Annotated in this window: 86 protein-coding genes and 10 pseudogenes (2 of these 96 only partly in view); 57 read left to right on the forward strand and 39 right to left on the reverse strand. The window is 67.7% G+C overall.

All coding sequences use genetic code 11. The features are described from left to right. The 3 genes from DPM13_RS14385 to DPM13_RS14395 form a co-directional block, all read left to right on the forward strand. Nucleotides 1-826 carry the final stretch of a bifunctional sulfate adenylyltransferase/adenylylsulfate kinase gene (locus tag DPM13_RS14385; protein WP_112888262.1) on the forward strand. It extends 866 nt beyond the left edge of the window, so only the last 826 of its 1,692 coding nucleotides appear in the window; its start codon lies beyond the left edge, outside the window; its stop codon occupies nucleotides 824-826. A 90-nt stretch (nucleotides 827-916) separates the two neighbouring features. Next, nucleotides 917-1,696 (forward strand): hypothetical protein, encoded by a 780-nt coding sequence (locus DPM13_RS14390; RefSeq protein WP_112888263.1) that lies wholly within the window; start codon nucleotides 917-919, stop codon nucleotides 1,694-1,696. Then, on the forward strand, nucleotides 1,693-2,502 hold the full coding sequence (locus tag DPM13_RS14395) for a glycosyltransferase family 2 protein (RefSeq protein ID WP_112888264.1): 810 nt from the start codon (nucleotides 1,693-1,695) through the stop codon (nucleotides 2,500-2,502). Before DPM13_RS14390 ends, DPM13_RS14395 begins: the two co-directional genes overlap by 4 nt. Nucleotides 2,503-2,625: 123 nt before the next feature. Here DPM13_RS14395 and DPM13_RS14400 read toward each other — a convergent pair whose 3' ends face one another. Continuing rightward, a complete protein-coding gene (locus DPM13_RS14400) occupies nucleotides 2,626-2,772 on the reverse strand; it encodes an entericidin A/B family lipoprotein (RefSeq protein ID WP_028718164.1) in 147 nt (48 codons plus the stop codon). Between the two features lie 102 nt (nucleotides 2,773-2,874). Here DPM13_RS14400 and DPM13_RS14405 point away from each other — a divergent pair, with 102 nt between their 5' ends. Beyond that, entirely contained in the window at nucleotides 2,875-3,177 is a 303-nt protein-coding gene (locus DPM13_RS14405) for a hypothetical protein (RefSeq protein WP_112888265.1), read from the forward strand. A gap of 27 nt (nucleotides 3,178-3,204) precedes the next feature. Here the strand turns inward: DPM13_RS14405 and DPM13_RS14410 are convergent, their stop codons facing one another. Further along, nucleotides 3,205-3,966 carry an alpha/beta fold hydrolase gene (locus DPM13_RS14410; protein WP_189654928.1) on the reverse strand — a complete coding sequence of 254 codons (762 nt, stop codon included), beginning with the start codon at nucleotides 3,964-3,966 and terminating at the stop codon, nucleotides 3,205-3,207. A gap of 73 nt (nucleotides 3,967-4,039) precedes the next feature. On the opposite strand from DPM13_RS14410, the gene DPM13_RS23645 reads away from it, so the two are divergent. Next, nucleotides 4,040-4,285, forward strand: a complete 246-nt coding sequence (locus DPM13_RS23645; RefSeq protein ID WP_223252046.1) for a hypothetical protein — start codon at nucleotides 4,040-4,042, stop codon at nucleotides 4,283-4,285. Nucleotides 4,286-4,289: 4 nt separating this feature from the next. Here DPM13_RS23645 and DPM13_RS23650 read toward each other — a convergent pair whose 3' ends face one another. Both DPM13_RS23650 and glyA read right to left on the reverse strand, forming a co-directional pair. Continuing rightward, nucleotides 4,290-4,472 carry a hypothetical protein gene (locus tag DPM13_RS23650; protein ID WP_223252047.1) on the reverse strand — a complete coding sequence of 61 codons (183 nt, stop codon included), beginning with the start codon at nucleotides 4,470-4,472 and terminating at the stop codon, nucleotides 4,290-4,292. A gap of 202 nt (nucleotides 4,473-4,674) precedes the next feature. Beyond that, nucleotides 4,675-5,958 carry a serine hydroxymethyltransferase gene (gene glyA, locus DPM13_RS14420; RefSeq protein ID WP_112888267.1) on the reverse strand — a complete coding sequence of 428 codons (1,284 nt, stop codon included), beginning with the start codon at nucleotides 5,956-5,958 and terminating at the stop codon, nucleotides 4,675-4,677. A gap of 143 nt (nucleotides 5,959-6,101) precedes the next feature. Between glyA and DPM13_RS27215 the strand changes: the two genes are divergently transcribed. The 4 genes from DPM13_RS27215 (at nucleotide 6,102) to DPM13_RS14430 (ending at nucleotide 8,485) form a co-directional block, all read left to right on the forward strand. Further along, nucleotides 6,102-6,428: an NAD(+)/NADH kinase gene (locus DPM13_RS27215; RefSeq protein ID WP_223252048.1), complete on the forward strand. Its 327-nt coding sequence runs from the start codon at nucleotides 6,102-6,104 to the stop codon at nucleotides 6,426-6,428. Next, nucleotides 6,409-6,594: a hypothetical protein gene (locus DPM13_RS27220; RefSeq protein WP_397246459.1), complete on the forward strand. Its 186-nt coding sequence runs from the start codon at nucleotides 6,409-6,411 to the stop codon at nucleotides 6,592-6,594. The genes DPM13_RS27215 and DPM13_RS27220 overlap by 20 nt, the downstream gene beginning before the upstream one ends. A 98-nt stretch (nucleotides 6,595-6,692) precedes the next feature. After that, a complete protein-coding gene (locus DPM13_RS27225; RefSeq protein ID WP_397244661.1) occupies nucleotides 6,693-6,857 on the forward strand; it encodes a hypothetical protein in 165 nt (54 codons plus the stop codon). 32 nt (nucleotides 6,858-6,889) lie between these two features. After that, nucleotides 6,890-8,485 carry a peptide chain release factor 3 gene (locus DPM13_RS14430; protein ID WP_028718158.1) on the forward strand — a complete coding sequence of 532 codons (1,596 nt, stop codon included), beginning with the start codon at nucleotides 6,890-6,892 and terminating at the stop codon, nucleotides 8,483-8,485. Here the strand turns inward: DPM13_RS14430 and DPM13_RS14435 are convergent. The 3 genes from DPM13_RS14435 to DPM13_RS14445 all read right to left on the reverse strand — a co-directional run bounded on the left by DPM13_RS14435 (nucleotide 8,482) and on the right by DPM13_RS14445 (nucleotide 10,962). After that, complete coding sequence (locus DPM13_RS14435) at nucleotides 8,482-9,318, reverse strand: transglutaminase-like domain-containing protein (protein ID WP_112888268.1); 837 nt, start codon at nucleotides 9,316-9,318, stop codon at nucleotides 8,482-8,484. The genes DPM13_RS14430 and DPM13_RS14435 overlap by 4 nt on opposite strands. Next, nucleotides 9,318-9,740, reverse strand: a complete 423-nt coding sequence (locus DPM13_RS14440) for an OsmC family protein (RefSeq protein WP_080622108.1) — start codon at nucleotides 9,738-9,740, stop codon at nucleotides 9,318-9,320. Before DPM13_RS14440 ends, DPM13_RS14435 begins: the two co-directional genes overlap by 1 nt. Before the next feature lie 70 nt (nucleotides 9,741-9,810). Then, entirely contained in the window at nucleotides 9,811-10,962 is a 1,152-nt protein-coding gene (locus DPM13_RS14445; protein ID WP_080622109.1) for a deoxyguanosinetriphosphate triphosphohydrolase, read from the reverse strand. Between the two features lie 73 nt (nucleotides 10,963-11,035). Here DPM13_RS14445 and DPM13_RS14450 point away from each other — a divergent pair, with 73 nt between their 5' ends. After that, nucleotides 11,036-11,371, forward strand: a complete 336-nt coding sequence (locus tag DPM13_RS14450; RefSeq protein ID WP_028718154.1) for a HesB/IscA family protein — start codon at nucleotides 11,036-11,038, stop codon at nucleotides 11,369-11,371. Between the two features lie 37 nt (nucleotides 11,372-11,408). After that, entirely contained in the window at nucleotides 11,409-12,194 is a 786-nt protein-coding gene (xth, locus tag DPM13_RS14455; RefSeq protein ID WP_112888269.1) for an exodeoxyribonuclease III, read from the forward strand. Nucleotides 12,195-12,296: 102 nt separating this feature from the next. Here xth and DPM13_RS14460 read toward each other — a convergent pair whose 3' ends face one another. The 4 genes from DPM13_RS14460 to DPM13_RS14470 form a co-directional block, all read right to left on the reverse strand. Beyond that, nucleotides 12,297-12,650 carry a hypothetical protein gene (locus DPM13_RS14460; RefSeq protein WP_080622111.1) on the reverse strand — a complete coding sequence of 118 codons (354 nt, stop codon included), beginning with the start codon at nucleotides 12,648-12,650 and terminating at the stop codon, nucleotides 12,297-12,299. Then, nucleotides 12,650-12,778, reverse strand: a complete 129-nt coding sequence (locus tag DPM13_RS25240) for a hypothetical protein (RefSeq protein ID WP_260502723.1) — start codon at nucleotides 12,776-12,778, stop codon at nucleotides 12,650-12,652. The genes DPM13_RS14460 and DPM13_RS25240 overlap by 1 nt, the downstream gene beginning before the upstream one ends. A gap of 2 nt (nucleotides 12,779-12,780) precedes the next feature. After that, complete coding sequence (locus tag DPM13_RS14465) at nucleotides 12,781-14,388, reverse strand: extracellular solute-binding protein (protein ID WP_223252049.1); 1,608 nt, start codon at nucleotides 14,386-14,388, stop codon at nucleotides 12,781-12,783. Between the two features lie 994 nt (nucleotides 14,389-15,382). Next, the gene (locus tag DPM13_RS14470) at nucleotides 15,383-15,967 is read right to left on the reverse strand and encodes an outer membrane protein (protein ID WP_112888783.1); all 585 of its coding nucleotides are present in this window, start codon (nucleotides 15,965-15,967) and stop codon (nucleotides 15,383-15,385) included. Between the two features lie 205 nt (nucleotides 15,968-16,172). Here DPM13_RS14470 and DPM13_RS14475 point away from each other — a divergent pair, with 205 nt between their 5' ends. Continuing rightward, on the forward strand, nucleotides 16,173-17,018 hold the full coding sequence (locus tag DPM13_RS14475; RefSeq protein WP_112888784.1) for a 3-hydroxybutyrate dehydrogenase: 846 nt from the start codon (nucleotides 16,173-16,175) through the stop codon (nucleotides 17,016-17,018). Here DPM13_RS14475 and DPM13_RS14480 read toward each other — a convergent pair. From DPM13_RS14480 to DPM13_RS14505, 6 genes are all read right to left on the reverse strand, one after another. After that, nucleotides 17,005-17,409, reverse strand: coding sequence for a dihydrofolate reductase (locus DPM13_RS14480; protein ID WP_112888271.1), 405 nt, complete (start codon nucleotides 17,407-17,409; stop codon nucleotides 17,005-17,007). The two genes, DPM13_RS14475 and DPM13_RS14480, sit on opposite strands and share 14 nt — an antisense overlap. A 9-nt stretch (nucleotides 17,410-17,418) precedes the next feature. Beyond that, nucleotides 17,419-18,234 carry a thymidylate synthase gene (locus tag DPM13_RS14485; RefSeq protein ID WP_028718147.1) on the reverse strand — a complete coding sequence of 272 codons (816 nt, stop codon included), beginning with the start codon at nucleotides 18,232-18,234 and terminating at the stop codon, nucleotides 17,419-17,421. Next, nucleotides 18,234-20,318: a glycosyltransferase gene (locus DPM13_RS23665; protein ID WP_223252050.1), complete on the reverse strand. Its 2,085-nt coding sequence runs from the start codon at nucleotides 20,316-20,318 to the stop codon at nucleotides 18,234-18,236. Before DPM13_RS23665 ends, DPM13_RS14485 begins: the two co-directional genes overlap by 1 nt. Beyond that, nucleotides 20,308-21,312 carry a glycosyltransferase family 2 protein gene (locus DPM13_RS14495; protein WP_223252051.1) on the reverse strand — a complete coding sequence of 335 codons (1,005 nt, stop codon included), beginning with the start codon at nucleotides 21,310-21,312 and terminating at the stop codon, nucleotides 20,308-20,310. The genes DPM13_RS23665 and DPM13_RS14495 overlap by 11 nt, the downstream gene beginning before the upstream one ends. A 46-nt stretch (nucleotides 21,313-21,358) precedes the next feature. Further along, complete coding sequence (locus DPM13_RS14500) at nucleotides 21,359-22,711, reverse strand: lipopolysaccharide biosynthesis protein (RefSeq protein ID WP_112888273.1); 1,353 nt, start codon at nucleotides 22,709-22,711, stop codon at nucleotides 21,359-21,361. 280 nt (nucleotides 22,712-22,991) lie between these two features. Beyond that, nucleotides 22,992-23,570: a sugar transferase gene (locus tag DPM13_RS14505; protein WP_158212773.1), complete on the reverse strand. Its 579-nt coding sequence runs from the start codon at nucleotides 23,568-23,570 to the stop codon at nucleotides 22,992-22,994. Between the two features lie 689 nt (nucleotides 23,571-24,259). On the opposite strand from DPM13_RS14505, the gene DPM13_RS14510 reads away from it, so the two are divergent. From DPM13_RS14510 to DPM13_RS23685, 12 genes are all read left to right on the forward strand, one after another. Beyond that, nucleotides 24,260-24,493, forward strand: a complete 234-nt coding sequence (locus DPM13_RS14510) for a PIG-L deacetylase family protein (RefSeq protein WP_189654696.1) — start codon at nucleotides 24,260-24,262, stop codon at nucleotides 24,491-24,493. A 17-nt stretch (nucleotides 24,494-24,510) separates the two neighbouring features. Beyond that, the gene (locus DPM13_RS14515) at nucleotides 24,511-24,894 is read left to right on the forward strand and encodes a PIG-L deacetylase family protein (RefSeq protein ID WP_112888275.1); all 384 of its coding nucleotides are present in this window, start codon (nucleotides 24,511-24,513) and stop codon (nucleotides 24,892-24,894) included. 35 nt (nucleotides 24,895-24,929) lie between these two features. Then, nucleotides 24,930-25,811: a sulfotransferase family protein gene (locus tag DPM13_RS14520; RefSeq protein ID WP_112888276.1), complete on the forward strand. Its 882-nt coding sequence runs from the start codon at nucleotides 24,930-24,932 to the stop codon at nucleotides 25,809-25,811. Continuing rightward, entirely contained in the window at nucleotides 25,799-26,455 is a 657-nt protein-coding gene (locus DPM13_RS19865) for a hypothetical protein (RefSeq protein ID WP_145963384.1), read from the forward strand. Before DPM13_RS14520 ends, DPM13_RS19865 begins: the two co-directional genes overlap by 13 nt. After that, entirely contained in the window at nucleotides 26,452-27,114 is a 663-nt protein-coding gene (locus tag DPM13_RS14525) for an O-antigen ligase family protein (protein ID WP_112888277.1), read from the forward strand. The genes DPM13_RS19865 and DPM13_RS14525 overlap by 4 nt, the downstream gene beginning before the upstream one ends. After that, nucleotides 27,111-27,953 (forward strand): sulfotransferase family 2 domain-containing protein, encoded by an 843-nt coding sequence (locus DPM13_RS14530; protein ID WP_112888278.1) that lies wholly within the window; start codon nucleotides 27,111-27,113, stop codon nucleotides 27,951-27,953. The genes DPM13_RS14525 and DPM13_RS14530 overlap by 4 nt, the downstream gene beginning before the upstream one ends. After that, nucleotides 27,950-29,890: a GumC family protein gene (locus DPM13_RS14535; protein WP_112888279.1), complete on the forward strand. Its 1,941-nt coding sequence runs from the start codon at nucleotides 27,950-27,952 to the stop codon at nucleotides 29,888-29,890. Before DPM13_RS14530 ends, DPM13_RS14535 begins: the two co-directional genes overlap by 4 nt. 20 nt (nucleotides 29,891-29,910) lie before the next feature. After that, entirely contained in the window at nucleotides 29,911-30,132 is a 222-nt protein-coding gene (locus DPM13_RS14540; protein ID WP_112888280.1) for a P-loop NTPase family protein, read from the forward strand. A gap of 238 nt (nucleotides 30,133-30,370) precedes the next feature. Beyond that, the gene (locus DPM13_RS23670; RefSeq protein WP_223252052.1) at nucleotides 30,371-31,636 is read left to right on the forward strand and encodes a PAS domain-containing protein; all 1,266 of its coding nucleotides are present in this window, start codon (nucleotides 30,371-30,373) and stop codon (nucleotides 31,634-31,636) included. 78 nt (nucleotides 31,637-31,714) lie between these two features. Continuing rightward, nucleotides 31,715-32,527: an ATP-binding protein gene (locus DPM13_RS23675; protein ID WP_223252053.1), complete on the forward strand. Its 813-nt coding sequence runs from the start codon at nucleotides 31,715-31,717 to the stop codon at nucleotides 32,525-32,527. Between the two features lie 67 nt (nucleotides 32,528-32,594). Then, nucleotides 32,595-32,951, forward strand: coding sequence for a response regulator (locus DPM13_RS23680; RefSeq protein ID WP_223252054.1), 357 nt, complete (start codon nucleotides 32,595-32,597; stop codon nucleotides 32,949-32,951). A gap of 17 nt (nucleotides 32,952-32,968) precedes the next feature. Further along, nucleotides 32,969-33,274 (forward strand): response regulator, encoded by a 306-nt coding sequence (locus tag DPM13_RS23685; RefSeq protein WP_262983139.1) that lies wholly within the window; start codon nucleotides 32,969-32,971, stop codon nucleotides 33,272-33,274. A 3-nt stretch (nucleotides 33,275-33,277) separates the two neighbouring features. Here the strand turns inward: DPM13_RS23685 and DPM13_RS14550 are convergent, their stop codons facing one another. From DPM13_RS14550 to DPM13_RS23695, 5 genes and pseudogenes are all read right to left on the reverse strand, one after another. Next, a complete protein-coding gene (locus DPM13_RS14550; RefSeq protein ID WP_112888281.1) occupies nucleotides 33,278-35,032 on the reverse strand; it encodes a glycosyltransferase family 61 protein in 1,755 nt (584 codons plus the stop codon). A gap of 339 nt (nucleotides 35,033-35,371) precedes the next feature. Next, nucleotides 35,372-36,788: pseudogene (locus tag DPM13_RS14555) on the reverse strand (malonate--CoA ligase); the annotation flags it as partial. Nucleotides 36,789-36,804: 16 nt separating this feature from the next. Beyond that, nucleotides 36,805-38,184 carry a malonyl-CoA decarboxylase gene (locus DPM13_RS14560; protein WP_112888282.1) on the reverse strand — a complete coding sequence of 460 codons (1,380 nt, stop codon included), beginning with the start codon at nucleotides 38,182-38,184 and terminating at the stop codon, nucleotides 36,805-36,807. A 106-nt stretch (nucleotides 38,185-38,290) separates the two neighbouring features. After that, nucleotides 38,291-38,953 carry an SLC13 family permease gene (locus DPM13_RS23690; RefSeq protein ID WP_223252055.1) on the reverse strand — a complete coding sequence of 221 codons (663 nt, stop codon included), beginning with the start codon at nucleotides 38,951-38,953 and terminating at the stop codon, nucleotides 38,291-38,293. Between the two features lie 257 nt (nucleotides 38,954-39,210). After that, nucleotides 39,211-39,596: pseudogene (locus DPM13_RS23695) on the reverse strand (SLC13 family permease); the annotation flags it as partial. Nucleotides 39,597-39,758: 162 nt separating this feature from the next. Here DPM13_RS23695 and DPM13_RS23700 point away from each other — a divergent pair. Next, nucleotides 39,759-39,902, forward strand: a pseudogene (locus DPM13_RS23700) (GntR family transcriptional regulator); the annotation flags it as partial. Between the two features lie 190 nt (nucleotides 39,903-40,092). After that, nucleotides 40,093-40,413, forward strand: a complete 321-nt coding sequence (locus DPM13_RS23705) for an FCD domain-containing protein (protein ID WP_223252056.1) — start codon at nucleotides 40,093-40,095, stop codon at nucleotides 40,411-40,413. Between the two features lie 3 nt (nucleotides 40,414-40,416). Here DPM13_RS23705 and DPM13_RS14575 read toward each other — a convergent pair whose 3' ends face one another. Beyond that, nucleotides 40,417-41,376 (reverse strand): GntR family transcriptional regulator, encoded by a 960-nt coding sequence (locus DPM13_RS14575; RefSeq protein ID WP_112888283.1) that lies wholly within the window; start codon nucleotides 41,374-41,376, stop codon nucleotides 40,417-40,419. A 103-nt stretch (nucleotides 41,377-41,479) separates the two neighbouring features. Here DPM13_RS14575 and DPM13_RS14580 point away from each other — a divergent pair, with 103 nt between their 5' ends. From DPM13_RS14580 to DPM13_RS27715, 16 genes are all read left to right on the forward strand, one after another. Further along, nucleotides 41,480-42,223, forward strand: a complete 744-nt coding sequence (locus DPM13_RS14580; RefSeq protein ID WP_223252057.1) for an Ldh family oxidoreductase — start codon at nucleotides 41,480-41,482, stop codon at nucleotides 42,221-42,223. Further along, nucleotides 42,220-42,531, forward strand: coding sequence for an Ldh family oxidoreductase (locus tag DPM13_RS23710; protein WP_262983141.1), 312 nt, complete (start codon nucleotides 42,220-42,222; stop codon nucleotides 42,529-42,531). The genes DPM13_RS14580 and DPM13_RS23710 overlap by 4 nt, the downstream gene beginning before the upstream one ends. A 122-nt stretch (nucleotides 42,532-42,653) precedes the next feature. After that, nucleotides 42,654-42,815, forward strand: a complete 162-nt coding sequence (locus tag DPM13_RS26155) for a hypothetical protein (protein ID WP_317616320.1) — start codon at nucleotides 42,654-42,656, stop codon at nucleotides 42,813-42,815. Further along, nucleotides 42,785-44,065: a TRAP transporter substrate-binding protein DctP gene (gene dctP / locus DPM13_RS26160; protein WP_317616321.1), complete on the forward strand. Its 1,281-nt coding sequence runs from the start codon at nucleotides 42,785-42,787 to the stop codon at nucleotides 44,063-44,065. The genes DPM13_RS26155 and dctP overlap by 31 nt, the downstream gene beginning before the upstream one ends. Beyond that, nucleotides 44,044-44,412: a hypothetical protein gene (locus DPM13_RS27230; protein ID WP_397244690.1), complete on the forward strand. Its 369-nt coding sequence runs from the start codon at nucleotides 44,044-44,046 to the stop codon at nucleotides 44,410-44,412. Before dctP ends, DPM13_RS27230 begins: the two co-directional genes overlap by 22 nt. 4 nt (nucleotides 44,413-44,416) lie before the next feature. Continuing rightward, a complete protein-coding gene (locus DPM13_RS14595; protein WP_080622132.1) occupies nucleotides 44,417-44,989 on the forward strand; it encodes a TRAP transporter small permease in 573 nt (190 codons plus the stop codon). 3 nt (nucleotides 44,990-44,992) lie between these two features. Continuing rightward, nucleotides 44,993-45,127 (forward strand): hypothetical protein, encoded by a 135-nt coding sequence (locus tag DPM13_RS25260; RefSeq protein WP_262983142.1) that lies wholly within the window; start codon nucleotides 44,993-44,995, stop codon nucleotides 45,125-45,127. Between the two features lie 6 nt (nucleotides 45,128-45,133). Next, the gene (locus DPM13_RS14600; RefSeq protein WP_223252058.1) at nucleotides 45,134-46,399 is read left to right on the forward strand and encodes a TRAP transporter large permease; all 1,266 of its coding nucleotides are present in this window, start codon (nucleotides 45,134-45,136) and stop codon (nucleotides 46,397-46,399) included. A 73-nt stretch (nucleotides 46,400-46,472) separates the two neighbouring features. Beyond that, the gene (locus DPM13_RS14605; protein ID WP_317616322.1) at nucleotides 46,473-47,204 is read left to right on the forward strand and encodes an alcohol dehydrogenase catalytic domain-containing protein; all 732 of its coding nucleotides are present in this window, start codon (nucleotides 46,473-46,475) and stop codon (nucleotides 47,202-47,204) included. Continuing rightward, nucleotides 47,174-47,533, forward strand: a complete 360-nt coding sequence (locus DPM13_RS26165) for a zinc-binding dehydrogenase (protein ID WP_317616323.1) — start codon at nucleotides 47,174-47,176, stop codon at nucleotides 47,531-47,533. The genes DPM13_RS14605 and DPM13_RS26165 overlap by 31 nt, the downstream gene beginning before the upstream one ends. Continuing rightward, entirely contained in the window at nucleotides 47,530-48,729 is a 1,200-nt protein-coding gene (gene uxuA / locus DPM13_RS14610) for a mannonate dehydratase (protein ID WP_112888284.1), read from the forward strand. The genes DPM13_RS26165 and uxuA overlap by 4 nt, the downstream gene beginning before the upstream one ends. Beyond that, nucleotides 48,726-50,108: a mannitol dehydrogenase family protein gene (locus DPM13_RS14615; protein ID WP_112888285.1), complete on the forward strand. Its 1,383-nt coding sequence runs from the start codon at nucleotides 48,726-48,728 to the stop codon at nucleotides 50,106-50,108. The genes uxuA and DPM13_RS14615 overlap by 4 nt, the downstream gene beginning before the upstream one ends. Further along, nucleotides 50,105-51,193, forward strand: coding sequence for a mannitol dehydrogenase family protein (locus DPM13_RS14620; protein ID WP_112888286.1), 1,089 nt, complete (start codon nucleotides 50,105-50,107; stop codon nucleotides 51,191-51,193). The genes DPM13_RS14615 and DPM13_RS14620 overlap by 4 nt, the downstream gene beginning before the upstream one ends. Next, on the forward strand, nucleotides 51,190-51,879 hold the full coding sequence (locus DPM13_RS14625) for an alcohol dehydrogenase catalytic domain-containing protein (protein ID WP_223252059.1): 690 nt from the start codon (nucleotides 51,190-51,192) through the stop codon (nucleotides 51,877-51,879). The genes DPM13_RS14620 and DPM13_RS14625 overlap by 4 nt, the downstream gene beginning before the upstream one ends. Further along, nucleotides 51,876-52,205, forward strand: a complete 330-nt coding sequence (locus DPM13_RS23720; protein WP_223252060.1) for an MDR/zinc-dependent alcohol dehydrogenase-like family protein — start codon at nucleotides 51,876-51,878, stop codon at nucleotides 52,203-52,205. The genes DPM13_RS14625 and DPM13_RS23720 overlap by 4 nt, the downstream gene beginning before the upstream one ends. Nucleotides 52,206-52,220: 15 nt before the next feature. Continuing rightward, complete coding sequence (locus tag DPM13_RS27715; protein WP_449579228.1) at nucleotides 52,221-53,774, forward strand: UxaA family hydrolase; 1,554 nt, start codon at nucleotides 52,221-52,223, stop codon at nucleotides 53,772-53,774. Between the two features lie 50 nt (nucleotides 53,775-53,824). On the opposite strand, the gene DPM13_RS14635 is transcribed toward DPM13_RS27715, so the two are convergent. Beyond that, complete coding sequence (locus DPM13_RS14635; RefSeq protein WP_262983143.1) at nucleotides 53,825-54,781, reverse strand: LacI family DNA-binding transcriptional regulator; 957 nt, start codon at nucleotides 54,779-54,781, stop codon at nucleotides 53,825-53,827. A gap of 237 nt (nucleotides 54,782-55,018) precedes the next feature. Here DPM13_RS14635 and ptsP point away from each other — a divergent pair. The 4 genes and pseudogenes from ptsP to DPM13_RS14650 all read left to right on the forward strand — a co-directional run bounded on the left by ptsP (nucleotide 55,019) and on the right by DPM13_RS14650 (nucleotide 60,252). Continuing rightward, nucleotides 55,019-57,505 (forward strand): annotated as a pseudogene (gene ptsP, locus DPM13_RS14640) (phosphoenolpyruvate--protein phosphotransferase). Continuing rightward, a complete protein-coding gene (pfkB, locus tag DPM13_RS14645; protein WP_080622142.1) occupies nucleotides 57,502-58,452 on the forward strand; it encodes a 1-phosphofructokinase in 951 nt (316 codons plus the stop codon). Before ptsP ends, pfkB begins: the two are co-directional and overlap by 4 nt. A 74-nt stretch (nucleotides 58,453-58,526) precedes the next feature. Further along, on the forward strand, nucleotides 58,527-58,862 hold the full coding sequence (locus DPM13_RS23730; protein WP_223252062.1) for a PTS sugar transporter subunit IIB: 336 nt from the start codon (nucleotides 58,527-58,529) through the stop codon (nucleotides 58,860-58,862). A gap of 4 nt (nucleotides 58,863-58,866) precedes the next feature. Further along, a complete protein-coding gene (locus tag DPM13_RS14650) occupies nucleotides 58,867-60,252 on the forward strand; it encodes a PTS fructose transporter subunit IIC (RefSeq protein WP_223252063.1) in 1,386 nt (461 codons plus the stop codon). A 249-nt stretch (nucleotides 60,253-60,501) separates the two neighbouring features. Here DPM13_RS14650 and DPM13_RS26180 read toward each other — a convergent pair whose 3' ends face one another. The 3 genes from DPM13_RS26180 to DPM13_RS26190 are packed head-to-tail and all read right to left on the reverse strand — an operon-like array spanning nucleotide 60,502 to nucleotide 61,857. After that, entirely contained in the window at nucleotides 60,502-61,317 is an 816-nt protein-coding gene (locus DPM13_RS26180; protein ID WP_317616324.1) for a cation:dicarboxylate symporter family transporter, read from the reverse strand. Next, the gene (locus DPM13_RS26185) at nucleotides 61,256-61,633 is read right to left on the reverse strand and encodes a cation:dicarboxylate symporter family transporter (RefSeq protein ID WP_317616325.1); all 378 of its coding nucleotides are present in this window, start codon (nucleotides 61,631-61,633) and stop codon (nucleotides 61,256-61,258) included. The genes DPM13_RS26180 and DPM13_RS26185 overlap by 62 nt, the downstream gene beginning before the upstream one ends. Nucleotides 61,634-61,656: 23 nt before the next feature. Beyond that, nucleotides 61,657-61,857, reverse strand: coding sequence for a cation:dicarboxylate symporter family transporter (locus DPM13_RS26190; protein ID WP_317616326.1), 201 nt, complete (start codon nucleotides 61,855-61,857; stop codon nucleotides 61,657-61,659). 286 nt (nucleotides 61,858-62,143) lie between these two features. Between DPM13_RS26190 and DPM13_RS23735 the strand changes: the two genes are divergently transcribed. The 4 genes and pseudogenes from DPM13_RS23735 (at nucleotide 62,144) to DPM13_RS14670 (ending at nucleotide 67,423) form a co-directional block, all read left to right on the forward strand. After that, a complete protein-coding gene (locus DPM13_RS23735) occupies nucleotides 62,144-62,983 on the forward strand; it encodes a PDC sensor domain-containing protein (protein WP_223252064.1) in 840 nt (279 codons plus the stop codon). 54 nt (nucleotides 62,984-63,037) lie between these two features. Beyond that, on the forward strand, nucleotides 63,038-63,721 hold the full coding sequence (locus DPM13_RS23740) for a sensor histidine kinase (protein WP_223252065.1): 684 nt from the start codon (nucleotides 63,038-63,040) through the stop codon (nucleotides 63,719-63,721). Further along, a complete protein-coding gene (locus tag DPM13_RS14665; protein WP_112888287.1) occupies nucleotides 63,718-65,055 on the forward strand; it encodes a sigma-54-dependent transcriptional regulator in 1,338 nt (445 codons plus the stop codon). The genes DPM13_RS23740 and DPM13_RS14665 overlap by 4 nt, the downstream gene beginning before the upstream one ends. 69 nt (nucleotides 65,056-65,124) lie before the next feature. Further along, nucleotides 65,125-67,423, forward strand: a pseudogene (locus DPM13_RS14670) (Tex family protein). 65 nt (nucleotides 67,424-67,488) lie between these two features. Here the strand turns inward: DPM13_RS14670 and pdxY are convergent. From pdxY to nrdH, 6 genes and pseudogenes are all read right to left on the reverse strand, one after another. Continuing rightward, a complete protein-coding gene (gene pdxY, locus DPM13_RS14675; protein ID WP_112888288.1) occupies nucleotides 67,489-68,319 on the reverse strand; it encodes a pyridoxal kinase in 831 nt (276 codons plus the stop codon). Then, nucleotides 68,316-68,992, reverse strand: a pseudogene (locus DPM13_RS14680) (MOSC domain-containing protein). Before DPM13_RS14680 ends, pdxY begins: the two are co-directional and overlap by 4 nt. Before the next feature lie 9 nt (nucleotides 68,993-69,001). Then, on the reverse strand, nucleotides 69,002-69,973 hold the full coding sequence (gene nrdF / locus DPM13_RS14685) for a class 1b ribonucleoside-diphosphate reductase subunit beta (protein ID WP_028718113.1): 972 nt from the start codon (nucleotides 69,971-69,973) through the stop codon (nucleotides 69,002-69,004). Between the two features lie 98 nt (nucleotides 69,974-70,071). Then, nucleotides 70,072-72,197 (reverse strand): annotated as a pseudogene (gene nrdE / locus DPM13_RS14690) (class 1b ribonucleoside-diphosphate reductase subunit alpha). After that, nucleotides 72,179-72,610, reverse strand: coding sequence for a class Ib ribonucleoside-diphosphate reductase assembly flavoprotein NrdI (gene nrdI / locus DPM13_RS14695; RefSeq protein WP_112888289.1), 432 nt, complete (start codon nucleotides 72,608-72,610; stop codon nucleotides 72,179-72,181). Before nrdI ends, nrdE begins: the two are co-directional and overlap by 19 nt. A 13-nt stretch (nucleotides 72,611-72,623) precedes the next feature. Then, nucleotides 72,624-72,845: a glutaredoxin-like protein NrdH gene (gene nrdH, locus DPM13_RS14700; RefSeq protein ID WP_112888290.1), complete on the reverse strand. Its 222-nt coding sequence runs from the start codon at nucleotides 72,843-72,845 to the stop codon at nucleotides 72,624-72,626. 449 nt (nucleotides 72,846-73,294) lie between these two features. Between nrdH and DPM13_RS14705 the strand changes: the two genes are divergently transcribed. Continuing rightward, complete coding sequence (locus DPM13_RS14705; RefSeq protein WP_112888291.1) at nucleotides 73,295-74,551, forward strand: NAD(P)/FAD-dependent oxidoreductase; 1,257 nt, start codon at nucleotides 73,295-73,297, stop codon at nucleotides 74,549-74,551. A gap of 125 nt (nucleotides 74,552-74,676) precedes the next feature. Next, nucleotides 74,677-75,105, forward strand: a complete 429-nt coding sequence (locus tag DPM13_RS14710) for a VOC family protein (protein ID WP_080622154.1) — start codon at nucleotides 74,677-74,679, stop codon at nucleotides 75,103-75,105. 223 nt (nucleotides 75,106-75,328) lie between these two features. On the opposite strand, the gene DPM13_RS14715 is transcribed toward DPM13_RS14710, so the two are convergent. Both DPM13_RS14715 and DPM13_RS14720 read right to left on the reverse strand, forming a co-directional pair. Continuing rightward, nucleotides 75,329-75,850 (reverse strand): MarR family winged helix-turn-helix transcriptional regulator, encoded by a 522-nt coding sequence (locus DPM13_RS14715; protein ID WP_028718107.1) that lies wholly within the window; start codon nucleotides 75,848-75,850, stop codon nucleotides 75,329-75,331. 90 nt (nucleotides 75,851-75,940) lie between these two features. Beyond that, on the reverse strand, nucleotides 75,941-76,225 hold the full coding sequence (locus tag DPM13_RS14720; RefSeq protein ID WP_028718106.1) for an FAD assembly factor SdhE: 285 nt from the start codon (nucleotides 76,223-76,225) through the stop codon (nucleotides 75,941-75,943). Between the two features lie 76 nt (nucleotides 76,226-76,301). Here DPM13_RS14720 and DPM13_RS14725 point away from each other — a divergent pair. Then, nucleotides 76,302-77,503 (forward strand): annotated as a pseudogene (locus tag DPM13_RS14725) (pyridoxal phosphate-dependent aminotransferase). A gap of 4 nt (nucleotides 77,504-77,507) precedes the next feature. Here the strand turns inward: DPM13_RS14725 and DPM13_RS23745 are convergent. Beyond that, a complete protein-coding gene (locus DPM13_RS23745; RefSeq protein ID WP_223252066.1) occupies nucleotides 77,508-77,648 on the reverse strand; it encodes a DUF1127 domain-containing protein in 141 nt (46 codons plus the stop codon). A gap of 210 nt (nucleotides 77,649-77,858) precedes the next feature. Here DPM13_RS23745 and DPM13_RS23750 point away from each other — a divergent pair. Continuing rightward, nucleotides 77,859-77,989: pseudogene (locus DPM13_RS23750) on the forward strand (LysR family transcriptional regulator); the annotation flags it as partial. 42 nt (nucleotides 77,990-78,031) lie between these two features. Next, complete coding sequence (locus DPM13_RS14735) at nucleotides 78,032-78,742, forward strand: LysR substrate-binding domain-containing protein (RefSeq protein WP_262983355.1); 711 nt, start codon at nucleotides 78,032-78,034, stop codon at nucleotides 78,740-78,742. 23 nt (nucleotides 78,743-78,765) lie between these two features. Here DPM13_RS14735 and DPM13_RS23755 read toward each other — a convergent pair whose 3' ends face one another. From DPM13_RS23755 to DPM13_RS14745, 3 genes are all read right to left on the reverse strand, one after another. Beyond that, the gene (locus tag DPM13_RS23755) at nucleotides 78,766-79,080 is read right to left on the reverse strand and encodes a hypothetical protein (protein WP_223252067.1); all 315 of its coding nucleotides are present in this window, start codon (nucleotides 79,078-79,080) and stop codon (nucleotides 78,766-78,768) included. A 51-nt stretch (nucleotides 79,081-79,131) separates the two neighbouring features. Continuing rightward, a complete protein-coding gene (locus DPM13_RS14740) occupies nucleotides 79,132-80,166 on the reverse strand; it encodes an aspartate ammonia-lyase (RefSeq protein ID WP_223252068.1) in 1,035 nt (344 codons plus the stop codon). Nucleotides 80,167-80,319: 153 nt separating this feature from the next. Continuing rightward, on the reverse strand, nucleotides 80,320-81,216 hold the full coding sequence (locus DPM13_RS14745; protein WP_028718101.1) for a LysR family transcriptional regulator: 897 nt from the start codon (nucleotides 81,214-81,216) through the stop codon (nucleotides 80,320-80,322). Between the two features lie 110 nt (nucleotides 81,217-81,326). Here DPM13_RS14745 and DPM13_RS14750 point away from each other — a divergent pair. Together DPM13_RS14750 and DPM13_RS14755 are read left to right on the forward strand one after the other, a co-directional pair. Further along, a pseudogene (locus DPM13_RS14750) lies at nucleotides 81,327-82,542 on the forward strand (GTP-binding protein). Between the two features lie 50 nt (nucleotides 82,543-82,592). Continuing rightward, nucleotides 82,593-82,829, forward strand: the 5' portion of a protein-coding gene (locus DPM13_RS14755; RefSeq protein WP_262983144.1) for a DUF6525 family protein. It continues 12 nt past the right edge of the window; 237 of the gene's 249 nt are visible here — the first part of the coding sequence; the start codon lies at nucleotides 82,593-82,595; its stop codon lies off the right edge, out of view.

Raw genomic sequence — 82,829 nt, forward strand, 5'->3', positions numbered from 1 at the left:
CCATGCCGGCCCCGGCTATGATGACGGGCAGGACTTCTACCGTCTGGACGGTGCCGACCTCATGGGCTGCAACGATGCTGCGGCCACGAACAAATGGGCACGAAAGTATCCGCTTCGGTTCCTGACCGATAAGCCAAGCCGACGAGATCGAGGAGGGCGGACCGTCCTGAACATCTCGGGCACCGAACTGCGCCGCCGCCTGCGCGAAGGGCTGGAAATCCCCGAGTGGTTCAGCTTCCCCGAGGTGGTCGAGCAGCTGCGCCGCACCTCGCCGCCGCGGGGCAAGCAGGGCTTCACGGTGTTCTTCACCGGGCTGTCGGGCTCGGGCAAGTCGACCATCGCCAACGCGCTGATGGTCAAGCTGATGGAGCTGGGCGGGCGTCCGGTCACGCTGCTGGACGGCGACGTGGTGCGCAAGCACCTGTCCTCGGAGCTGGGCTTCAGCAAGGAGCACCGCGACATCAACATCAAGCGCATCGGCTATGTCGCGTCCGAGATCACCAAGAACGGCGGCATCGCGATCTGCGCCCCCATCGCGCCCTATACCGCGACGCGGCGCGCGGTGCGCGAGATGGTCGAGGCCGGCGGGGCCTTCATCGAGGTGCATGTCGCGACCAGCCTTGAGGAATGCGAGCGGCGCGACCGCAAGGGCCTCTACAAGCTGGCCCGCGAAGGCAAGATCAAGGAGTTCACCGGCATCTCGGACCCCTACGAGGAACCCGCGAACCCCGAGCTGCGCATCCAGACCGAGGGCTATGACGTCGATCACGCCGCCCATCAGGTGCTGCTGAAGCTGGAGCAGATGGGCCTGATCGGCCTGCAGTGATCGCTGGGCTGTGAACGGCGGGGGCCGCTCGGGCGTTGACCGGGGCGGCCCCCTTTCTTATCGCGGGCCGCGAGCCATGAGGTGACTGGGATGACCGAGCCTGTTCTGATCCTGACCATGAAATGGGGCACGCTCTACGGGGCCGAGGACGTGAACCGGCTGCATGCGCAGGTCCGCCGCCATCTGGCGCGGCCGCACCGCTTCGTCTGCTTCACCGACGACCCCGCCGGGCTGGAGCCGGGCGTCGAGGCGATGCCGCTGCCGGAACTGGGCTTGGCCGAGGGCAGCACGGACACGCGCTGGCGCAAGCTTGCGCTGTTTCGCGCCGACCTGAGCGGGTTTGCAGGCGCGACGGCGCTGTTTCTGGACCTGGACCTGGTGGTGTTGGACGACCTGGGCCCGTTCTTCGACCTGCCGGGGGACTATTTCATTATCCGCGACGACGATCTGTTCCGCGCCAAGCCGCTGCGCCGGATCAATCCACAGCGCGACCGGTTCCTGCATTCGGTCGGCAACAGCTCGGTTTTTCGCTATGTTGTTGGCGAGCATGCCTACATTCTGGATGCTTATCTGGCCGACCCGAAGGCCGCGACCACGACGTACGAGATCAGCCAGCAGTTTCAAAGCGCGCAACTGGCCGCCCATGGCCATCTGCATTATTGGCCCAAGGGCTGGTGCGTCAGCTTCAAGAACGATTGCGTGCCCTATAACCTGCTGAGCTATTTCAAGGACCCAAGCCTGCCCGAGGGGGCCAAGATCGTCCTGTTCGCCGGCGCGCCGAAGATGGAGGATGTCTTTTCCGGGCGCGGTAGCACGTGGTATCGCCGGATCGGCAAGATCGACTGGCTGCGCCGGGCCTGGCAGGGATGATCTCGGACGCATTCCGGGCCTGGAAGCAGGCGCGCCGCGTCCGTGCCGCCGAGGCCGAGATCCGCGCCCGCAGCGGCACGCCCCGTCCGCATGGTTTGACGACGCCGCTGGTCATCAGCCTGACCAGCCATCCGCCGCGCTTTGCCCGGCTGCATCTGGTGCTGCGCTCGCTTCTTGCGCAAAGCGTGGCTGCCGACCGGGTGGTCTTGTGGCTGGATGACGGCGATGACGCGCGTTTGCCGGCCGAGGTGACCAACCTGCCCGTCGAGGTGCGGGTCTGTCCGGCTTGGCGCAGCTACAAGAAGATCGTGCCGGCGGTGCTGGCCTTTCCCGATGCCCATATCGTCACCGCCGATGACGACGTCTATTACGGTCCCGACTGGCTGGCCGGGCTGGTGGCGCGTGCCGGCGCGGGCGTGGTGGCGCATCGGGCGCATCGGGTTGCGTTGCGGGACGGCCGCCCATTGGCCTATGGCGACTGGCGGCGCAACCTGACGCAGCCGCAGGCCGGGCCGCTGGTGTTCCCGACCGGCGTTGGCGGCGTGCTTTACGCGCCCGATGTGTTCCATTCCGATGTGACCGATGCCCGACTGTTCCAGGCGCTGGCGCCTTCGGCTGACGATGTCTGGCTTTACTGGATGCACCGGCTGTGTGGTTCGCGGCCGGAAAAGATCGGCCATCGCTTTCGCATCGTGGAATGGCCGGGCACGCAGGAACAGAACCTGCGAAGCACCAATCTGGCGGGCGACGGCAACGACCGTGCGGTCGCGGCAATGCTGGGACATTACGGCTGGCCCGCATCCTGACCGTGGTCCGCGCGCTTGAGGGCGGGCGCAGGCGCATTGATCCGTCTTTGTGCGCCGGCCTAGAACGGAAAAGCCGCGCAGCCGTCCTGACGGCGCGCGGCTTGCAGCTTTCCGACCGGGGCGTCACAGGCCTTGGGACTGCACCTCGCGGCTTTCGCGCGAAACGGCGGTGCCGGCGGCCTGCATGTCGCGGCCGGCCCCCTGGACGGTCTCGCAGGCGGCCAGCGCCATGAGGGCAAGGATGGGCGACAGTTTCAGGATACGGTTCATCGTCAAGCTCCTGGTTTGGGTTGCCGGAACAACGTCTTGCCGGCCCTCGGGTTCCGGGCCGGGTTTAGGCTTTCGTTAAGGATTTGCCGCCATGCTGGCGCCATGCAGATCCTGAGCCTGATTCCCCTGTTGCTGCTTTGCGCCTGCGCCTCTCCGGCGCCGGGCTTCATTGGCGCCGCGCGCCACGATGTCACGCTGGACGGCATCCGCTTTGCCGTCTTTCACAAGGGCGCCGAGGCCGAGGTGATCCGCCTGGGCTATCTGTCGCGGGCCGCGCGCGCGCCGGTGCCGGAACTGATGATGCAGGCCGCGGCCCAAGCCACCGGCTGCCGCCCCGTCCCGGGCAGCCTGGTCACGCGCATTCCCGGCGACACCGGAGAGGCGCGGGTGACGCTGGGCTGCTGAGTATTTCTCGGGCCGTCCCGCCGCAGGTCAGCCCAGGAAATCGGCCACTGCGTCCGCCACCTCGGCAGGGCGGTCGGCGTGCAGCCAGTGCCCTGCGCCGGCCATGAACCGGATCCTGGCCTGCGGGAAGAAGGCGCGGATCGCCTCGACCTGCGGCTCGCGGCAATAGGTCGACTGCGCGCCGGCCAGGAACAGGACGGGACCGTCGAAGCGGGCGCGCGGCGCCTCGGGCCAGCCGACCAGCAGGGGCATCTGGTCGCGCAGCGCGGGCAGGTTCAGCTTCCAGCGCGGAGGATCGGATTTCAGGTCCAGCGATTGCAGCAGGAAGGCGCGCACGCCGGGTTCGGCGACCTGCCGGGCCAGCCGGGCGTCGGCTTCCGAGCGCAGGCGCAGGCCGGTCAGGTCCAGCGCCTCCATCGCATCGATCAGGTCGGTCTGGCTGTTCGTAGCCATAGGGCGCGATGTCCAGGCGACCAGCCGACGCACCAGCGCGGGATGGCTCAGCGCCAGCATCATCGCGGCCTTGCCGCCCATCGAATGGCCCAGGACATCCGCCTGACCGCCCTGCGCCGCGATCACCTCGGCAAGGTCGCGGGCCAGGGCCGGGTAGGAGTGGTCGGGGTCCTGGGGGCTGTCGCCGTGGTTGCGCATGTCGACCGAGACCACGCGCCGCGTCGCCGCCAGCCTGCGGGCCAGCCCGCCCAGGTTCTTGCCCGATCCGAACAGCCCATGCGCCAGCAGCACCGGGGGCTGGTCCGAAGTCTCGCCCATCGTCGTCATGTTCAGCATCATGGCGCGACCCTAGCGCCACTGGCGAACGGGCGCCAGAGGGGGTAGGTTCGAAGTCGAAGGGGGGACCGGCATGGGCATCGACGAGATCCGGCCGAAGGCCGACGAGGTGGCAAGCCTGATGGCGGCGCGCTTTGGCGGGCTCAAGCGCGGCCAGCAGGCCGATCTGGACAGCATGATGCGCAAGCGCGGCGGCGCCCTGCCGCGCAGGCTGCGGCGCGAGGCCCGGTTCATGGCCGAGGTCGACCGGCTGGCCGGCCATCCGCGCCTGGCCCGTCAGGTCGACCGGACCCGCTATGCCGCGCGCACCGGGCGCTGACCGCCTATCTGCGCCCGCTGGGGCAGGGCGCGCGGCTGCGCAGCCGCGCCGCGGGCATCGCGGCCAGCATCGTGATGGGGCTGATGCTGCTGGGCGCGCTGATGGTCTGGCTGATGACCGCGCGCGGGCTGTTGCCGGCATAGGAAGCAGCGCCCGTACTGGCGCTTGTCCGCGTCCGTCTGGCCACGGATGCGTCCTCTGCGCCGGACAGGAGCGGAGGCTCTGTTTCACCCGCCGCGTACCTGTGGGTCGCGCCGCAATGCCGGTGCCGGTGTCACAGGGCGAGGATCGGCGGCAGGGCCGCCGCGGCTCATGGCCCCCTCGACGGGGGCGCATGAGGCGCTTTTCCGGGGTGCGGCGCGAACCCGGCGGGACCGCGCCGCACGGGATCACATGCCGTTATACAGCGGGAAGCGGGCGCAGAGGGCCTCGACCTCGGATTTCACCTTGGCCTCGACCTCGGCATTGCCTGCCTCGCCATTCGCGGCCAGGCCATCGACGACCTCGACGATCCAGCGGGCGATCTGGCGGAACTCCTCCTCGCCGAAGCCGCGGGTGGTGCCGGCGGGGGCGCCCAGGCGGATGCCCGAGGTCACGAAGGGTTTTTCCGGGTCGAAGGGGACGCCGTTCTTGTTGCAGGTGATGTGGGCGCGGCCCAGCGCCGACTCGGTCGCCTTGCCGGTCACGCCCTTCGGGCGCAGGTCCGCGAGGCACAGGTGGTTGTCGGTGCCGCCCGACACGATGTCGATGCCGCCCTTCATCAGCTCGTCGGCCATGGCCTGGGCGTTCTTGACCACCTGCGCGGCATAGTCCTTGAACGAAGGCTCCAGCGCCTCCTTGAACGCCACCGCCTTGGCGGCGATCACATGCATCAGCGGGCCGCCCTGCAGGCCGGGGAACACCGCCGAGTTGATCTTTTTCGCGATGCCTTCGTCGTTCGTCAGCACCATGCCGCCGCGCGGGCCGCGCAGGGACTTGTGCGTGGTCGTCGTCACCACATGGGCGTGGGGCAGGGGCGAGGGGTGCTGGCCGCCCGCGACCAGGCCCGCGATATGGGCCATGTCGACCATCAGATAGGCGCCGACCTCATCGGCGATGGCACGGAAGGCGGCCCAGTCCCAGACGCGGCTGTATGCGGTGCCGCCGGCGACGATCAGCTTGGGCTTGTGCTCCAGCGCCTTCTTGCGGTGTCGTCCATGTCCTGTCAGTTGGTCCTGCTGGCGCACGCCGTAGCTGACGACGTTGAACCACTTGCCCGACATGTTCACCGGCGAGCCATGCGTCAGGTGCCCGCCCGAGTTCAGGTCCAGGCCCATGAAGGTGTCGCCCGGCTGCAGAAGCGCCAGGAACACCGCCTGGTTCATCTGGCTGCCCGAGTTCGGCTGCACGTTGGCGAAGCCGCAGCCGAACAGCTTCTTCGCGCGTTCGATCGCCAGGTCTTCGACGATGTCGACATACTGGCAGCCGCCATAGTAGCGCTTGCCCGGATAGCCTTCGGCGTATTTGTTGGTCAGGACCGAGCCCTGCGCCTCGAGCACCGCCTTGGAGACGATGTTTTCCGAGGCGATCAGTTCGATTTCCTCGCGCTGGCGGCCCAGTTCCTTGCGGATGGCGCCGAAGATTTCGGGGTCGCGGCTGTCCAGCGTCTCGGTGAAGAATCCGGTGTCGGTCATCTGGTCCTCATGCAAAAAGCGGCTTGCCGGCCTTCTAGCGCCTTTCCGCCCGCCCCGCTAGGACGGATGCGACGGCCGGGCGGAAGATTATCCCGTGCGCGGGGGGACTTGCGCCCGGCCCCGCGGCGGCCATGATGGCGGGCATGAAAATGCACTTCATCGCCAGCAGCACCGAAGCCGCCGTCACCGCCGCCGAACGGCTGTCGGAACGCTATGGCCATGTCCCCCTGCGCGAGGCCGAGGTGATCGTGGCGCTGGGCGGCGACGGGCTGATGCTGTCGGTGATGCACCAGAACCGCGGCCTGCCGGTCTATGGCATGAACCGGGGCACCGTGGGTTTTCTGATGAACAGCTATTCCGAGGCGGGGCTGCCCGCCCGCATTGCGGCGGCCGAGGAAACGGCGGTGAACCCGCTGGCGATGACCGCGGGCACCACCGATGGGCACGAACATGCGCCCGGCCATCAATGAAGCGCTCAGCCGTGGCTCGCTGACGATCTGGTTCGACCCCGAGATGACGACCGGGCTGAACGGCAAGGTCATGACCTATGACGGCGGGAACCGCCCGCTTTCGGTAACAGCCAACGGCCAACGCACCTGCTATGTCTATGGCGTTGACGGGCCGTCCTGCCTCTGAAGAAGGTCGAAGGGCTTGCGCTGACCGCGATTGCCGCCTTCCGCCCCCGGCGCTGGCGCGGCGCCATCCTGCCCAGCACCGCCACGCTGCGGTTCGACGTGCTGGAACCCGACAAGCGCCCGGTCATGGCCGACGCCGATTCGCGGGGCGTCGATTCCGTCCTGTGGGTCGAGATCCGCACCGAGACCTCGATCAGCCACCGGCTGCTGTTCGACCCCGGCCACGGGCTGGAGGAACGGCTGATGCGCGAACAATTCGTTTGAGGCTGGCGCCCGGCCGGGGTAAACGCCCGGCCATGAGCAACCAACCCGTCCTGCCCCCCGAAATCGCCCGCCGCCGGACCTTCGCGATCATCTCGCACCCGGACGCCGGCAAGACGACGCTGACCGAGAAGTTCCTGCTGTTCGGCGGCGCGATCCAGATGGCCGGCCAGGTCCGCGCCAAGGGCGAGGCGCGGCGCACGCGGTCGGACTTCATGAAGATGGAGCAGGACCGCGGCATCTCGGTCTCGGCCTCGGCGATGTCGTTCGAGTTCGGGCCCTATCGTTTCAATCTGGTGGACACGCCCGGCCACAGCGATTTTTCCGAGGACACCTATCGCACCCTGACCGCGGTGGACGCTGCGATCATGGTCATCGACGGGGCCAAGGGGGTGGAAAGCCAGACCCGCAAGCTGTTCGAGGTCTGCCGCCTGCGCGACCTGCCGATCCTGACCTTCTGCAACAAGATGGACCGCGAAAGCCGCGACACTTTCGAGATCATCGACGAGATCCAGGAGAACCTGGCCATCGACGTGGCCCCCGTCAGCTGGCCGATCGGCATGGGGCGCGACTTCATCGGTGCCTATGACCTGCTTAACGACCGGCTGGAGATCATGGACCGCGCGGACCGCAACAAGGTCGCGGAGACGGTGCAGATTTCGGGCCTCGACGACCCGAAGCTGGCCGAGCATGTCCCCGCCGACCTGCTGGAGAAGCTGCGCGACGAGCTTGAGATGGCGCGCGAGCTGCTGCCGGCCTTCGACCGCAAGTCCTTCCTGGAAGGGCACATGACGCCGATCTGGTTCGGCTCGGCCATCAACAGCTTCGGCGTCAAGGAATTGATGCAGGGCATCGGCGAGTTCGGTCCCGAGCCGCAGCCGCAGAACGCCGCCGAGCGCCAGATCAGCCCCGACGAGAAACCCGTGACCGGCTTTGTCTTCAAGGTGCAGGCGAACATGGACCCCAAGCACCGCGACCGGGTGGCCTTCGTGCGTCTCGCCTCGGGGCATTTCGAGCGGGGGATGAAGCTGCTGCACGTCCGGTCGAAAAAGCCGATGGCGGTGTCGAACCCGGTGCTGTTCCTGGCCGCCGACCGCGAACTGGCCGAGGAGGCCTGGGCCGGCGACATCATCGGCATCCCGAACCACGGGCAATTGCGCATCGGCGACGCGCTGACCGAGGGCGAGGCGCTGCGCTTTACCGGCATCCCCAGTTTCGCGCCCGAACTGCTGCAGACCGTGCGCGCGGGCGATCCGATGAAGGCCAAGCATCTGGAAAAGGCGCTGATGCAATTCGCCGAGGAAGGCGCGGCCAAGGTCTTCAAGCCGATGATCGGTTCGGGCTTCATCGTCGGCGTCGTGGGCGCGCTGCAATTCGAGGTGCTGGCCAGCCGGATCGAGATCGAATACGGCCTGCCGGTGCGGTTCGAAAGCAGCCAGTTCACCAGCGCGCGCTGGGTCGCAGGGCCCAAGGACAAGGTCGAGGCCTTCGCCCAGGCGAACAAGGGCCATATGGCGCAGGACCATGACGGCGACCTGGTCTATCTGACCCGGCTGCAATGGGACATCGACCGCGTCGGCCGCGACCACCCCGAGCTGCGGCTGACCGCCACCAAGGAGATGATGGTCTAGTACCAGTTCGGCACGAGATTGCCGTTCTGGTCCACCTCGTCGGTCCAGACCTCGAAATGCTTCAGCACATGGCCGCCGAAGGTGGTCAGCATGGGCGTATCGGCCGCGTCGCGCCCGTGGCCGATCTTGATGCGGCCGATGCGCGGGCGGTTGTTGCGGGGATCGAAGGTCCACCAGCGGCCCGAGAGCCAGACCTCCATCCAGGCGCAGAAGTCCATCGGGTCGGGCGGCGCCGGAATGCCGATGTCGCCCAGGTGGCCAAAGACATAGCGCGCCGGAATGTTCAGGCACCGGCAGAAGGCGATGGCCAGGTGGGCATAGTCGCGGCATACCCCCAGCCCGCTGTCATAGGCGCCCTTGGCCGTGCGGAAGGTGTCGGCCTGGGGATAGCTGAAGCGCAGGTGCCCATGGACGAAATCGTTGACTGCCTGGACCCGGGCCCAGCCGGCCGGCACCTGGCCGAAATGATGCCAGGCCGCATCGTAAAGCAGGTCCGTCTCGCAATAGCGGGAGGGGGTCAGATAGTGCAGTGCCTCGTCCGGCAGCGAAGGGAGGGGCATTTCCTGGGCGTCCGGGCAGACCGGGTCGAAAAGCCCATGATCGGCGATGGTCGCGTCGCTTTCCAGGGTGAAGTCCCCCGCGGGCGCGGTCATCCGCATCCGCAGGTTGCCGTATATGTCGGTGTGAACCGAGAAGGGCACGCCCGGATCGGTGCGGAACACCTCGGGCGCGCGCAGGTCCAGGCGCCGCTCGGGCCGCGCGGTCATCAGCGTGACCAGCGGCAGCGGCTGATCCGAGCCTATGGTGATGCGATAGCCATAGCGGATCAGCATCAGGCCACAGTCACATCCAGCGAAATGTCGGCGTTCAGCACCTTGCTGACGGGGCAGTTCTTTTCGGCCTTGCGGGCGGCTTCCTCGATCACGCTGCGGTCGCCGTTGCCCGAGATGCGGGTTTCCAGATGGGCGGTCTTGATGGCGAAGCCGTCGCCTTCCTTGTCCAGCCCGATGGTCGATTTCGTCTCGATGGTCACATCGGTCACGCCCTCGCCGGCAAGGATCATGGACAGCGCCATGCTGAAGCAGGCGGCATGTGCCGCGCCGATCAGTTCCTCGGGGTTGGTGCCGGGGGCGTCCTCGAACCGGGTCTTGAAGCCGTAGGGCTGGTCCTTGAGCGCGCCCGACTTGGTCGAGACCTGGCCCTGGCCGTCCTTGAGACCGCCCTGCCATTTCGCCGAGCCAAAGTTGGTGATCATGGGAAGCTCCTTGATGCATGCATTGCCCCAGACAACGCGGCATCCGGCGACCCGGTTCAATTCGCCGGCGTCAGCCCAGCAGGCGCTCGGCCTCGGCGATGGCATAGCGGTCGGTCATGCCTGCGACGTAGTCCAGCACGACGCGGGCACAGCCGGTCTCGTCGCCCGCCGCCTCGGCCGCGGCGCGCCAGTGGTCGGGCATCTTGGCGGGGTCGTGCAGGAACAGCGGGAACAGCCCGTTCAGCAGCGCCGTCACCCGGCTGCGTTCGACCACGACCGAGGGCGCGCGGTACATGCGCTGGAACAGGAACAGCTTGATCGCCTTGAGGTTCTGATAGAGCGGCTTGGAAAACCGGATGATCGGCCCGTCCATGTCGCGGATGTCCTGCGCGCTGGCCGGGCGCAGGCTGGCCAGGCGGTTCTGGGCGACGGCGATCACGTCCTCGACCATGACGCCGAAGACGCGGCGCAGCGCCTCGTGCCGGCGGCGCATGGGGTCGAGGCCGGGGTGCAGGCGGTCGACCTCGGCAAAGGCCTCGCCGATGACGGGCAGGGCGGCCAGGTCGTCCTCGGTGAAAAGCCCAGCGCGCAACCCGTCGTGCAGGTCGTGGTGGTTATAGGCCACGTCGTCGGCGACCGCGGCCACCTGCGCCTCGGCGCTGGCGTTGGTGTGCAGTTCCAGGTCCCATTCGGCGTTCACCTCGGCCAAGGCATAGGGCAGCGGGCCCGTCACCGGACCATTGTGCTTGGCGATGCCTTCCAGGCTTTCCCAGGTCAGGTTCAGCCCGTCGAAATCGGCATAGTGCCGTTCCAGCCTGGTCACGATGCGCAGGGCCTGGGCGTTGTGGTCGAAACCGCCATAGGGCGCCATCAGGGCGGCCAGCGCGTCCTCTCCGGTATGGCCGAAGGGCGGGTGGCCCAGGTCGTGGGCCAGGGCCACCGTCTCGGCCAGGTCGGGGTTCAGTCCCAGCGCGCCCGCGATGGTGCGGGCGACCTGGGCCACCTCGATCGTGTGGGTCAGGCGGGTGCGGAAATAGTCGCCGCGATAGTCCTTGCCGTCGTGTTCGACGAAGACCTGGGTCTTGTGCTTGAGCCGGCGAAAGGCGCTGGAGTGGATGATCCGGTCGCGGTCGCGCTGCCAGGGGCTGCGGAATGTCGACATCCGTTCCGGCCAGCGGCGGCCGCGGCTGGCTTCGGGCTGGCAGGCGAAGGGTGCCGTCATCAGGGTCCGTTCCTTGCGAGATTTCCCCCCGGACCCTATATTCCCCAACACACGACGGAAACGGGAACGCCCCATGAACAACGCCCTGAACCTGCCCCCCAAGGTGACAGACCGCGCCTTTGCGCGGCTGGCGGAAATCAACGGCCAAGGCCCCGCGCGGCCCTTGCGGGTCGCGGTGGCGGGCGGCGGCTGTTCGGGGTTTCAATACGACATCCGGCTGGACGACCCGGCCGAGGACGACCTGGTGCTGCGCGGCGCGGGCCAGGCGGTGGTGGTCGATCCGGTCTCGCTGCCGTTCCTGGCGGGGGCGGTGATCGACTTTGCCGACGAGCTGATCGGCGCGCGCTTCACCATCGACAACCCGAACGCCACCGCCTCTTGCGGCTGCGGGACCAGCTTCTCGATCTGATCTGGTCCTTTCCCGGCGCCCCCGCTAGGCTGCGGGCATGAAGATCGCGACATTCAACATCAACGGCGTCCGCGCCCGCATCGCAATCCTGCTGGACTGGCTGGCCGAGGCGCAGCCCGACGTCGTGGTCTTGCAGGAAATCAAGACGCAGGACGAGGCGTTTCCGGCCGAGCCCATCGCGGATCTTGGCTACACCGTCGAGACTCACGGGCAAAAGGGCTTCAACGGCGTCGCGATCCTGTCGAAATATCCGCTCGAGGACGTGATCCGCGGCCTGCCGGGCGACGAGGCCGACGAACAGGCCCGCTATATCGAGGCGACGGTGATCGGCACCCGCGCCCTGCGCGTGGCCGGGCTCTACCTGCCCAACGGCAATCCGTTTCCCGGCCCCAAGTTCGACTACAAGCTGGCCTGGATGAAGCGCCTGCGCGCCCGCGCCAGGGCGCTTCGGGACAGCGAACTGCCCAGCGTCCTCTTGGGCGATTTCAATGTCATCCCGGAGCCCCGCGACGCCGCCCATCCCGAGCGCTGGACGGACGATGCGCTGTTCCAGCCCGAAAGCCGCGCCGCCCTGCGCCGCATCCTGAACGACGGCTGGGCCGACGGCATCCGGTTGCGCGATCCCGACAACCCGCGCGGCCCCTTCACCTTCTGGGATTACCAGGCCGGGGCCTGGCAGCGCGACAACGGCATCCGCATCGACCACATCCTGCTGTCGCCACAGGCGGCCGATCTGCTGGTCGATATCGGCATCGACCGGGACGAGCGCGCCAAGGACAAGCCCAGCGACCATGTCCCGGTCTGGGCGGTGCTGGACGCCTGAGCGTTTCTTTCTTGTGAAAATATCCCGGGGGGACGCCTTCGTGCCCCCATCGAGGGGGCGCGAAGGCGTGGGGGGCAGCGCCCCCCGGCCAAGACCTCCACCCTAGCGCGGGTCGTTCAGGTCTCCGTCGCCTGGAACCTCGTCGTCGTCGCCAAAGCGGGCGTCGTCGGCGAACTCGTCCTCGCCCTCTCCCACGTATTTCGCGGAAAGCGCGATGGAATGGCCGTCATGGATCGGGTCCATCACCACATCCGACGGAATCTCGCCCGCCAGCCATTCGCGGATCTCGTCCTTGATCTCGGGGATTTCCTGGCCGGTCACTTCGGCCAGGTACTTGATGAAGGCGCGCTGGTCGCCGTCGATCTCGTCCAGGTCCTCTTCGTCGACCTCGGGCCACTTCTCGGCAATCGCCTCATAGAAGGCGGACCAGTTGGCCTGAACGTTGCTCCATCTCATCAGTAGCCCCCTCCGCCAAGGCCGCCCTGCACCATGCGAGAGGCCCCGGTGATGTCTTCGCCGACGCCGGCGACGGTGTTGCATCCGGCCAACGCCAGAAGGGCCGCAAGGGTTGCGAGTCTGATCACGTTCACTTCCTTTCCTCGTACCACCAGGTTTCCGGCATGAAGCCCGGCCAGTCCCCATATAGCGGCGTCTTCTCAGGGTAATGCAGGTCAGAGTTGTGGGCCAAGCGCGAAACGCGCGAAAAGCTGACCGGGATGACATAGCGTCCGGCGGTCAGGATGCGGTCCAGCGCGCGCACGGCGGCCTGATAGTCCTCGGCCGTGGCCGCCCGTCCCATTTCGGCGATCATCGCCTCGGCGGCGGGGGAATCCATGCCCATCCAGTTGCGCGTTCCGGGCTTCGTCACCCCGTCGCGGCCCCAGTACAGCATCTGTTCGTTGCCGGGCGACAGCGACAGCCCGCGTTCGTACCAGGTCATGTCGAACTGGTAGTTGTTCGTCCGCTCGACATATTGCGCGGCATCAAGCAGCGTCACGGTCGGCGTGATCCCCAGGTTGCGCAGCGACTGGACGAAGATGTCCACGATCTGGCGCATCTCGGCGTTCGAGCGCATGGCGCTGCCGGACTGGTTCAGCAGGATCTCGAAGCGGAAGGGCTGGCCTTGGGCGTTCTTCAGCACGCCTTCCTGCACGGTCCAGCCGGCTTGGGCCAGCAACTCCAGCGCGGCGCGGATGCCCTGGCGGTCGATGGCGCGGGGGCCGCCCGGGGGCAGGGCATAGCCATCGATCGTGCCGGGGGGCAGGTCGGCGGCGAACGGGGCCAGCAGCTCGGCCTCGCGGCCGGTGGCGGGGCCGGGACGCATCGCCAGGTCCGAGTTCGAGAAATAGCTGGTGATGCGCGGGTCGGTGCCGTCGGACAGGGTCATGTTGACGAAGCGGAAGTTGAAGGCCTCGATCAACGCCTGCCGCACCCGCCAGTCGGCAAAGATCGGATTGCGCGTGTTCATCACCAGCCCCATGATTCCCGACGGCCGCTGGTTGGGGATCTCGGACTTGACGACCTTGCCTTCGCGGACGGCGGGAAAGGTGAAGTCGCGGTTCCAGCGCGCGGCGACCAGTTCGCGCCAGACATCGGTCTCGCCGGCCTTGAACGCCTCGAACATGGCAGAGGCGTCGCCGAAGTAGTCGTAGCGGATGACGTCCAGATTGTTCAGCCCGCGGTTCACCGGCAGGTCGCGGCCCCAATAGTCCGGGTTGCGGCCGAAGCTGATCGAACGGCCACGGTGATCTGTCGAGACATAGGAGCATGATGCGACGGGCGCCGTCGAGCTCCGCTGCGCGAAATCGCGGCCCTGCATTGCGCCTTCTTCAGGATCGGGCGCATCCCCATCGCGTTCCAGTTCGCGGTCGGGCGTGTTGAAGGTGAAGCGCACCGACCGCGGGCCGGTCTGCTCCATCCGCTCGACCTTGGCCCAGACGGCGGTGTAGCGGGGGTGGCCCTTGGTCCCCAGCGTCTCATAGGACCACATCACGTCCTCGACGGTGACGGGGGTGCCGTCGGAAAAGCGTGCCTCGGGGCGCAGGGTGAATTCGACCCAGCTGCGCTCCGGGTCGGTTTCCACACGTTCCGCGAGAAGTCCGTACAGGGTGAAGGGTTCGTCCAGCGAACGCATCATCAGCGGTTCGGCCACCAGGCCGGGCTGGGTGAACAGGGGCCAGACCGGGTTCCCCATCAGGATCCAGGGGTTGAGCGAGTCGAATCCCCCCGACTCGGACAGCCGAATCACCCCTCCCTTGGGGGCCTCCGGGTTAACATAGGGCAAGTGGGAAAAATCTGCGGCAAGGGCAGGTTCTCCATACATTGCAAGGGCATGGGTTGGTTCAGCAAGACTTGCTAGAGGCAGAGATGCCACACCCCCGGCGAGCAGAATTCCCCGCCAGATCGCGGAATCGTTAATAATTTTGAAGAATCGCATGCTCGAATGCCCTGATTTGCGGGTCGCTGATTTTGATTGGTTTCCAGATTAGCGATCCGTTCACCATGGTGCAAACTTACCCGTTGGACTCTGCGGAGGAAAAGCGTATAGATAACTCACTGCTCGATAGGTTTCTTGCCTGTATGAAACCTGCCTCATGACTTGCGCCCGCCTTGTGCGGGCGCTTTTTTTGCTGCTGCAGCACCTTGCACAGCAAGGAAATTCCCTGAAAAATCCAAAGGGATGTGCAATCAGGGGTTGAAATTTTCAAAAGCTGCGGCAAGGCGAGACTCACCTTTGGCGAGATTCGTTTCAGGTGGGAATAAGCTGATTATGTCTGGATGAGCGGGCCCAAGTGAGCATCGTTTGGTGACCGTCTGACAGGCAGCGGCCGAATTGGCTTCATGCGTTCGGCGAACAGCGGGCGTAAATCCGCCGGTAGCTGGGAGCTTATCCAGAGTATGTTGTGAAGTTCAAAGGTGCGCGTCTGCATAGGATAGGCGGAGCTGCCGATGAAGGAGTGGACACCATGTGCCCGTTTGCAGGGCATCATGAAAACCAGCGTTTGGCTTGGATCTAGAAAAAATCTAGAATGTCTAAATAAAACTGCAAAAGATAATTAAATTTTCTTGAAATCGCATTCTGTCAGTTCGGCTACAAAACAGACGAAATAACGCCCACAGGTTGTTGAAAGAGCATCAGAAAGCATAAAAACGCCCCCGGAATCCCAGGGGCGCTGCTTCAGGTCGGATCAGAAGTGATACGAGGCGCGGATCTGTACCAGGTCGCTGTCCAGGTCCAGTCCGTCGATGTCCTCGATGTCCGAAAAGTCGTTGCGGCTGTATTCGGCGCCAACCGTGAACTTGTCGGTCACCTTGAAATCCGCCCCGATGCCATAGGTCACGCCGGTTTCCGAGAGGTCGCTTGCCTTGGCGTGGGCCGCGCCCAGCGTCACGTAGGGCAGGAAGCGGCCCATGTCGTAACCGGCCCGGGCACGCAGGCGGTAAAGGTCGCCGTCGCCGTCCACATCGTCCAGATCGACCTTGTTGTAGTCGAATTCGCCACCCAGCACGAACTTGCCGAAGTCGTGCAGATAACCTGCGTGCAGGCCATAGCCGTCCGCATCGGTATCGGCCGACTCGCCGGCATAGCTGAGTTCGAGGTTGCCCTTGCCGTATTGCAGACCGGCATAGAAGCCCGTCCAGTCGACCGAGACCGGCTCGGGCGCGGGGGTCACGACGACCGGGGTTTCGACGACCGGGGCGACGTAGCCGCCGGCGTGGGCGCCCGTCGCTGCTGCCGCCGTGGCGAGTGCTGCGTAGACTGCAAGTTTCATGGTATGTCCCATCATTCTTAGTTCCAGGGCGCTTGGATATGCCTTGCCATCGGTGGGGAAAAGCCCTTTGCGATCACGTCCGTCGTGACAAATCTTCAACCTATCGAGAGCGGCCGTTTCCGCTTTGTTTCCGGCCATGACCAGCTTGTCACGGCCAGCGGATTTTCCCATGCTGCCGGTGCAGCATCAGATCAGGAGGATTGCGATGTTCGAGAAATTCCTTGCAGGCAAGACGGCGGTGGTCACGGGCTCGAATTCGGGAATCGGGCTGGGCATCGCCCATGAACTGGCCAAGGCCGGGGCCGATCTGGTGCTGAACAGCTTTACCGATACACCCGAGGATCACGCCCTGGCGGACACGCTGGCGGCCCAGCATGGCGTAACGGTCCGCTATATCCAGGCGGATATGTCGAAACCCGCCGAGTGCCGCGCGCTGATCGAGCGGGCCGGCGCCTGCGACATCCTGGTGAACAACGCGGGCATCCAGCATGTCGCCCCGATCCCCGAGTTCCCGGCCGAGGACTGGGACGCGATCATCGCCATCAACCTGCGCTCGGCCTTTCACACCACGGCCGCCGCGCTGCCCGTGATGCGCAAGGCGGGCTGGGGCCGGGTCGTCAACATCGCCTCGGCCCACGGGCTGACGGCCAGCCCCTTCAAGTCGGCCTATGTCGCGGCCAAGCACGGCATCGTCGGCCTGACCAAGGTCACGGCGCTGGAAACCGCGAAAGAGGCGATCACCTGCAACGCCATCTGCCCCGGCTATGTGCTGACGCCCATCGTCGAAAAGCAGATTCCGGACCAGATGAAGGCCAACAACATGACGCGCGAGGAGGTGCTGGAACGGGTCATCCTGGAACGCCAGCCGTCGCGCGAATTCGCCACGGTCGAGCAGCTGGGCGGTACCGCCGTCTTCCTGTGTTCGTCCGCGGCCGACCAGATCACCGGCACGACGATCTCGGTTGATGGCGCTGGACGGCGGCTTTACGCCGGAGAGTCCCCTGCCAGGGCCCGGTCGTCGCCCTGGGAGATGCGGGTCAGGATATCCTGACCATAGCTGGTTCTGAGATCGCGGAAGAAGGCGTCCGCGGCCTTTGCGTCGGTGAACCGCGGCTGCGCGCCGCGCCGCGGATTGGCGATCTGCACCAGCGCCCGCAGCAGCTGTCCGGTTGCGGGGAGCCGCGGCGGGCGCCAGGTCGATCGCCGCGCTGCACGCTGGGCACGACATGCTCGGTCAGGCCGGCGTCGCGCGACACCACGATGTTCATGCGGTTCTTCAGCGGCCTGACGGGCAGGCTTTCCCAGGTCAGCCGGCCCATGATGATGGCGCTGCCCAGGGTCTCGCGCTGGAACAGGCGCATGTCCGCGGGGATATGCCAGGGGATGGTGTTGTCCTTGCCGATGGCGCCGTTCCGGGCGCGGGCGACGACCAGCGAGATCATCTTCTGTCCTTATACAGCGACCGGCGCCTTGATGGCCGGCAGGGGGTCATAGTCCAGGAACTGGAAATCCTCGAACCGGAAATCGAAGATCGAGTCGACCTTGCGCGCGATCCGCAGCCGGGGCAGGGGGCGCGGCTGGCGCGCCAGTTGCGTCTGCACCTGGTCCAGGTGGTTCAGGTAGATATGCGCATCGCCCATGGTGTGGATAAAGTCGCCCGCCTCGTATCCCGTCACATGGGCCAGCATATGCGTCAGCAGCGCATAGGAGGCGATGTTGAACGGCACCCCCAGGAACATGTCGGCCGAGCGCTGGTAAAGCTGCAGCGACAACCGGCCGTCCTGCACCCGCACCTGCCACAGCGTATGGCAGGGCGGCAGGGCCATGCGGTCCACCTCTCCGGGGTTCCAGGCCGAGACGATCAGCCGGCGTGAATCGGGCGTCTTGCGGATGCGGTCCACCAGTTCGGCGATCTGATCCACCTCGCCCACCACGACGCGGCCATCGGCCTCGCGGATCGTCGGGAAATGGCGCCACTGATGGCCATAGACGGGCCCGAGGTCGCCGTTCGCGTCCGCCCATTCGTCCCAGATGCTGACGCCGTTCTGCTGTAGATAGCGGATGTTCGTGTCGCCCGACAGGAACCACAGCAGTTCGTGGACGATGGATTTCAGGTGCAGCTTTTTCGTCGTGACCAGCGGAAAGCCCTGATCCAGAGGATAGCGGCACTGCATCCCGAAATGCGAGATCGTGCCCGTCCCGGTGCGGTCGGTCGAGCGGCTGCCCTGGTCCAGCACCAGCCGCAAGGCGTCGAGATATTGGCGCATCAGCCCCCCTTTGTGCCGCCCCTCGTCCTTTCCATAAGCGCCGGGGCCAGCATCGGCAACAGGTCGACCGTCGACTGGACGAATTCCGCCGCAGGCCGGGCCAGCAGGCGGCTGCGTGCCTCGGCCAGCGAGGCGGGGGGCAGGCGGGCCAGCAGGTCGGCCAGGGACGCGGGGTCGGGCCGGTCGATGACCCAGCCAAGGGCGTCTTGCGCGATGCGGCGCCCGGTCTGGGTGTCCGCCAGCGCGACCGAGGGGCAGCCGCACCAGCTTGCCTCATAGATGCGGTTGGGCAGCAGCCAGTCGGAGTTGGTGCCGCGCTGCCACATGTCCTGCGCCCAGACCAGGTCGCAGCCGGCATAGGCCCCGGGCAGGCCGGCGGGATAGGCATAGGGGCCGGTCCATTCCACGTTTGGGCGGCGCGCGACCTCGGCCCGGAAATCCTTCAGCGCGTGGTCGTGCAGCGCACCCGAGAACCGCACCCGCAGCCGGTCGCCCATCAGGTCCGCCGTTTTCAGCAGCAGATCGACCGACGCCTGGCAGCGGATCGAGCCGACAAGGCCGATGGTCACCGGGCGGTCGGGGCGCGGTTCCGAGACAGGCCGGGACAGCCCCGCCGCCGGATCCAGCCACAGCTTGTTTTCGACCAGCGCGACCGGGCCGCGATAGTGCTGGAGGGGGCGGAAATAATTCTCGGTGAAGCCCGGGGACGACACGACCAGCAGCGCGGCGCGCGACAGGACCTGGCGTTCGGTCGCGCGCATGACCTGACCCTTGCGGCCCGGCGCCGTCATCAGGTCATGGATGTCGAGGCATTCATAGACCAGCGGCGGTTGCCTGCGGCCCGCGCGCAGGCAGGCCAGCCGCCGCGCGGCCAGCGCGATCAGCGCCAGATCCAGGTTGCGCGCGATCACCAGATCGGCATGGGCCAGCGCCCGCCACTCGGTCAGCGCGCGGCGGACCGCCGCGCCCAGGCCCAGGGCGCGGCCCTTGATGTCCTGGTGCCGGACAAGGCCCAGGTCGATGTTGCGCCATTCCGGCCGGAATCGGCGCTGACCTGCCGTCCCAGGTAAGATGGTTTCGTAGCTGGCGATCCGCCCGGTCGCCGTACGCGTGTAAGCCGCGCGAAAGATCTTGTCGTCGGCCACATCGAAGCCGTTCATTTCGAGCGCCCAGCCGCGGCGGCTATCATAGCTGGCCGTCTGATAAGTGCCGTGGGGCCGGTTCAGAAGGCCCGCGCAGACCCCGCGATGCAGTTGGCCGCGCAGGAACCAGAAATTGCGCTGGTCCGCGGCCGCGTGGCGGCGTTCCTGAAGGCGGCACCACAGCGCCTTGGCGGTGGCCGTCGCCAGCAGGCGGGCCTTGGCGGCGGCACCGGGCGCGGTGACGATATGGGTCTGGCCCATGCGATAGCGCCGCACGGCCAGCCATTCCAGCGTCTGGCGCGTCGGCGGCACCGGCTCGGTCACCAGGGCCCTGGGAGCGGCGACATAGCGCAAGCCCATGTTGTAAAGGCGCAGGAAGAATTCCGTGTCCTCGCCCCCGGTCGTTCCCCGCCGCAGGTCATAGCGCTGATCCTGCCAGGCCGTGCCCGCCCACCGCAGCACGACATTGCCGCTGTTGCCGGTCTGGATCGGCGGCTTCATGCGTTCGGGGTGGGACGAATGGAAATCCAGGGCCGAAACCCAGGCGGGCGCCTCGGGGGGGTAGATGGCCTGAACCTTGCCAAAGGCGCCGTCTGCCCCGGCGTCGCGGGCGGCCCGCAGGATCTCGGCCAGCCAGTCGGGATCGACCCATTCGTCGTCGTCAAGGCTGGCCACCCATTCGGCCCCGCCGGCACTTGCCGCGTCCAGGCAGGCGTTGCGCGCGACCGAGATGTTGCGGGCGGGCGCGTGGACATAAACCAGAGGAAAGGGCAGGGCGCGTCCGGCGTCCTCGACCAGGGCGCGGGCGCTGTCGGTGTCGTCGTTGTCCGCGACGACGAGGCGCAGCGACAGGCCCTCGGTGCCGCGCTGCTGACCGATGCTTCGGATCGTCTCGACCACCTGGGGCCGGCGAAAGGTGCACATGACGATGTCAACGCGCATCGCGCAATCTCCTGTATGTCAAAAGTCCGCTTAGAAATCCGGCACCCCAGGGCAGATGCATCGCGGCCAGCGCCGGTCCCGCCCAAAGCCCGCACAGGCTGCGATGCCGGATCGCCATGCCCGCCGAGGCCAGCGCCAGCACGCCAAGGTAAAGCACGGGCCAGGCCAGCCCCAGCGCGGTCAGGGACGTGCTGCCCCCCGCAAGCCCGATGGCGGCCAGCGCCGCGCCCAGGGCGATCAGCGCCAGGTTCACCGCGGGCGCGATCTGGCGCAGGCGCGGGCGCATCCCGTGCTTGCAGACCGTGCGCGCCCGGCCCCGGCCATAGTTCCAGTATTGCCGCGCCAGCCGCGCGGGGCTGGGCCGCATCCAGTAATCCAGCCGCAGCTCGGCCGCGAGCCAGATGTGCCCGCCCGCGCGGCGCAGGCGGTGGTCCAGCTCGGCATCCTCGTTATGGCTGAAGCCGGCGTCATAGCCGCCGACGCGGCGGAACCAGTCCAGGTCCATGGCCGCGTGGTGGCCATGGTCCACCGGGCCCGAGGCGCGGCCGCCGCGATGGGCCGATCCGCCCGACCCCAGCGGCGTGTCCACGATCCAGGCGGCGGCTTTCTGGAAACAGCCCTCGCCCCGCGAATCCATCGGCACCACGACCGAGGCGGCGCGCTTTTCCACCAGCAGTTCGGCCGCGCGCATCGCATAGCCGGGCGGGTACAGCGCATGGGCATCGGCCCGCAGCAGGATGCGGTGGCCAGGGCGTGCGCAGGACGTCACCGCGTGGTTAATGCCTGCCGATTGCAGCCGGCCCGGGTTGTCGATCAGCGTCAGGTTCGCGAACTCGGCCGCCAGGCGCTGCACGATGGCGCGGGTCCGGTCGCGGCTGCCGCCGTCGGCCACGACGACGCCGGCGCGGGCCAGGCGGGGGTCGCCCGCCAGAAGCGAGCGCAGGCAGGGCTCGATGGCGGCTTCCTCGTTCAGGGTGGGGACGACGATCAGCACCTCGTCGCCGGTCAGGCGCGTGTCGCGCAGCAGGGGGCGGGGGCGTTCATGGCGCGACCTGTGCGCCGGGGCGGGCGCGGCTGCCGGCCAGGTGGCGCAGCGAGGCGAGGCTGGGGTCGATGCCCAGCCGGCGGCGGCACAGCAGGTTCATCACGGCAAGGCCAAGCCCGTGGCTTGCCACCGCCCCCGCCGCCGCGCCGGTGACACCGTAAAGCGCCCCCAGCGCCGGGACCGCGACAAGGCAGGCCAGCGCTCCGGTCAGGTTGCCGGCGAAATCCGCGCGTCCGTTGCCGCGCGACGCCAGGATCACCGAGGCGGGGCCGAAGGCCACCGACAGCGCCGGGATCAGCAGCAGGATCAACAGCGCCGGCCGGGCCGCCCGATATTCGGGGCCGAACCAGCCAAGCGCCATGGTGCCAAGGACCAGAACGATCACGACGCCCAGGGCCAGTCCCGCCAGCTTGATCGCGGCCGAACTGGCCAGCAGACGGTCGCGGCGCCGCGGCTGATCGGCGGCCATCGCCTGCGCGATGCGGGGGCTGAAGGCCACGTCCACGGCCACCACGCCGAAGTTGATGAAATTGACGATAGAGAAGGCGACCGCGAACAGGCTGACCTGCGCCCCGCCCAGGGCGAGGCCCGCCGTCGCGATCAGGATGGCCTTGCGATATTCCGTCATCACCAGCCCCGGCGTCAGCCACAGGCCCAGGCCCATCCACGCCCGCCATGCGCGGCTGTCGGACGGCGTGTCGCGCAGGAAGGCAAAATCCGCCCGCAGCAGGGCGTTCTGGATCAGGACGGTCAGCCCTTCGGACAGGGCGAACAGCACGACCACATGCCAGGGCTTCAGTGGGACCCCCGCTGCCCAGGCCAGGCTCAGACCCAGCGTCAGCACCAGCGGCCCGGTCAGCAGGCGCGGCAGCAGCCCCTTGCGCATCACGCCCAAGGCGGTCGCGTGGCGCGCCGTCAGGCGGGCCAGCGCGACCAGCACCATGGCCAGCGCGATGGCGGCCAGCATCTGCGGGTTGTCGGCGGGCAGCAGGCCGGTCGTCCAGGCCGCCGCTCCCAGCAGCGCCAGCAGCGGCAGGGTGAACAGCACCAGCCGCCGGTTGACGCGGATGAACCCCGCCGCCTGCGCCATGCGGCCATGTTCGCGTGCAGGCACGATGCAGCGCATGGCACCCGATTCCATGTTCAGCGTCATCAGGATCGAGGCAATCTGCGCCACCGATATGGCCTGCAGTGCCACCCCCGCCGCCTGCGGCGCCAGCAGCCGCACCAGAAGCAGCGTCCAGGCCAGGCTCAGCAGGTTGCTACCCACCCGGGCGACGATCAGCAAAAGCGAATCGACCAGGCCCGCGCGATGGTCACGCGAAGGGGGCGCCTTGGCGTCATCCATGATATAGTTTCCACGGACGCGCAAAGCAGGCGACCGCTCGCCCGGAACGGCTAGCTTCGCGCGCGTGTTCGTGGTTTGATTGAGGAATCATGATAGGCGCTCTTCTCATAGGTTTGATCGCGGGCACGGCGCTGGGCCTGTTCGTCGCGCTCTACTTCGGGGCGGGCTGGCTGGCGGCGCTCGTGACGGCGATCCTGTCGGCCAATCTGGGCGCTGACGGCGATGCTGCTGCTGAACGGCTGGCGCGACGCTTGGGAACGCCGGCAGGCCCGGGGCAAGCTTACTTCCCGTTAGCGCCCAGCACCACCAGAACCGTCCGCGCCAGGATGGTCATGTCCAGTCCCAGCGAATGGGAAATGGCATAGCTGCGGTCGATCCGAACGCGTTCCTCATACGAGATGTTGTTGCGTCCGCTGACCTGCCAGGGCCCGGTCAGGCCGGGACGCACCGCCATATAGGCGACGGCCGAATCGCGATAGCGCTCGACCAGTTCGGCGGCGGTCACGGGGCGCGGGCCGACCAGGCTCATGTCGCCGCGGATCACGTTCCAAAGCTGGGGCAGTTCGTCCAGGCTGGTGCGGCGCAGGAAGTGGCCAAGCCGGGTGATGCGCGGATCATTGTCCAGCTTGTGGCTGGTCTGCCATTGCAGCCGCGCCACCGCATCCCGTTCCAGCAGGTCGCGTAGGCGCTGTTCGGCGTCGGGAACCATGGTGCGGAACTTGAGGCAGCGGAACGCCCGGCCATTCTGGCCGACGCGCGCGTGGCCAAAGAACATGCCCTTGCCTTGGCTGCCGACCGTCAGGGCGACTGCCAGAATAAGCGGCAGGAAAACGATCAGCAGGACGATAGCGCCCGTCACGTCCAGGACGCGTTTCCCCCGAGAGGCATAGAATCCCTGTCTGCGAAAGGACGTGGTGCCGCCGGTCAGGTGCAGATCTGCCGTGGGGCTAAGGGATTTCCGTGGGTTGGCGGAAATCTTAACGCGGTCATAGAACATGATTACAGACCATACAGGGGGCGCAGGAAAACTTTCCTATTCGCCCGTAAAACAACACACTTCCTCATCTAAAAACGCCACGCAGAATAGACTGTCAACGCAATAGCCGGTGACGGGCGGAAATTTGCCGGCTGGTTCGGAGCGGGGCTTTAAAGGCTTGACGTGCAGCAACTGCCAAGCGAGTAGTTCGCGCACACGCCAAGCGTGTTCTGCCGCTCAAATGATTTTTGTCAAATAAACCAAATAAAATTTTCTGATTCGCAGCAGAAAACAGCCGCACTGAATCAACCCCAAGATGCGTATTTGTCCATTTGGCGATAAGCGGATTTCTGCCTGTTGCGGTGCATTCACCTTGAGCGCTGCGCAACTATCAGGCATGTGTCGCCTGACCTTTGAGACAGTTTACTATTTATTTATCCGGTCGCCTATCGACAGTCCTGCATGGATTACTAGGATGCCTCAGTGTAGGCGTAACTTTGCCCATTGGTGTATTTATGAGTATGGACGGCCTCTTTGCCGAGCGACCGGTGCGTGACGTGCCGCGGACCGCATTGACAGTTTTCGCACATCCCGACGATGCAGAGATTTCCTGCTTTGGACTGCTGTCCAAGTTGCGGCGGGAAGGCTGGCGCATCGTCATGGTGATCGCCACCCGGGGCGAGAACGGAGCCGACGTCACCTCGTGGGACAGGCTGACCGAGGCGCGCCGCGCCGCCGAAAGCATCGGGGCCGAACTGGTCTATGGCGATTTCTCGGACGGGCATGTTCAGGCACGGGCGATCTGATCCATTGGGTCGAAGGGTTGCTGCAGACCTGGCGCCCCGACATCGTCCTGACCCATTTCACCGGCGAAAGCCGCACCAGCCATCAGGACCACGTCTCGGTCGAGGCGGCGGTGCAGATCGCCGTGCGCCGCGCCACCTGGCGTCCCATGCTGCTGCTGGCCGAGGGGATCGACCACGACATCACCTTCCGCCCGAACTGGTTCGTGGACATCACCCAGGACTACGAAACCAAGGTCGGCGCTATCGGCATGCACCAGTCGCAGTCCAACAAATACTACATGAAGCGCGAACATGTGGACGTGCGCGCCCGCCGCTGGGACATCAACTTTCCCCGCCCGGCCGACAGTGAATATGCCCCGCGCTATTGGGAAGCCTTTTTCCTGGTTCAGCACGTCATGTAAGCCGGTCCGCCGTCGGAACAGCGAAAGGCAGGCATATGCAGGCTGAAACACTCTCGGAGCGCGAGCGGCCCCGGGGCGCTGACGGGCGTCGGCCGCTGGTCGATTTCATCGTGATCGGCGCCATGCGCGCCGGCACGACCATGCTGCACGACCTGTTGTCGGGGCATCCCCAGATCTCGATGGCGAGGATGAAGGAAACGGATTTCTTCGTCGCCGAAAAGAACCTGCCGCGCGGAACGGGCTGGTACGGCGCGCAATTCGACCCTGCCCGGCCGATCCGGGGCGAGATTTCCCCGAACTATGCCAAGGCGATGGATTTCCCGGGCGTGCCCGAGCGGATCTTCGAGCATTGCCCCGGGGTGCGGCTGGTCTATGTGCTGCGCGATCCGGTTGCGCGCGCGGTGTCGCAGTACGCCCATTCCTGGAACATGGGCGAGTTGTCCGACACGCCCGAGCAGATGGCCCGCAGCCCCGAATATCCGCGGATCCTCGACGCCAGCCGCTATGCCCGCCAGATCGACAACTACCTGCGCCTGTTCGATCCGGGGCAGTTGCTGGTCGTGGACTTCGACGCCCTGCTGGCCGATCCGCAGGGGCAGGTGGACCGCATCCTGGCCCATGTCGGGGCCGAACCCATGGTCGTGCCGCCGCCCGCGCGCCAGAACGGCAACGACGAGCTGTCGCGCGTGCCCAAGCCGCTGCTGCGCCTGACGCAAAGCCGGCTGCGGCCGCTGCTGACGGCGGTGGCGGGCCCGGCCCTGCGCGGCCGTCTGCGCCGCCTGCTGGCGCGCGGCCCCGCCCGCGTGGCCCCCGCCTGTCCCGAGCTGCTGCTGCAACGCATGCGCGACGACCTGGCCGAGGACGCCCAGCGCCTGCGGCAGATGACCGGGCAGGAGTTCGCGCGATGGTCGATCTGACCGCCGGCGCGCTGCCCGGCGCCCGCCCCCTTGCCCGGATGCCGGGGCTGGGCCAGCGCCTGTTCTGGCGCGGGTACGACAGCGCGCTGTTGGGCCTGACGCTGATGGTCATGTCCGACATGCCGAACCGCTGGGGACTGGCCAGCGAAGTCTGGCTGATGGTCTATGGCCTGTTCGTGCTGCGCGCGGCCACGGTCTGGCGGGCCTTTTACCGCCAGGTCGCCCGCAACTGGACGCTGATGCTGTATCCCGGCGTCTGCCTGCTGTCGGTGATCTGGTCGGGCAGCCCCGTCACCTCGGCCGTGTCCGGGGTACAGATGACGATGACGGTGCTGATCGCCATGTTCCTGGGCTGGCGCTTCGTGCCCCGGCAGCTTGTGGCACGATCTGGGCGCTGCTGTCGCTGGCGGCCCTGGCCTCGCTGGGGAACTGGGCGACGGGCGTGTTCCGCCTCTCGGCGACGTGGGCGGCCACTGGGGATCTCTACCAGCAAGAACATGCTGGGCCATTATTCCCAGTTCGCGGCGCAGATCTCGCTGACGCTGATGCTGATGGGGCAGGGACAGGCCCCGCGGGCCGCGCGCTGGCTGGCGCCGCTGACGCTGGTGCTGTGCGTGCTGGCGGTGGTGCTGCCAAGTCGATGACCGCGGTGCTGCTGCTGCCGCTTTACGGCCGGCTGACGCTTCTGCTCAACCGCAGGCGCCTGTCGCCGCTTCTGCGCCATGGCGCCATCGCGGCGCTGGTGCTGGCGCTGAGCCTGGGGCCGCTGGCCCTGGCGATGGCCGGCATCGACCCCGTGGCCGAGGTCCTGCGCGCCACCGGCAAGGACGCCACCCTGACCGGCCGGACCGAGCTTTGGTCCATCGCCTATGGGCTGGCGTCCCAGGCGCCGCTGACGGGCCTGGGCTTTGGCGCCTTCTGGGCGATGGACCGCTATGACAGCCTGCATTTCGCGGTGATCCAGGCCGGGGCGACGGCGCCGTCGTTTCACAACTTCATCGCCGACGTGTCGGTGGGCACCGGCCTGATGGGCCTGGGCGCGATGTTCGCGCTGCTGGGCACGGTGCTGTCGCGGGCGCTGCGGCATTATCGCGCCTCGGGTTCGGCGCTGTCGGTCGGCTGCCTGATCCTGGTCCTGGTCCCGATGAACGTGGGCCTGCTTGAACCCTATCTGTACCGTCAGCACGAATTCATGCTGATGTGGCTGGTCATGCTGGGCGTCAGCATCCGGTCCCACCTGCCACCCTTTGTTGTGCCGGCGCCCGTGCGCCACGAGTCCCTTGATGTGAACGAGTCCCGATGAGAGAGCTTCCCCCCCTTGCCCGTTTCCGCCAGCGTTCGCGGCTGTATCTTGGCCGGTCGTTGCGGACGGTGTCGGGCCTGCGCCAGCCCTGCGTCTTCATGCACGTGCCCAAGTGCGGCGGCACTTCGGTCAGCGAGGCGCTTTACGCGACCGTGCCCCTGCATCGCAAGATCGGGATTCTGGACAGTCCCTCGATCCGCTCGGCGCTGGCGATCCAGCACAGCGGCCAAGACGACCTGTCCTTTCACGACGAAGGCGCGCGCGCCGATGACATCGCCGCATTCCGCGAAACGCTGCTGCTGATGCACATGGCGCATCGCGCGACGCTGATCCACGGTCATTTCCTGTTTTCCGAACGCGCCTGGCAGCATTTCGGCGACCGCTACCGCTATGTCACCATCCTGCGCGATCCGGTGGCGCGGACCGTCTCGCATATACGGTTGGACGCCGGACGGGAACCGTTCGGCGAAGATCCGGGCGGGACAGCTGGACGCGCGGCAGCGAAAGCGACGAACCTGCAAGACGATTTCCACGGCTCGCCCATGCGCAGGAACATCGGCCGGGCGATGGAGCGTGCCCTGCGCAACATGGAGCGCTTCTCGCTGATCGGGTTCCTTGAGGATCTGGACGGGTTTTCGCGCGACTTCGCCGCGCTGTTCGGAGTCCGGCCCTGGATCCCGCATTACAACAGCGCCGGACAGGACAAGCCCTTCGCCATGACGACCGAGCAGCGCGACCGGCTGGCCGCTCTCAGCGCGCCCGACATCGAACTTTATGCCCATGCCCGGCGCATCGCCCCCACGCTGATGCAGCGCGAACCGAAAGTGAAAGCCGCATGATCCAGAACGATCGCCAATGGCGCCGCCTGCCCGAGCCGCAACGCGACGGCGCCGTGCCCGACGTGGACCTGGCCACGACCCTGCGCACCCTGACCAGCGGGCTGCGCCGCCAGTGGAAGCTGATCGCGGCCGTCACGCTGGGCATGGCGCTGCTGGCGCTGGCCTATGTGCTGACCGCGACGCCGCAATATACTGCGCGGGCCGCGCTGGTCGTGGACCCGCGCATCTCGAACTCGGTCAACGGGCCCGAGGCGCCGACGCTGCTGCTGTCGGACGCGCTGGTCGTGGACAGCGAGATCAAGGTGCTGGGTTCGCGCGATGTGACCTGGCGCGTGGCCAAGGCGCTGGGCCTGTTCGATCAACCGCCCGAGGACGGCGGCCCCAGCCTGCCGCGCCAGGTGCTGAATGCCCTGCAGGGCCTGCTGGGCACCACCCCCGACGCCACCGCCCTGGATGAGACCGCCAGCCGCGTCAGCCGCGAAGAGGCGATCCGCCGCGAGATGATGGAGGGCTTCGAGATCACCCGCGACGGCGGCACCTATGTCATCGACGTGGCCTATACCTCCGAGGACCCGATCTTTGCCACCAATGCGGTGAACGCGCTGATCGAGCAGTATTTCAAGGCGGCCTCGGACGCCTCTCTGTCGGACACGCGGCGCATTCACGACTGGCTGGACCAGCGCGTGCAGGTGCTGGGACAGGAGGTCAAGACCGCCGATGCCGCCGTCGCCGACTATCGCCAGCAGCACGACCTGTTTCCGATGGCCAGCGGTGCCTTGCCGTCCGAGGTCGAACTGTCGAACACCAACGACCGCCTGATCGCCCTGCGCCAGGACCTGATCGAGGCGCAGACCCGGCAGGACAAGATCAAGGGCATCGTCGCGTCGGATTCGGTGGGGGCGCTGCTGGACGGCACGCTGGGCGGCGATGTCGCCAGCCCCGCGCTGCGCGATTTCCAGACCCGCTATGCGGGCCTCGTGTCCGAGGAACATGACCTTGTGACCCGCTGGGGCGCGGGCAGCGACATGGTGGCGCGCAACCGCACGGACCAGGCGCGGCTGCGCGACGTGATGATGCAGGAGGCGGCGCAGATGGTGGACCGGCTGGGCACCCAGCAGGAAACCATCCGCCGCCAGATCGCCGCGACCGAGCTGCAGATCGAGGAACTGCGCGCCCGGGCCAACAGCGACGCGCAGAAATCCATCCAACTGGACGAACTGGAGCGCGAGGCCCAGGCCAAGCGCGGGCTTTACCAGTCGATGTTGGCCGAGCTGATCACCTCGGCGCAGCGCGAGACGTTCCAGCGCTCGCCCGCCCGGGTGATCGCCCAGGCCGTGCCCCCGGACGAGGTGGCCTCGCCCAAGGCCACCCGCACGATGATCCTGGCGCTCTTCGGCGGGCTGGTCCTGGGTTCGGCCATCGCCTTCCTGCGCGAGATCATGGACGACCGCCTGCTGCGCGGCTCGGACCTGCGCGAAGGGCTGGGGCTGCGCTATCTGGGCCTGCTGCCCGGCGTCCGGGCGGCGCAGGCCGTCAAGCCCAGCACCTTGCTGGTGCCCCAGCCCAGCGACGCGGTGCGGCGCGTGCTGCGGGGGCTGGTCGCCGAATTGCAGCAGCGCCGGCCCGAAAGCGGCGCGCTGGTCACGGGCATTGTCGCCTCGCGCCGGGGCGAGGGGCGGGCCCAGACCGCCGGCTGGCTTGCGGCCGAGCTTGCCGGCCATGACGCGCGCGTGGTGCTGATCTCGGTCGCGCCGGAACATGCGCGGCTGCTGGCGGGCGCCGGGGCTGGTGGTGCTTTACCGAGAGGTGGTAGCTGGCCATGCCGCCTCCGCCGGAACGAGCATGAGGACAAACGCCCGGCCGCCCGGCCTGCTCCCCGGATCCTGAGACCGGCCGGGACCTGCGGGATGGCGCAGCACCGGCTGCGGCCGATCTGATCGCGGCGCTGCGCGACAAGGTGGACCACATCATCCTGGTCCTGCCCGCGCTGGCCGAAGCCTCCGAGGTGGAAATCGCCGCCGGGCTGGTCGACGGGGCCATCCTGACGCTGCGCTGGGGCGAGGATCGCGGCCCGCAACTGGCCGAGACGCTGGCCTCGAGCCGCGTGCTGCGTCCGCTGCTGCTGGGCGGGCTGTTCACGGCGGGCTCGGCCCGGGGGTTTGCGCGCTACAACGGCTAGGACGCGCCGCGCCGGTCAAAGAAACGCCGCCGCGATGGCGCTGCGGGACGGTATTGCCGGCACCGCGGCGGCTGCTAAATATCCCGCAGGGCAGGAACGAATCCGGCCGGGCAGGGTTATTGGGCGCACGATGTCGTCCGGTGCCGGCCCGGACCCGGACGACCGATTTTTGGGGGACAGGGTGATCACAGCAGACAGGCCGGCGGCTTGGCCCATCCGAGGCGGCCAGGCGGGCCAGATGATCCGGGACATCGACTGGGCGACGACCCCCCTGGGCGCGATGACGGACTGGCCGCAGACCCTGCGGATCAAGGTCAATTCCATCGTGAACTCGCCCATCCCGCAGGTGCTGATGTGGGGCCCCGAAGCGATCCTGCTGTACAACGACGGCTATATCGAGATCGCGGGCAGCTATCATCCGCGTGCCTTGGGCGGTCGCTGCGCCGATATCTGGCCCGAGATCTGGGACTGGAACAGCCGCATCCTGAAGCAGGGCTTCCAGGGCGAGGTGCAGGCCTTTCGCGAACAATCCCTGACGCTGAACCGCCGCGGGCACCCCGAGGAAGTCGTCTTCGACCTGTTCTATACGCCAATCTACGGCGACGATGGCCAGCAGGTCGAAGGGGTGCTGTGCACCGTACTCGACATCACCGGCGCGGTCCGGGCGCGCACCGCGCTTGCCGAAAGCCGGGCCGAGTTGAGGACGCTAACCGACTCGCTGCCCATCCTGGTCGGCTTTCTGGACAGGAACCTGGTCTATCAGATGGCGAACAGCCGCTATCTGGACCTGTTCGGCAAGCACCCCGACAAGGTCGTGGGCCGGCATGTGTCCGAGATTGCCAGCGTCGAATACCTGGCCCGCCGAGAGCCCGACCTGCGCCGGGCACTGGCCGGCGAGACGGTGATATCGGATGCGCCGATGACGCTGCCCGACGGCAGCCGGCGCACCTTCGAGGTGCGCTATATCCCGCGCCGCGATGCCGAAGGCGCGGTCCTGGGCCTTTACGTGATGATGCTGGACATCGAGGACCGCACCCGCACCGAAAACGACCTGCGCGACAGCAACGCCCGCTTTGCCGCCGCGGTCGAGGCGATCCATGGCGTGCTGTGGACCACCGGCCCGGACGGGCGGATGCAGGGCGAACAGCAGGGCTGGGCCTCTCTGACCGGGCAGGGCGCCGAGGAATATCAGGGTCACGGCTGGGCCGAGGCGGTCCATCCCGAGGACCGCGCAGCCACGCTGGAAAGCTGGGCGCAGGCCGTTGCCGCGCAAACGACCTATACCTGGGAACATCGGGTGCGGCGTCACGACGGCACCTGGCGCAACTTCGCGATCCGCGCCGTTCCGATCCGCGATGCCGATGGCCGGCTGCGCGAATGGGTGGGGGTGCACACCGACATCACCGAACAGCGCGTGCAGAGGGCCAGTTGGTCGAGCGCGCCCGCGACCTTGAGCGGCCGGTTCGCCACCGCGAGCGGGCCGAGGAGCAGCTTCGCCAGCTGAAGAAGGCCTCGAGGCCCGCGTGAGCACGAGGTCGCCGAGCGCCGCAAGGCCGAAAGCGCCCTGCGCCAGGCCCAGAAGATGGAGGCGATCGGCCAGTTGACCGGCGGAATCGCGCATGACTTCAACAACCTGCTTCAGGTGGTGGCGGGGAACCTGCAACTTCTGGCGCGCGACGTGGTGGGCAATCCGCGATCCGAGCAGCGCGTCGCCAATGCGCTGGCGGGCGTCGCGCGCGGCTCGAAGCTCGCCAGCCAGCTTCTGGCCTTTGGCCGCCGCCAACCGCTTGAGCCCAGGGTGATCCATCTGGGCCGGCTAGTGGGCGGCATGGACGATCTGCTGCGCCGTTCACTGGGCGAGGGGGTCGAGGTCGAGGTCGTCACCTCGGGCGGGCTGTGGAACACCAGCGTCGATCCGGGGCAGGTGGAGAACGTGCTGCTGAACCTTGCGATCAACGCGCGCGACGCGATGGAGGGCCATGGCCGGCTGACCATCGAGGTCGCCAACGCCCATCTGGATCAGGCCTATGCCGATTGCCATGCCGAGGTCTCGGCCGGGCAGTATGTCATGCTGGCCGTGACCGACACCGGCAGCGGCATGGCGCCCGAGGTGCTGGAAAAGGCCTTCGACCCGTTCTTCTCGACCAAGCCCGAGGGCAAGGGCACGGGGCTGGGCCTGTCGATGGTCTATGGGTTCGTCAAGCAGTCGGGTGGCCATGTCGCCATCTACAGCGAACCCGGGCAGGGGACGACGGTGCGGGTCTATCTGCCGCGCTCGATGGCAAGCGAGGACCGCGAAATCGCCGTCACCTCGGGCCCGGTGAGGGCGGCACCGAAACCGTGCTGGTGGTCGAGGATGACGACGACGTGCGTCACACCGTCGTCGATCTGCTGACCGACCTGGGATATCGCTCCTGACCGCCCGTGACCCGCAGGCGGGGCTGAACGTCATCGAAAGCGGCATGGCCATCGACGTGCTGTTCACCGACGTGGTGATGCCCGGTCCCGTCACCAGCCGGGAAATGGCGCGCCGGGCGCAGGAACGGCTGCCGGGCGTCGCGGTGCTGTTCACCTCGGGCTATACCGAGAACTCGATCGTCCACGGAGGGCGGCTGGACCTGGGGGTCGAGCTTCTGTCGAAGCCCTACACGCGCGAGGCGCTGGCCCGGCGCTTGCGCCAGGTCCTGGCCAATGCCCGTCAGGCCCAGGCCGACCGGCGGGACGAGGCCCCTGCGCCCCTGTCCCTTGTCACGCCAGCCCCTGCGCCGTCGTCGTCCGAACGCCCCCTCGCATCCTGCTGGTCGAGGACGATGCGCTGATCTGCGCCGACACCGCCATGATGCTTGAGGAAATGGGCCATGCCGTCATGCAGGCGGGCAGCGCCGGCAAGGCCCTGGCCCTGGCCGAGGGGCAGCCGCTTGACCTGCTGCTGACCGACCTCGGCCTGCCCGACATGCAGGGCGACGCGCTGGCGGCCCTTGTCCTGGAGCGGCACCCCGGCATCGCCCTGGTCTATGCCACCGGGGAAATGAGCATCCCGCCCGGCAGCCCCGCGCGCGCCGTCCTGCTGGCGAAACCCTATACCGAAGGCGACCTGCGCCGCGCCGTGGCCCAGGCGCTTCGGCGCCGGGACGAGTCCTGAGCCCTAGTCGCGGGCCTGAAGGATCGTCGCGCCGCTGACCGCACGGTGCCAGCGCATCCAGCGATAGCGGCCGAACTGTTCATGCAGCGCACGGGCAGCGCCAGCACCCGCGCCGTCGCCCGCGGCCTCGCACAGGGCGATCAGCCGGCGGTGAAAATCGGCGCGGAATGGGGCAAGTGCGACCGCATCGCGCAGCAGGGCGATGGCCTGGGCCGTGTCGCCCGCGATCTCGGCCCCCTGGGCCGCGGCGGCGCAGGTTCTGGCGCAGCCGCGCAGATACAGCGGATGCTCCCGCGCCAGGGCCACGGCGGCCGCGCCCTCGCCCCGGCGCACCAGGTCGGCCAGCCTGGAAAAGAACTGCTGATAGGCCGGCACATCGGTCACGATGGCCACCAGCCCCTCCAGCCGGTCGATCGAGGCGGGCGACATCGCCACCCCGGCATGGCCGTCGCGGTCGATGTCGGGCACCGCGTCGTCGTCGCCGTCGTAATCGTGGTCGACGAAGAAATGCAGGTGATGCGCCCCCGAGGCGGCGGCGTGCATGTTGAAATCGCCAAGGCGATGGCGCGCGGTCTGAAGATGGCTCAGTTCGATGAAATGGCTGCCCGGCCGGGCATACAGCATGTTCGCAAAGCCCGCCCCGTGGGCCGAGACCAGCACCTCGGCCCGGTTGGCGATGCCGGCCTGTTCCCGGGGGCTCAGGTCCTCGAAATAGACGGTCTCGAAGCCGTGGCGCGACAGCATCGCCACCAGCTCGGCCTCGCCGGCCAGGCCGCGGTTCTTCGAGGCGCCCGGCTTGCGGCCGACATAGAACCGCGTCGCCGTGCTGCGGGTCGCGGCCAGGGTCAGGGCCGCCTCGCGGTGGCGGACGACATATTCGTCCAGGCTGTTGTTATACAGCGTCTTGTAATTCGCCAGCGTCGGCTCGCGCAGGTGCCCGGGCTGGTCTGGACTGCCCAGGCCGGCCTGGGGTTCGACATCGGGCATCATGGCCGGGGTCGACAGGTGATACAGATGGTTGGTGTTGAAGGGCAGGATGGCGCGGTCGAACTGCGTCCGGCGGGTTTCATATTCCACCCGGTCGGCAAGCTCGGGATAGAAATCCTCGACCAGCCTGCGAATGAAGGGCTTGAGAGGCCGGTTGCTGCCCGACAGCAGCAGGATCGGCCCCCGCAGACCATAGTCGCGATACATCTGCAGATAGATCAGCGTCTCGGTCGTGAAATGGTAGAAGTTGAAGAAGTTCCGCGCCTCGACCAGAAAGGGCAGGTCCTTGGCCGCCTCCCATCGGGCGGGGGACAGGACGGGCACCGATTTCTTGCGCGCCTTGCCGGCCAGCAGCCAGGCCTCGTGGGCGGGTTCGGTCACCTTGCGGTCCGCGATGCGCTTGATCGTGCGGGTCCGCATCCGCAGGGCCGAGGCGCCCGACAGCAGCACCCGGCCGCCAACGGTGGGGGTGCGACGCGAAAACTCGAACTGTTCGACAACGGCTGGGAAGGACTTGAAGCGCAGATAGCATTTCGCCCCGCGCGTGGCGCGATAGGTCGCGATGAACTGGTAAAGTTGAAGCCGCTGGTCGGGATGGTCGGATGCCACGACCGCCGACAGGCTGGCCGCCGGCACCAGGTCGGGGGCGAGGTCATGGGGGGCGCCCTCGGGTCCGGGCGCCAGGCGGAAGCCGCCGTCCAGCCCCGGGATCAGCACCGGCAGCAGGGGCCGGTCCTCGTCCGTCGTCGCGGTGGCGTGCTGGGGTGCCATCAAGGCCCTCCGTCCTGTCGCTTGCCCTGCCAGGGTGCCCCGGGGTGCCCCGGCGGCCTTGGCACGACCGTTAACTAACATGACGGCGTCCGACGCGCCAGATTGCCGCCGGAACATTCGCAGGCCGTCGCGGCCAAGCCCTTGCAGGGCCTAGCCTTTGGCCGAAAAATGAATTGGATGCAGGGCCGGGAAAAGGGGCCGGTGCGGACGCCCGGCCCCCCCGATGCCGGCTCAGGCGTCCTGCGCAACGCTGCCGGCCAATACCGGGGTGACGGTCTATTTCGAGGATGTGCCGCAACTGGGGTGTTGCGGGGCAGGAGACGGTCACGACCTACCCGGCCTGGGCAGCTTGAAGCGGGCAAGCCGCGTCTCGAGCGGGTGCAGCACGTCCGCCTCGGTCAGGGGCAGGGTGCCGCTCGGGACGACAACCGCCGTCACGCCTTCGCCGAAATCGCGATGCGGCAGTCCGATCACCGCGCTTTCGGTCACGCCGGGCAGGGCGTCGATCTCGGTCTCGATTTCCTTGGGATAGACGTTGTAGCCGCCGGTGATGATCAGGTCCTTGCCGCGCCCGACGATGTGCAGATAGCCGCGTTCGTCGAACTTGCCCAGATCGCCGGTGATGAAGAAGCCGTTCTCGCGCAGTTCGGCGGCGGTCTTTTCCGGGTCGCCAATAGCCCTTGAAGACGTTCGGGCCGCGCACCTCGATCATGCCGATTTCGCCCTGTGGCAGTTCGGCGCCGGTTTCGGGATCGGTCACGATGATCTGAACCCCCGGCAGGGGCATGCCCACGGTCCCTGCGACCCGGTCCCCGTCATAGGGGTTCGAGGCGTTCATGTTGGTTTCCGTCATCCCATAGCGTTCCAGGATCGCGTGGCCGGTGCGGGCCTGCCATTCGCGATGGGTTTCCGCCAGCAGGGGGGCCGATCCCGACACGAACAGCCGCATGTGCCGGGTGTTTTCCGCCGTCAGCATGTCGTCTTGCAGCAGCCGGACGTAAAAGGTCGGAACGCCCATCAGCACGGTCGCCCGGCCCATCAGTTCAAAGATGCGGTCCACGTCGAATTTCGGCAGAAAGATCATCGACGCGCCGGAAAACAGCGTCACGTTGGTCGCGACGAACAGACCGTGCGTGTGAAAGATCGGCAGTGCGTGGATCAGCACGTCATCGGCCGAATAGCGCCAGGCCTGTTGCAGGGCGCGGGTGTTCGACACCAGGTTGCCATGCGTCAGCATCGCGCCCTTGCTGCGCCCCGTGGTGCCCGAGGTGTAAAGCAGCGTGGCCAGGTCGTCGGCCTGGCGCGGAACGGTGGCGAAATCGGGACTTGCGGCATCCGCCGCGTCGGCCAGCGTGCCCTTGCCGTCCGCACCCAGCGTGACCAGCGCCGCGCCCGCCTTTTCGGCGACTGGCGCCAGCACCTCGGCGCGGGACGGGTCGCAGACAAAGACGCGGGGGCGGGCGTCGCCCACGAAATAGTCAATCTCGGTCGGGGTGTAGCCGGTGTTCAAGGGCAGGAACACTGCCCCCGCCCGCGCGGTGGCGAGATACAGGATGATCGCCTCGACCGACTTCTCGACCTGCACGGCCACCCGGTCGCCGGGTTCGACGCCAAGGCCGGCCAGCGCATTGGCCCAGCGGCCGGTCCGGGCCACCAGATCGGCGTAGGCGATGCGTTCGCCCGAAAGCGTCTCGATCGCGGTGGCCTGCGGGTCGGCGATGCCGCGCTCCAGGATGTCGAAAAGGTTCTCGCTCATGGATGGTGTCCTTTGCTCAGGCGTTCGGTTGGGAAAGGGCGCGCTTCACGCTGTCCGACGCGGCCACGGCGCCCCGTTCGGCAAAGCCCTCGTGATTGGCCTCGATCCGGCCCAGATCATACAGATAGTTGACCATCAGCCCGTGCGACTGCTTCAGCCCGTTGGCCGAAACGTCGCCGAGGAAGTTCAGGCGTTCCAGCCGGGCGCCATTGCCCAGGTGAAAGCGGGCGACCGGGTCGATCACCCGGCCCTTGGCGTCGCGCGCGGCCAGGAAATAGGTCGCGGCGGCCGCCAGCAGCGGTTCGCGCACCGCCTCGGCGCGGGCCGGGTCCAGGTGCCAGCCGGGATCGTCCAGCGTCGCAAAGGCGATGCGCTGGTCGGGGCTGAGCAGTTCCGAATTCTCGTCCTTGCGCTGGGCGGAAAGCCATGCGGCAAAGCCCGGGACCGGCGACAGGGTGACGAAGGTCTTGATCTCGGGCAGTTCGGCCTTGAGTTCCTCGACCACCTGCTTGATCAGGAAATTGCCGAAGCTGACGCCCGCCAGCCCGCGCTGCGTGTTCGAGATGGAATAGAACACCGCCGTATCCGCCGCCTCGGCGGCGATGGGCTTGCGGTCCAGATCCAGCAGGCCCGCCACATTGTCCGGGATCTCGCGGGTCAGCGCGACCTCGACAAAGATCAACGGCTCGTCGACCAGTTGGGGGTGAAAGAAGCCATAGCAGCGCCGGTCGGTCGGTTGCAGGCGGTTCCTCAGGTCGTCCCAGTTCCGGATAGCGTGCACCGCCTCATAGCGGATGATCTTTTCCAGGATGCTGGCCGGGGTGTTCCAGTCGATGTGGCGCAGCACCAGAAAGCCCCGGTTGAACCAGGACGCGAACAGATGGGCAAAGTCGCTGTCCACCCGGCGCAGCGCAGGATCGTCCCGCAGGTGGCGCAACAGTTCCTCGCGCATGCGGACCAGCGCGGTGGTGCCGCCGGGGGCCAGGTTCAGGCGGCGCAGCAGCTCCTGCCGGCGCGGCTCGCTGGCCGCGTGCAGCGCCTCGACCGCCTCGACACCCTCCGGGTCGCGTCCGACGGCGGCCAGGGCCCTGGCCACCGACGCGGGATCGGGGCCAAAGCGGTCGGCCAGGTTTTGCAGGAACGCCAGCCGCTGGCCCGGGTCGGCCCGGTCGAACGCGGTCAGCATCTCGCGGGCGATGGCGACGCCCGAGGCCTCGCCCCGCCGCGACAGCAGCGCCTCGCCCAGTTCTGACAGGTCGGGCGCCTCGACCGCCGGGCTTTCGGCCCCGCTTCGTCCCCAAAGGCGGCGGGTGCGGTCGGTCAGGGATTCGAACAACTCGGCCAGAAAGGCGGGGCGGGGCGCGCGGCCTGGGTCGCGCTGGGTTTCGGGTTTCATGTCACGAGCCTCCGTTCGGATTGGACTGCCGGGATCAACCCGGCAGCAGGACAAAGATCGCCACAGTGCCAGGTTGCCGCGGTGTCGATGAGCTCATCACCTTCGCTCAGCAACTGGCGGAAAACCTGCCGGTCGACGCCGCGCGAATTGGCCAGCACCAGCGCGCCGCTGGTCGAGAAGGGGCTGACATCCACGATGGTCGAAGCGACGGCCATGCCGGCGATGAAGCCGATGGCCCGACGCCGGTGCCGGCCTGCAGGAAGGGCACCGCCAGCGGGATCAGCGACCCCAGCACCGCCGTGGACGAGGCAAAGGCCGACACCACCGCCCCGATGAAGAACAGCATCAAGGCCGCCAGCATGGGCGAGGCCATGCCCGCCACGCTGTCGCCCACAAAGTCGATGGTGCCCATGTGTTCGAGCACCGCGACATAGGTCGACACGCCGGTGATCAGCATGATCTCGGGCCAGGCGACCTGGGCCATGGCGCGTTTCTGCATGGTCGGCGCCCTGAGGGCCATCACGAGGCCGACCGTCAGCGAGACGAAGCCGATATCCAGGTTGAAGGCCAGCACGAGAATGGCCACCAGGGCCAGGCCGAAAACCGTGACCATCTGCACCAGGCTGCCGTCGGGCTGGTCGCCTTCCTCGACCTCGGCGACCAGGCGGTTCGAGGTGCCGCCGCCTTCCTCGCCGATGCGGCGCGACAGGGCCTCGGCCTCGCTGTCGCCAAAGATCTGGGGGCCGGTGGCGGGGCGCGCGATTTCCACATGAGGGACGGCGACGCCTCTACCGTGTCGCTGCGCATCTGCATCAGGCTCCGCCCGCCCAGCACCAAGAACAGGATCAGCGCCACGCCGGCATTGACCAGGAAGCTGGCGGCGAAGGTGGCCATCTCCGACAGAGGCAGGCCGGCCTTCTGGACCACGCCGTTGGTGATGCCGCCATAGATGCTGATCGGCGAAAAGCCCCCGGCCTGCGCGCCATGGACCACCATCAGGCCCATCAGCAGGGGCGAGATGTGATAGCGGAATGCAAAGCCCAGCGCGATGGGCGCGACGATGGCGACCGCGCCGGGGCTGACCGCGCCGACGGCGGTCAGCATGGCGGAAATGAAAAACATGATCCACGGGATGCGGCGATGCGTCCCTTGACCGCGCGCACCGCCATGCGCACGAGCCAGTCGATGGTGCCGTTGTTCTGCGCAAGGGCGAACAGCCAAGTGATGCCCGCGAGGGTCAGGAACAGACCACTGGGGAATCCTGCGATAATTTCCTTGGCGGTGTCCCCGGCAAGCAGCGTGCCGACCAGGAACGCGCCTACGAAGGCTAGAACGCCGATGTTGATCGGTAATGCGGTTGCAATGACGAACATCGCCACCAGGGCATAGATCGAAATCAGGTGTGGGGTCATGCGCGGCTCCTCTCCTTGCAAACCTCAGGGGGTGGCCGGCCCTCCCAAGCCGGCGAATCCTCTCCGGGCTGTTATACGCTTGGCCTAGCCTGTTGTATATAACAGAGAGTGGCATGGATGAATCATGCGGAGCTGTCTATCTTTGAACCGCAAGGAGGGACCATGGCGACAATTCCGAATACGCTCCGCATCCGAAACGCACTGGAGAATGCCATCGTCCAGGGCATCTACGCCCCCGGCGCGCGCCTGGACCCCGAGGCGCTGGAGCGCGAATTCGACGTATCCCGCACCCCGATCCGCGAGGCGATCCACCAGCTGGAAGCCTCGGGCCTGGTGCGCGTCGTGCCCAAACGGGGCACCTTTGTCACCGAATGGAGCCCCAGCGAACTGGCCGAGCGCTTCGAGGTGATGGCCGAGGTCGAGGCGACCTGCGGCCGGCTGGCGGCACGCCGCATCACCGAGGCCGAACTGGAAGCGTTCGAGGCCGTTCATGCCGATGCCGCCGCCTGGCCGAGGCGGGCGAGGTCGAGGCCTTCATGCCCGCAATTCCGAGTTTCATCACTGCATCTATCGCGCCACCCACAACGCCTTCCTCGAGCAGGAGGCGTCGCGGCTGCATGCGATGCTGCAACCCTATCGCCGGATGCAGCTGCAGGTCAGGAACCGGATGGCCCGGTCCTTTGCCGAACATGACGCGGTGGTGGCGATGATCCGGGCCGGCGATGCCGATGGCGCGGCGCGGGCGCTGCGCGACCATGTCATCGTGCAGGGCGACCGTTTCCACGACCTGATCGCGGCGCTGCGCCCCACGGGCTAGGGCCTAGACGCGATCCAGCCAGGGCAGGGGGTCGGGCTGGATCATGTCCTGCACCGCCTCGATCCGCAGCAGGGCGCGGCGGCGCGAAATGCGCAGATGCGCGACCAGCGCCGCCTTGGCCCCGGCGATGTCGCCGGCCTTCAGCAGGCGCACGATTTCCAGATGCTCGCCCAGAAAGGGCTCGGTCCCGAACAGCTCCAGCGTCAGGGCATAAAGGAAGTGATGCGCGACCAGAAGCGCCTGGGGCAGGCCGATCGCCTGCATCAGAGCGCCGTTGCCGCAGTGGCCCAGCAGCTCGACATGCAGCCGCTGTTCAAGCCGGTCCAGCACCGCGCCGTCCAGGGCAGCGCCGCGCTTGATCGCCTGGCGCAGCTCGTCCTCCATCACGTCCAGGAAGCCAGGCGGCAGATGGGGCACGGCCTTTTCCATCGCCACCGGCTCGAGCAGCCAGCGCAGTTCGTAAAGCTCGTTCATGTGGTCGGCCGTCAGCGCCGGCGCGAGCCAGCGGCCGCTGTCGTCCTTGCGCACGATGCCGCGCTGCTGCAGGCGGCCCATCACGTCGCGGGCGACGGTGCGGCTGACGCCATGATGGCGGGCCAGCATCGCCTCGTTCACGCGCCAGCTTGCCAGCGAGGCATGCGAGATAATCGCAAGCTCGATCTCGGGGTAAAGCCGCTCCCAGGCGGGCTGCTGGGTCAGGACGGTCGGGGCGGCGGGGCGCGGGGTGGCGGAGGCGGGCGCACCCACCACCTCGAACCGCCCCGAGGGCGCGCGGCGCAGCATCCCCGCCCGGGCCAGTTCCTCAAGCGCGCGGCGGGCGGGGGCACGGCTGATGCCGAAGCGGCGGGCGATGCCCAGTTGGGTCAGCGCCTCGCCCGCAGGCAGAAGCCCCTGGGCGATGTCCTGCGCCAGGGCGTCGCTGGCCTGGCGGTAAAGGGGGGGCGCATGAAGGGCTTGGTTCATCGGGCGATCCTTTGGGCCACGATGCCCAAGCGGCCCGACGAAAGCAATTGTGCCATCGGCAATCGCTGTCTAGTGTGTACACAGGACATCAAAGGGGGGCGCCATGTCTGAACAGCCGCGTATCGCATTGCAGGATCTGGAGCGTTTCAGCCGCTCGGCCTTTCTGGCGGCAGGCGCGGACGCGGCGACGGCCGATGCCGCGACGCGGGCGATGATGCACGGCACGACGCTGGGGGTGGATAGTCACGGAATCCGGCTTCTACCCCATTACATCAAGGCCTTGCAGGGCGGCCGGCTGAACCGGAATCCGGCGCTGCGCCAGGTGGGCGGTTTCGGCGCGGTCGAGGTCTGGGACGCCGATCACGCCCAGGGCGCGGTCGGGGCCTATCACGGCATGACTCGCGCGGTCGCCCTGGCGAACCAGTTCGGCCTGGGCGCGGTGTCGATCCGCAACTCCTCGCATTTCGGTCCCGCCGGGGCCTATGCGATCGAGGCGGCGCGGGCAGGGCTGATCGGCCTGACCTTTTGCAACTCGGACAGTTTCGTGCGGCTGCATGACGGTGCGATGCGCTTTCACGGCACCAATCCCATTGCCGTTGCCGTCCCCGCACCGGGGCAGGAGCCGTGGCTTCTGGACATGGCGACCAGTGCCATCCCCTATAACCGCGTCCAGCTTTATCAAAGCCTTGGGATCGAACTGCCCGAGGCGACGGCGTCCGATGCCCAGGGGTCGATACGCGCGACGCAAGCCTTGCCGACATGCTGGCACCCGTGGTCGGCGCGTTCGGCTGAAGGGCGCGGCGCTGCGGGTGTGGCGGAAACTTCAGCCCGGTGCTGTCGGGCATGAAGCTCAGCTTCGACATTCCGCCCATGGGCGGGCCGGATTTCGCGACGCCGCGCGGCATGGGCGCCTTCGTCCTGGCCCTGAAGCCCGAGGCGTTCCTGGACCGCGAGGCGTTCGAGGCGGGAATGACGCGTTATCTGGACGTGCTGCGCCAATCCCCCGCGCGCGAGGGATGCCAGGTCATGGCGCCCGGCGACCGCGAATGGCGCGTGGCGGACGAACGGCGGCGGAACGGCGTGGTCCTGGACCCGGCGACGGCGCAGGGGTTCCGCGATCTGGCCGCGCACTACGGGCTGGCGGAACTGGCCTGACCAGATAATCGCCAAAGCGTGAAAATCTGCTTGACCGAATCCCTGCAAGCTTCTTATCGTCGTAATTGGTCAAACCAGTTGACCGCGTGCCGCGAGGAGGCGGCGCGCCCAGGGGGAAAGCCATGCAGACCGAGCCCAGGCCACGCCGGCAATACCGGCAGGTGGCCGACCAGATCCTTGCGCTTGTCGCCCGGCAGGGCCTGGGCCCCGGCGCCCGGCTGCCGTCCGAACGCGACCTGGCCGACAGCTCAGCGTGTCGCGCCCGTCGCTGCGCGAGGCGCTGATCGCGCTAGAGGTCGAGGGCCGGGTCGAGATCCGCATGGGCTCGGGCATCTATGTCCGGACCGGCGCCGCGGCCGCGCCCGAGCTTGAGGTCGAGGGGCCGATGGAGCTGCTCAGCGCGCGCTGCATCATCGAATCCGCCATCGCCGAAGAGGCCGCCCGCCATGTCACCCCGGCGGTAATTGCCCGTCTGGACGATCATCTGGCCGGCATGACGGCGGCCGTGCACGACCGGATGCAGGCCATCCGGCTTGATTGCGCCTTTCACGTCGAGATTGCCCAGGCCACGGGCAACGCGCTGCTGGCGAATTTCACCGCCACCACGTTCGAACGCCGCCTGACGCCGATCTTCGCCCGCTTCTCGGCCCATTTCGAGGGGCCGCGCACCTGGCGGCTGGCGATTTCGGAACATGGCGCGATCCGCGACGCCATCGCCGATGCCGACCCGGCCGCCGCGCGCGAGGCGATGCGCCACCATCTGACGGAATCGCAACGCCGATTTACCGAGCCTGCTGGCGAGCCGGACTGCGGCCACCGAAAGACGAACGATGCTCATGGGAGGATAAGCATGAAGTTCACCATCAAGACCATCCTGGGGGCGGCCGCGCTGATGGCCAGCGCCGCCGTGGCCCAGGCCCAGACCGCCCTGAAATGGGCCCATGTCTATGAGACGTCCGAGCCGTTCCACACCGAATCCGTCTGGGCGGCCGAGGAAATCGCCAAGCGCACCGACGGCCGCTACAAGATCGACGTGTTCCCGGCCTCGCAGCTGGGCAAGGAGGCGGACCTGAACCAGGGCCTGCGGCTTGGGACCGTGGACATCATCATCTCGGGCTCGAGCTTTGCGTCGCGCGACTACAAGCCGATCGGCGTGACCTACTATCCCTATATCTTCCGCGACCCGTCGCACCTGATCGCCTACACCAAAAGCGATGTCTTCAAGCGGCTTGCGCAGGGCTATGAGGAAGCCTCGGGCAACCACATCACCGCCGTGACCTATTACGGCACCCGCCACACCACGGCGAACAAGGAAATCAAGACCTGCGCCGACCTGAACGGCGTCAAGATGCGGGTGCCGGACGTGCCGGCCTATCTGGCCATGCCGCGCGCCTGCGGCGCCAACACCACCCCCATCGCCTTCGCCGAGGTCTATCACCGCCTTGCAGAACGGCGCGGTGGACGGCCAGGAAAACCCGCTGGCCACCATCTAGGCCGAGCGGCTTCTACGAGGTGCAGAAGAACATCGCCCTGACCGGCCATATTGTCGACCACCTGAACACGGTCGTGTCCCAGACCCTGTGGGCCAGCCTGTCGGACGAGGACAAGCAGATCTTCTCGGAGGTGATCTCGAGGCCGCCGAACGCGCCAGCAAGATCGTCGAGGAGCCGAGGCCGCGCTGGTCGACAAGTTCAAGGGCTGGGCCTGACCGTGACCGACGTGGAGCAAGGCCGATTTCGAAAAGACGGTGCTGGAACAGCAGCCGGTCGAATCCTTCGGCTACAACCTCAAGGACTGGGAAGACATCCGCGCGGTGCAGTGATCCGCCGGCCCGGCGCCCCAGGGCGGGCCCCGGGCCTTTCCCCGACAATCTGGAGCTAACGCAATGGCCGACCAAGATCACACGCTGCTGAGCGTGGAAGAGATGGCGCATGCCTTCGAGGACGACACCGGCCCGGTCGACCTGTCGCCCTATTCCGTCGAGGACTGGCTGACGCTGGCGGTCTTCTGGGGGATGGCGCTGTGCATCTTCCTGCAGTTCTTCACCCGCTATGCGCTGAACAACAGCCTGGCCTGGACCGAGGAGATCGCCGCGAACTGCCTGGTGGTCGTGGTGTTCCTGGGGGCCGCGATGTGCGTGCGCATGTGCCGCCACATCGCCGTCGACCTGCTTTACAACTTCATGTCCCGCCCTGTCCGTCGCCGCTTCGAGACCGCCGTCGACATCATCAGCATCGGCTTTTTCGCCTACATGACCTGGCTGATGTGGCGCTATATCGGCATCGTCGGAAACGAGCGCATGGTCACCGTCGACCTGCCGCGGGGCATCGTCTTCTACACCGTCTTCGTCGCCTTCGTCCTGATGCTGCTGCGCGGTGTGCAGAACTTCATCAAGGACATGCGGGGCGAAAAGACCTGCCGCGAAAACGCCGCCGATCATGGCGCGACCGGAGTCTGACCCATGCTGCTTCTGATCGGATCCTTCCTTCTGCTGATGGTCGTGGGCGTGCCCGTGGCCGTGTCCATGGCGGTGGCCTCGCTGGCCTTGCTGCTGACCTACAATGTCGCGCCCGACATCATCCCGCGCAGCGCATGATCGCGGGTGTCGAAGAGCTTTCCCCTGATCGCGGTGCCCTTCTTCATCCTGGCGGGCAACCTGATGAACATCGCGGGCGTCATCGGCCGCATCTATCACTTTGCCCTGTCGCTGGTCGGCTGGATGAAAGGGGGCCTGGCGCAGGTCAACATCATCGGCTCGGTGGTGTTTTCGGGCATGTCGGGCACCGCGCTGGCCGACGCCGCCGGGATCGGCACCATCGAGATCAAGGCGATGAAGGACCACGGCTATCCGGTCGAGGCCGCGGTCGGCGTCACCGCCGCCTCGGCCACGCTGGGGCCGATCTTTCCGCCCTCGCTGCCCTTCGTGATCTACGGGATGATGGCCAATGCCTCGATCGGGGCGCTGTTCATGGCCGGGATCGTGCCCGGCGTGGTGATGACGCTGCTGATGATGGCGACGGTCTATGTCTTTGCCCGCGCCAAGGGCTGGGGCTCGGACACACCCTTCGACCTGAAGGAACTGCTGGCCGCCACGCTCGAGGTGGTGATCGTGCTGTCCTTTCCGGTGGCGGTCTATGTCCTGACGCTGCTGGGCCTGTCGGTTAATATCGCGGTGCTGATCGGGCTGGCCGCGCTGATCGGGCTGGACTGGTATTTCGACTGGCATGCGGTCATGGCGCTGATGGCGCCGGTGCTGCTGATCGGCGGCATGACCATGGGCTGGTTCACGCCGACCGAGGCCGCCGTCGCCGCCGTGCTGTGGTCGCTGTTCCTGGGTCTGGTGCGCTATCGCACGATGACGCTGCGCAGCCTTGCCAAGGCCAGCTTCGACACCATCGAGACCACCGCCTCGGTCCTGTTCATCGTCACCGCGGCCTCGATCTTTGCCTGGCTTCTGACGGTCAGCCAGGCGGCGCAGCTGTTCGCGGATGCGATGTTCGCGCTGACCGACAACTGGTGGACCTTCCTGATCATCGTCAACATCATCCTGCTGATCGTGGGGGCGTTCCTGGACACCATCGCCGCGATCTCGATCCTGGTGCCGATCCTGCTGCCGGTCGCGGCGCGCTATGGCATCGACCCGGTGCACCTGGGCCTGATCGTGACGCTGAACCTGATGATCGGCCTGCTGACGCCGCCGGTGGGGATGGTCCTGTTCGTGCTGTCGCGGATTTCCAGGATGTCGGTCGAGCGCACGGCGCTGGCCATCCTGCCCTGGATGATCCCGCTGTTCATCGCGCTGCTGCTGATCACCTTCATCCCCTCGATCAGCCTGTGGCTGCCGACCAAGCTGGGTCTGATCCGCTAGGGCAAGAAAACCGGCCCATGCGACTGCGGCTGCCGTCGCATGGGTATTTGGGCAACAAGGAAGGCTTTGGGCTATGCGCACGCGTGTGGCGCGTCTTTACGGCGCGCGGGACCTGAGGGTCGAGGAACAGGAGGTTGGCCGCCCCGGCCCGGGCGAGGTGCTGCTGGCGATGGCGGCGGGCGGGATCTGCGGATCGGACCTGCACTATTACCAGGACGGCGGTTTCGGCCCGGTGCGGGTCCGCGAGCCGATCATTTCGGGGCACGAGGCCTCGGGGCATGTGGTCGAGGCGGGTGCAGGGGTGGATCTGGCGCCAGGCACGCTGGTCGCGATCAGCCCGTCCCAGCCCTGCGGGGACTGCGACTATTGCCAAAAGGGCCTGCCGATCCATTGCCTGGACATGCATTTCATCGGCTCGGCCATGCGGCTGCCGCATGAACAGGGCATGTTCCGCGACCTGTTCGTGGTGCCGGCTCGGCAGGTCCATGCCTTTCCCGAGGGGGTAAGCGCCGCAGAGGCGGCCTGCGCCGAGCCGCTGGCGGTCTGCCTGCATGCCGTCGCGCAGGCCACCGAACTGCGGCCCGATCTGTCGGCATTGCGGGTCATGGTGACGGGGGCGGGACCCATCGGCCTTTTGGTGCTGGCCGCGCTGCGCCATCAGGGCGCGCGGGACGTGATCGTCACCGACCTGACCGACGCCGCGCTGGAACGCGCCCGTGCGATGGGGGCGGGGACCACGATCAACGCGCCCGCGATGCCGCCGCGCTGGAGCCCTTGCAGGACGGCAAGGGGCAGGTGGACGTGATCTTCGACTGCTCGGCCGCGGGGCCCGCGCTGCGCACCGCCTTTGCCGCGATCCGGCCGCGCGGGCTGATCGTGCAGGTGGGCGTGACGGGCGATGTGACCATTCCGCTGAACGCGCTGGTCGGCAAGGAAATCACCTGGCGCGGCTCGCAACGGTTCCACCAGGAATTCGCCGAGGCCGTGCGCCTGATCGGCAGCCGCGCCATCGACGTGCGCCCGATCATCAGCCACAGCCTGCCGCTGGCCCGCGCGCGCGAGGCCTTCGACCTGGCCGGCGACCGCAGCATCGCCTGCAAGGTGCAACTGACATTCGCAGGAGAAGACGCATGAGACACACCTGGCGCTGGTTCGGTCCGGTGGACAAGGTAAGCGTGCAGGACGCGGTGCAGGCCGGGGTGCAGGGCATCGTCACCGCCCTGCATCATGTGCCCACCGGCGCCGCCTGGACGGTCGAGGGCATCCGCCAGCGCCAGGACGAGGTGCGCGCCGGCGGGCTGGAATGGGAGGTGGTTGAAAGCATCCCCGTCAGCGAGGACATCAAGACCCAGACCGGCGACTGGCGCGCCCATGTCGCCAACTGGCAGGAATCGTTGCGCCGGCTGTCGGACTGCGGCATCCGCACGGTCTGCTACAACTTCATGCCGGTGCTGGACTGGACCCGCACCGACCTGCGCTGGCCGACGCGCCAGGGCGCGCGGGCAATGCGGTTCGACCTGCCGGACTTCGTGGCCTTCGACATCCATATCCTGAAGCGCCCGGGCGCCGCCGAGGATTACCCCGAGGCTTTGGCCGCCGAGGCCGCGCGGCGTTTCGCCGACATGCCCGACAGTCGCATCGCCGAGCTTGGCCGCAACATCGGCGCGGGCCTGCCCGGCTCGGCCGACGGCTATACGCTGGACCAGCTGCTGGAGAAGCTGCGCAGCTATCAGGGCATCGACGCGAACCGGCTGCGCGGCCATCTGGTCGATTTCCTGGAACAGGTGGCGCCGGTGGCCGAGGAGGCGGGAATCAACATCTGCGCCCATCCCGACGACCCGCCGTGGCCGCTGCTGGGGCTGCCGCGCATCCTGTCCACCCGCGACGACTATGCCCATATGCTGGGGCAGGTCGATCTGCAGGCGAACGGGGTGACGCTGTGCTCGGGCTCGCTGGGGGCGCGGGGCGACAACGACCTGCCGGCGATGGCGCGGGAATTCGGACCGCGCATCCATTTCGTCCACCTGCGCAACATCACGCGCGAGGCCGCGACGACGCCCTGTTCCTTCTATGAGGACGAGCATCTTGAAGGCGGCACCGACATGGTCGAACTGGTCGCCGCGCTTCTGGCCGAGGAGCGCCGCCGCAAGGCCGAGGGGCGCGCCGATCACCAGATCCCCATGCGTCCCGACCACGGGCAGGAGATCCTGGACGATCTGGCGCGGGGGGCGCAGCCGGGCTATCCGGCCATCGGGCGGCTCAAGGGCCTGGCGGAACTGCGCGGCATCGAACGCGCGCTGGGCCACCCCCGGCTGGGGCAGCCGGCATGAGGCTGTCGCAGGCGGATTGGCGCGGCTTCGACCGCGCGGGGTTGCGGCCGGGCATCCTGCATCTGGGCCTTGGCGCGTTTCACCGCGCGCATCAGGCGGTGCTGACCCAGGCGGCGGTCGAGGCCGAGCCCGGCCCCTGGGGCATCGTCGCGGTGAACCTGCGCTCGGCCCAGGTGGTGCGGGATCTGGCGGCGCAGGACGGGCTGTTTTCCGTCGTCACGCGGGGGGCCAAGGGCGACAGCGCGCTGGTCGTGGGCGTGACCCGCGGCTGGCTGTGCGCGGCCGAAGCGCCCGATGCGGTGCTGGCGCATCTGGCCGACCCGGACATCCGGGTGGTCACGCTGACCGTGACGGAAAAGGCCTATGGCATCGACCCGGCGACGGGGGGGCTGGACCGGACCCACCCCTCGGTCGCGGCCGACCTCGCCCGGCCGGATCGCCCGACCGGTCCGCTGGGCTTCCTCGTCCAGGGCTTGCGGCGGCGGCGCGAGGCCGGCGTCGCGCCATTCACGGTGCTGTGCTGCGACAACCTGCCGGCGAACGGGCGCGTGCTGCGCCGGCTGGTTCTGGAACTGGCCGAGGCGCTGGACCCGGACCTTGCGCTGTGGATCGGCGCGAACGTGGCCTTTCCCAGCAGCATGGTCGACCGCATCGTGCCGGCCGCGACCGACGAAACCCGCGCCCGCGCGAGCGCCCTGATCGGGGCCGAGGATGTCCTGGCGGTCGAGACCGAGCCCTTCATCCAATGGGTGATCGAGGACCGCTTTCCGCAGGGCCGCCCCGCCTGGGACCTGGCCGGCGCGGTCATGGTCCGGGATGTCGAGCCCTACGAGAAGATGAAGCTGCGGCTGCTGAACGGCAGTCATACGCTGATCGCGCATCTGGGCATCCTGCACGGGCTGGATTACGTGCGGGACGTGATGGCGGTGCCCGAACTGGCGGCGCAGGTTCACGATCACATGAACGCGGCGGCGGCGACGCTGGACCCGGTTCCGGGCATCGACCTGGACGCCTATATGGATCAGCTGATCGCCCGCTTTGCCAACCCGGCCATTGCCCATCGCACGATCCAGATCGCCATGGATTCGACCCAGAAGCTGCCCCAGCGCATCCTTGCCCCCGCCGTTCAGGCGCTGCCCCAAGGCGCTGATGCCTTTGCCCATGCCGTCGGCGTCTGGATCGCGGCGCTGGCGCATCGCGGACAGGCCGACGATCCGCGCGCGGCGGAACTGATGGCGGCGGTCGCGGCGATGCCCCAGGACGATCCGTCGGCGCCCTTCTTCGCGCTGCCCGGGCTGTTTCCCGCGCCGCTGGTCGAAAGCCGGGCGTGGCGCGACCGGGTGAACGCGGCCATTCATGGTTTTCGAGGTCGGACATGATCCTGCAATTCGGCACCAGCCGCTTTCTGCAAGCCCATGTCGACCTGTTCCTGCACGAGGCGCGCGAGGCCGGGCAGGACGTGCCACCGGTCACCGTGGTCCAGACCTCGGGCTCGGTCGAGAGGGCGGGCCGGGTGCGCGCCTTCGGGGCGGCCGAAGGCTATCCGGTCGTCATCCGCGGGCTTGAGGACGGCGCCCCGGTCGAACGCCGGGTGCAGGTCAAAAGCGTGACGCGCGGCCTGTCGGTCTCCACCGACTGGCCCGAGATCGTGCGGCTGTTCGTGCACGAGGTGCGGTTCGTCGTCTCGAACACCGGCGATGCGGGCTATGCGCTGGACCCTTTCGATCACGGCCTGGACGCTGCGGCGCCGGCGCGCAGCTTTCCGGCCAAGCTGGCCCAGCTTCTGCACGCCCGCTATGTCGGCAGCGGCGAGGCCCTGACCATCCTGCCCTGCGAGCTGGTGCAGGGCAACGGCCCGATCCTGCGCGGGCTGGTGCGGGACTGCGCGAAGGGCGCCGCGCCGGGTTTCCTGGACTGGCTGGACGCGCGGGTGGTCTTTGCCAACACGCTGGTCGACCGCATCGTGTCCGAACCCATCGAGCCGGTGGGCGCGGTGGCCGAGCCCTATGCGTTGTGGGCCATCGAACGGGCGCCGGGGCTGGAGCTGCCCTGCACCCATCCCGCCATCGTGCTGGCCGACAGCATCGAGCCGCACGAGCGGCTGAAGCTGCACATCCTGAACCTGGGCCACAGCTGGCTGGCGCAGGTCTGGCAGGATGAACACCGCCCGGCGGACGAGACCGTGCGCGAGATCCTGGCCGATCCCGGTGTGCGCGCGCGGCTGGATGCGCTTTACGAGGGTGAGGTGATCCCCGGCTTTGCCGCGAAGGGCATGGGCGCCGAGGCGCGCGATTATGTCGAAACCACCCTGGCGCGGTTCCTGAACCCCTATCTGGACCACCGCATCGCCGACATTGCCGGCAACCACGCGCTGAAGGTGCAGCGGCGCATGGCGGCCTTTCTGGACTGGACCGGCCAGCCCGCGCCGATGCTGTCGGCCATCATCGAAAGGAACGCCGCATGAAGGCGCTGATCTGCAACGAACCGGGCAGCCTGTCGCTGATCGAGCGCCCCGACCCCGTGCGGGCCGAGGGCGAGGTTCTGGTCCGCATCCGCCATGTCGGCATCTGCGGGACCGATTTTCACATCTTTGGCGGCAAGCACCCGTTCCTGGACTATCCCCGCGTCATGGGGCACGAGCTTTCGGGGACGGTCGAGGAGGCGCCCGAGGGTTCGGCGCTGAAAGCCGGCGACCCGGTCTATATCGTGCCTTACCTCAGCTGCGGCACCTGCCAGGCCTGCCGCAAGGGGCTGACCAACGCCTGCCGCAATATCAGGGTGCTTGGCGTTCATACGGACGGGGGCATGGCGGAACGGCTCTCGGTTCCCGTGCAGAACGTGATCCCGACGGGCGGCATCGCGCTTGAGGATGCCGCGATGATCGAGTTCCTGGCCATCGGCGCGCATGGCGTCAAACGTGGCGCCATCACCGACCGCGATCGGGTGCTGGTCACGGGCGCCGGCCCCATCGGCATGTCGGCGATCATCTTTGCCAAGGCGCGCGGCGCGCATGTCACCGTCATGGACATGCGGCGCGACCGGCTGGACTTTGCCACCGAGCGGCTGGGTGCCGACGCCGGCCTGCTGGCCGATGACGACGCCGGGGCCGAGATCGCCCGCCTGACCGGGGGCGACGGGTTCGACTGGTGATCGACGCGAACAGGCATCATCCGACGCGGCCGATCGAGCAGGGCTTCGGCTTTCTGGCCCATGGCGCGCGCTATGTGCTGCTGTCGGTCGTGCCGCAAAGCATCACCTTCGCGGACCCCGAGTTCCACAAGCGCGAGGCGACGCTGATTGCCAGCCGCAACGCCCAGCCCGACGACTTTGCCGAGGTGGTGGCCCAGATGCGGGCCGGCCGCGTGCCGACGCGGGCGCTGAACACCCATCGCGGCCCGCTGGGCGATGCCGTGCACCTGTTCCAGACCTGGTCGCGCCCCGAGGCGGGCGTGATCAAGGCCATTCTTGATCTTTAGAAAGGAAGCGCAGCCATGTCCGAGACCACAGCCGCGCCCGCCACCACCGCCCCCCGCATCATCCGCCTGCGGCCGCAGGACGATGTGGTGATCGCCACCCGTCCCATCCCCGCCGGCACCCTGCTGGAGGAGGAAGGGATCACCACGCTGACCGACATTCCGCCCGGCCACAAGATCGCGACCCACGCGATCGCCCAGGGCCAGCCGGTCCGGCGCTATAACCAGATCATCGGCCTTGCCTCGCAGGACATCGCACCGGGCGACCATATCCATGTCCACAACCTGGCCATGACCGACGTGCAGATGGACCATGCCATCGGCGCCGATGCCCATCCGACGCCCCGGGTGGAGCAGCCGGCGACGTTCATGGGCTATCGCCGGCCGGACGGGCGGGCGGCGACGCGGAACTATATCGGCATCATCTCATCGGTGAACTGCTCGGCCCGGGTGGTGCGCGCCATCGCCGACCATTTCCGCCGCGACATCCGGCCCGAGTCGCTGGCCGATTTCCCGAACGTGGACGGGGTCGTCGCGCTGACCCACGGGATCGGCTGCGCGGTGGACAGCAAAAGCGAATCCATGCGCATCGTGCGCCGCACCCTGTCGGGCTTTGCCACCCATCCGAACTTTGCCGCCGTGCTGTTCATCGGCCTGGGCTGCGAGACGAACCAGATCGCCGACATCATGCAGTCGCGCGGCCTGACCGAAGGCGCCAAGCTGAAGGCCTTTCCATCCAGGACCAGGGCGGCCGCAAAAGACCATCCAGCACGGCATCGCGCAGGTCACCGCCATGCTGCCCGAGGCCAATGCCGTGGCGCGCGAGCCGATCCCGGTCAGCGAACTGGTCGTGGGGCTGCAATGCGGCGGCTCGGACGGCTATTCGGGGATCACCGCGAACCCGGCGCTGGGCCTGCGGTCGATATCCTGGTCAGCCATGGCGGCACGGCGATCCTGTCCGAGACGCCCGAGATCTATGGCGCGGAACACCTGCTGACGCGGCGCGCCGAGACGCGCGAGGTGGGCGAGAAGCTGATCGCCCGCATCGACTGGTGGAAGGAGCACACCGCCCGCAACGGCGCCGAAATGAACAACAACCCCTCGGCCGGAAACAAGGCGGGCGGGCTGACGACGATCCTGGAAAAATCCCTGGGCGCCGTCGCCAAGGCCGGCACCACCAACCTGCGCGGCGTCTATGAATATGCGGAGCCGGTGACGGAACACGGCATGGTCTTCATGGACAGCCCCGGCTATGACCCGGTCTCGGCCACGGGGCAGGTGGCGTCGGGGGCGAACCTGATCTGTTTCACCACCGGGCGCGGATCGGCCTTTGGCTGCGTGCCGGCGCCGTCGCTGAAATTCTCGACCAACACCGCAACCTGGCTGCGCCAGGAAGAGGACATGGACCTGAACTGCGGCAGCATCATCGACGGCGGCGCCACCATCGAGGGGTTGGGCGAGGTCATCTTCCGGATGATGATCGACTGCGCCTCGGGCAAGCCGTCCAAGAGCGAGCAGCACGGCTATGGCCAGGACGAATTCGTGCCCTGGCAGATCGGCGTCGTGACCTGATTGCCGGCCTTGGCATTCGGGTATTTGAAAAACGGTGAAAGGCCCTGGCGTCAGGCCGGCGCGGTCGAGCCGCGGGCGATCAACTCGCCCGACAGGACGACGGTGCGAAAGGGCTGGTCGGGGCGGGCGATGCGCGATTGCAGCATCACCATCGCCTCGCGCCCGAAGGCGTCGACGGGCTGGCGGATGACGGTGATGCCCGGGTCCACCAGCGAGGTCCAGGGTTCGTCGTCGAAGCCTGCGATGGCCAGATCGCGGGGGACACTGATCCCGAGGTCTCGGCACAGGCGCAGGGCCGCGCCGACGAACAGCCCGTTCGACAGGACCAGTGCATCGGGACGCTCGGCGGCGATCAGTTCGGCCAGCGCCTTGCGCCCGGCCTCGGGGCTGGGGGCGGCGGTGGCGACGATGGGTTGCAGCCCGTGGTCCTGCATCCGGGCGCGAAACCCGTCGCGGCGTTCAAGCCCGGTGGCCGAGGTCGCGCCGAAGAGCCCCGCGATCCGCCGCCGGCCGGTCGCGACCAGATGGTCGACCAGCTGTCCGGTGGCGCCGATATTGTCCAGCACCACCGCATCGCGCCGTCCCCCGGCCAGCGCCCGGTCGACCAGGACCACGGGTACCTGAAACCCGGCGAGCGCCTTGGGTCCCAGGGCCCGCGTGGGCGCCAGGATCAGGCCGGCCACACGTTCCTCGGCCATCAGGTCCAGATACATCGCCTCGCGCGCGGGGTCTTCGTCGGTGTTGCACAGAAAGACCCGCATCCCGGCGCGATAGGCCTCGTCCTCGACCGCGCGGGACAGCTGGGTGAAGAAGGGGTTGCGGATGTCGGCGACGACCAGGCCCACGGTCATCGACTGCTGCGAGCGCAGCTGGCGCGCGGCCAGATTCGGGCGATAGCCGGTGGCGGCCACCGCCGCCTCGACCTTGCGGCGCACCTCGGGGCTGACGGGCCCCTTGCCCAGGGCGCGCGACACCGTCGAGGGCGCCACCCCCGCGGCCCGGGCCACATCCTTGATCCCAACAGTCATTTTAGTGGAAACGTTGCTAGTCCTACCTGCGTGAAACCATTGCCTATCCCTACGCGTATTGCAAGAAGTTTGGGCGAGTGCTGACATGATCGGCGCGTTTTTCGGCAAAATTTAGTGGAAACGTTTCCACTTTTCGGTTACGAATCGTCAACCTTAGGAGATTGGGAGGAACCAGTGTCCCTGATTCAGGAAGCGGGCCTTTTGCCCCGCGAACTTGTGCGCCTGGATGCCCGCGTCGCGGACAAGGCCGATGCGATTGCCCAGGCTGCCGCGCTGCTGGTGGCCGATGGCTGCGTCAAGCCCGGCTTCGGCGCCAGCATGGAGCGGCGCGAGGCCGCCTCGAACACCTATCTGGGCAAGGGGATCGCCATCCCCCATGGCATGGTCGAGGATCGCGACCTGATCCTGCGCGACGGCATCGCGGTCCTGCAGGTGCGGGACGGCGTCGAATGGAATGCAGGCCAGCGCGCGACGCTGGTCGTGGCCATCGCCGCACGGTCGGACGCGCATATCGGCATCCTGCGCCGCCTGACGCGGCTGCTGCAGGACGATGCGCGGATCGCGGACCTGACTTCGACCGACGACGCGGGCCTGGTGGTCGCCGCCCTGTCGGGGGCCGAGGCCACGGCCCCGGCGGCCGAGCCGCAGGGCGATTTCGCCCAGGGCTTCGAGTGGACCTGCGATTACCCCAGCGGCCTGCACGCACGCCCCGCCACCGAATGGGCCGAGACGGCGCGCCGCTTTGCCGCCCGCATCCGGGTGCGCAACGGCGACGAGGCGGCGGATGCCCGCAACATGATCTCGCTGCTGCAACTGGGGCTGAAGCCGGGCGACACCGTCACGGTTTCCGCCGAGGGCGCGGACGCGGCGGATGCGCTGTCGACCTTGCGCATCGTCATCACCGGCCTCAGCGCGCGCGAGAAAGCCGATGCGCAGAAGGCCGAGGAAAAGCGCCGCGCGACCGCGCAGGCCGGCGGCTGGACCGCGCCCGAGGGCGCCGATGTGGTCGAGGGGGTCGCCGCCTCGCCCGGGCTGGCCATCGGCCGGCTGCATCATCTTGAGGCGGGGCCCGTGCAGGTCCCGGACGAACCGATTGCGCTGGCGCCGGCCGCCGACCGGCTGCACGAGGCGCTGGCCCGCGCCCGCGAGCAGCTGGGGGCCCTGGCCGACGATACCGCCCGCCGCCTGGGCGAGGCCGACAGCGCCATCTTTCTGGCGCAGGCGGAATTGCTGAACGACCCGCAGCTGGTGACGCTGGCCTCGCAGAAGCTGGTCGAGGGGCATGGGCTTGCCTGGTCCTGGCACCAGGCGGTGCAGGAAACCGCGCAGGCGCTGCTGAAGGTCGGGAACCCGGTGCTGGCGGGGCGGGCGGTGGACCTGCGCGACGTGGGCAGCCGCGTGCTGGCCCTGATCGACCCGAGCCTGGCGAAGCCCGCCCCGGCCGAGGTGCCGCAGGACGCGATCCTGGTGGCCGACGACCTGACGCCCACCGACACCGCCACGATGGACGCCGAGCGCGTCGCCGGGCTGGTGACGGCACAGGGCGGGCCGACCTCGCACACCGCGATCCTGGCGCGCACGCTTGGCCTGCCCGCCGTGGTGGGGGCGGGTGCGGCGCTGTCGCGGCTGACCTCGGGCGCGCCTGCGATCATCGATGGCAGCGGTGGCCGGCTTTACCTGAACCCGTCCGAGGCGGACCTGGCCTCGGCCAGGGCCTGGATCGCGGAGGAGGAGGCCAAGCGCGCCCGTGCGGCCGAGGCCCGCGCGCTGCCCGCCCGTACCCGCGACGGGCACGAGGTCCAGATCGGCGCCAACATCAACCTGGCCGAGCAGGCGGCCTGCGCCATCGAGCAGGGCGCCGAGGGCGTCGGCCTGATGCGCACCGAGTTCCTGTTCCTGGAGCGCGGCGACAGCCCGACCGAGGAAGACCAGTATCGCGCCTATTCCGACATGGCGCGCGCCATGGGCGACCGCCCCTTGGTCATCCGCGCGCTGGACATCGGCGGGGACAAGCAGGTCAGCTATCTGGACCTCCCGCGCGAGGAGAACCCCTTCCTGGGCGTCCGGGGCGCGCGGCTGTTGCTGCGCCGGCCCGAGTTGCTGGTGCCGCAGGTGCGCGCGCTTTACCGCGCGGCCAGGGACGGCGCGCAGATTTCGGTCATGTTCCCGATGATCACCTCGGTCGCGGAGCTGCTGGCGCTGCGCGAGACCGCGACCGCATCCGGGCCGAGCTTGAGGCCCCCGCGATCCCCTTGGGGATCATGATCGAGGTGCCTTCGGCGGCGCTGCTGGCCGACCAGTGCGCAGCACGCCGACTTCTTCTCGATCGGGACCAACGATCTGACGCAATACGCGCTGGCGATCGACCGCCAGAACCCGGTGCTGGCGCCCGAGGCCGACAGCCTGCACCCGGCGGTGCTGAAGCTGATCGACCTGACGGTCAGGGGCGCCCATGCCCATGGCCGCTGGGTCGGCGTCTGCGGCGGCATCGCGGGCGACGCCTTCGGCGCGGCGCTGCTGGCGGGGCTGGGGGTGGACGAGCTGTCGATGACCCCGCGCGACATTCCGGCGGTCAAGGAGCGCATCCGCCAGTCGGACCTGTCGGACCTGCAGGGGCTGGCGCAGCAGGCGCTGGCCGCGCGCGATGCCGTCGCGGTCCGGGCGCTGGCCCTTCCCCCCGTGCGCGAGGAGGATGCGGCATGATGATCCGCACCGTCGCGCTGAACCCCGCCATCGACCAGACCGTGATGGTCCCCCGGCTTGAGCCGGGCGAGGTCATCCGCGCCAGCGCCACCCGGCAGGACCCGGGCGGCAAGGCGGTCAATGTCGCCTCGTGCCTGGCCGACTGGGGCGTCAAGGTCGTGGTCACGGGTCTGCTGGGCCGGGACAATGCCGCAAGCTTCGAGCAGCTTTTCGCCGCCAAGGGCATCGCCGACCGGATGATCCGGGTGGCGGGCTCGACCCGGACCAACATCAAGATCCTCGAAGACGGCGGGCGCACCACCGACGTGAACCTGCCCGGCTTTGCCGCGCGGCCCGAGGATACCAAGGCCGTGTTCAACCAGTTGGATACCGTGGCGACCGGAGACCTGGTCGTCGTCTCGGGCAGCCAGCCCCAGGGCCTTGCGCCCGACACCACGGCGCGGCTGGTCGCGGATCTGGCGGGGCGGGGCGCGCGGGTGGTGCTGGACGTCTCGGGCGAGCCGCTGGCGCAGGCGCTTGCCGGTGCGGTCATGCCCCATGCCGTCAAGCCCAACCGGCACGAGCTTGAGGCGCTGGTCGGCCGCAGCCTGGCCGAGCCCACAGCCTTGCTGGCCGCGGCGCGGGACCTGCTGGACCGGGGCATCGCGCTGGTCACTGTTTCAATGGGGGCCGAAGGCGCGCTGTTCGTCACCCGCGCGGGGGCGCTGGTCGCCCAGCCGGCCGAGGTTGCGACCGGCAGTTCCGTCGGCGCGGGCGACGCGATGGTCGCGGGCCTGACGGCGGGGCTTGCCGAGGGGCTGGCCTTGCCCGACCTGGCGCGCCAGGCCACCGCATTCGCCGGGGCCAAGCTGCGCAACCCGGGCGCCCACCTGCCGCCGCAGGCCGAGGTGCGCGCCCTGGCCGCCCGGATCGTGACCGCGCCCGCCGCCGAATACGCGGCCGGCTGAAGAACACGGGCCCGCGCCAGTCCGCGGGCCGGGGGATCGTCGAGGCGCCCGGCGCGCCGGACAGGAGGAATGACATGCAAAAGATCATCGCCATCGTCGGCGGGGGCGAACGCGCCACCCATGCCGTGCTGGCACGCGAGGCCCTGAAGATGGCGGCGCGGGCGCAGGGGACCGAGATCCTGGTCGAACTGCGGACCTCGGACGGGGTGCAGGACCCGCTGGATCCCGCCGCCGTCCAGCGCGCCGACCGGCTGCTGCTGGTGGGTGATGTGGCAGGGGACGCGGTGCCCGGAGGGTTGCCCCAGGTGCGGGTCAGCATCGCCGAGGTGCTGAGGATGCGGCCGCGGTGCTGGCCCGCGGCGCCGGCGCGACGGCGGCGGCCCCGGCGGCCGCGGCGGCCGGGCCGCTGAGATCGTGGCGATCACCTCGTGCCCCACGGGCATCGCGCATACCTTCATGGCCGCCGAAGGCCTTCAAGAGGGCGCCAAGGCCCTGGGCCACCAGATCCGGGTCGAGACCCAGGGCTCGGTCGGCTCGCAGGATGCGCTGACCCCGGACGAGATCGCGGCGGCCGACCTGGTCATCATCGCCGCCGACCGGCAGGTGGAACTGTCACGCTTTGCGGGCAAGAGGGTGTTCAATTCGCCTACCAAGCCCGCCATCAACGACGGTGCGGCGCTGATCCGCAAGGCCCAGGCCGAGGCGCGGGTCCAGGGCGGCACGGCCGGCCCGGCCGAGGAAAGCGCCCCCGCCCACAAGACCGGCGTCTACAAGCACCTGATGACCGGCGTCAGCTTCATGTTGCCCTTCGTGGTCGCGGGCGGGCTGCTGATCGCGCTGGCCTTCGCCCTGGGCGGGATCTACGTCTATGAGGACCAGTATGCCGGGACGCTGGGCTATACCCTGTTCCAGATCGGCGCCAAGGGGGCCTTTACCCTGATGGTGCCGGCGCTGGCCGGCTATATCGCCTATTCCATCGCCGACCGGCCCGGCATCGCGCCCGGCATGACCGGGGGCGTCATCGCCGGCACCATCGGCGCGGGCTTTCTGGGCGGCATCCTGGCGGGCTTCATCGCGGGCTATGGCGTGCTGGCGCTGACCCGGATCATCAAGCTGCCGCGCACGCTGCAGGGGCTGATGCCGGTGCTGATCCTGCCGCTGCTGGGCACCGCGCTGACCGGCCTTCTGATGTTCTACGTCGTGGGCGCGCCCACCGCCCGGGTGCTGGGGGCGCTGACCGCCTGGCTACAGGACATGCAGGGCAGTTCGGCGGCGATCCTGGGTCTGATCCTGGGCGGCATGATGGCCGTCGACATGGGCGGGCCGATCAACAAGGCGGCCTATGTCTTTGGCACCACGCTGATCGCCTCGAACGTGACCGAGCCTATGGCTGCGGTGATGTGCGCGGGCATGACGCCGCCCCTGGCGCTGGCCATCGCGAGCCGGCTGTTCCCCGCCCGCTTCACCGTCGAGGAGCGCGAGGCCGGCAACGCCGCCTTTGTCCTGGGCCTGGCCTTCGTCACCGAGGGCGCGATCCCCTTTGCCGCGCGCGATCCCCTGCGGGTTATTCCGTCGCTGATCGCGGGCTCGGCCGTGGCGGGCGCGGTCTGCATGGTCCTTGGGGTGCAACTCAAGGTGCCGCATGGCGGGATCTTCGTCCTGCCGATCCCCAATGCGGTGGTGAACCTGCCGGGCTTCTTCATCGCCATGGTGATCGGGACGGCCGTGTCGGTCGCCGCGCTGGCCGTGCTCAAGCGCCGGATCGAGGCGCCGGCAGCGGGCGTTCCGCAGCCCGCCTGAGCCGACCTGCTCGTCACGAGTATCGCCGCCCCTGGTACAGTCCCGGGGGCGGCTTTTTCTTGGCATCGGGGACGCCTGCGGTCGCCGTTGGCGGGGTATTTGGAAAACGGAGAAAGCGGGAGGCGGCGTGTCCTGCGTCCCGGTTGGGCGCGGGGCTTTGGAGGCTGTGCCATGAAAAGGCCGCGGCCCTTGCGGGTCGCGGCCTGATGTCGGGCGGCGGGGAGGAGCCGCCCGGACGACGCCGGGGCGTCAGTCGGCGCTGGTTTCGCCCAGGCGCAGGCCGGCGGGGGCGGGCTCCAGCGTGGTGACGGGGCGGACCGTGCCGGTCGCCTCGCCGTTCAGGGCGCGGTCCAGCTGCTCGCGGTCCAGCGCGCCGTGCCAGCGGCTGACGACGATGGTGGCGACCGCGTTGCCGATGAAGTTCGTCAGCGAGCGGCATTCCGACATGAAGCGGTCCACGCCCAGGATCAGCGCCATGCCGGCGACCGGGACGGTGGGAACGACCGACAGCGTCGCGGCCAGCGTGATGAAGCCCGCCCCGGTCACGCCCGCCGCGCCCTTGGAGGACAGCATGGCGACCAGCAGCAGCAGCACCTGCTGTTGTAGCGACAGGTCGGTGTTCGTTGCCTGGGCGATGAACAGTGCCGCCAGCGTCATGTAGATGTTGGTGCCGTCCAGGTTGAAGCTGTAGCCGGTCGGAACCACCAGGCCCACGACCGAACGCTTGCAGCCGGCCTTCTCCATCTTCTCGATCAGCGAGGGCAGGGCGGATTCCGAGGATGAGGTGCCCAGCACCAGCAGCAGTTCCGCCTTGAGATAGGCGATCAGCTTGAAGATCGAGAACCCGTTGAGCATGCAGACGGTGCCCAGGATCACGACGACGAACAGCGCCGAGGTCAGGTAGAAGGTGCCGACCAGCGTCGCCAGGTTCACCACCGAGGCGATGCCGTACTTGCCGATGGTGAAGGCGATGGCCCCGAAGGCGCCGATGGGCGCGGCCTCATCAGGATGTCGACCATGCGGAAGATGACATGGCTGATCGCTCGACAGAGCAAGGACGGGCATGCCCGCGCCGATCAGGATAGCCCGACACAGCGATGGCGACGAACAGTGCCTGCAGGATGTTGCCCTCGACGAAGGCCGAGGTGATCGTGGACGGAATGATGTCCATGACAAAGCCCGTGAGCGAGGTCTCATGCGCCTTTTCGGCATAGGTCGCGACCTTGCTGGCATCCAGGCTGGCCGGGTCGATGTTCATGCCCGAGCCAGGGTGGACCACGTTGGCGACGACCAGTCCGACGATCAGCGCCAGCGTCGAGAAGGTCAGGAAATAGGCAAAGGCCTTGCCCACGACCGAGCCCACGCCCTTGAGCGTGCCCATGCCCGCAAGGCCGGTGACGATGGTCAGGAAGATGACCGGGGGATGATCATCTTGACCAGCTTGATGAAGGCGTCGCCCAGGGGCTTCAGCGCCTCGCCGGTCTGGGGATAGAGATGCCCGATCAGCGCGCCGGCCACGATGGCGACCAGCACCTGAAAGTAGAGATGGCGATAGAACGGACGGGATGCGTGCGCGGACGGCTGCGCCGACGTGTCGATATGCATGGAAGGCCTCCTCCGACCTCTGGTGTCAATTCCGTGACCGCCATGTTACGGCGCGGGCAGGTGCGGACCAAAAACCGGGCGCATAGCAGCAATGCGCTGTTTTCATGGGAAAAGCGGGGAGTACTGGGCACAGAATTGTGTGGTTTTCCGCACAGGCCCGGTCTGCTAGTGTGACATTCCACACAGGGGGCTGGGGCGACGCGGTGCAGCGCGGGGGCAGGAGCGAATGCGACGGATGGGGGCCTGGCTGGCGCTGGCGGCCTAGCAGTCGCTTGCGCTGCTGGCGGTGGTCTTTGCCCTGGCGCGCCGCAATGCCCTGGCCGACATGGCCCAGTCCCGCCAGGGCGAGCTGCAGACCCGCGTTCAGGCGCTGGAAAGCGTGCTGTCGCGCCAGCGCGCCGTCGCCACGGTGCTGGCGGACGATGCGCTGGTGCGGACCGCCCTGGAACAGCCCATCGGTCCCTACCGGGACCGCGTCTCGGCCAAGCTGGACCGGCTGCGGGATGAAACCGACAGCGCCGTGATCTATCTGCTGGACCGCGCGGGCATCGCCATTGCCGCCGCGAACTGGGACGAGGCGCAAAGCTTTGTCGGCCAGGACTACAGCTTTCGCGACTATTTCAGCCAGGCGCTGCGCCAGGGCCGGGCGACGCAGTTCGCCCTGGGCACGGTCAGCAACCGGCCGGGCCTTTATCTGTCCCATGATGTCGTCTCGGGCGACCGCGACCTGGGCGTGGTCGTGGTCAAGGTCGAGTTCGACGCCCTCGAGGCCAACTGGGCGGCGGGCCCGGGCCTGACGCTGGTCCTGGACGCCCAAGGGACAGATCATCCTGTCCGGGCGGCCGGCCCTGCGCTTTTCCCGCCCGGTGCCCGATCCGAGGACCGTGTTCAGCAGCGCGCCGGTTCCCGGGACCGACTGGACCATGACCATCGCCGAGCCCGTCGCGCCGGCGAATTTCGCGGCGGCGCTGGCTGCGGGCACGGCGGGCTTCGGGCTGATGCTGCTTTATGCGGGGGCGGGGCTTGCGCTGCGGGCGCGCCTGCGGGTGCGGGTCCGGGCCGAGGCCGAGCGCCGCTATCGCGCCGATCTGGAGCGCGCGGTGCAGGACCGCTATCCGCGCGCTGATGGACAGGCGCGCGAACGCCGCGCTGCCCTATCGCTGGACCGCTGCAGGCCGAGATGGTGCAGGCCAACAAGCTGGCCGCGCTGGGCCAGATCACCGCCGGCGTCGCGCATGAGGTGAACCAGCCCCTGGCGGCGATCCGGCTGATGGCGGAAAACGGCGCGGCGCTGTTGCCCCGCGACGCGGCGCCCGAGGTGGCGGGGAACCTGTCCAGCATCCTGCGCATGACCGACCGGATCGCCCGCATCACCGACCAGCTGCGCGGTTTTGCCCGCAAGGCCACCGGGCAGGTCGGGCCGGTCAGCCTGAAGGAGGCGGTCGATGCCGCGCTGCTGTTGACCGCCAGCCGCCGCACGGCCCAGCGCATTGCCCTGGACTTGCCTGCCATCGACCCCGGATTGCGCGTCATGGCCGAGACCGTGCGGCTGGAACAGATCCTGGTCAACTTGCTGCAAAACGCGCAGGAGGCGCTGGCCGACACGCCCGACCCCCGCATCGCCCTGTCGGTCGAACCGGGACCGAACAGCGTGCGCATCAGCCTGTCCGACAACGGCCCCGGCATCGCGCCCGAGGCGCGGGCGCAGCTGTTCACGCCCTTTGCCACGTCGAAACCCAAGGGCCTGGGCCTGGGACTGGTCATCTCGCAGGAGATCGCGCGGGACTTCGGCGGCAGCCTGCGGGCGGGGCCGGCGACGGGCCAAGGCGCGAGCTTTGTTCTGGAATTGCCGAGGGCCGCATGACCGACACCCCCCGCCTTGTCCGCCTGGTCGATGACGACGAGGATCTGCGTCTGGCCCAGGTCCAGACCCTTCGGATCGCGGGTTTCGCGGTCGAGCCCTTTGCGCGCGCCGCCGACGCGCTGGAGGGGATGACCGCCGACTATCCCGGCGTGGTGCTGAGCGATGTGCGCATGCCGGGGATGGACGGGCTGGAGCTGTTCGACCGGCTGCACGGCATCGATCCCGAACTGCCGGTGATCCTGCTGACCGGGCATGCGGACGTGCCGATGGCCGTCTCGGCGTTGAAGCAGGGGGCCTATGACTTCCTGTCCAAGCCCATCGGCGCGGACGCCCTGCTGGCGGCCGTCGGCCGGGCCTGTCAGTCGCGCGCCCTGGTCATGGAAAACCGCGCGCTGCGGCGGCAGGCCCGGGACGAGGCCGCGCAAGACAGCCCGCTGATCGGGCAAAGCGCGGTCATGGCCCATCTGCGCGACAGCATCGACCGGCTGGCCCAGGCCGGGGGCGATCTGTGGCTGACGGGGCCGGGGGGCTCGGGCAAGACGACGGTGGCGCGGCTGATCCACCGTCAAAGCCCGCGCCGCGCCCGCGCCTTCGTCCATGTGCCCTGCGCCACGCTCGACGAGGCGCGGTTCGAGGCCGAGTTCCTGGGCACCGAGGCGCAGGGCCGCGCGCCGCGCAGTGCCGGGCTGCTGGAAAAGGCGCATCGCGGCACGCTTTATCTGGACGAGATCGACAGCCTGAACCCGGCGCTTCAGGCCCGCATCCTGGCGGTGATCGAGGCAGGCGAACTCTGGCCCGCAGGGGCGGCCGCGCCCCGCGCGCTGGATCTGCGGGTCATCGCCTCGACCCGCGACGACCCGGAACGGCTGGTGCGCGACGGGCGGCTGCGGGGCGATCTTTACTATCGCCTGTCCGGTGTGGTGCTGGCCCTGCCGCCCCTGGTCGAGCGGCGCGAGGATATTCCCGAACTGTTCCGCCATTTCCTGCTGGACGCCTGCCGGCGGCTGGACCTGCCGGCCCAGCCGGTGACGCCGCTGGTCAAGGCGCGGCTGGCCGGGCACGACTGGCCGGGCAACCTGCGCGAGTTGCGCCAGTTCGCAGAAAGCCATGCGCTGGGGCTGTCGCCCTTTGACGGCGCAGACCAGGCCGCGCCCGAACGGGGCCTGGCCGATCTGGTCGCGGAATACGAGGCCGGCCTGATCCGCGAGGCGCTGCGCCTGTCCGGCGGCCATGCCGGGCGCGCGATGGAACGGCTGCGCCTGCCGCGCAAGACCTTCTATGACAAGCTGACGCGCCACGGCATCAAGCCCGCCGAGTTCCGCGACGACGGCTGACGCGGTCGGGCTTGGCGTGGGCCCTTGCCCGCGCTAAACCGGATCTCCCCGAGGCAAGGAGCTTTCCGAATGGACGCCAACGACCGCATCGCCCGCACCATCGCCAGCGAGATCGGCGCCTCGGCCGCCCAGGTCACGGCGGCCGCGGCGCTGCTGGACGGGGGCGCGACCGTGCCCTTTGTCGCGCGCTATCGCAAGGAGGTGACGGGCGGCCTGGACGACACGCAGCTGCGCAGCCTGGCGGACCGTCTGTCCTATCTGCGCGACCTGGAATCGCGCCGCGCGGCAATCCTGGAATCCATCAAGGCGCAGGACAAGCTGACGCCCGAACTTGCCCGCGCCGTCGCGGGGGCGGAAACCAAGGCGGCACTTGAGGACATCTATCTGCCCTTCAAGCCCAAGCGCCGCACCAAGGCGATGATTGCGCGCGAAAACGGGCTGGAGCCCCTGCTGCGGGCGATCCAGGAAAACCGCGCCGCCCAGCCCGAGACCCTGGCCGCCCGCTATCTGTCCGAGGCGGTGCCGGATGTTAAGGCCGCGCTGGATGGTGCCCGCGACATCCTGGTCGAGGAGCTTTCCGAGAACGCCGCCCTGCTGGGCCGGCTGCGCGACTTCATGCAGGCCCAGGCGGAGATCCGCGCCAAGGTTGTGCCGGGCAAGGAACAGGCAGGGGCCAAGTTCAGCGACTATTTCGACCACGCCGAGCCTTGGGCGAAAATTCCCGCGCACCGGGCGCTGGCCATCCTGCGCGGCGCCAAGGAGGAGGTGCTGACCGTCGAGATCGCGCCGCCGCCCGAAACCGGCGCCGCCCGGGCCGAGGGCATCGTCGCCGCCGCCCTGGGCAGGCTTGGCGAGGGGCCGGGCGATGCCTGGCTGCGCAAGGTGGCGGGCTGGTGCTGGCGTGTGCGGCTGTCGAACACGATGTATATCGACCTGATGGCCGCGCTGCCGCCGCGCCCATGCCGAGGCGATCCGCGTCTTTGGCCGCAACCTCAAGGACCTGCTGCTGGCCTCGCCCGCCGGGCCGCGCCCGACCATCGGGCTGGATCCGGGCATCCGCACCGGCGTCAAGCTGGCGGCGGTGGATGCCACGGGCAAGCTGCTGGAGACGGCGACGCTGTATCCGTTCCCGCCGAAATCCGACCTGCGCGGGGCCGAGGCCACGTTGGCCGCGGTCATCGTGCGCCACAAGATCGAACTGATCGCCATCGGCAATGGCACCGCCAGCCGTGAAACCGAACGCATGGTGGCCGATGTGTTGAAACACCTGCCGCAGGGCGTCAAGGCGCCGGTCAAGGTGATCGTCAGCGAGGCGGGCGCCTCGGTCTATTCGGCGTCCGAACTGGCGGCGCGGGAATTCCCGGACCTGGACGTGTCCCTGCGCGGGGCGGTCTCTATCGCCCGGCGGTTGCAGGACCCGCTGGCGGAACTGGTCAAGGTGCCGCCTGAATCGATCGGCGTCGGTCAGTACCAGCATGACGTGGACCAGCGGCAACTGGCCAGGACGCTGGAAGCGGTGGTCGAGGATGCGGTGAACGCGGTGGGCGTGGACCTGAACACCGCCTCGGCCCCGCTGCTTGCGCATGTGGCGGGGCTGGGGCCGTCCCTGGCGCAAAACATCGTGGCCCATCGCGACGCCCAGGGGGCCTTCCCCTCGCGCGCGGCGCTGAAGAAGGTGGCGGGCCTTGGTCCCCGTGCCTTCGAGCAATGTGCGGGCTTTCTGCGCATCCAGGGCGGCAAGGAGCCGCTCGATGCCTCGGCAGTCCACCCCGAGGCGTATGGCGTCGCCCGCAAGATCGTGGCCGCCTGCGGGCGCGACATCCGCCAGATCATGGGCAACGGGGCCGCGTTGAAGGGCATCCGGCCCGAGGCTTTCGTGGACGAGTCGTTCGGCCTGCCCACCATCCGCGACATCCTGGCGGAACTGGAAAAGCCTGGCCGCGACCCGCGCCCAAGCTTTGCCACCGCGACCTTCGCCGAAGGGGTCGAGGACATCAAGGATCTGCGCCCCGGCATGGCGCTGGAAGGGACCGTCACCAATGTCGCGGCCTTCGGCGCCTTCGTGGACATCGGCGTGCATCAGGATGGGCTGGTCCATATCAGCCAACTGGCAGACCGTTTCGTGAAGGACCCGAACGAGGTCGTGAAGGTCGGAGATGTGGTCAAGGTCCGTGTGACCGAGGTCGACGTGGCGCGCAAGCGCATCGGCCTGACCATGCGCAAGGATGGCGGCGCGAGCGCCCGGGATGCGCAGGCCGAGCGTGGTCCCAAGGCGGCCCCGGCGCGGGGGCCGAAGTCGGCGGGGCCGGCAGGCGATCACCCTGGCGCGCTGGGGGCTGCGCTGATGAATGCGTTGCGCAAAGGATAGGGGGCTCTGCCCCCGCCGCGCGTGCCGCGCGACTCCCCCGGGGGTATTTGGGAAACGGTGAAAGCCTAAAGGATCAGAAGGGCTGCGCGGAAATCGGGGTCGGTCAGGACGACTTCCCTGGTGCCGAGCTTGGCGGCGCGCTTCAGGGCGCGGGCGGTCTGGGCTTGGGCGAAGTCGACGGCTTGGGGCAGGGTGCGGCCGCGGCCGAGCCCGGCGGTGACGAGGCCCGCGAACAGGTCGCCCGTGCCGGCCATCGCCACCGGCAGGTGCGGCGTCGGGTGGCGGCTGAGTCCGGAGGAGTCATGGATGACGCTTTCTAGCATGCCCGGCTTTGTTTCGCGCAGGCGGCAGCCGGTCACGATCAGCCGCGCGCCGGACGCCATGCGCAGGGCCTGCGCCACGCGGGGGATATCGGCCAGTTCGGTGACCGGCTGGTCGGTCAGATAGGCGACCTCGAACGGATTGGGCGAGGCGATGTCGGCCAGCGGCAGCAGGCGGTCGCGGAAGATGTCGGCGATCTCGCGCGGGACATAGAGGCCCGGCAGTTCGTCCCCCATCACCGGGTCGCAATAATAGCACAGGCGGGGGTTCGCGGCCTTGGCGCGGGCGACGAAATCGGCCAAAAGGCCCGCGACCTCGACCGAACCGATGTAGCCCGAGAGCAGGAAAACGGCGCGCTGGGGCAGGCCGCGGTCCCACAACCCTTGCAGCAGGTCCGCGAAGAAATCGGCCGGCAGCGGCCGGCCGCGCAGGGTCGGGTAATCGGGCGTGTTGGAAAAGATCACCGTCGGCACCGGCGCGACCTCGATCCCCGCGGCGAGCATCGGGAACACGGCCGCCGAATTGCCGACATGGCCCATGACCACCTGGCTTTGGATCGAGATGACCAGCGTCATGGCGTGCCGTCCAACCGCGGCGACCAATCCTCGACCCGGCCGCTGTCCAGTCGGCGCTGGGCATGGCGGCGCCAGCCCTCGGCCAGGATGTCCAGCGCGGCGATGGCCGCAATCGGCGCGATCCAGGCGGCTGAGTAAAGCGCGTGCCACAGCCGCTGCAAGGTCCAGTCGGCGGCCGGGCGGTCGATCAGGACCAATGCATCGCCCGAGGCGCCGGGCCAGGCTCCAGAACCCGGTAATACCAGCCGGTGCGACCCGTATCCTGCACGCGCCGCGCCATGTCGGGAACGCCGAACCGCTGCGACAGCTTCCAGCAGGGCTGGCGCCCCTGGCTGACCTGCACGAGGGCGCCGCCCAGGCGAAAGATGTCGCCCACCGCCACGCCGGCTTCAGTCAGCCCCGTTGCCGAGACGTTCTCGCCGAAGGCGCCCGGCGATTCCAGCAAGGGCAGCGGACCGAGCTCGCCGGTCCAGGTGGCGTAGTGGTCGCGCGGATAGTGGTGGACGGCCTTTTCCGGTCCACCATGCACCCGCCGGTCGGCTTGCTCATCCCCGGGAAAACCCTGGGGGCCCAAGATCAGCGGACCGTCGACGGGGTGCTTCGCAATCCCGCTGAGGCGGTCGCTGCCGGGCAGGGGGGCGGCCTTGCCGGTCAGAAGGGTGATCGTGGTCATGGCGCGGGATCAGAAGTCCCAATCCTCATCCTCGGTCGCGACCGCCTTGCCGATGACATAGCTCGACCCCGACCCCGAGAAGAAGTCGTGGTTTTCGCTGTCGGGCGAAAGCGCGGCCAGGATCGCCGGATTGACCTCGCAGGCCTGCGGCGGGAACAGCGCCTCGTAGCCCAGGTTCTGCAGCGCCTTGTTGGCGTTGTAGTGCAGGAAGGCCTTGACGTCTTCGGTCAGGCCGATACCGTCGTAAAGCTCGGCGGTGTATTTCGCCTCGATGTCGTAAAGATCGAACATCAGCGCAAAGGCGAAGTCCTTGAGTTCCTGGCGCCGGGCCTCGTCCAGAGCCTCAAGCCCGCGCTGGTATTTGTAGCCGATGTAATAGCCATGCACCGCCTCGTCGCGGATGATCAGACGGATCAGGTCGGCGGTGTTGGTCAGCTTCGCGCGGCTCGACCAGTACATGGGCAGATAGAAGCCCGAATAGAACATGAAGCTTTCCAGGAACACCGAGGCGATCTTGCGTTTCAGCGGATCGGCGCCGGCCTTGTATTTCTCAAGCACCAGCCGCGCCTTGGCCTGCAGATGCGGGTTCTCCTCGGCCCAGCGGAAGGCCTCGTCGATTTCCTTGGTGCTGCACAGCGTCGAAAAGATCGACGAATAGCTGCGCGCGTGCACCGCCTCCATGAAGGCGATGTTCGAAAGCACCGCCTCTTCGTGCGGGGTCACGGCATCGGGCATCATCGAGGGCGCGCCGACGGTGTTCTGGATCGTGTCAAGCAGCGTCAGCCCGGTAAAGACGCGGATGGTCAGCGTCTGCTCGGCCGGGCGCAGCGTGGCCCAGCTTTGCACGTCATTCGACAGCGGCACCTTTTCGGGCAGCCAGAAGTTCACCGTCAGGCGGTTCCAGACCTCCAGGTCCTTCTCGTCCTCAAGCCGGTTCCAGTTGATCGCCCGCACCGGGGGCCGCGTGATGTGATCCTTCATCCGAAGAACCTTTCTTTCGTGTTCAAATATCCCACGGGGGTCCGGGGGTGTGAAACCCCCGGCTTACGAAGCGGGTCCGGGGGGTGTGAAACCCCGGCTTACAGCGTGCAGGACACGCAGCCCTGCACCTCGGTCCCTTCCAGCGCGGTCTGGCGCAGGCGGATGTAGTAGATCGTCTTGATGCCCTGTTTCCAGGCGCGGATCTGGGCGCGGTTGATGTCGCGCGTCGTCGCCTCGGCCGGGAAGAACAGGGTCAGGGACAGGCCCTGGTCGACATGCTCGGTCGCGGCGGCATAGGTGTCGATGATCGCGTCCGGGCCGATCTCATAGGCGTCGCGATAGTACTCGAGGTTCTCGTTCGACATGAAGGGGGCGGGGTAATAGACCCGGCCGATCTTGCCTTCCTTGCGGATCTCGATCTTGGCGACGATGGGGTGGATCGAGCTGGTCGAATTGTTGATGTAGCTGATCGACCCGGTCGGCGGCACCGCCTGAAGGTTGCGGTTGTAAAGACCGTACGTCATCACGTCGGCCTTCAGCGCGGCCCAGTCGTCGCGCGTGCGCGGCTCACGTGCTGGAACACGCGCTCGACGTCGGGCAGGGTCGGCAGCCAGTCGCGGGTGGTGTACTTGTCAAAGAAGCTGCCGTCGGCATATTTCGATTTCTCGAAATCCTTGAACACCTGACCCTTTTCCCGCGCCAAGAGGTTCGAGGCGCGGATCGCGTGATAGGCGACCGCCGCGAAATAGACCGATGTGAACTCGACCCCCGCGGGGCTGCCGTAGTGGATATGCTCGCGCGCCAGGAAACCGTGCAGGTTCATCTGGCCAAGGCCCACGGCATGGGCCTCTTCATTGCCGCGCCGGATCGAGGGCACCGAGTCGATCGAGGACATTTCCGACACGGCGGTCAGGGCGCGGATCGCGGCCTCGACCGTCTCGCCGAAATCGGGCCCGTCCATCGTCGCCGCGATGTTGAGCGATCCGAGGTTGCAGGAAATATCCGTGCCCAGATGGGCGTAGGACAGATCCTCGTTATAGGTGCTGGCCTCGTTCACCTGCAGGATCTCGCTGCACAGGTTCGACATGCTGATCCGGCCATGCACGGGGTTGGCGCGGTTCACCGTGTCCTCGAACATGATATAGGGATAGCCGCTTTCGAACTGGATTTCGGCCAGGGTCTGGAAAAAGGCCCGGGCGTTGATCTTGCGCTTCTTGATGCGCTTGTCGTCGACCATCTCCTGGTATTTCTCGGTCACCGAGATTTCCGAGAAGGGCAGGCCATAGACCTTTTCCACGTCATGGGGCGAGAACAGGTACATGTCCTCGTTCCGCTTGGCCAGTTCGAAGGTCACGTCCGGGATGACGACGCCCAGCGACAGCGTCTTGATGCGGATCTTTTCGTCCGCGTTCTCGCGCTTGGTGTCCAGGAATCGCAGGATGTCGGGATGGTGGGCGTTCAGATAGACCGCGCCCGCCCCCTGCCGCGCGCCCAGCTGGTTGGCATAGCTGAAGCTGTCCTCCAGCAGCTTCATCACCGGGATGACGCCCGAGGACTGGTTCTCGATCCCCTTGATGGGCGCGCCCGCCTCGCGGATGTTGGTCAGCATCAGCGCCACGCCGCCGCCGCGCTTGGACAGTTGCAGCGAAGAGTTGATGGCGCGGCCGATGGACTCCATGTTGTCCTCGACCCGGAGCAGGAAGCAGGAAATCAGCTCGCCGCGCGATTTCTTGCCCGCGTTCAGGAAGGTGGGCGTCGCGGGCTGGAAGCGGCCCGACAGCATCTCCTCCATGAAGCGCATCGCCAGCGCCTCGTCCCCGCGCGCCAGCGTCAGCGCGACCATGACCACCCGGTCCTCGTAGCGTTCCAGGTAGCGCTGCCCGTCGCGGGTCTTCAGCGTATAGCTGGTGTAATACTTGAACGCGCCCAGGAAGGTCGGAAAGCGGAACTTGCGCGCATAGGCGGCATCCCAGATCGCACGCTGGAAGTTGCGCGAATACTGGTCCAGCACCTGCGGCTCGTAATAGCCCTCGTCGACCAGATAGCGCAGCTTCTCGTCCAGATTGTGGAAGAAGACCGTGTTCTGGTTCACGTGCTGCAGGAAATACTGATGCGCCGCCTTGCGGTCGGCCTCGAACCGGATCTTTCCATCCGAGTCGTAAAGGTTCAGCATCGCGTTCAGCGCGTGATAGTCCAGCTCGGCCTTTACGCCATCGTCAAGCATGTCTTACCCCAGAATTGGTCGAGGCCCACGCGCACGCGGGCGATGTCTTGGTCATTCCCCGCCAGCTCGAATCGATAAAGCAGCGGGACGTTGCATTTGTCGGCGATGATACGCCCGGCCAGGCCATAGGTCTGCCCGAAATTGCGGTTGCCCCCGGCGATGACGCCCCGGATCAGGGCGCGGCGCTCGGGGTCGTTCATAAAGCGGATCACCTGCTTGGGAACCGCGCCCCTCCCCTCGCCATCGGCGTAGGTCGGGCAGATCAGCACATAGGGTCCGCCCGGCTGCGGCATCGGCTCGGACGGCGAAACGGGGATGCGCTGCGGCTGGCAGGCCGACCCCGGCGGGACCAGGCGCTGGACGAAACGCGCCGTGTTCCCCGACGCCGAGGAATAATAGATCAGCCCGCACATGCCCCGCACATCGTCAGGAAAGCCGCCCGATCATGTCGGGGCGGAACCCGGCCCAGTGCGAATCGCCAGCGACGACCACGGGGGCCTGACGATAACCCAGCGAGGTGACAAGCTGCATGGCCGCGTCATCCTCGGTCAGATCGACGATCTGATAGGTCAGCCCCTTGGCATCCAGCGCCCGCGTGGTCGCGGTGCACTGGACGCAGGCGGGTTTGGAATAGACGGTGATGGTCATGCCTCGGGTCCTTTTGATGCGTCTTCACGATTGCGCCTCCGCCGGCGGCAACCCGCAAGGACCAGGCCAGTCCAGTCGAGTCAACCACTTGCGGTTGCGGGTCCGGTTCGTGCGGCCAGGGCCTGCCCGAGTCGGTCCGTATTTGCGTCTTCCTACCATATAATCATTCCGGCGCGGTTGTCACCACTATATCTGGTAGAAAAGAAGCGGAGCGCTTTCCGCTGGATATGCGTTATTCGCCACGCGATCCTGCGCTTTTCAGGTTGGTTGCGGTGCGGTTCTTATCGTCCAGATTGTATTCGGCCGGCGGGGCGGGCGGCCTGTCTAGCCCCTTGCCCGGCAGGCGTCCATTGCCAAACGCGCCAGGCGACGCGTCGTTGCAATTCGGTCACCGCTTTCGCATCCTCGCAACGTTCGGCACGATGCCGAGGCCAAAGAAGGAGACCGCTGTGAAGCATCGGGTCGTCGTCGTCGGGGCCGGCTTTGCCGGGCTGCAGCTTGTCCAGGACCTGCGCGGCAGCGATTGCCAGATCACGCTGGTCGATCAGCGCAACCATCACCTGTTCCAGCCGCTGCTGTATCAGGTCGCGACCACGCTGCTGGCGACCTCGGAGATCGCCTGGCCGATCCGCCGGGTGCTGCGCGACCGCAAGGAGGTCACGACGCTGCTGGGCACGGTCGATGCCGTGGACCGCGCCCGGCGCGAGGTTCTGCTGCGCACCGGCCAGCGGCTGCCCTTCGACACCCTGGTCGTCGCGACGGGCGCCCGCCACGCCTATTTCGGCAAGGATGAATGGGAGGCGGACGCGCCCGGGCTGAAGACGCTCGAGGACGCGACCACGATCCGGCGCCGCCTGCTGCTGGCGTTCGAGCGCGCGGAACTGGCCCAGACCGAAGCCGAGCGGCAGGCGGAACTGACCTTCGCCGTGATCGGTGCCGGTCCGACCGGGGTCGAACTGGTCGGCATCATCGCCGAACTTGCCCATCGCATCCTGCCGCCCGAGTTCCGCCACATCGACACCCGCAAGGCCCGCGTCATGCTGATCGAGGCCGGGCCCCGCATCCTGCCTGCCTTTGGCGAACGGCTGTCGGACTATGCCCGCAAGGCGCTTGAGGGCCGCGGCGTCGAGGTGCTGACCGGCACGCCGGTGACCGACGTCTCGCCCGCCGGCATCGTGCTGGGCGACCGGCCGATCGCGGCGCGCACCGTCATCTGGGCCGCGGGCGTCCAGGCATCGCGGGCGCAAGGCTGGCTGGAGGCGCCGGCGGATCGCGCGGGCCGCGTCATGGTGACGCCCATGCTGGCCTTGCCCGACGACCCGAACATCTTTGTCCTGGGCGATACCGCGCATGTCGAATCGGACGGCAAGCCGGTCCCGGGCGTGGCCCCAGCCGCCAAGCAGCAGGGGCGCCATGCGGCGCGCATCATCCGCGCCCGCCTGCGCGGCGCGCCCGAGCCGGGACCCTTCCGCTATCGCCACATGGGCAACCTTGCCACCATCGGGCGCAATGCGGCGGTGATCGAATACGGCCGGTTCCAGCTGACGGGCTGGCTGGCCTGGTGGGTCTGGGGGATCGCACACATCTATTTCCTGATCGGCGCGCGCTCGCGCTTGATGGTGGCGCTGAGTTGGCTGTGGATCTTCCTGTCGGGGCAGAACTCGGCCCGGCTGATCACCCAGCGCGAGGCGGTGAAGGATCCCTGAGCGCCTTCGCGGTGCCATGGGAAATGCGGCCGCCGACCAGACAGGGCCGCGCGGCATCCCGCCGCCCCCGTTGTGATCATCGCCGCGGCGTGCAAATCTGCCCCGGAACGGACAGGAGGCCCGATATGAAAATCCGATATCTTCACACCATGGTTCGTGTGCTGGACCTGGAAAAGACCATGGCGTTCTTTCGCCTGCTGGGCCTTGAGGAGACGCGGCGGATCGAGAACGAGAAGGGGCGCTTCACCCTTGTCTTCATGGCGCCGCCCGGCCAGCCCGAATGCCCGGTGGAACTGACGTGGAACTGGGACGGCGACGACGGGCTGCCGTCGGACAGCCGCCATTTCGGCCACCTGGCCTATAGCGTGGGCAATATCTACGACATGTGCCAAAGCCTGATGGATGCCGGGGTGACGATCAACCGTCCGCCGCGCGACGGTCACATGGCCTTTGTCCGCAGCCCCGACAACGTCTCGGTGGAGCTGCTGCAGGAAGGCGAGGCCCTGCCGCCGCAGGAGCCTTGGGCCAGCATGGAAAACACCGGCCACTGGTAAGGCGTCCCGCCCCTTCAGGAGCGCTCGGCGCCCCAAGGACACCCAGCGCGGCCGGCACCTATGCTCCGGCCAGCGCAGTTCCGCACGGGTCGCCTCGTCCCAAGTCGCTCCCGCGCCCGCGGCTTTCACTGTTTCCAAAATACCTCGGGGTTCGGGGCAGGGCCCCGGCCTGGCCGCGCCACCGGCCCCAGGCGTGTCGGGCAAGAGACCAGCCGGCCGGACCCTAGTAGATGTACCGGATCTGCTCGATCCAGTAACGCTCCACCCGGCGCCATTGCAGGTTGACGGCCTCGAGCGCAGGGTCGTCCAGAATGCCGGAAAGCTCCAGTTCCTCGGCGTGGCGGGCGAAAAGCTCCGCCACCCTGTCCCGGATCGCCTGGCCTTCGGGCGTCAGCCGCACCCGGACCGAGCGGCGGTCCATCTCGCAGCGCTCGTGGTGCACATAGCCCAGGTCGACCAGTTTCTTGAGATTGTAGCTGACGTTCGAGCCCTGATACATCCCGCGCGACCGCAGCTCGCCCGCCGTCACCTCGGCCCCGCCCAGGTTATACAGCAGCAGCGCCTGCACGGGGTTCAGGTCCGACTGACCGAGCCGTTCGAATTCGTCCTTGACCAGATCCAGCAGCAGCCGGTGCAGGCGCTCCAGGATCTGCAGGCTTTCCAGATAGGCGTCGGCACGAGAGGAGCCGGGGACCGGTCGCAGGGCGGGCACCGGTCGGACGGGGCTGGGGCTTCGCTGGGGCATGGTCCGTTTCCGTTCAAGGTCTCTTTCCCCGACCATGAGCGAAAATCCCCAAGCTTCGGTTAATCCCCGCCGCGAAATTGCCTAAAAGTTTCAGGACTTGGGGGAAAGCCGGGCCATGGCAAAGCGCGCCACCCGGTCCAGCATCGGCGACAGCGCCTCGGGGCCCGGGCGGGCATCCCGCATCCGCGCGGTGATCCAAGGGTAAAGGTCCTGGTCGTTTTCGGCCAGCAGCGCCTCGTAAAGCGCCAGGTCGGCCGCATTCAGGCCCGCCAGTTCACTGTCGGCAAAGGGGCCCAGGATCAGGTCCATTTCCTTTGTGCCGCGGCGCCAGCTACGCATCCGCAGCCGCTTCAGCCTTGCCTCGTGTTCGTCCATGCATTCCTCCGGCCCGCTCTCTTGCCTCGCCGTCGGGGCGGGCCTAAGACAAGGGCGCCCCAGCAGGAAGACTTCGATGCGCCTTTTGTCCCAGACGCTCGCCCGCGTCAAACCCTCGCCCACGGTGGCGATCACCGGCCGCGCCCGCGACCTGGCCGCCGAAGGCCGCGACATCATCAGCCTTTCTGCCGGCGAGCCCGACTTCGACACGCCCCTTCATATCCGCGACGCGGGCAAGGCCGCAATCGACGCGGGCCATACCCGCTATACGGCGGTCGATGGCATTCCCGAACTCAAGCGCGCCATCTGCGCCAAGTTCGCCCGGGAAAACGGGCTCGACTATGGCCCCGCCCAGGTCACGGTCGGCACCGGCGGCAAGCAGATCCTGTACAATGCGCTGATGGCCACGCTGAACCCGGGCGACGAGGTGGTGATCCCGGCGCCCTACTGGGTCAGCTATCCCGACATGGTGCTGCTGGCCGGCGGCACGCCGGTCGTGATCGAAGGGGCGATGGCGAACGGCTATCGCATCACGCCCGAACAGCTCGAGGCCGCGATCACGCCGAAAACCAAATGGGTGATCCTGAACTCGCCGTCCAATCCGACGGGTGCCGGCTATGGCGAAAGCCACATGCGCGGGCTGACCGATGTGCTGATGCGCCATCCGCATGTCTGGGTGCTCAGCGACGACATCTATGAACACCTGGTCTTTGACGACTTCCGCTTTGCCACGCCCGTGCAGGTCGAGCCGGGTCTTAAGGACCGCACCCTGACCATGAACGGCGTGTCGAAAGCCTATGCGATGACGGGCTGGCGCATCGGATATGGGGCAGGGCCCGTCGAACTGATCCGGGCCATGGGGACGCTGCAGTCGCAATCGACCTCGAATCCCTGTTCGATCAGCCAATATGCCGCGCTGGCCGCGCTCGAGGGGCCGCAGGACTACATCGCCGAATGCCGCGCCGTTTCCAGCGCCGCCGCGATCTGGTGGTTGACGGGCTGAACGCCTGTCCGGGTATCGAATGTCCGGTGCCGCAGGGGGCGTTCTATGTCTATCCTTCGATCAAGGCGCTGATCGGCAAGACTTCGGCCGGGGGCGCGCCGATCACGGATGACGAGGCGTTCGCCACGGCGCTGCTGGACGAAACCGGCGTCGCCGTGGTCTTTGGCGCGGCCTTTGGCCTGTCGCCGCATTTCCGCATTTCCTATGCGACCTCGGACGCTGTGCTGGCGGATGCCTGCGGGCGCATCCGCCGGTTCTGCGAAGGGCTCGGCTAGGCCTTTACCACAGATGCTTGCGCAGGGCGTCGCCCTCGACCCGCTGGTCGGGGGTGTTGATGGCCGTCACGCCGATGTCGCGCAGCAGATGCGAGGGCAGATGCGCCAGGGCCTTTCGGGTGGCGGGGTCATCAAGCGCGGCCATTCGGTCAGTGCATAGGCTGGACTTATCCTTGACCGAAAAGCCAAGGAGAGTCAGGATGCGATCAGCAAGCCCAAGGGGCCGCCGGACGGGTGCGTAATCATATGACATCATTCTCCTCCGCGATGCGCGCGGTTGCCAGATCATGCCACCATGCCCTTGTTCGCGCGGCTTGACCAACAAAGCCTTCGCACCGTTCCATAAGGCCGCCTTATGTCCCTTCCGCCGCTCGCCGCCTTGCGCGCTTTCGAGGCCGTCGCCCGTCACCTGAGCTTTACCCGCGCTGCCGAGGAGCTGGGCATGACCCAGCCGCGGTCAGCTATCAGATTCGCCTGCTCGAGGAGCGGCTGGGCACGCCCCTGTTCCTGCGCAAGCCGCGCGAGATCGTGCTGACGGAAACCGGGGCGCTGTTTGCGCGGCCTACCATCGACGCCTTCGATCAGCTGCGCGAGGCCTATGCCGATCCGTCGGCGGATGCGGTGTCGACTCTGTCCATCTCGACGGTGCCGACCTTTGCGGGGGCGTGGCTCTCTCCGCGCCTGGGCAAGTTCCAGATGAACCATCCGAACCTGGCGGTGCGGCTTGAAACCAGCGACACCCTGGTCGATTTCGCGCGCGAGGATATCACCGTCGCCATCCGCGCGGGCGCGGGGGTCTGGCCGGGGCTCGAGGCGCATCACCTGATGGCGGTGGAATACACGCCCATGATCTCGCCCGAACTGGCCCGGCGGCATGTGCTGAGCGAGCCTGCCGATCTGCTCAAGCTGCCGCTTCTGGACCCGGGGGACGAGAACTGGGCGCTCTGGATGAAGACGGCGGGGGTCGAGCGCTGGGAGGATTACCGCAAGCCGGGGCTGACCATGTCCACCGACCTGCACGAGGCTCGGGCGGCGCTGGCCGGCTATGGCGTCGCATTGCTGCAACCGGACTTCTTTCGCTATGAACTGGCGACGGGCGGGCTGATCCAGCCCTTTCCCATCATCTCGCGCAGCGGCCGCGGGTTTTATCTGGCCTATCCCAAGGGGCGCCGCAATCGTCCGGCGGTGCGCAAGTTCCGCGCCTTTCTGCTGGACGAAATCGCCAGCGACCCCGGCTGAACCGGGGTCGCGCATTCCGGGGGTCAGGCGACGAAGACCGCCGGACGGGTCAGGGTTTCCGGGCGCAGGATGGCGTCCAGCCGTTCCTTTGGCAGCAGGCCCTTTTCCAGCACCAGTTCATAGACGCCGCGCCCTGTCAGATGCGCCTCGGTCGCGACCTCGGTCGCCGCCGCATAGCCGATGTAGGGGTTCAGTGCCGTGACGATCCCGATCGAGCGGCGCACGGTTTCCTTCAGCACCTCGCGGTTCGCGGTGATGCCGGTTACGCAGTTGTGCCGCAGGGTGGCGCAGCCCGCGACCAGGTGATCGACCGAACGGAACAGGCTGTAGGCGATCACGGGTTCAAAGGCGTTCAGTTGCAGCTGCCCGCCCTACGGGCATGGTGATGGTCATCGTTCCGAGACCTCGAAGCAGATCTGGTTCACCACCTCGGGGATGACCGGATTCACCTTGCCCGGCATGATCGAGGATCCGGCCTGCTTTGCGGGCAGGTTAATCTCGTTGAAGCCGGCGCGGGGGCCCGAGGACAGCAGTCGCAGGTCGTTGCAGATCTTGGACAGCTTGACCGCAACCCGTTTGGTGACGCCCGAGACCTGGACGAAGGCCCCGGTATCCGAGGTCGCCTCGACCAGGTCGGGCGCGGTGATGACGGGAATGACGGTGATCTCGGCCAGCCGGGCGCGGACACGTTCGGCATAGTCGGGATGGGCGGTGATGCCGGTGCCGATGGCGGTGGCGCCCAGATTGATTTCGCAGACCAGGGCCGCGGCCTCGGCCAGGCGCAGCTCATCCTCGCCGATGGTGATGGCGAAGGCGTTGAACTCCTGCCCCAGGGTCATCGGGACGGCTTCCTGCAACTGGGTGCGGCCCATCTTGAGGATATCCCGGAACTCGCCGGCCTTGTCCTCGAACGCGCCGCGCAACGAGGCAAGGGCGCCGATCAGCTTTTGCAGCCCCTTCCAGGCCGCCAGCCGCAGCGCCGTCGGATAGACGTCGTTGGTCGACTGGCTCATGTTCACATGCTCGTTCGGGTGCAGGATCTGATACTGTCCCTTCTGATGGCCCATGATTTCCAGCGCGCGGTTGGCGATCACCTCGTTGGCGTTCATGTTGGTCGAGGTGCCGGCGCCGCCCTGGATCTGGTCACGACGAACTGGTCGTGCAGCTTGCCCGCGCGGATTTCCTCGCAGGCGTGCGACGATCTCGTCGCGACGCTCGGGCGACAGCAGGCCCAGATCGGCATTCGCCAGGGCGGCCGCCTGCTTGATCGCGGCAAGCGCGCGCACCAGTTCGGGGATCTCGCCCACGGTGCGGCCGGAAATCGGGAAGTTCTCGACCGCGCGCAGGGTGTGAACACCCCAATAGGCATCGGCCGGCACCTCGCGGTCGCCAAGCAGGTCGTGTTCGATGCGGGTCTTCATCATGTCATTACCTCGGGCGCATGACCTGGAAACCCGCTGGCTGCGGGGATCGTTCCGGTCAGGCATGTTTCAGGATCGGATCGGGACGGTTTTCATCCCTTGCGCCAGATATTTAGGGTCGGGGCGACATGAATGCCAATGCCGATTGCGGCTTGGTTATTCCGATTCTGCATAACCACCGCCGAGCTCGCGCGCGGCTTGCCAGACCCGGCCGGTGATGCCGCGTCCGCGCGCGGCGTTGCGATACAGGCGGATTTCCATGGGCAGTTCGGGGGCGACGATTTCCAGCCGTCCGTCCTGCAGTTCCGCTTCGACCAGCAGGCGGGGCAGCCAGACGACGCCATGACCGGCGACCGCCATGCTTTTCATCGCCTCGGCCATGCTGGCCTCGTCCGTGTGGGCGACATAGACCTTGGGTGCGCCGGGTTGGGCCAGCGCGATCCGGGCCATCGCGTTCAGGAAACTGCCGCGCGAGTATTTCAGCATGGGCATGCCTTCGGTCAGCCATTCCGCCGGCCAGCCGGGCCGCGCCACGGCCACCAGCGAGTCGCGGCCCACCACCAGATGCGGATAGCCTGAAGGATCCAGTGGGATGTTCACCTGCGGATGGGCATAGGTCAGAAAGAAGTCATAGCCGCCTTCGGTCAGCGCTTCGATGCAGCGGTCGAAGTTCTCGGGCTTGACGCGGCTGGTCATGGGCCCTGCCGCGGATTTCAGCCGCATCAGCCAGCCCGGCAGGAAGGTCACCGTCAGACTGTGCAGCGCCAGAAAGCTGATCTCGCCCCCACGAGAGCGGGCATGATCGCGGAACTCGGCGCGGCGGGCATTGATCATGCGCACCGCTTCCTCGGCCGTTTCGCGAAACAGCATTCCTTCCGGCGTCAGCCGTACCGGATAGCTTTCGCGCGACAGAAGGTCGGTTCCCAGCCATTCCTCAAGCGCGCGGATACGACGGGAAAAGGCGCTTTGCGTGACGCCCCGCAGCTCGGCCGAGCGTGAAAAGCTGTGCGTTTCCGCCAGCACCAGAAAGTCCTCGAGCCATTTGAAATCCATGGCACCCCCTGATGCGGCTTTAGCCCAGCCGCGGAGGGTGCGCCACAGAAACACGGTTGCGGCCGGTTTGCCGAGGCGCTATCTGTAATGTTATACTATAACATATGAGGATGCCATGCCCGCCAGCACCCGACAACCGCCTGCCCGTCACCGTCCTGTCGGGCTTCCTGGGCGCGGGAAAGACCACGCTGCTGAACCACATCCTGAACAACCGCGAGGGCCGCCGTGTGGCGGTCATCGTCAATGACATGTCCGAGGTGAACATCGACGCCGACCTCGTGCGAGCGGCGCGGAACTGACCCGGGCCGAGGAAAAGCTGGTCGAGATGACCAATGGCTGCATCTGCTGCACCTTGCGCGACGACCTGCTGTCAGAGGTGCGGCGGCTGGCCGAGGAGGGGCGCTTCGACTATCTGCTGATCGAGTCGACCGGCATCGCCGAGCCGCTGCCGGTGGCCGCCACCTTCGACTTCCGCGATGCGAATGGCGACAGCCTGTCGGACGTGGCGCGGCTGGACACGATGGTGACGGTGGTCGACCGCGATCATCATGCGCGACTTTGCCAGTCACGATGCCCTGCCCGACCGCGGTGAAAGCCTGGGCGAGGAGGATGGCCGCACCCTGGTCGACCTGTTGACGGACCAGATCGAGTTCGCCGACGTGATCGTGCTGAACAAAGTGACCGATGCCGGCCCCGAGCGGCTGGACCGGGCGCGCAAGATCGTTCGAGCCCTGAACCCCGACGCGAGGCTGATCGAGACGGATTTCGGCCGTGTCGAGGCCGATTCGATCTTCGACACCGGGCTGTTTGACTTCGACAAGGCGCACATGCATCCGATGTGGGCCAAGGAGCTTTACGGTTTCGAGGATCACGTCCCGGAGACCGAGGAATACGGCATCTCCTCCTTCGTCTATCGGGCACGGAAGCCGTTCCATCCCCGCAAGCTATGACCTCCTTAACGGAGATCTGCCCGGTGTGATCCGCGCCAAAGGGCATTTCTGGATCGCAAGCCGCCCGAACTGGGCGGTGGAGTTCAGCCTGTCGGGGGCGCTTTCGAATGTGTCGCCCCTGGGGATCTGGTGGGCGGGACTCCCACGCGAACGCTGGCCCAGCCACCCCGATGCGCTGGCCGAAATGCGGCGCAACTGGGTCGAACCCTGGGGCGATCGCCGGCAGGAACTGGTCTTCATCGGCGCCGGCATGGATGCCGAGGCAATCAGCACCGCGCTGGACGAGGCCTTGGTGATGGCGGCCGACTATACACCGGGGGACTGGGTCGGCTTGCCCGATCCGTTCCCCCAGTGGGGCAATCGCCGGGTGGCATGACGATGCGGGCGAATCTTGCGACATCGCTGCGGCGGCGACGGACCGCGCCGATGGGCCATTACGACAGCCTGCCGGCCGAGCTGCGCCACTGGCTTGCGCGGGCTGCGCTGCCATGGAGCCCCGCCTCGGCCTTGCGCCTGTGGCGCCGGGCGATGCACAGAACAGGCTGCCCATGCGCGGCCTGCGCCTGCCTTGACACCGCCGAGGCGCGGCTGCTGGCCCGGGACGCAGCCCAGGTCTGGGGTGCGGGCCATCCGGGCTTGGAAGTCCATTTCGACAGCATCGGC

Source organism: Paracoccus mutanolyticus (assembly GCF_003285265.1).
GTDB classification, from domain to species: domain Bacteria; phylum Pseudomonadota; class Alphaproteobacteria; order Rhodobacterales; family Rhodobacteraceae; genus Paracoccus; species Paracoccus yeei.

What these genes read in the sequence shown, in the direction of transcription:
- uxuA (WP_112888284.1), top strand. Translation starts at nt 47,530, where the DNA reads ATGAGACACACCTGGCGCTGGTTCGGTCCGGTGGACAAGGTAAGCGTG.
- DPM13_RS14560 (WP_112888282.1), bottom strand. Translation starts at nt 38,184, where the DNA reads ATGAAACCCGAAACCCAGCGCGACCCAGGCCGCGCGCCCCGCCCCGCC.
- DPM13_RS14480 (WP_112888271.1), bottom strand. Translation starts at nt 17,409, where the DNA reads ATGATCTCGCTGGTCGTCGCCCGCGCCCGGAACGGCGCCATCGGCAAG.
- DPM13_RS23675 (WP_223252053.1), top strand. Translation starts at nt 31,715, where the DNA reads ATGGAGGCGATCGGCCAGTTGACCGGCGGAATCGCGCATGACTTCAAC.
- DPM13_RS23745 (WP_223252066.1), bottom strand. Translation starts at nt 77,648, where the DNA reads ATGGCCGCGCTTGATGACCCCGCCACCCGAAAGGCCCTGGCGCATCTG.
- DPM13_RS14440 (WP_080622108.1), bottom strand. Translation starts at nt 9,740, where the DNA reads ATGATCACCAACTTTGGCTCGGCGAAATGGCAGGGCGGTCTCAAGGAC.
- DPM13_RS14550 (WP_112888281.1), bottom strand. Translation starts at nt 35,032, where the DNA reads ATGGCACCCCAGCACGCCACCGCGACGACGGACGAGGACCGGCCCCTG.
- DPM13_RS14715 (WP_028718107.1), bottom strand. Translation starts at nt 75,850, where the DNA reads ATGCCCCAGCGAAGCCCCAGCCCCGTCCGACCGGTGCCCGCCCTGCGA.
- DPM13_RS14535 (WP_112888279.1), top strand. Translation starts at nt 27,950, where the DNA reads ATGATCCAGAACGATCGCCAATGGCGCCGCCTGCCCGAGCCGCAACGC.
- DPM13_RS19865 (WP_145963384.1), top strand. Translation starts at nt 25,799, where the DNA reads ATGGTCGATCTGACCGCCGGCGCGCTGCCCGGCGCCCGCCCCCTTGCC.
- DPM13_RS26190 (WP_317616326.1), bottom strand. Translation starts at nt 61,857, where the DNA reads ATGCATATCGACACGTCGGCGCAGCCGTCCGCGCACGCATCCCGTCCG.
- DPM13_RS25260 (WP_262983142.1), top strand. Translation starts at nt 44,993, where the DNA reads ATGCTGCTTCTGATCGGATCCTTCCTTCTGCTGATGGTCGTGGGCGTG.
- DPM13_RS14710 (WP_080622154.1), top strand. Translation starts at nt 74,677, where the DNA reads ATGAAAATCCGATATCTTCACACCATGGTTCGTGTGCTGGACCTGGAA.
- DPM13_RS14400 (WP_028718164.1), bottom strand. Translation starts at nt 2,772, where the DNA reads ATGAACCGTATCCTGAAACTGTCGCCCATCCTTGCCCTCATGGCGCTG.
- DPM13_RS23670 (WP_223252052.1), top strand. Translation starts at nt 30,371, where the DNA reads ATGATCCGGGACATCGACTGGGCGACGACCCCCCTGGGCGCGATGACG.
- DPM13_RS14470 (WP_112888783.1), bottom strand. Translation starts at nt 15,967, where the DNA reads ATGAAACTTGCAGTCTACGCAGCACTCGCCACGGCGGCAGCAGCGACG.
- DPM13_RS14525 (WP_112888277.1), top strand. Translation starts at nt 26,452, where the DNA reads ATGACCGCGGTGCTGCTGCTGCCGCTTTACGGCCGGCTGACGCTTCTG.
- DPM13_RS14580 (WP_223252057.1), top strand. Translation starts at nt 41,480, where the DNA reads ATGTCTGAACAGCCGCGTATCGCATTGCAGGATCTGGAGCGTTTCAGC.
- DPM13_RS14435 (WP_112888268.1), bottom strand. Translation starts at nt 9,318, where the DNA reads ATGCTGATCCGCTATGGCTATCGCATCACCATAGGCTCGGATCAGCCG.
- DPM13_RS14475 (WP_112888784.1), top strand. Translation starts at nt 16,173, where the DNA reads ATGTTCGAGAAATTCCTTGCAGGCAAGACGGCGGTGGTCACGGGCTCG.
- DPM13_RS27215 (WP_223252048.1), top strand. Translation starts at nt 6,102, where the DNA reads ATGAAAATGCACTTCATCGCCAGCAGCACCGAAGCCGCCGTCACCGCC.
- DPM13_RS23685 (WP_262983139.1), top strand. Translation starts at nt 32,969, where the DNA reads ATGATGCTTGAGGAAATGGGCCATGCCGTCATGCAGGCGGGCAGCGCC.
- nrdF (WP_028718113.1), bottom strand. Translation starts at nt 69,973, where the DNA reads ATGAAGGATCACATCACGCGGCCCCCGGTGCGGGCGATCAACTGGAAC.
- nrdH (WP_112888290.1), bottom strand. Translation starts at nt 72,845, where the DNA reads ATGACCATCACCGTCTATTCCAAACCCGCCTGCGTCCAGTGCACCGCG.
- DPM13_RS14595 (WP_080622132.1), top strand. Translation starts at nt 44,417, where the DNA reads ATGGCCGACCAAGATCACACGCTGCTGAGCGTGGAAGAGATGGCGCAT.
- DPM13_RS23740 (WP_223252065.1), top strand. Translation starts at nt 63,038, where the DNA reads ATGGTGCAGGCCAACAAGCTGGCCGCGCTGGGCCAGATCACCGCCGGC.
- DPM13_RS14740 (WP_223252068.1), bottom strand. Translation starts at nt 80,166, where the DNA reads ATGATGAAGACCCGCATCGAACACGACCTGCTTGGCGACCGCGAGGTG.
- DPM13_RS26185 (WP_317616325.1), bottom strand. Translation starts at nt 61,633, where the DNA reads ATGGGCACGCTCAAGGGCGTGGGCTCGGTCGTGGGCAAGGCCTTTGCC.
- DPM13_RS14445 (WP_080622109.1), bottom strand. Translation starts at nt 10,962, where the DNA reads ATGACGGCACCCTTCGCCTGCCAGCCCGAAGCCAGCCGCGGCCGCCGC.
- DPM13_RS14665 (WP_112888287.1), top strand. Translation starts at nt 63,718, where the DNA reads ATGACCGACACCCCCCGCCTTGTCCGCCTGGTCGATGACGACGAGGAT.
- DPM13_RS14485 (WP_028718147.1), bottom strand. Translation starts at nt 18,234, where the DNA reads ATGCGCCAATATCTCGACGCCTTGCGGCTGGTGCTGGACCAGGGCAGC.
- DPM13_RS14605 (WP_317616322.1), top strand. Translation starts at nt 46,473, where the DNA reads ATGCGCACGCGTGTGGCGCGTCTTTACGGCGCGCGGGACCTGAGGGTC.
- DPM13_RS23730 (WP_223252062.1), top strand. Translation starts at nt 58,527, where the DNA reads ATGCAAAAGATCATCGCCATCGTCGGCGGGGGCGAACGCGCCACCCAT.
- glyA (WP_112888267.1), bottom strand. Translation starts at nt 5,958, where the DNA reads ATGACCGACACCGGATTCTTCACCGAGACGCTGGACAGCCGCGACCCC.
- DPM13_RS14410 (WP_189654928.1), bottom strand. Translation starts at nt 3,966, where the DNA reads ATGCTGAACATGACGACGATGGGCGAGACTTCGGACCAGCCCCCGGTG.
- DPM13_RS23645 (WP_223252046.1), top strand. Translation starts at nt 4,040, where the DNA reads ATGGGCATCGACGAGATCCGGCCGAAGGCCGACGAGGTGGCAAGCCTG.
- DPM13_RS14405 (WP_112888265.1), top strand. Translation starts at nt 2,875, where the DNA reads ATGCAGATCCTGAGCCTGATTCCCCTGTTGCTGCTTTGCGCCTGCGCC.
- DPM13_RS14615 (WP_112888285.1), top strand. Translation starts at nt 48,726, where the DNA reads ATGAGGCTGTCGCAGGCGGATTGGCGCGGCTTCGACCGCGCGGGGTTG.
- DPM13_RS14465 (WP_223252049.1), bottom strand. Translation starts at nt 14,388, where the DNA reads ATGGGGAACCCGGTCTGGCCCCTGTTCACCCAGCCCGGCCTGGTGGCC.
- DPM13_RS23680 (WP_223252054.1), top strand. Translation starts at nt 32,595, where the DNA reads ATGGCCATCGACGTGCTGTTCACCGACGTGGTGATGCCCGGTCCCGTC.
- xth (WP_112888269.1), top strand. Translation starts at nt 11,409, where the DNA reads ATGAAGATCGCGACATTCAACATCAACGGCGTCCGCGCCCGCATCGCA.
- pfkB (WP_080622142.1), top strand. Translation starts at nt 57,502, where the DNA reads ATGATGATCCGCACCGTCGCGCTGAACCCCGCCATCGACCAGACCGTG.
- DPM13_RS14390 (WP_112888263.1), top strand. Translation starts at nt 917, where the DNA reads ATGACCGAGCCTGTTCTGATCCTGACCATGAAATGGGGCACGCTCTAC.
- DPM13_RS14625 (WP_223252059.1), top strand. Translation starts at nt 51,190, where the DNA reads ATGAAGGCGCTGATCTGCAACGAACCGGGCAGCCTGTCGCTGATCGAG.
- DPM13_RS14520 (WP_112888276.1), top strand. Translation starts at nt 24,930, where the DNA reads ATGCAGGCTGAAACACTCTCGGAGCGCGAGCGGCCCCGGGGCGCTGAC.
- DPM13_RS26180 (WP_317616324.1), bottom strand. Translation starts at nt 61,317, where the DNA reads ATGCCCGTCCTTGCTCTGTCGAGCGATCAGCCATGTCATCTTCCGCAT.
- DPM13_RS27715 (WP_449579228.1), top strand. Translation starts at nt 52,221, where the DNA reads ATGTCCGAGACCACAGCCGCGCCCGCCACCACCGCCCCCCGCATCATC.
- DPM13_RS14500 (WP_112888273.1), bottom strand. Translation starts at nt 22,711, where the DNA reads ATGGATGACGCCAAGGCGCCCCCTTCGCGTGACCATCGCGCGGGCCTG.
- DPM13_RS27220 (WP_397246459.1), top strand. Translation starts at nt 6,409, where the DNA reads ATGCGCCCGGCCATCAATGAAGCGCTCAGCCGTGGCTCGCTGACGATC.
- DPM13_RS14620 (WP_112888286.1), top strand. Translation starts at nt 50,105, where the DNA reads ATGATCCTGCAATTCGGCACCAGCCGCTTTCTGCAAGCCCATGTCGAC.
- DPM13_RS14450 (WP_028718154.1), top strand. Translation starts at nt 11,036, where the DNA reads ATGAACAACGCCCTGAACCTGCCCCCCAAGGTGACAGACCGCGCCTTT.
- DPM13_RS14720 (WP_028718106.1), bottom strand. Translation starts at nt 76,225, where the DNA reads ATGGACGAACACGAGGCAAGGCTGAAGCGGCTGCGGATGCGTAGCTGG.
- DPM13_RS26155 (WP_317616320.1), top strand. Translation starts at nt 42,654, where the DNA reads ATGCAGACCGAGCCCAGGCCACGCCGGCAATACCGGCAGGTGGCCGAC.
- DPM13_RS14575 (WP_112888283.1), bottom strand. Translation starts at nt 41,376, where the DNA reads ATGAACCAAGCCCTTCATGCGCCCCCCCTTTACCGCCAGGCCAGCGAC.
- pdxY (WP_112888288.1), bottom strand. Translation starts at nt 68,319, where the DNA reads ATGACGCTGGTCATCTCGATCCAAAGCCAGGTGGTCATGGGCCATGTC.
- DPM13_RS14430 (WP_028718158.1), top strand. Translation starts at nt 6,890, where the DNA reads ATGAGCAACCAACCCGTCCTGCCCCCCGAAATCGCCCGCCGCCGGACC.
- DPM13_RS14745 (WP_028718101.1), bottom strand. Translation starts at nt 81,216, where the DNA reads ATGGATTTCAAATGGCTCGAGGACTTTCTGGTGCTGGCGGAAACGCAC.
- DPM13_RS14530 (WP_112888278.1), top strand. Translation starts at nt 27,111, where the DNA reads ATGAGAGAGCTTCCCCCCCTTGCCCGTTTCCGCCAGCGTTCGCGGCTG.
- DPM13_RS23665 (WP_223252050.1), bottom strand. Translation starts at nt 20,318, where the DNA reads ATGCGCGTTGACATCGTCATGTGCACCTTTCGCCGGCCCCAGGTGGTC.
- DPM13_RS14395 (WP_112888264.1), top strand. Translation starts at nt 1,693, where the DNA reads ATGATCTCGGACGCATTCCGGGCCTGGAAGCAGGCGCGCCGCGTCCGT.
- DPM13_RS23710 (WP_262983141.1), top strand. Translation starts at nt 42,220, where the DNA reads ATGAAGCTCAGCTTCGACATTCCGCCCATGGGCGGGCCGGATTTCGCG.
- nrdI (WP_112888289.1), bottom strand. Translation starts at nt 72,610, where the DNA reads ATGTGCGGGCTGATCTATTATTCCTCGGCGTCGGGGAACACGGCGCGT.
- DPM13_RS14460 (WP_080622111.1), bottom strand. Translation starts at nt 12,650, where the DNA reads ATGAGATGGAGCAACGTTCAGGCCAACTGGTCCGCCTTCTATGAGGCG.
- DPM13_RS23705 (WP_223252056.1), top strand. Translation starts at nt 40,093, where the DNA reads ATGCCGCCGCCTGGCCGAGGCGGGCGAGGTCGAGGCCTTCATGCCCGC.